Origin of the sequence: Sorangium sp. So ce693 (genome assembly GCF_051521375.1) — a bacterium.
GTDB classification, from domain to species: Bacteria; Myxococcota_A; Polyangia; order Polyangiales; family Polyangiaceae; genus Sorangium; species Sorangium atrum.
In genome coordinates this window covers 8,959,670-9,074,734 of the sequence record NZ_CP150347.1, presented here as the reverse complement: position 1 = coordinate 9,074,734, position 115,065 = coordinate 8,959,670, and the positions used below count along the sequence as shown (strand labels likewise).

Annotated in this window: 92 protein-coding genes, 2 tRNA genes and 2 pseudogenes (2 of these 96 only partly in view); 42 read left to right on the top strand and 54 right to left on the bottom strand. The window is 70.7% G+C overall.

Annotated elements, in window-relative coordinates; translation table 11 throughout:
• Together WMF14_RS33840 and WMF14_RS33835 are read left to right on the top strand one after the other, a co-directional pair.
• A protein-coding gene (locus WMF14_RS33840) for a 3-keto-5-aminohexanoate cleavage protein (RefSeq protein WP_437792959.1) crosses the window boundary here: on the top strand, positions 1-1,188 show its 3' portion. Its footprint begins 195 nt before the window's first position; the window shows 1,188 of its 1,383 coding nt (coding positions 196-1,383); its start codon lies beyond the left edge, outside the window; it ends in the stop codon at positions 1,186-1,188.
• Positions 1,185-3,905, top strand: a complete 2,721-nt coding sequence (locus WMF14_RS33835) for a hypothetical protein (RefSeq protein WP_437792958.1) — start codon at positions 1,185-1,187, stop codon at positions 3,903-3,905. The genes WMF14_RS33840 and WMF14_RS33835 overlap by 4 nt, the downstream gene beginning before the upstream one ends.
• Before the next feature lie 13 nt (positions 3,906-3,918).
• Here the strand turns inward: WMF14_RS33835 and WMF14_RS33830 are convergent, their stop codons facing one another.
• Together WMF14_RS33830 and WMF14_RS33825 are read right to left on the bottom strand one after the other, a co-directional pair.
• A complete protein-coding gene (locus WMF14_RS33830) occupies positions 3,919-4,872 on the bottom strand; it encodes a sigma-70 family RNA polymerase sigma factor (protein ID WP_437792956.1) in 954 nt (317 codons plus the stop codon).
• A gap of 152 nt (positions 4,873-5,024) precedes the next feature.
• Entirely contained in the window at positions 5,025-6,215 is a 1,191-nt protein-coding gene (locus WMF14_RS33825) for a DUF882 domain-containing protein (protein ID WP_437792955.1), read from the bottom strand.
• A gap of 293 nt (positions 6,216-6,508) precedes the next feature.
• Here WMF14_RS33825 and pilM point away from each other — a divergent pair, with 293 nt between their 5' ends.
• The 5 genes from pilM (at position 6,509) to WMF14_RS33800 (ending at position 11,909) form a co-directional block, all read left to right on the top strand.
• Positions 6,509-7,570: a type IV pilus assembly protein PilM gene (gene pilM / locus WMF14_RS33820; protein WP_012238809.1), complete on the top strand. Its 1,062-nt coding sequence runs from the start codon at positions 6,509-6,511 to the stop codon at positions 7,568-7,570.
• Complete coding sequence (locus WMF14_RS33815) at positions 7,567-8,211, top strand: PilN domain-containing protein (RefSeq protein ID WP_272095127.1); 645 nt, start codon at positions 7,567-7,569, stop codon at positions 8,209-8,211. The genes pilM and WMF14_RS33815 overlap by 4 nt, the downstream gene beginning before the upstream one ends.
• A complete protein-coding gene (locus WMF14_RS33810) occupies positions 8,211-8,846 on the top strand; it encodes a type 4a pilus biogenesis protein PilO (protein WP_272095126.1) in 636 nt (211 codons plus the stop codon). The genes WMF14_RS33815 and WMF14_RS33810 overlap by 1 nt, the downstream gene beginning before the upstream one ends.
• Entirely contained in the window at positions 8,843-9,496 is a 654-nt protein-coding gene (locus WMF14_RS33805) for a pilus assembly protein PilP (protein ID WP_437792953.1), read from the top strand. Before WMF14_RS33810 ends, WMF14_RS33805 begins: the two co-directional genes overlap by 4 nt.
• Positions 9,497-9,650: 154 nt before the next feature.
• Complete coding sequence (locus WMF14_RS33800; protein ID WP_437804343.1) at positions 9,651-11,909, top strand: type IV pilus secretin PilQ; 2,259 nt, start codon at positions 9,651-9,653, stop codon at positions 11,907-11,909.
• A 38-nt stretch (positions 11,910-11,947) separates the two neighbouring features.
• Here WMF14_RS33800 and WMF14_RS33795 read toward each other — a convergent pair whose 3' ends face one another.
• Positions 11,948-12,886 (bottom strand): LysR family transcriptional regulator, encoded by a 939-nt coding sequence (locus tag WMF14_RS33795; RefSeq protein WP_437792951.1) that lies wholly within the window; start codon positions 12,884-12,886, stop codon positions 11,948-11,950.
• Positions 12,887-13,065: 179 nt separating this feature from the next.
• Here WMF14_RS33795 and WMF14_RS33790 point away from each other — a divergent pair, with 179 nt between their 5' ends.
• From WMF14_RS33790 to WMF14_RS33775, 4 genes are all read left to right on the top strand, one after another.
• On the top strand, positions 13,066-14,403 hold the full coding sequence (locus tag WMF14_RS33790) for a wax ester/triacylglycerol synthase domain-containing protein (RefSeq protein WP_437792949.1): 1,338 nt from the start codon (positions 13,066-13,068) through the stop codon (positions 14,401-14,403).
• A gap of 11 nt (positions 14,404-14,414) precedes the next feature.
• Positions 14,415-16,259, top strand: coding sequence for an NAD(P)/FAD-dependent oxidoreductase (locus WMF14_RS33785; protein ID WP_437792947.1), 1,845 nt, complete (start codon positions 14,415-14,417; stop codon positions 16,257-16,259).
• 182 nt (positions 16,260-16,441) lie between these two features.
• Entirely contained in the window at positions 16,442-17,113 is a 672-nt protein-coding gene (locus tag WMF14_RS33780; protein ID WP_437792946.1) for a hypothetical protein, read from the top strand.
• Between the two features lie 364 nt (positions 17,114-17,477).
• Complete coding sequence (locus WMF14_RS33775; RefSeq protein WP_437792944.1) at positions 17,478-19,070, top strand: peptide chain release factor 3; 1,593 nt, start codon at positions 17,478-17,480, stop codon at positions 19,068-19,070.
• 44 nt (positions 19,071-19,114) lie between these two features.
• Here the strand turns inward: WMF14_RS33775 and WMF14_RS33770 are convergent, their stop codons facing one another.
• The 5 genes from WMF14_RS33770 to WMF14_RS33750 all read right to left on the bottom strand — a co-directional run bounded on the left by WMF14_RS33770 (position 19,115) and on the right by WMF14_RS33750 (position 25,044).
• Positions 19,115-20,956 carry a DUF885 domain-containing protein gene (locus WMF14_RS33770; RefSeq protein ID WP_437792942.1) on the bottom strand — a complete coding sequence of 614 codons (1,842 nt, stop codon included), beginning with the start codon at positions 20,954-20,956 and terminating at the stop codon, positions 19,115-19,117.
• A 58-nt stretch (positions 20,957-21,014) separates the two neighbouring features.
• Positions 21,015-22,205: a hypothetical protein gene (locus WMF14_RS33765; RefSeq protein ID WP_437792940.1), complete on the bottom strand. Its 1,191-nt coding sequence runs from the start codon at positions 22,203-22,205 to the stop codon at positions 21,015-21,017.
• Between the two features lie 67 nt (positions 22,206-22,272).
• Positions 22,273-22,914, bottom strand: a complete 642-nt coding sequence (locus tag WMF14_RS33760; RefSeq protein WP_437792939.1) for a DNA-3-methyladenine glycosylase — start codon at positions 22,912-22,914, stop codon at positions 22,273-22,275.
• A 16-nt stretch (positions 22,915-22,930) separates the two neighbouring features.
• Positions 22,931-23,404: a peroxiredoxin gene (locus tag WMF14_RS33755; protein WP_437792937.1), complete on the bottom strand. Its 474-nt coding sequence runs from the start codon at positions 23,402-23,404 to the stop codon at positions 22,931-22,933.
• Between the two features lie 155 nt (positions 23,405-23,559).
• A complete protein-coding gene (locus WMF14_RS33750) occupies positions 23,560-25,044 on the bottom strand; it encodes a sigma-54-dependent transcriptional regulator (RefSeq protein ID WP_437792935.1) in 1,485 nt (494 codons plus the stop codon).
• A 262-nt stretch (positions 25,045-25,306) separates the two neighbouring features.
• Between WMF14_RS33750 and frr the strand changes: the two genes are divergently transcribed.
• A complete protein-coding gene (gene frr / locus WMF14_RS33745; RefSeq protein ID WP_437792933.1) occupies positions 25,307-25,864 on the top strand; it encodes a ribosome recycling factor in 558 nt (185 codons plus the stop codon).
• Positions 25,865-26,421: 557 nt separating this feature from the next.
• A complete protein-coding gene (locus tag WMF14_RS33740; RefSeq protein WP_276596419.1) occupies positions 26,422-27,285 on the top strand; it encodes a Stp1/IreP family PP2C-type Ser/Thr phosphatase in 864 nt (287 codons plus the stop codon).
• A gap of 58 nt (positions 27,286-27,343) precedes the next feature.
• On the opposite strand, the gene WMF14_RS33735 is transcribed toward WMF14_RS33740, so the two are convergent.
• The 4 genes from WMF14_RS33735 to WMF14_RS33720 form a co-directional block, all read right to left on the bottom strand.
• Positions 27,344-27,904 carry a hypothetical protein gene (locus WMF14_RS33735; protein WP_437792931.1) on the bottom strand — a complete coding sequence of 187 codons (561 nt, stop codon included), beginning with the start codon at positions 27,902-27,904 and terminating at the stop codon, positions 27,344-27,346.
• Positions 27,905-28,009: 105 nt separating this feature from the next.
• Entirely contained in the window at positions 28,010-29,200 is a 1,191-nt protein-coding gene (locus tag WMF14_RS33730) for a cystathionine gamma-synthase (RefSeq protein ID WP_437792930.1), read from the bottom strand.
• A 62-nt stretch (positions 29,201-29,262) separates the two neighbouring features.
• Positions 29,263-30,138, bottom strand: coding sequence for a protein kinase domain-containing protein (locus tag WMF14_RS33725; protein ID WP_437792929.1), 876 nt, complete (start codon positions 30,136-30,138; stop codon positions 29,263-29,265).
• Between the two features lie 19 nt (positions 30,139-30,157).
• Positions 30,158-31,069, bottom strand: coding sequence for a hypothetical protein (locus WMF14_RS33720; RefSeq protein WP_437792927.1), 912 nt, complete (start codon positions 31,067-31,069; stop codon positions 30,158-30,160).
• A gap of 112 nt (positions 31,070-31,181) precedes the next feature.
• On the opposite strand from WMF14_RS33720, the gene WMF14_RS33715 reads away from it, so the two are divergent.
• Positions 31,182-31,898: a hypothetical protein gene (locus tag WMF14_RS33715; protein ID WP_437792926.1), complete on the top strand. Its 717-nt coding sequence runs from the start codon at positions 31,182-31,184 to the stop codon at positions 31,896-31,898.
• A 17-nt stretch (positions 31,899-31,915) separates the two neighbouring features.
• Here the strand turns inward: WMF14_RS33715 and WMF14_RS33710 are convergent, their stop codons facing one another.
• Both WMF14_RS33710 and WMF14_RS33705 read right to left on the bottom strand, forming a co-directional pair.
• The gene (locus WMF14_RS33710) at positions 31,916-32,350 is read right to left on the bottom strand and encodes a YqaA family protein (RefSeq protein WP_272095105.1); all 435 of its coding nucleotides are present in this window, start codon (positions 32,348-32,350) and stop codon (positions 31,916-31,918) included.
• Between the two features lie 155 nt (positions 32,351-32,505).
• Positions 32,506-33,009, bottom strand: coding sequence for a response regulator (locus tag WMF14_RS33705; protein WP_437792924.1), 504 nt, complete (start codon positions 33,007-33,009; stop codon positions 32,506-32,508).
• Positions 33,010-33,372: 363 nt separating this feature from the next.
• On the opposite strand from WMF14_RS33705, the gene WMF14_RS33700 reads away from it, so the two are divergent.
• Positions 33,373-33,654: a hypothetical protein gene (locus tag WMF14_RS33700; protein ID WP_272095103.1), complete on the top strand. Its 282-nt coding sequence runs from the start codon at positions 33,373-33,375 to the stop codon at positions 33,652-33,654.
• A 78-nt stretch (positions 33,655-33,732) separates the two neighbouring features.
• Here the strand turns inward: WMF14_RS33700 and WMF14_RS33695 are convergent, their stop codons facing one another.
• From WMF14_RS33695 to WMF14_RS33685, 3 genes are all read right to left on the bottom strand, one after another.
• A complete protein-coding gene (locus WMF14_RS33695) occupies positions 33,733-35,115 on the bottom strand; it encodes a hypothetical protein (protein WP_437792922.1) in 1,383 nt (460 codons plus the stop codon).
• Between the two features lie 648 nt (positions 35,116-35,763).
• A tRNA-His gene (locus WMF14_RS33690) sits at positions 35,764-35,839 on the bottom strand.
• 284 nt (positions 35,840-36,123) lie between these two features.
• On the bottom strand, positions 36,124-37,224 hold the full coding sequence (locus tag WMF14_RS33685) for a histone deacetylase family protein (RefSeq protein WP_272095100.1): 1,101 nt from the start codon (positions 37,222-37,224) through the stop codon (positions 36,124-36,126).
• Positions 37,225-37,305: 81 nt separating this feature from the next.
• On the opposite strand from WMF14_RS33685, the gene WMF14_RS33680 reads away from it, so the two are divergent.
• On the top strand, positions 37,306-38,754 hold the full coding sequence (locus WMF14_RS33680) for an MXAN_5187 C-terminal domain-containing protein (RefSeq protein WP_437324105.1): 1,449 nt from the start codon (positions 37,306-37,308) through the stop codon (positions 38,752-38,754).
• 82 nt (positions 38,755-38,836) lie between these two features.
• Here WMF14_RS33680 and WMF14_RS33675 read toward each other — a convergent pair whose 3' ends face one another.
• Positions 38,837-39,925 (bottom strand): hypothetical protein, encoded by a 1,089-nt coding sequence (locus tag WMF14_RS33675; protein WP_437792919.1) that lies wholly within the window; start codon positions 39,923-39,925, stop codon positions 38,837-38,839.
• 187 nt (positions 39,926-40,112) lie between these two features.
• On the opposite strand from WMF14_RS33675, the gene WMF14_RS33670 reads away from it, so the two are divergent.
• The 4 genes from WMF14_RS33670 (at position 40,113) to WMF14_RS33655 (ending at position 45,866) form a co-directional block, all read left to right on the top strand.
• Positions 40,113-41,099 (top strand): hypothetical protein, encoded by a 987-nt coding sequence (locus WMF14_RS33670; protein ID WP_437792918.1) that lies wholly within the window; start codon positions 40,113-40,115, stop codon positions 41,097-41,099.
• A gap of 121 nt (positions 41,100-41,220) precedes the next feature.
• Positions 41,221-43,551 carry a transglycosylase SLT domain-containing protein gene (locus tag WMF14_RS33665; protein WP_437792916.1) on the top strand — a complete coding sequence of 777 codons (2,331 nt, stop codon included), beginning with the start codon at positions 41,221-41,223 and terminating at the stop codon, positions 43,549-43,551.
• Between the two features lie 94 nt (positions 43,552-43,645).
• The gene (locus tag WMF14_RS33660; protein ID WP_437792914.1) at positions 43,646-44,989 is read left to right on the top strand and encodes a hypothetical protein; all 1,344 of its coding nucleotides are present in this window, start codon (positions 43,646-43,648) and stop codon (positions 44,987-44,989) included.
• 178 nt (positions 44,990-45,167) lie between these two features.
• Positions 45,168-45,866: a DUF4230 domain-containing protein gene (locus tag WMF14_RS33655; RefSeq protein ID WP_437792912.1), complete on the top strand. Its 699-nt coding sequence runs from the start codon at positions 45,168-45,170 to the stop codon at positions 45,864-45,866.
• A gap of 27 nt (positions 45,867-45,893) precedes the next feature.
• On the opposite strand, the gene WMF14_RS33650 is transcribed toward WMF14_RS33655, so the two are convergent.
• From WMF14_RS33650 to WMF14_RS33640, 3 genes are all read right to left on the bottom strand, one after another.
• Positions 45,894-47,054 (bottom strand): sensor histidine kinase, encoded by a 1,161-nt coding sequence (locus WMF14_RS33650; protein WP_437792910.1) that lies wholly within the window; start codon positions 47,052-47,054, stop codon positions 45,894-45,896.
• A 63-nt stretch (positions 47,055-47,117) separates the two neighbouring features.
• Positions 47,118-47,504 (bottom strand): response regulator, encoded by a 387-nt coding sequence (locus WMF14_RS33645; RefSeq protein WP_437792909.1) that lies wholly within the window; start codon positions 47,502-47,504, stop codon positions 47,118-47,120.
• A gap of 343 nt (positions 47,505-47,847) precedes the next feature.
• Positions 47,848-48,594, bottom strand: coding sequence for an outer membrane lipoprotein-sorting protein (locus WMF14_RS33640; RefSeq protein WP_437792907.1), 747 nt, complete (start codon positions 48,592-48,594; stop codon positions 47,848-47,850).
• A 406-nt stretch (positions 48,595-49,000) separates the two neighbouring features.
• Between WMF14_RS33640 and WMF14_RS33635 the strand changes: the two genes are divergently transcribed.
• Positions 49,001-49,837 (top strand): MopE-related protein, encoded by an 837-nt coding sequence (locus WMF14_RS33635; RefSeq protein ID WP_437792905.1) that lies wholly within the window; start codon positions 49,001-49,003, stop codon positions 49,835-49,837.
• Between the two features lie 96 nt (positions 49,838-49,933).
• Here WMF14_RS33635 and WMF14_RS33630 read toward each other — a convergent pair whose 3' ends face one another.
• The 16 genes from WMF14_RS33630 to WMF14_RS33555 form a co-directional block, all read right to left on the bottom strand.
• On the bottom strand, positions 49,934-50,323 hold the full coding sequence (locus WMF14_RS33630) for a DUF4150 domain-containing protein (protein WP_272095087.1): 390 nt from the start codon (positions 50,321-50,323) through the stop codon (positions 49,934-49,936).
• 9 nt (positions 50,324-50,332) lie between these two features.
• Positions 50,333-50,986: a DUF3540 domain-containing protein gene (locus WMF14_RS33625; protein ID WP_437792903.1), complete on the bottom strand. Its 654-nt coding sequence runs from the start codon at positions 50,984-50,986 to the stop codon at positions 50,333-50,335.
• A gap of 10 nt (positions 50,987-50,996) precedes the next feature.
• Positions 50,997-52,106, bottom strand: coding sequence for a pentapeptide repeat-containing protein (locus WMF14_RS33620; protein ID WP_437792901.1), 1,110 nt, complete (start codon positions 52,104-52,106; stop codon positions 50,997-50,999).
• On the bottom strand, positions 52,093-54,756 hold the full coding sequence (locus tag WMF14_RS33615) for a DUF2169 family type VI secretion system accessory protein (protein WP_437792900.1): 2,664 nt from the start codon (positions 54,754-54,756) through the stop codon (positions 52,093-52,095). The genes WMF14_RS33620 and WMF14_RS33615 overlap by 14 nt, the downstream gene beginning before the upstream one ends.
• Positions 54,757-54,800: 44 nt before the next feature.
• Positions 54,801-57,200, bottom strand: coding sequence for a type VI secretion system Vgr family protein (locus tag WMF14_RS33610; RefSeq protein ID WP_437792898.1), 2,400 nt, complete (start codon positions 57,198-57,200; stop codon positions 54,801-54,803).
• Between the two features lie 149 nt (positions 57,201-57,349).
• The gene (locus WMF14_RS33605) at positions 57,350-59,482 is read right to left on the bottom strand and encodes a DUF2169 domain-containing protein (protein WP_437792896.1); all 2,133 of its coding nucleotides are present in this window, start codon (positions 59,480-59,482) and stop codon (positions 57,350-57,352) included.
• 564 nt (positions 59,483-60,046) lie between these two features.
• The gene (locus tag WMF14_RS33600; RefSeq protein WP_437792895.1) at positions 60,047-60,310 is read right to left on the bottom strand and encodes a DUF3892 domain-containing protein; all 264 of its coding nucleotides are present in this window, start codon (positions 60,308-60,310) and stop codon (positions 60,047-60,049) included.
• 300 nt (positions 60,311-60,610) lie between these two features.
• Entirely contained in the window at positions 60,611-61,603 is a 993-nt protein-coding gene (locus WMF14_RS33595) for a trypsin-like peptidase domain-containing protein (RefSeq protein WP_437792894.1), read from the bottom strand.
• A gap of 63 nt (positions 61,604-61,666) precedes the next feature.
• A complete protein-coding gene (locus WMF14_RS33590; protein WP_437792892.1) occupies positions 61,667-65,287 on the bottom strand; it encodes an AAA family ATPase in 3,621 nt (1,206 codons plus the stop codon).
• Between the two features lie 76 nt (positions 65,288-65,363).
• Positions 65,364-68,621, bottom strand: coding sequence for a helicase HerA-like domain-containing protein (locus tag WMF14_RS33585; RefSeq protein WP_437792890.1), 3,258 nt, complete (start codon positions 68,619-68,621; stop codon positions 65,364-65,366).
• Between the two features lie 76 nt (positions 68,622-68,697).
• Positions 68,698-69,660 carry a hypothetical protein gene (locus WMF14_RS33580; protein WP_437792888.1) on the bottom strand — a complete coding sequence of 321 codons (963 nt, stop codon included), beginning with the start codon at positions 69,658-69,660 and terminating at the stop codon, positions 68,698-68,700.
• Entirely contained in the window at positions 69,657-70,430 is a 774-nt protein-coding gene (locus tag WMF14_RS33575; RefSeq protein WP_437792886.1) for a TfuA-like protein, read from the bottom strand. Before WMF14_RS33575 ends, WMF14_RS33580 begins: the two co-directional genes overlap by 4 nt.
• Entirely contained in the window at positions 70,427-71,701 is a 1,275-nt protein-coding gene (locus WMF14_RS33570) for a YcaO-like family protein (RefSeq protein ID WP_437792885.1), read from the bottom strand. Before WMF14_RS33570 ends, WMF14_RS33575 begins: the two co-directional genes overlap by 4 nt.
• Before the next feature lie 19 nt (positions 71,702-71,720).
• Entirely contained in the window at positions 71,721-72,371 is a 651-nt protein-coding gene (locus tag WMF14_RS33565) for a hypothetical protein (protein WP_437792883.1), read from the bottom strand.
• Between the two features lie 126 nt (positions 72,372-72,497).
• On the bottom strand, positions 72,498-75,983 hold the full coding sequence (locus WMF14_RS33560) for a serine/threonine-protein kinase (protein ID WP_437792882.1): 3,486 nt from the start codon (positions 75,981-75,983) through the stop codon (positions 72,498-72,500).
• A gap of 297 nt (positions 75,984-76,280) precedes the next feature.
• Positions 76,281-78,116, bottom strand: a complete 1,836-nt coding sequence (locus tag WMF14_RS33555) for a sigma 54-interacting transcriptional regulator (protein ID WP_437792880.1) — start codon at positions 78,114-78,116, stop codon at positions 76,281-76,283.
• 191 nt (positions 78,117-78,307) lie between these two features.
• Here WMF14_RS33555 and WMF14_RS33550 point away from each other — a divergent pair, with 191 nt between their 5' ends.
• On the top strand, positions 78,308-78,556 hold the full coding sequence (locus WMF14_RS33550) for a hypothetical protein (RefSeq protein ID WP_437792878.1): 249 nt from the start codon (positions 78,308-78,310) through the stop codon (positions 78,554-78,556).
• A gap of 211 nt (positions 78,557-78,767) precedes the next feature.
• Here WMF14_RS33550 and WMF14_RS33545 read toward each other — a convergent pair whose 3' ends face one another.
• On the bottom strand, positions 78,768-78,983 hold the full coding sequence (locus WMF14_RS33545; protein WP_437792876.1) for a hypothetical protein: 216 nt from the start codon (positions 78,981-78,983) through the stop codon (positions 78,768-78,770).
• A gap of 277 nt (positions 78,984-79,260) precedes the next feature.
• Here WMF14_RS33545 and WMF14_RS33540 point away from each other — a divergent pair, with 277 nt between their 5' ends.
• A complete protein-coding gene (locus WMF14_RS33540) occupies positions 79,261-80,424 on the top strand; it encodes an IS481 family transposase (RefSeq protein ID WP_437792874.1) in 1,164 nt (387 codons plus the stop codon).
• A 782-nt stretch (positions 80,425-81,206) separates the two neighbouring features.
• Positions 81,207-82,166, top strand: coding sequence for an ATPase (locus WMF14_RS33535; RefSeq protein WP_437792872.1), 960 nt, complete (start codon positions 81,207-81,209; stop codon positions 82,164-82,166).
• Positions 82,167-82,193: 27 nt separating this feature from the next.
• Here WMF14_RS33535 and WMF14_RS33530 read toward each other — a convergent pair whose 3' ends face one another.
• Together WMF14_RS33530 and WMF14_RS33525 are read right to left on the bottom strand one after the other, a co-directional pair.
• Positions 82,194-82,511, bottom strand: a complete 318-nt coding sequence (locus WMF14_RS33530) for a hypothetical protein (protein WP_437792870.1) — start codon at positions 82,509-82,511, stop codon at positions 82,194-82,196.
• Between the two features lie 120 nt (positions 82,512-82,631).
• A complete protein-coding gene (locus WMF14_RS33525; protein ID WP_437792868.1) occupies positions 82,632-83,699 on the bottom strand; it encodes an RNA polymerase sigma factor in 1,068 nt (355 codons plus the stop codon).
• Between the two features lie 222 nt (positions 83,700-83,921).
• Between WMF14_RS33525 and WMF14_RS33520 the strand changes: the two genes are divergently transcribed.
• Genes WMF14_RS33520 through WMF14_RS33510 form a run of 3 tightly spaced genes read left to right on the top strand, consistent with a single transcriptional unit; the run spans position 83,922 to position 88,286 of the window.
• On the top strand, positions 83,922-85,025 hold the full coding sequence (locus tag WMF14_RS33520) for a hypothetical protein (protein ID WP_437792866.1): 1,104 nt from the start codon (positions 83,922-83,924) through the stop codon (positions 85,023-85,025).
• A gap of 20 nt (positions 85,026-85,045) precedes the next feature.
• Positions 85,046-86,692 (top strand): hypothetical protein, encoded by a 1,647-nt coding sequence (locus WMF14_RS33515; protein ID WP_437792865.1) that lies wholly within the window; start codon positions 85,046-85,048, stop codon positions 86,690-86,692.
• Between the two features lie 37 nt (positions 86,693-86,729).
• On the top strand, positions 86,730-88,286 hold the full coding sequence (locus tag WMF14_RS33510; protein WP_437792863.1) for a hypothetical protein: 1,557 nt from the start codon (positions 86,730-86,732) through the stop codon (positions 88,284-88,286).
• A 502-nt stretch (positions 88,287-88,788) separates the two neighbouring features.
• Here the strand turns inward: WMF14_RS33510 and WMF14_RS33505 are convergent.
• From WMF14_RS33505 to WMF14_RS33490, 4 genes are all read right to left on the bottom strand, one after another.
• A complete protein-coding gene (locus tag WMF14_RS33505) occupies positions 88,789-88,935 on the bottom strand; it encodes a hypothetical protein (RefSeq protein ID WP_272098690.1) in 147 nt (48 codons plus the stop codon).
• A 218-nt stretch (positions 88,936-89,153) separates the two neighbouring features.
• Positions 89,154-89,696 carry a hypothetical protein gene (locus tag WMF14_RS33500; RefSeq protein WP_437792861.1) on the bottom strand — a complete coding sequence of 181 codons (543 nt, stop codon included), beginning with the start codon at positions 89,694-89,696 and terminating at the stop codon, positions 89,154-89,156.
• Between the two features lie 119 nt (positions 89,697-89,815).
• Complete coding sequence (locus WMF14_RS33495) at positions 89,816-90,349, bottom strand: hypothetical protein (RefSeq protein ID WP_437792859.1); 534 nt, start codon at positions 90,347-90,349, stop codon at positions 89,816-89,818.
• Positions 90,350-90,351: 2 nt separating this feature from the next.
• A complete protein-coding gene (locus WMF14_RS33490) occupies positions 90,352-91,122 on the bottom strand; it encodes a hypothetical protein (protein WP_437792857.1) in 771 nt (256 codons plus the stop codon).
• Positions 91,123-91,242: 120 nt separating this feature from the next.
• On the opposite strand from WMF14_RS33490, the pseudogene WMF14_RS33485 reads away from it, so the two are divergent.
• Positions 91,243-91,554 (top strand): annotated as a pseudogene (locus WMF14_RS33485) (AAA family ATPase); the annotation flags it as partial.
• Positions 91,555-91,631: 77 nt separating this feature from the next.
• On the opposite strand, the gene WMF14_RS33480 reads toward WMF14_RS33485, so the two are convergent.
• Positions 91,632-92,399: a helix-turn-helix domain-containing protein gene (locus WMF14_RS33480; RefSeq protein WP_437792855.1), complete on the bottom strand. Its 768-nt coding sequence runs from the start codon at positions 92,397-92,399 to the stop codon at positions 91,632-91,634.
• 141 nt (positions 92,400-92,540) lie between these two features.
• Between WMF14_RS33480 and WMF14_RS33475 the strand changes: the two genes are divergently transcribed.
• On the top strand, positions 92,541-92,882 hold the full coding sequence (locus tag WMF14_RS33475; RefSeq protein ID WP_437792854.1) for a hypothetical protein: 342 nt from the start codon (positions 92,541-92,543) through the stop codon (positions 92,880-92,882).
• A gap of 36 nt (positions 92,883-92,918) precedes the next feature.
• Here the strand turns inward: WMF14_RS33475 and WMF14_RS33470 are convergent, their stop codons facing one another.
• On the bottom strand, positions 92,919-94,010 hold the full coding sequence (locus tag WMF14_RS33470) for a peroxiredoxin-like family protein (protein WP_437792853.1): 1,092 nt from the start codon (positions 94,008-94,010) through the stop codon (positions 92,919-92,921).
• Positions 94,011-94,098: 88 nt separating this feature from the next.
• Here WMF14_RS33470 and WMF14_RS33465 point away from each other — a divergent pair, with 88 nt between their 5' ends.
• Together WMF14_RS33465 and WMF14_RS33460 are read left to right on the top strand one after the other, a co-directional pair.
• Positions 94,099-95,013 carry a LysR substrate-binding domain-containing protein gene (locus WMF14_RS33465; RefSeq protein ID WP_437792851.1) on the top strand — a complete coding sequence of 305 codons (915 nt, stop codon included), beginning with the start codon at positions 94,099-94,101 and terminating at the stop codon, positions 95,011-95,013.
• 423 nt (positions 95,014-95,436) lie between these two features.
• Entirely contained in the window at positions 95,437-95,793 is a 357-nt protein-coding gene (locus WMF14_RS33460) for a hypothetical protein (RefSeq protein WP_437792849.1), read from the top strand.
• A gap of 68 nt (positions 95,794-95,861) precedes the next feature.
• On the opposite strand, the gene tnpA is transcribed toward WMF14_RS33460, so the two are convergent.
• Together tnpA and WMF14_RS33450 are read right to left on the bottom strand one after the other, a co-directional pair.
• Positions 95,862-96,389, bottom strand: coding sequence for an IS66 family insertion sequence element accessory protein TnpA (tnpA, locus tag WMF14_RS33455; RefSeq protein WP_437792848.1), 528 nt, complete (start codon positions 96,387-96,389; stop codon positions 95,862-95,864).
• A gap of 40 nt (positions 96,390-96,429) precedes the next feature.
• Complete coding sequence (locus tag WMF14_RS33450; protein ID WP_437792846.1) at positions 96,430-96,945, bottom strand: hypothetical protein; 516 nt, start codon at positions 96,943-96,945, stop codon at positions 96,430-96,432.
• On the opposite strand from WMF14_RS33450, the pseudogene WMF14_RS33445 reads away from it, so the two are divergent.
• The 3 genes and pseudogenes from WMF14_RS33445 to WMF14_RS33435 all read left to right on the top strand — a co-directional run.
• A pseudogene (locus tag WMF14_RS33445) lies at positions 96,838-97,110 on the top strand (tyrosine-type recombinase/integrase); the annotation flags it as partial. The gene WMF14_RS33450 and the pseudogene WMF14_RS33445 sit on opposite strands and share 108 nt — an antisense overlap.
• 287 nt (positions 97,111-97,397) lie before the next feature.
• Positions 97,398-97,480 (top strand) — tRNA-Leu (locus WMF14_RS33440).
• 445 nt (positions 97,481-97,925) lie between these two features.
• On the top strand, positions 97,926-98,126 hold the full coding sequence (locus tag WMF14_RS33435; protein ID WP_272095040.1) for a hypothetical protein: 201 nt from the start codon (positions 97,926-97,928) through the stop codon (positions 98,124-98,126).
• 238 nt (positions 98,127-98,364) lie between these two features.
• On the opposite strand, the gene WMF14_RS33430 is transcribed toward WMF14_RS33435, so the two are convergent.
• A complete protein-coding gene (locus WMF14_RS33430) occupies positions 98,365-98,712 on the bottom strand; it encodes a hypothetical protein (RefSeq protein ID WP_272095039.1) in 348 nt (115 codons plus the stop codon).
• A 107-nt stretch (positions 98,713-98,819) separates the two neighbouring features.
• Positions 98,820-100,364 carry a histidine ammonia-lyase gene (gene hutH, locus WMF14_RS33425; RefSeq protein ID WP_437324062.1) on the bottom strand — a complete coding sequence of 515 codons (1,545 nt, stop codon included), beginning with the start codon at positions 100,362-100,364 and terminating at the stop codon, positions 98,820-98,822.
• A gap of 237 nt (positions 100,365-100,601) precedes the next feature.
• Between hutH and WMF14_RS33420 the strand changes: the two genes are divergently transcribed.
• Together WMF14_RS33420 and WMF14_RS33415 are read left to right on the top strand one after the other, a co-directional pair.
• Positions 100,602-102,395 carry a hypothetical protein gene (locus WMF14_RS33420; protein ID WP_437792844.1) on the top strand — a complete coding sequence of 598 codons (1,794 nt, stop codon included), beginning with the start codon at positions 100,602-100,604 and terminating at the stop codon, positions 102,393-102,395.
• 139 nt (positions 102,396-102,534) lie between these two features.
• Positions 102,535-103,524 carry a D-cysteine desulfhydrase family protein gene (locus WMF14_RS33415; protein ID WP_437792842.1) on the top strand — a complete coding sequence of 330 codons (990 nt, stop codon included), beginning with the start codon at positions 102,535-102,537 and terminating at the stop codon, positions 103,522-103,524.
• 15 nt (positions 103,525-103,539) lie between these two features.
• On the opposite strand, the gene WMF14_RS33410 is transcribed toward WMF14_RS33415, so the two are convergent.
• Positions 103,540-104,316 carry an NTP transferase domain-containing protein gene (locus tag WMF14_RS33410; protein ID WP_437792840.1) on the bottom strand — a complete coding sequence of 259 codons (777 nt, stop codon included), beginning with the start codon at positions 104,314-104,316 and terminating at the stop codon, positions 103,540-103,542.
• Between the two features lie 170 nt (positions 104,317-104,486).
• Between WMF14_RS33410 and WMF14_RS33405 the strand changes: the two genes are divergently transcribed.
• The gene (locus tag WMF14_RS33405) at positions 104,487-105,260 is read left to right on the top strand and encodes an acyl-CoA desaturase (RefSeq protein WP_437792839.1); all 774 of its coding nucleotides are present in this window, start codon (positions 104,487-104,489) and stop codon (positions 105,258-105,260) included.
• A gap of 121 nt (positions 105,261-105,381) precedes the next feature.
• Here WMF14_RS33405 and WMF14_RS33400 read toward each other — a convergent pair whose 3' ends face one another.
• Positions 105,382-106,476, bottom strand: a complete 1,095-nt coding sequence (locus tag WMF14_RS33400; RefSeq protein WP_437792837.1) for a hypothetical protein — start codon at positions 106,474-106,476, stop codon at positions 105,382-105,384.
• Positions 106,477-106,604: 128 nt separating this feature from the next.
• On the opposite strand from WMF14_RS33400, the gene WMF14_RS33395 reads away from it, so the two are divergent.
• A complete protein-coding gene (locus tag WMF14_RS33395; RefSeq protein WP_272095030.1) occupies positions 106,605-107,522 on the top strand; it encodes a TIGR01777 family oxidoreductase in 918 nt (305 codons plus the stop codon).
• Positions 107,523-108,133: 611 nt separating this feature from the next.
• Here WMF14_RS33395 and WMF14_RS33390 read toward each other — a convergent pair.
• A complete protein-coding gene (locus WMF14_RS33390; protein WP_437792835.1) occupies positions 108,134-109,990 on the bottom strand; it encodes a HEAT repeat domain-containing protein in 1,857 nt (618 codons plus the stop codon).
• Between the two features lie 378 nt (positions 109,991-110,368).
• Between WMF14_RS33390 and WMF14_RS33385 the strand changes: the two genes are divergently transcribed.
• The 4 genes from WMF14_RS33385 (at position 110,369) to WMF14_RS33370 (ending at position 114,433) form a co-directional block, all read left to right on the top strand.
• Positions 110,369-111,604: a glycosyl hydrolase family 18 protein gene (locus tag WMF14_RS33385; RefSeq protein WP_437792834.1), complete on the top strand. Its 1,236-nt coding sequence runs from the start codon at positions 110,369-110,371 to the stop codon at positions 111,602-111,604.
• 206 nt (positions 111,605-111,810) lie between these two features.
• Complete coding sequence (locus WMF14_RS33380) at positions 111,811-112,398, top strand: thioredoxin family protein (protein WP_437324053.1); 588 nt, start codon at positions 111,811-111,813, stop codon at positions 112,396-112,398.
• 371 nt (positions 112,399-112,769) lie between these two features.
• Entirely contained in the window at positions 112,770-113,642 is an 873-nt protein-coding gene (locus WMF14_RS33375) for an STAS domain-containing protein (protein WP_437792831.1), read from the top strand.
• Positions 113,643-113,677: 35 nt separating this feature from the next.
• Positions 113,678-114,433 (top strand): SAM-dependent methyltransferase, encoded by a 756-nt coding sequence (locus WMF14_RS33370; protein ID WP_437792830.1) that lies wholly within the window; start codon positions 113,678-113,680, stop codon positions 114,431-114,433.
• 201 nt (positions 114,434-114,634) lie between these two features.
• Here WMF14_RS33370 and WMF14_RS33365 read toward each other — a convergent pair whose 3' ends face one another.
• Positions 114,635-115,065: the final stretch of a hypothetical protein gene (locus WMF14_RS33365; RefSeq protein ID WP_272095024.1), read on the bottom strand. 1,078 nt of this gene lie beyond the right edge of the window; 431 of the gene's 1,509 nt are visible here — the last part of the coding sequence; its start codon lies off the right edge, out of view; the stop codon is at positions 114,635-114,637.

Below are 115,065 nucleotides of genomic sequence, written 5' to 3'. Positions count from 1 at the left end.
GTCCGAGCAGGCGATTTCATCGAGGCGACCGGGGTGGTCACCAAGGTCGGCGGCACGTCGCGCACGATGGCGTTCGAGGCGCGCAAGGTCGTCGCCAGCGTCCGCGAAGCGGGGGTGGCGCCCTCCGCGGCCGACGCGCTTTCCGAGCCGATCATCGTGTGCCGGGCGCTCGGCACCTGCGTCGTCCCGAAGGAGCTCCAGCGTCGGCCGCGCCTCGTCCTGCCGGCGCTCTCGGCGCCGCCCCCGGACCACGCGCAGCTCCCGGAGCCCCGGCCGATCATCACGCCGCCCCCCCGGATCCTTGTCACGCCGCCGCAGAGCGCCCTCATCCTGACGGCCGCGATCGTCGGCGCGGAGACGACCCGGGCGCAGACGCCGCACCTCCCCATCACGGCGCGCGAGCTCGCCGACGAGGCCGCCCGCTGCCGCGACGCGGGCGCCTCGGTGGTCCACCTGCACGTCAGGAACCCGGACGGGTCGCCGAGCCAGTCGCGCGCGCTGTTCGCCGAGGCGATCGCCGCGATCCACGAGAAGACGGACGTCATCGTCCAGACGTCGACCGGGGGCGCCGTCGGGATGGGCGTCGACGAGCGCGCCCAGCCGCTGCTCTGCAGCCCCGAGATGGCCACCCTGAACTGCGGCACGCTCAACTTCGGCGACGGGATCTTCGACAATACCCGGCCCCTCATCCGGGACATGGCGGCCCGCATCCGCGCGGGGGGGAGCGTCGCCGAGCTCGAGTGCTATGAGGTCGGCCATATCCATGAGGCGCTCAGCCTTGTCGCCGAGGGGCTCCTCGCGGAGCCGCTCCACTTCCAGTTCGTGCTGGGGGTGCCCGGCGGCATCGCGGCGCGCGAGGACGTGCTCCGGTTCATGATCACCCAGATCCCGCAAGGCGCCACCTGGGGCGTCGCCGCCGTCGGCCGCCACCAGCGCCCGATGACCGAGCTCGCCATGCAGCTCGGCGGGCACGCGCGGGTCGGGCTGGAGGACAACATCTACCTGGACAAGGGCGTGCTCGCCGAGGGGAGCGCGCCGCTCGTCGCGCGCGCCGCCGCCTTCGCGCGGAGCGTCGGCCGCGAGGTGGTCGAGCCGGACCGCGCGCGCCAGCTCCTCGGGATCCGCCCGCGCGCCGCGGCGGCCCAGGCCGGCGCGGCTTCCGGAGGGAGCGCGCGCGCGCAGGGATGACGGACCGACCGCTCTCGCCCTGGCTCGATCACCTGCGCGGTCGGCTCCCGATCGCGCTCGGCATCGCTCTCCTCGGGGCCGTCGCGCGGCTCTCGGCGCCGCCCCCGCCGGCGCGGACCGCGGACGCCATCGCCGGGATGCTCGGGGAGGCGATCGGCGGCGCCGTCGGCCCGGACGACTTCGTCTGGGAGGAGCGCGGCGGGTTCTTGTCCGACGCGCTTCTGGGCCGCCGGGTGCTGTTCCTTGGCGTCCCGCGCGTCCCGCGCCCGGGCGACGCGGAGCGCGGGCCCGACGCGGAGCGCGCGCCTGACGGGCGCGGCGCCGCCGACCTGTACCGCGCGCGCGTGCGGCTCACCCGCTCCGGCCGGCCGGTGAGCCTGGACGGCGTGCGCAACCTGACCGAGACGCCCCTCGGCGATGATCGCGGCCTCGTCGCCCGCGGCAGCCGCGTCGCGGTGACCACCTCCGCCTTCGGCGTCGTGCAGGGGGTGACGCAGCTCGATTTTGGCGGCGATGGGCGCGCGGGTGCGCGGCCCCTCGGCGAGCGGCTCCGCGCGGCGATCGACGGCTGGCTCGAGACCGGGAGCGTCGACGGCGCGTCGCGCACCGAGATCTCGTTCGACAACCCGCCCGCGTCCGCGCGGCTCGACCTCGTCGACGAGGGCCTGGTGATGGCGCTCGGGCCGGAGGCGGTCCCGGCGGCGCTCAACGCCAGCACCGGCGAGGTCGACACGGGCGGACGTGATCCGTTCGTCGCCCGCGCGCACCACCTCCCGCGCCGCATCCCCTCGCTCGGGGAGCTCGCCGGGCCGTCCGCCGAGCGCCTGCTCGGTCCGACGGCGGCGGCCGCGGTCGAGCGGCTCGCGCTCGCTGCGGACCGCGCGACGGCGAGGGTCCGCGCCGCGCAGGCCGCCGCGTACGTGACCCGAGGCCCCGCGTCGCCCGAGCCCGCGCCGGAGGGGTGGCCCTCGCTCTGGCCGCCGCCGCCGGTCGCGCCGGCGGTCGATCCCCCGCTCCCGGGGGAGGGCGCCTGGGTGCTGGTGGCGCCCTCGCTCCCGCGCGCGCTCCCCGGCGTCGAGGACGATCCCCAGCGCCCCTCCAGCCCGTTCGCCGCGACGACCCTCCGGCCCGATCCGCGGCGGCCGGAGCTGCGCGTCCACCTGCTCGCGATCGACACGCGGCACATCCGGTTCACCTTGCAGGCGGGATACGAGGCGCCCAGGCCGACCGTCGGCCCGCGCGGCACGGGGCAGCTCCCCCACGCGTCGACGCTCCGCGGCGCCATCGGCCTCGGCGCCTCCACGCGCGGGCCGGGCGCGCCCCGCGCGGGGGCGGAGGCGCTCGGCATGGTCGTCGGCGGCCGCGCGATCGTGCCCCCGCGCGACGGCGCGGCGACGCTGGGGGTCGACCTCTCGGGCCGGCCGTACTTCGGCGCATGGCCGTCGGGCGGGGATGTCGAGCGCGTCCCCTGGGCACTCTGGCAGCGCCCGGCGGCCTCGAGCCCCGGCGCGCCCCGCGCGGAGGGATCCACGCGCTTCCCCTGGGCGCTCTGGCAGGGCCCTTCGCTCTTCGAGGCAGGGAGCGCCGCGGCCCCGCTCGCCATCCTCGCCGGCCCTCCCGCGGAGCGCGCCCCCGCCAGCGCGGCGCTCTCACCCGACGACGGCGACGACCTGATCGTCGAGCGCGCGGCGCTGTGCATGACCGACCGCGGCTTCGTGGTCCACGCGTGGGGCAGCGCCCTCGACGCGGCCGCGCTCCGGGCGGCGCTCGAGCGCGCCGGGTGCCTCTCCGGCGTCTCGCTGGGCAGGGCGCCGGACCCCCTCGGCGTCGCCTTCCTGAGCCCCCAGCAGGACGGCATCTTGACCGCCGAGCGCCTCTCGCCCGCGATGTCGATCGCGCCGCCGGAGCACGCCTCGGCCGCGTCGCCGCGCCCCTTTCTCTTCTTCGAGTCGCGCTGGACCCACGGTGCCCCGGCGCCGGACCTGTCGCTGCCGGGCGAGAGCGTGGGCTGGACCGAGGACGGCGGCGCGCAGCCGCCCCCGGCGTGGAGCCCGGCGGTGTACGCCGCCGACACCGTGCACCTCGGCGCGCAGGTCCGCGTCCACGCCTTCGCTCCGGACCGGTTCCTGTTCCGCCTCCGCGCCGGCTCGCGCGAGATCTCGCCGCGGAGCGCGCCGAAGCTCGACGCCGAGGTGCCGGCCGACGAGCGGCGGCAGGTCCTCGCGGCGATCGGCGTCGGCACCGGTCGGCGGCGGGGCCCGCGCGGGCTCGCCGTGGGCGGCACCGTCGGCCTCCGCTTCCGCGGCGAGGGAGGCTTGCTGCTGGTCCGCCAGGGCCGCATCGAGATCCGCCCGGCGGGCGGCGCCCCGCTCGCGCCGGGCGCGGACGCGACCGAGCTGCCGCTCACCGCCGACGACGGCAGGCTGCGGCCGGAGGCGCGCGAGATCGGGACCATGCGCCGCCGCAGCGCTGCCTGCGTGCTCGACGACGGCACGCTGCTCGTGGCCACGACCACCTTCGACAGCGACGAGGCGACGACCGAGGCGCTGCTCGACCTCGGCTGCGCCCGCGCGGTCGCGCTCGATCGCGGCGCGCACCGCAACGCGTTCGTGCACCGGGCCTCCGGCGACCCCGCCTTGCAGCAGACCTACGAGGAGACCGCGCTCTTCGCGGTCGGCGTCGCGATGCCCGGCCGGGCGCGCCGGCTCGCCCCCTGAGCGCGGGCGGCGGTCAGGCGTGGGACAGCATGCCTCGCAGCATGCCGAGCGCGCGCGTGTGCAGCTGCGAGACGCGGGGCTCGCCGATCCCGAGCTCTGCGCCGATGTCCTTCAGCTTCGCCCCTTCGAAGTAGTACATGCCGATCACGCGCCGCTCCCGCTCCGGGAGCTGCGCGATCGCGAAGGACAGCGCACGCCGGGTCGCCTGCGCCGAGATCGCCTCGATCGGATCGTCTTCGCCGGACATGTGCACCGACTCCTCGGTCGGGGTCACCTCGCTCAGGCTCACGAAGACGGTCGCGCCGCCGACCTTGCCGGCGGCCTCGGCCTCGACCGCCTCGCGCGCTCGCCGCGAGAGCCAGTCCTGCGCGCGGAGCTCATCGACGATCGCGCCGCGGATCCGGAGCTTCGCGTAGCCGGCGAACGTCTCGCCGTCGCTCCCGCCGTTCTTGCGGATCGAGTCGACGAGCCCGAGCATCCCCGCGCTGAGCAGGTCGTCGCGCTGCACGTTGGGCGGCAGGTGGCGCGACACCTGCCGCACCAGCTTGCGGACGAGCGGGAAGTACCCCTGCAGCACCTCCGGGCGGAGCGGCGTGCACGTCGGCTCGTGGTCGCGCGGCCCGCCCAGGCAGGCCGCGTCGGTACAGCGCGGCGGGCCATGCGAGCCGCTGTCCGGCTCGCCGTCCGGCGCCAGCGACTGCCACGGACCCTCGTAGGCGCAGGCAGACGTGGCCTCCACGGATTCCCAAATGTCGTGCGCGCACCTTGACGCGACCTCCGCGGACTCCCAAAGCTCGTGGGCGAGCGACGCGCCCGCCCCCTGCACCGCGATGCTCGGCGCTCCATCGAGGCCGAGGGCAGAAGGCGCCTCGATCAGCGCGTGCTCACACGGAACGACCGGACACGTCGCGCCCAGGGCGACCGGCTGGACGAACTCGCCCCCGTCACAGCATGCGGGGAGCGACATGGGAGGAGCGTGCCCCTCCCGCTGCAGTCGGGTCGATTGCTGCACGTGAGGTGGATTGGTGCCACAACTCTCGCAGCGTGCAAGGCAGAGCCGTGCAATTGTGTCTGGTGCGGATGTTCAGTGTGTGGATTATAGCCAGCGGCCGCGACAGCTCACCTTTTCGCAGGCGAAGTTTCAGGAGCAAGGGTGGGTGAACCTGACCCCAGGCCCTTCTCCGTCTCGCTGCCGCTGTGCACCGTGTCCGAGTTTGTCCCTGTAGTATTCATGGGTTGCGGCTGAGGGGCACGGGGCTCGCCTGACCCATACACCTCTTCTTCCGCGGACACAGGGACATCACGCGCCGCTTCATCGGCCGCGACGGAACCCTTCGCTCCCTCGTAGCGCGGCGCCTCTCCAGGCCCCGAGTAATCCACCCAGTACACTTTATCTGATCTGACGTCCAGGTGAACGAACGTAGAGTTGGGATAATATCCGACACCTGCGTTGCGGAAACCTCGGCAGAAATCGCGGACCACGGTGTTGGGCACGCCCTCGACCATGAAATCGACGGCGCGACCGTGGTTGTGGTTGGAGTGCGGGGTGTACTGGGTGGGGGAGTAGGGGCGATAACCGCTGACGACGCGGAGGGTCCTGCCGCCGAAGTGGTCGCTCACCATGGCTATCAGCGTGGCGAGCCGCGGATCGATGGGTATCGAGGCGGTGGGGGACGCGCGCATCAGCCGGCTGAGCTTGGGGAGGGCCTTGGGCACGAGCCGCCCCTTCGGCGTGAGCAGCTGGAGGTCCAGCCGCTCGGCGCCTCGCGCCAGGCGGACCCATCCAGGACGCTTGGGTCGCTGCACATAGCGCTTGTTCGGCGGCATCGACCGGGGATCGGCCTTCGCCGCGTCCCTCTTCGCCGACCCCTTCCCCCGGGGACCGGCCTCGGCGTCGCGCTCCTTCGCGCTGGCGCCGCGGCTCCGCTCCCGCTCGTCGCGCAGCGCGGCGGCCCGGCCGGGCGCGGTGCGCGTGGACCGCGCGCGCGCGCCGGGCTCACCCCGCTCCGGGATCACGAGGACGAGGCCCGGGTGGATGCGCTGGCCAGGCTTGAGCCCGTTCGCCTCGCGGAGCGCGTCGACCGTGATGCGGTACCGCTTCGCGATCTTGCCGAGCGTCTGGCCGGCGTAGACCGTGTGCTGGCCGTCCTCGGCGACCGCCGTGCCGGGCGCGGCGCTCAGGAGAAACGCCGCCGCGAGGGCGGCGAGCGCGCATCGCAGCCGCGATGGGCGCGACGACCGAGAGGTGGGCTCCATCGCGGCCCCGGCGCGGGGGCCGGCGCCGCAGAAACGGGAGAACTCCGGATGCATGAGGGGACTCTGACCTGACGTCATCCGTGCCCGACGACCGAGCCCCGGACGGTGCTACCCTGGGCTGGCGCGCGCTCGCCGGCCCGACCGGCGGCGCAGCACCGCGTGTCGAACTTCGATAGGCGGGCGGGAGGCGAGCGTAAAGCGGTTTTTTGCCCAGCGATCCCCGGTGGTGCGAAGCTTCGCCAGAAGCGACCAGAGGCGATCACAGGGGATCGGGCGCCCGGGAGCCGGGCAACGCGGCCCGGGCTTCCCTTGCTTCACCACGGCGGGCGCGGAGCAGGACGGACGGGATGTCGGAAGGCAAGAACTTGATCGGGGTCGATATCGGATCGAGCGCGATCAAGATCGCTCAGATCAAGGAAGGCCGCAGAGGCTATGGCCTCGTGCGGCTCGGTTATGCGCCGCTCGCGCCGCAGGCCATCGTCGACGGCCACGTCATGAACGCGCAGGCCATCGTGGAGGCGCTCGGCCGGGCCTTCTCCGAGGCCAAGATCCGCCAGCGCGAGATCGCGCTCAGCATCAGCGGTCAGGCGGTCATCATCCGCAAGATCACGGTGCCGCTCATGACCGCCGCCGAGCTGGACGAGCAGATCCAGTGGGAGGCCGAGCAGCACATCCCCTTCGACATCAAGGACGTCCACGTCGACTACGAGGTGCTGCGCCGGCGCCCCGAGGCCGGGCAGATGGACCTCCTGCTCGTCGCCGCGAAGCGCGACGAGATCAACGACTACACCCAGATCGCCAGGACGGCGAAGCTCAAGCCCATGGTGGTCGACATCGACGCGTTCACCGTCCAGAACCTGTTCGAGGTGAACCGCGGCATCCCGCCGGACCAGACGTTCGCCATCATCAACGTCGGCGCGAGCCTCGCGTCGATCAACATCGTGTCGCGCGGCGCGAGCGCGTTCACCCGCGACATCGGCAACGGCGGCAACTACATCACCGAGCAGATCCAGCGGAAGCTCGGCATCAGCTTCGAGCAGGCCGAGGAGTTCAAGTGCGCCAGCGTGACCTCGGGGCCGGGCGGCGTGCCCGCGCAGGTCATCGAGACCATCGAGCAGGTGTGCGACTCCATCGCCGGGGAGATCCAGCGCTCGCTCGACTTCTTCCTGGCCACGAGCGGTGAGGGCGACATGCACCGCATCTACCTGACCGGCGGCTCCTCGAACCTGCCGGCGCTGCCCGCCGCGATCGGGCGGCGCGCCCGGGTGGCCGTCGAGCTGATCCAGCCGATGGAGCGCATCACCGTGGAAGCGAAGGAAGTCAACCAGGAGCTGCTCCGGCTCCGGGCGGCGCAGTTCTGCGTCTCGCTCGGGCTCGCGATGCGCAAGGACCGGGAGAAGCGCTCGTGATTCGCGTCAACCTTCTCCCGCAGCGGCGCGGCACGCGCGGGGCCGCGCCCCAGGCGAGCCAGCGATGGCTGCTCGTCACGCTCGGCGTCGTGATCCTCGAGATCGTCGCGCTCTTCCTCTTCCACCAGACGAAGGTCGAGGAGCTCGACGAGCAGAACCGGAAGAACTCGCTGCTTCAGAGCCAGATCCAGGACATCCGCACGCTCGTCGCGAACCACGAGGAGATCAAGAAGGCGCTCGAGGTGCTGCGCGCGCGCGAGGACGCGATCGCGAAGCTCCAGGCCGCGCGCAGCGGGCCGACCGCGGTGCTCCTCGAGCTCGCGCAGCTGCTCACGAACGGCAAGGGGCCGACCGCCGACCCGGACAAGCTCGCGCAGCTCCGCAAGGAGAACCCGCTCGCCGTCTACAACCCCTCCTGGGACAGCCGCCGGCTGTGGCTCACGAGCTACGTGGAGTCCGAGCGGATCGTGCGCATCGAGGGGCTCGCGCGCGACGGCACCGACGTCTACGAGCTCGCCCAGCGGCTGAAGCTGTCCTCGTACTTCTACGACGTGCAGCTGCTCCCGGGGAAGAAGGAGAACGAGAAGGAGTCGCGGCTCGAGCTCGTCTCGTTCGCGCTGCAGCTGAAGGTGAGGTACTGATGGCCACGAAGCCCATGCCCGCGCAGGCCGGCTCGGCGCTCGACCGGCTGCCGCCGCTCGCCAAGCTCGGCGTCGGCGCGCTCTTCGCGGCGCTCGTCGGCATCCTGTACTTCGTCGGCTTCTACGCCGACGTCGACTCGCAGATCGAGGGCGCCGTGCAGAAGCAGGGCGTGCTCCAGGCGGAGCTCACCAAGGCGCAGGCGTCGAAGGCCGCTTACCAGAAGGACCTCGACGAGAAGACCCGCCGCGAGCAGATGAGCCGCGAGCAGAAGAAGATCCTCCCGGACGAGTCCGAGACGCCGGCCTTCCTCTCCGCCATCCAGGGCGTCGCGACCGTCTCCGGCGTCAACCTGACGTCATGGAGCCCCACCGAGGAGATCCCGCAGGAGTTCTTCTCCAAGGTGCCGATGCAGCTGACGCTCTCCGGCAAGTTCCACCAGGTGGCGAAGTTCTTCCACGGCGTGGGGCAGCTGGATCGCATCATCAACCTCGAGGAGGTCCAGATCAAGGAGCCGAAGGTCGTGGGGACCGACGTGGAGATCAAGGTGGAGTGCCTCGCGACCGCGTTCCGCGCCGTGCGCGCCGGGGAGACCGCGACGAGCGGCGTGAAGCGGCGCAGCGGAGGTGTCCGGTGACGCCTGGCCGGATGCTGCTGCTCGCCCTCGGGGCGACCACCGCCGCGGCCCTCGCGCTCGCCGGGTGCGGGGAGGAAGAGCCGATGACCTCGTCCACCCAGGCGCGCCCGGCCGGGGCGCCGGCCTCGGCCTCGCCGCCGCGCGCGCCCGCGGCCGGCGCCGCGTCCGCGGCCGCGGACGCCGGCGCGCCGGAGCTGCCGCCGCTGCCGCTCCGGGAGTTCCAGGAGGCCGACTTCTCCGAGAGCGACCGGAGCCGCGACCCGTTCCGGAGCTTCGAGTCGCTCTTCGCGACGCAGGCCCGGGGTCGGGTGACGATCCAGCGCCAGGTCCTCGTGGATCGCTTCGCGCTCGACGAGCTCAGGCTGGTCGGCGTCGTCTCGCGCGCGCCCGCCCGCGCGCTGCTCACCGATCCCACGGGGCTCGGGTGGGTGGTGAAGGTGGGCGATTTCGTCGGCAAGGCCGAGATCGTGCACGCCGGCGGCCCCACGGGCGTCGACGTGGCCGTGAACTGGCGCATCGATCGGATCCGCGACTCGGACGTCGTCTTCATCCGCGAGGACCCGTCGCACCCGGAGATCCCGCCGACCACGCGCGTGATCGCGCTGAGGCCGCTCGGCGAGGAGAACGAGTCGGGCCTCGGCGCCCCGTGACCGCCACGAATTGGGCCCGCGCCGGGCACCCGAAGTAGCCTCCCGGCAGCGTGACGCAGATCTCGCGTCACCGCGAAGCGGGAGTGCAATGAAGAGCAATCGAGACTATCGCCCGAGGCGGGGCGCGCTTCGCCGTGCTGCGGCACTCGGGGTGATGTTGATCCTCGGCGCTCCTGCGGGAGACGCAGACGCCGCCGCCCCGATCAAGGTCAGCGACGTGAGGCTCACGGCGCCGGACGAGGGCAAGGCCGAGATCGTGGTCGCGACGAGCGGCGAGCCGCGCTTCTCGGCGCGGGTCGCGGACGGCGGCAAGCGGCTCCTCGTCGACCTCGAGGGCGCCGTGGATGGCGGGGCGTCCGGCGCGATCACGAGCGGCAACGCGATCGTGGCCGGGGTGATGACGCAGGGGTTCGGCAAGGCGACCCAGCGGACGACGCGGGTGCTCGTGCAGCTCGCGCGCCCGGCTGCCTACCGGATCCGCGCCGAGCAGGGCGCGCTCGTGATCGAGCTCGCCGCCGCCGACGCGACGGCGCCGATGGCGGCGCGGGCCCCGGCCGGCCCCGCGGCGGCGGCGCCGGCGCGCGAGCCGGCGGCGATCACCGACGTGCGCTTCGAGCACCAGCCGACGCTCGATCGGGTCGTCATCGAGCTCTCGTCGATCCCGAGCTACCGCGAGTCGACGGGCAAGGGGGGGCGCCGCGTCATCGAGCTCAGCGGCGTCCGGCTCCCCGACGCCCTCCAGCGCAAGCTCGACGTCGGCGCCTTCGGCGGCCCGGTGCGGGCCATCTCGACGTTCCGGCGCAACAGCGACGGCTCCAGGGTCGTCGTCGAGGTCGAGCAGGCCGCGGGCGCCTCGGGCGTCGTCGCGCGCGAGGGCAACGCGCTCGTGCTGAGCGTCGCGAAGGGCGCGCTGCCCACGACGCTCTCGGGGATCGCCGCCGACGGCGGCGCGGCGAGGCGGACCCGCACGGTGGCGCGCGAGGCGGTCCTCGACGACGCGGCGCCGAAGGTGGAGACCTCGTTCGAGGGCGCGGCGAGCAGCCAGGAGTCGCTCGTCGAACCCGACCAGGCCGGCGCCTTCATGCCCGCGATCGCCGGGCAGCAGCGGCGGTTCACGGGGCGGCGCATCGACCTCGACCTGAAGGACGCGGACATCCACAACGTCCTCCGGCTGATCTCCGACGTGGGGCGGGTCAACATCGTGACCGCCGACAACGTGACCGGCACGGTCACCATCCGGATGCGCAACGTCCCGTGGGACCAGGCGCTCGAGACGGTGCTCCAGGCCAAGGGCCTCGGCGTCGTCCGGCAGGGCAACATGATCCGCGTCGCCCCGATCGCCGATCTCAACAAGGAGCGGGAGCTCGCGATCGCGCGGCGCAAGAGCGAGCTCCAGCTCGCGCCGCTCGAGACGCGGCTCATCCCGATCAACTACGCGGACGCCAAGGACCTCCAGGACCGCTCGAAGGACATGCTCTCGCCGCGCGGCTCCCTGGCGGTCGACGAGCGGACCAACGTGCTCATCGCGCGCGACGTCGCGGGGAACCTGAACCAGATCGAGGAGCTGGTCCGCTCGCTCGACACGCAGACGCCGCAGGTGCTGATCGAGGCGCGCGTGGTGGAGGCGACGAGCCGCTACGTGCGCGACATCGGCATCCAGTGGGGCGGCGACGGGACGTTCAGCGCGGCGACCGGCAACCCGACGGGGCTCGTCTTCCCCTCGGCGATCGGCATCGCCGGCGGCGCGACCGACTCGAACAGCCCGACCGGCGGCCTCTCGCCGTTCGCGAGCCAGGTCTCGAACCCGAACTTCGCGGTGAACCTGCCGGCCGTCGTCGGCGCCGGATCTGGCGGCGCGCTCGGCTTCACGCTCGGCTCGATCAACAACACCGTCAACCTCGGCGTCCGCCTCTCGGCGGCCGAGGCGAGCGGCATGCTGCGGGTCGTCTCGAGCCCGCGCATCCTCACGCTCGACAACCGGGAGGCGCGGATCAGCCAGGGGACGCTGATCCCGTTCTCGCAGATCAGCGCCCAGGGCGTGCAGACGACCTTCCAGGAGGCCAAGCTCCAGCTGCTCGTCAAGCCGCACGTCACGTCGGACGGCAGCGTCGCGATGCACGTGAAGATCAACCGCGACGAGCCCGACTTCAACCAGACGTCGGCCCGCGGCGACCCCACCATCCTGAAGCGCGAGGCGGAGACCGACCTCCTGATCATGGACGGGCACACCGCGGTGATCGGCGGGATCTTCACCCGCAACACCGGCCGGAACCTCGATCAGGTGCCGTTCTTCGGGGACATCCCGGTCCTCGGCCTCCTCTTCCAGCGGCGGCGCGCGAGCGACACGCGGAACGAGCTCGTCATCTTCCTCACGCCGCGCATCGTGAACCGCGCCGAGGCGCTCGGCCGGTAGCCCCCGGCGCGGCGCGCCTCGCCGCGCCCTCGACCCCCTCAGACGCGCTTGCGCCGGGCCGCCTCGCGCGGGGTCGGGGCGGTGTCCGTCACGACGCCGCGCAGCCACGCCCGCGCGGGATCGCCCTCGGTCCGGCTGTTCCACGCCATCGCGATCTCGATGGGCGGCAGCTCGAACGGCAGGTCGAAGGAGCGGAGCGGCACCAGGCTGGAGAACGCCCTGCCGAGGCGCGTGGCCACGGTGGCCACGAGATCCGAGGCGGTGATGGCGTGCGGCACGAGGAACACGTGCGGCACCGTCATGGCCTCGTGGCGCGCGATCCCGCGCGCCGCGATGAGATCGTCCGCGACCCCGTCGTGGGCGCCGCCCCTGGGGACGACGACGTGCGGGAGGGCCGCGTAGGTCTGGAGATCGACGTGCCCGCGCGCCGTGGGGTGGCTCATGCGCGCGAGCCCCGCGAAGCGATCGTCGAAGAGGGGGGCGCGGCGCAGGTCGGAGGGGAGGCTCTCCTGCGGGAAGACGCCGATCGCGAGATCGATCTCGCCGCTCCGGAGCGCGTCGACGGCGCGGCCGTCGAGCGGGAGCAGGTGGAGCGCGAGCCTCGGTCCGCCCTGCGCGAGCGCCGCGTTGAGCCGCGGCATGAGGACGAGCTCCACGTACTCCGTGGCGGCGATCCGGAAGGTGCGATCGCTCGTCGCCGGGTCGAAGGCCTGCGCCGTCTCGCCGAAGAGGCCCGCGAGATCGTGGACGATCGCGGTGACCTGCGGCGTGATCGCCTCGGCGCGCGAGGTGAGCGCCATCTGCCGGCCGACCCGGACGAGCAGCGGGTCGGAGAAGAGCTCACGCAGCCGCGTCAGCGCGTGGCTCATGGCGGGCTGGCTGAGTCCCACCCGGCGGGCCGCGAGCGTCACGCTGCGCTCCTGCAGCAAGGCGTCGAGCGCGATCACCAGGTTGACGTCGATCGCCGAAAGATTCACTCCGGGAATATAAGACGAACAAAGTATCCACAGCGTGGATACTTTCGTTATCTTGCGCGGGCGCGCGGCGGGCGTGGCGACGATGCGTGATCCTGCGCCTGCGGGCGCTGTCGTGCGGGCCGCGCGGCTGCTAGGGTCGCCCGCGGCTCGTCCCTGACCGGCGGTGCCTCGCGGAGACCATGACATCGCCCGTTCTGCTCGGGGGGATCGACTTCTTCCACCTCATGAACGATCGCGCCATGCGATCGCGCGGCCAGGCGGGCAACCACTGCCTGTTCGTCCTCGAGCTCGACGGTCGCCTCGACCTGGCGCGGCTCGCGGTGCGGCTCGAGCGCGCGACCCGGGCGCTCCCCGAGCTCCGGTTCCGGCTGGACAACAGCGTGCTCGGGCGGGCGGGGCGGCCCCGCTGGGTCGTCGATCACCACCGGCGCGCCCCTGGGCTGCGCCTCCACGAGGTGGAGGGCGAGCGCGAGCGCGCGGCGCGCATCGAGGCGCTGCTCGCGGACCGGACCTCTGCCGAGCGGCCGTGGGCGCTCGACGTCGTGCGCGAGGTGGGCGACGGCGATACGGTCGTCCTTCGCCACCACCATGCGCTGACGGATGGCAGGGGCGCGGATCGGCTCGTTGCCTGGCTGGGCTCCGGGAGCGGCGACGCGCCTGACGACCCGCCGCCGCAGCAGGAGCGGCACGACGCGCCGGAGCGCCTGCTGGCCGCCATGGACCGCGACGAGCGGGTCGCGCTGGCGCGCGCGTACAAGGCCCACGTGCTGTCGCTCGGCCGCGCGCCCATCCTGTCGCTCGCGCGCGCCTGTCCTGGGGTGCGGCCCTCGGCCTCTCGCGTCCTCCGGCTCACGCTCTCGGCGGAGGAGACGCGCGCCTTCGATCTCCGGGCGCGCCAGCGAGCGCGGCTCGCCGAGACGAGCCTCATGCTGATCGCGGCGACGCGGCTCGCCGACCGGGCGCTCGCGGGCCGCGGCTTCGCCCCGCCGCACCACGTGATCCCGCTGCCCCTCTCGCTCGACCCCAAGGGGGGCGCGCGGCGGCTCTTCGGCAATCACCTCACGATGGCCCTGCTCTCGCTCGGCCGTGACGAGCTCCACGACGACGCGCGCGCGGTGGCCCGCCTCGCCGAGCAGCAGCGCGCCGTGGTGCGCGACAGGCTCGATCTCGCCATGATCGCCGCGCTCGATCTGGCCCGCTGGCTCCCCGGCCCGATCTACCGCTGGCTGGGGGATCAGCCCTTCCAGGGAGAGCTCGCCTCGCTGATCGTCTCGAACCCCGGCGCGGTGACGGTGGAGCGGTTCGCGGGGCTCCCTGTGCGCTCGGCGTACCCGCTGCCCGCGGTCGTCGCGCCGCCCGGCTTCCAGGTGATCTTCAGCCGCTTCGGCGGTCGCCTCTCCGCGTCGATCATCCACGGCGACGGGCTGCTCCGCCCGGACGAGGTGGAAGCGATGCCCGGCGCGCTCCGCGCCGAGCTGCTCGGAGAGCCCGCGCCGCCGGTCGGGGCCGCGGTATAAGGGCTCTCGTCATGCGCACGTTCGATATCGTCATCATCGGCAGCGGCATCGCCGGCGGCTTCCTCGCGCGGCAGCTCCGCCTCGCGTGCCCCGACCTCGGGGTCCTCGTGCTCGAGGCCGCCGAGGCGATGGAGGATTACAAGGTCGGCGAGAGCACGGTGGAGGTCGCGGCGAACTACATGGTTCGCCGGCTGAACCTCGGCACGTACCTCTACCAGCACCAGCTCCCCAAGAACGGGCTCCGCTTCTTCTTCGACTCTCCGGGCAAGGACCTCCCGCTGCCCCGGATGAGCGAGATCGGCTCCGACCACATGCCGTTCCACCCGAGCTTCCAGCTCGAGCGCGCGCGGCTGGAGCGCGATCTCGTGACCATGAACCGCGCCGCGGGCGCCGAGGTCGAGCTCGGCGCCAAGGTGGTCGACGTCTCGATCGACGGGCGCGGGCGGCACACGGTCGTCTACGAGCAGGGCGGTGAGCGGCGCGAGGTCGCCTGCCGCTGGGTGTGCGACGCCTCCGGTCGGCGGCACGTCCTCTTCCGCAAGCTCGGCGTGAAGGTGCACAAGGAGGCGCGGCTCAACACGGCGGCCGCGTGGGGCCGCTACCGCGGCGTCGCGGGGCTCGATGCGGTCACCGACGCGGCGTGGCGGTCGCGCGCGCGGTACACGTCGCGCCACCTGTCGACGAACCACTTCATGTACGACGGGTACTGGATCTGGTTCATCCCGCTCGCCGGCGATCTGATGAGCGTGGGCGTCGTGTTCGACAAGGACAGGATCGGCGCCGGGAACACGCCGGCCGGGAACGCGCCGGCCGGGGCGCTGCCCGGGCCGCGCACGCGCGCGGAGTTCGAGCGCTTCCTGGGCGCCCACCGCGCCGCGCGCGACCTGCTCGAGGGGGCGGAGCTCGAGGATTTCCAGAGCTATGCCCACCTGCCGTACCACGCGGAGCAGTACTTCTCGACCGACCGTTACGCCGTCACCGGCGAGGCCGGCGCGTTCACCGATCCCTTCTACAGCCCCGGATCCGATTTCATCGCGACCGCGAACGAGTTCATCACGCAGATGATCCTCTCCGACGTCCGCGGCGACCGCGCCGGGTTCGAGGAGAGGGTCGCGGCCTACGACGCGTACTACCGGTTCAAGTACGACAGCACGCTCCGTCTCTATGAGCGCATGTATCCGGTGTTCGGCTCCTTCGAGCTCTATCGGCTGAAGTACCTCCTCGACTTCAACAACTACTACAACCTCGTCGTCTGGCCGTTCATGGCCGACCGGGTGACCGACGTGGGTTGGATCCGGGAGGAGCTCAAGTTCACCGATCTCGTGCTGCGCGCCCTCTCGACGATGGGCGAGCACCTCGCGTCGCTGGCGAGCGACCTGCGCGCGCGGGGGGAGTACTTCGCGCAGAACGAGGGGCGCTTCGCCAACGGGCTGAACGGCGTTGCGCAGCTGGAGACGCGGCTCGGACCGGCCATCGACGAGCGGTTCCGGCGCGAGCAGGTCGACCGGGCGTATGGGAGCGTCTTCGCGGCGCTCGTCGAGAGGCGGCTCGGCGAGCAGGGCCTCTCCGACCGTGCTCGCCTCGTCTCGGAGCTCACCCTCCCGCAGGTGCTCGTGTTCCGCGACATCACGCCCGAGCGGCTCGCGCGCCTCCTTCAGCGCATCGGCGAGCGGATGACCAGGGAGCTCCGCGACGAGCTCCCGGGCGCAGGGATCGAGCGGATCGAGCTCGGCGCGGGCGGCGTGATCTCCGTGACAGGGCCCGCCGCGGGGACCGAGGCGCATGCCAACGCCCTGTCCCGGGCACAGGCGCTCTGGGACGCCTCGGCGGGATCGCTCGCCCACATCGCCCTCTGAGCCTGCTTTCGTGGCCTTCGGGGCCCCGGTCGTCGCCGGAGGCGAGCGCCTTGCGGCAGCCTCGACGAGCTCGCCGCGGTTTCTCCTGTACGCGCGCCCGTTCCGCAGTATCACACCGGCCGATGCGGTGGAGAGCAGCAGGTGGGCGTCTTGGTCAGTGGGCGATCTCTGTGGCGCTGTCGATGGGCGCTGTCGGCGCCTGCGTCGGCGCGGTCGCCGAGGGCGGCGCGCCGCCGCGGCAGGAGCCGCCGGATCAGGGGTGGATCACGGCGGCGACGCCTGACGCCGGCGGCGCTCCGCGGTGTCCGCACGGCGCGCTGGAGGATCCTCACCGTGGCTTCGTGCGGTGCCTAGAGCCGGGCGAGGCGGATGCCGGCTGGCTCCCCCCGTCGCCGCAGCCCGAGCCGCCCCCGCCCGACGGCGGCGCCCCGCCGCCCGACGGCGGCGCCCCCCCTCCCGACGGCGGTGTTCCCGGCGATGCCGGCCCCATCGACGGCGGCGTGCCCGACGCATCGATCGTGTCGGCCCCGCTCCCTCTCGTGGAGGTCAAGGAGCCCGAGTTCATGAACGGCGACGTCCCGAACGTGGCCAAGCGTCTAGAAAAGGTCGCCCCCGACCTGGCGAAGTGTGTTGCCGACAATGGCGGCCTCTCTGGCGCATCGGGCAGCATCAAGGTCCAGTTCCTCGTCCGGGTGCGTGGCCGCGCCGAGGGTGTCGAGATCCTCGACTCTCGGGGCATCACCTCCGACGCGCAGCGCTGCATCCGCCAGCTCCTCAAGAACAAGCCCATCGGCACCCCCAGCGCCGACCCCGTAGGCGTGACCGTCTCCCTCTCCCTTCGCGCCCCGAAATAACGCTCCCTTACAAAGACCCGAGCCACGTCATCCCGCGCGCGACCCCTGCCGGGACCACGACCCCCATCGGCCGCCCCGCCCCTTCCAAAGGCCCCCTTACAAAGAGCCAGGGCGGGCGGGGGTGGCGCGCGAGCGGGCGGCGGGGGTGGGCCCCACGAACCCCGAGGGCCGGCCCGCCCCGCAGCGCCCCCTCTCTGACCGAGTCTCCCGTCCAGCGCGCCCATAGCCCCCCAAAAGGCCCGAGTTCGTGGGGGGACCCCCGCCGCCCGCTCGCGCGCCACCCCCGCCCGCCCTGGCTCCGTCGCCCCTTGGGTTGACGCAGCCCCCACGGACTCTATCCTGCCGCGCCGCTGTGCCCGACCCGATGCTCACCCGCGAGATCGCCCGTCGAAAGACGTTCGCGATCATCTCCCACCCCGACGCTGGCAAGACCACCCTAACCGAGAAGCTCCTGCTGTACGGAGGCGCCATCCAGCTCGCCGGCGCCGTGAAGGCCAAGAAGGCGCGCGCTCACGCCGTGAGCGACTGGATGGAGATGGAGCGCGAGCGCGGCATCTCCATCTCGACCAGCGTTCTCCAGTTCCCGTACAAGGGCCGCCTCCTGAGCCTGGTCGACACCCCCGGCCACGCCGACTTCAGCGAGGACACCTACCGCGCGTTGATGGCGACCGACGCTGCCATCATGATCCTCGACTGCGCGAAGGGCGTCGAGACGCAGACGAAGAAGCTCTTCCGTGTCTGCAAGCTCCGGCAGATGCCGATCTTCACCTTCGTCAACAAGCTCGACCGCCCCGGGCGCGACCCGTTCGAGCTGATCGGCGAGGTCGAGGAGGTCCTCGGCATCGGCGTCTACCCCGTCACCTGGCCCATCTCGGCGGGCGGCAAGTTCCGCGGCGTCTACCATCGTGAGCGCAAGCAGGTCTTCCTCTTCGAGCTCGTCGCGCACGGCGCCGAGATCGCCCCGATGGAGGTCGTCTCGCTCGACGCGCCCGAGCTCGTCGAGGCGCTCGACGAGGAGGGCGCCCGCCAGCTGCGCGAGGACATCGAGCTCATCGACGCCGCCGGCGACGCGCTCGATCGCGACAAGCTCGCCCGCGGCGAGGTCACGCCCATGTTCTTCGGCAGCGCCATCACCAACTTCGGCCTGCCGCAGTTCCTGGACGCCTTCATCGAGCTCATGCCCCCGCCCGCGCCGCGCGGCAGCGACAAGGGCCCCATCGCCCCGGACGACGACCGCTTCACCGCGTTCGTCTTCAAGATCCAGGCGAACATGGACCGGGCTCACCGCGACAGGATCGCGTTCCTCCGCGTCTGCTCCGGCCGCTACGAGCGCGGGATGAAGGTGCACCACGTGCGCCTCGACCGCGACATCCGGCTCACCAACCCGGTGCAGTTCATGGCCCAGGAGCGCACGCTCGTGGAGGACGGCTTCGCGGGCGACATCATCGGCGTCTTCGACCCGGGGCTCTTCCTCATCGGCGACTCGCTCTGCAGCGGCTCGCCCGTGAAGTACGCCCCGCTGCCGCAGTTCCCGCCGGAGCAGTTCGCCCGCGTCGTCATGATCGATCCCATGAAGCGCAAGCAGCTCAAGAAGGGGCTCGAGCAGCTCGCGCAGGAGGGCTCGGTCCAGCTCTTCCGGCCGCCTGAGGGGCGGGAGGGCGAGGCGATCCTGGGGGTCGTGGGCGAGCTCCAGTTCGACGTCGTGAAGCACCGCCTCGCGGCCGAGTACGGCGTCGACGCCCGGATCGAGCGGCTCTCGTTCAGCCTGGCCCGCTGGGTCGAGGGCGAGCCGGTGCCCCTCGCGGAGCTCGAGTCGAACCTCTACGGCTATGGCGCCCTCGACGTGCACGGGAACCACGTCGTGCTCTTCAAGGGCGACTGGCAGCTCGACGCCTGCCAGAAGGCGTTCCCCAAGGCGCGCTTCGTCGAGCTCGGTGGTTCGATCTCCCCCGTCTGACCTTCCGCCGCGCGCGGCCCTCCTCGGCCGCGCGCGGATCGCCGCTACTCCGCGAGCAACGCCGGGAGGTGCCGCACGGACGGTGAGCCGTGGCTGAGCAGGCGGTCGTGGTAGGCGCGCTCGGTGAAGCCCGGCTTGCGCTCGTGCTCGGCGCGCAGGCGCATCATCTCGGTGAAGCCGTGGAAGTACGTGGTGAGCTGCGCGCTCGTGAGCCGGGCGCGCCGCCACTTGCCGACGGCCTCGCCTTCCTCCTGGAAGGCGTCCTTCGTCATGAGCGCGAGCGCCTCTTCCTCGCCCATGGTGCCCGCGTGCACCCCGTGGTCGAGGAGAGCGTTCACCGACATGCGAAGCACCATCTTCTGGCGCTGCATCCGCACCCTCGGGCCGCCGAAGCCGTGGTGGGCCATCAGCCACTCGGTGTAGACCGCCCACCCCTCGACGAACGGGCCGCTCGAGAAGACCGCGCGGAACTTCGAGGGGAACCTGTTGTTGTGCATGAGCTGCAGGAAGTGGCCCGGCATCGCCTCGTGGACGGTGAGGTCGGCGAGCATGCTCGAGTTGTACTCGCGGTAGAACGAGTCCACGCGCGCCTTCGGCCAGTCCTTCGGCGTCGGCGCGATCGCGAAGAACGTCTCCTGCTTCGCCTCGAGCGGGCCGGACGCGTCGCAGTAGGCGATCGCGACGCCGCGGCGGTACTCGGGCATCTCGATCACCCGGCAGGGCTCCTCCGGGATGCGCACGAGGTCGTGTGCGCGGACGAAGTCGGTCGCCTTCGCGAGGAGCTCCTCGGACGCCTTCACGATGGTCGCGTTCGTCGGGTGATCGGCCGCGAGCGCGTCGAGCACCTTCCGGATCGCGGCCATCTTCTCGTCCTGCGCCTCGACCCTCGGGAAGGGCTGCTTCCCGAAGAGCGCCGGCCAGAGCTCCCTCGAGGTCTCGAGCATCTCGGCGTGCGTCGCCGCGAGCAGCGCGCGGGCGCTCGCGACAACGCCGTCGATGTCGATGGCGGCGTCGTCCAGCGTGAACCGGAGCTTCTTCTCGAAGCGCGCGCGCCCCAGCCGGAAGTCGCCGTCGCTCCTCGGGAGCAGGTCCTTCTCGAGGAACGCCTGGAAGCCCTCGAGCGCCGCCGCCGCCGCCCTCGCGGCCGCGTCGAGCTCGGCCTGCTGCGCCGGGGCCGACGCGAACAGCGCCGGGAGCTCGGACTTGCAGAGCGCGATGAGCCCCTTGTTCTGCGCGATCGCCGTCTCGGTGTGGATGCGCGGCGGCGCCGCCGTGAGGCGCTGCTCCGCAGCCCGCACGAGCGCGGGGACGCCCGAGAGGCGACCCCGGAGGCTCCGCAGGCGCTCCTCGAGCGGCGCGAAGCTCCTCGTGATCAGGGGATCGAGCCCGTCGCCGACGAGGCCCGTGTACACCATCGGGTTCCACGTCGCCTCGCGGAGCTCGTCGATCGCGAACAGCCAGGAGCGCAGCTGGTTCTCCATCATGGCCGCGTCGACGCGGCTCTCGACGCCCAGGCTCGCCGTGGGCAGCGCTCCGAGCTCGGCCAGCGCCGCCTCGATCGTGCGCCTGCGCGAGGCCTCGCCCTGCTCGGTGACGTCCGGCCACGCGGCGTCGTACCGGTGGTCCCCCGCCTCGGTGGCGCGGACCGGCTCGTCGCGCAGGTACTCCTCGAGCACGCGCGCCGACAAGGCCGCGAGCGCCTGCTCGGCGCCCGCTTCGCCGGATCGAGCGTCGGCCGGGCTCACGACGGCCGCCTTCGTGACGGGCGGCGGGACTGCGCGCTCGGTCGACCCGCACGCGCAGAGCAGCGCGACGAGCAGGGGCAGGTGGGCGCGGAGCGATCTGCGGGAGAACGAGAGCTCATCGAAGAGACCATGGTGTCGCACCCACGCCTCCTAGCGCCAGCTCGCCGAGAAGGGAACGTGCCGAGCGGCGGCATCGGGCTCAATGCGCGCTGCCGAGCGAGGCCTTCGCGAGGCGGGAGATGCCGTCCACATCGCCGTGCACCGCGTCGAGCAGCGGGCCGAGCGCGAGGCGGAGCGGCTTCGAGTTCGGGTGACGGAGGATGCGCGCCACGCTCTCGGCCGCCAGCTCGTTCAGATCCTGCTCCGCGTAGCGATCGATGTGGGCGCTCGACAGCGCGAGGCCCGGGAAGGCGGTGCGGCAGAGCGCGTCGATCAGCTCTCCCGCGACGCCCGCCGCGATGTTCGCGGCGCCCAGCGCGGCCCGGGCCTTCTGCGCGCTGATCGCGCACGACTCCGTGCGCAGCTGGCTGATCACGGGCGAGCCGAGCACCGTGTGCCAGCGGGAGAGCTCGGCGGCCCGGCTCGCCTCGAACTCACCCGGCGGCGCCTCGGAGACGGGCAACAGCGCGGCCAGCTGATCGGCCGCGCCCGGATCGATCGCGACGCGGCGCACGATGATCAGGTCGTGCGCCCGCAGGCATCCGAGGAGCAGCCGCGTGGACGCGTCGCGCAGCAGCGGCGCGAGCGCGGCCGCGATCACGGTGGGGGGCGAGCCGATGAGCCCCGGGCTCGACCCCCGCGCGGCGCCCGCGCCGCCAGCGCGGGAGCGTGGCGCGCCGGAGCTCGGCGGCGAGCGCACGCTGATGGGCGGCGGGATGCTCGACGGCGTGTTGCGACCGACGGCCGGCGGCGCGCCGGGAGCCTGCGACAGGGCGCGGCTGCTGGCCGGCGACACGCCGGTGGGCCGGCTCACGCCGACCGGCGAGGGCTTGTTCGACTGCGTGCGCGCGCCCACGGTCCGCGTGGGATCCTGGACCGACGTCGGCTCGCCGCGCCGCGACTGCGTGGTGCGCTCGGTCACAACGTGAAGCGCCGCGAGCTCGATCGCGCGGAGCCCCGGGATGCCGCGCGGCGCGCGGTCCGCGATGGCCGCGGCGAGATCGGCCTCCTTGCCGAGGAGCGGCTCGTGCTCTGCGGCCTCGCGCAGCAGGTCTCCGGCGAGCTGCGCGCACCGCTCCGCGGCCCTGTCCGCGGCGCTCCGCGTCTGCGGCTCCTTGAAATAGAGCGTTAACTTTCCCCGCACGGTCTCCCGATGCGTGTCCGCCGTGACGACCTGCGACGCGCTCTCGACGTTGGCAGGTTCACGCCCCCCGAAAGGCCAGAATCCCATGCGCCCATTGTCGCGCGATCCTGGGCCCGGGCGCGAGCGCTTCGAGCGCTCGCGCCCTCACGCTCGCTCAATGGCGAGGCGGAACGGAGACATAGCGATTGCCGCGTTCGTAGAATCGCCACGGCTTCTTCGCCCACGCACCTGCATAGTCGACGTTGATGCGAGGCGACCTTCCGATGGGCCCAGCAGCGCCCGGGAGCAGCGAGAGCTGCGCTCCGCAGACATCCATCCCGTACGCGGAGCGGTCGAGCCCCAGCGCCTTGCACAGCTTCCCCGGCCCGTTGGTGAGCTCGATCCGCCCAGGCGCGACGCCCCGCCGGCGGCTCATGAGCGGGAGGCCGATCATCGGCTCGATGGCGCGGATGAGGACAGCGTGCGGCTCTCCCTCCGAGGCCACGACGATGTTGAACGCCCAGTGCATGCCGTAGAGCTGGAACAGGTACGCATAGCCCGCCGGGCCAAACATGACCTCCGTCCGCACGGTCCGTCGCCCGCCCGCGCTGTGCGCGGCGAGGTCTTCCGGGCCGCGGTACGCCTCGGTCTCGACGATGCGCCCCGCGGCGGTGCCCTCGGGCGTCGTATGGACGAGCACCTTCCCGATGCACGCCCGCGCGACGACGAGCGCGGGGCGAGCGTAGAAGTCACGCGGCAGCGGCGCCGCTCCGTCGAGGAGCGCGGCGCCTTCGCTGGGCTCGGGGGTGGGGCGCACGGCGGGGGCTCCGCGCTCACCCCGCGGGGGGGCGCGCCGCCCGGAAGCGCTTGTCGATGAACGAGAGCACGTCGTCGCGGTGCTTCCTGGCCTGGAACTCGTGGTGGAAGACCGCAGCGATCTCCAGGGCGGGCGTGATGACGTAGGTGATCCGCCGGGCGAGGCCGATGAGCGGCCAGAGGACGCCGTAGGCGCGGCACACGCTGCGATCGCGGTCGGCGATCATCGGGTAAGGGACCTGCTGCGCCTCGGCGAACCGGCACTGCGTCGTGTGGTCGTCGGTGCTGACGCCGACGATGCTGGCGCCCGCGAGCGCGATCTCGGCGTGGTTGTCGCGGAAGAGCTGGGCCTCGACGGTGCAGTCGGGCGTGAAGGCCTTCGGGAAGAAGTACACGACCGTGCAGAGCCCACCCTGCGCCGACAGCACGAAGCGCTGGCCGTCGATGGCCAGCGTGTCGATCTCCGGCGCGCGCTCGCCGACCTTCAGCATGCCGACGCAATCTGCCGCAAGTCGCCCCCGGCGTCGACTGTGGCAAGGCGCCGCGGCCACGCTCCGCGGCGTCCCGGCGGGGCCGTCAGCGTCCGTCGGGTGTCGTCAGGGAGCGTCGACCGTCGTCGACCGTCTTCAGGCGTCTTCAACCGTCTTCAACTGTCGATTCCGAGCCGCTTCAGCCTGTAATAGAGGGTCGTGCGCTGCATGCCGAACTGCCGCGCGACCTCCGCCTTGTTCCCTCCGCAGCGGTCCAGCGCGGCGAGGAGCTCCCGCCGCTCGATGTCGTCGAGCTGGGAGCTCAGGTCGAGCCTTGGCCGGGCGCACGCCGGCGCGGCGGGCTCTTTTCCGGCCGGTTCCGCCTCCGGCTCCGCCGGCGCGGCGGCCCTGGGCGCGCGCGCGGGCGGCTCGGCCGGCTGCGCGCGCGCCGTGAACGCGAGGTGCTCGGGCAGGATCACGTCGCCGCGCGACAGGATGGCGGCGCGCTCGACCACGTTCTCCAGCTCCCGCGTGTTCCCCGGCCACGCGTACGCCGCGAGCTTCGCGATCGCCTCGTCCGAGAGCGCGGTGGCCGCGCGGGCGTTGCGCCGCGCGACCTTGCGCAGGAAGTGCTCGGCGAGGGCGCGGATGTCCTCGCGCCGCTCCCGGAGCGGCGGCAGCCGGAGCGGGAACACCGAGAGCCGGGAGACGAGCTCGGGCAGCACGCCCGCGCGCGCCCAGGCCTCGTCGATGCCGGGCGTGAGCGACAGCACGACGCGCACGTCGACGCGCGTGGTCTCCGTCGACCCGAGCCGCTCGATCTCGCCGTCGGTGAGCACGCGGAGCAGCCTCGCCTGGAGCGAGGGCGTGAGCGGCGCCGGCTCGTCGAGGTAGATCGTCCCCCGGTGGGCGAGCTCGAGCCGGCCTGCGCGCTCGGCGAACGCGCCGTCGAAGGCGCCTCGCCGCCAGCCGAACAGCTCGCGCTCGAGCGTGTCGCCCCGGAACGCGGCGCAGGTCACCTTGACGAACGGCTGCTCTTCCCGCGGGGAGCCCACGTGGATCGCCCGGGCGACGACCTCCTTCTCCGCCCCTTCCTCGCCCTCGATCAGCACGTGCGTCGCCGCCTTCGCCACCTCGCCGATCCGGGCGGCGACCTCGCGCATGGCCTCGCTCTCGCCGGCGATCTCGCCGAAATCGATCGGGTCCCGCTGCTCGCGCTCGAGGTAGCCCGCGTACTGCGCGAGCTGCTCGCGCAGCCGCCGGTTCTCCCGGAGGGTGGCGACCCCCGTGATCGCCTGCCGGAGGATGACGGCGAGCTCCTTCGAGTTCCAGGGCTTCTGGACGTAGCGGTCGACCGCGCCCGAGTTGACCGCGTCGATGAGCACCGTCATGTCCGCGTAGGCGGTGAGCAGCACGCCCGCCGCGTCGGGCCGCCGCTCCTTCGCCTGCTTGAGGAACTCGATACCGCTCATCCCCGGCATTCGCTGGTCCGCCACGATCACCGCAGGATCGAGGCGGTCGAGGAGCGAGAGGGCCTCGGCGCCGCCCAGCGCATAATGGATCTTGAACGACTTCCTGAAGGCGAACCGGAACGCGTCGAGGTTGTCCTGCTCGTCGTCGACGACGAGGACGTCGAAGCTGTTCCAGTCCAGATCGCGCATCGGGTCGCCCTGCCTCCCAGAGTTACTACAGCTCGGCACGATCGCGACAGCGGAGGTGCGTGCTCGACGGGGGGACGGCGCGGCGGCGCTCGGGCGCGCGCGCGTCCGCCTGCACCCGGGCGGAGGCGAGCGCTCTTCCGACCGCGACGCCGGCGAGGTCGGGCGGATCGATTTCTCCGCCGGCCCGGAAATACGCGGTAAGCTCCGCCCCCGCCCGCGAAGAGGGCGGGCTGGGCGAGCCCCACACGGAGGAAGCCGGATCATGCTCGAGGACGTCATCAAGGAGCTGCGCGACGGGATCGAAAAGGCCATCGAAGCTCTCCGGCGAGACCTGGCGAAGGTGCGCACCGGGCGCGCGAACGCGGCCATGCTCGACGGCATCCGCGTCGACTACTACGGCGTGCCGACGCCGATCGTGCAGATGGCCACGGTGTCCGTGCCGGAGCCGCGGCTCATCAGCGTCAAGCCCTGGGAGAAGAACCAGGTGAAGGCGATCGAGAAGGCGATCCGGGAGAGCGATCTCGGCCTGAATCCCCAGGTGGACGCGGATCTCATCCGACTCCCGATCCCGCCGCTGACGGAGGAGCGGCGCAGGGAGATGGTGAAGCTGACGAAGAAGAACGGAGAGGACTGTAAAGTTGCCATCCGGAAGCACCGCCGGGACGCGAACGAGATGATCGACTCGCTCGAGAAGGACGGCGACGTCAGCGGCGACGAGGCCGACCGGGCCAAGAAGAAGGTCGACGACGTGGTGGCCGAGGGGACGAAGCAGGTCGACACGGTGATCGCCGGCAAGGAAAAGGACATCCTGGACGTGTGAGCGGGCCCTCGGCCGGGCGGGCGTCGGCGACCGAGCCGGAGCCCCCGTGCGGCCGCCCATCCCCGCAGCGCGCGATGGGGCCGGGCTCTTCGAGGAGGGCGATGCGCGGTGGGCGACATCGCCTGCCGGCAGCGCCCTTCGTGTCGTGACGCCGCGCGCGCCGAGCCCGGCCCGGCCTGATGATGCCTCGCAGCCTCGTTGTCCTGCGCTCGCGTGACCCGCGACCGTGCCCGCGCCCGCGCCGGCGCTCGCGTCCGAGCGCCATGGGGCGAGGCGCGCCCGGGACCAGCCCAGCTCACAATGGGCCGTCCCGTGAAGCAAAGAAGTGAAAAAGAGGCTTGCGGTCCCCCCCGTCGGAGTCGGTAGGATCGGGAAGGTCGGCGAGTGGGCGTGCGAAGGCGTGACGAGAAGGCGCGAGAAGGCTCTGAAGACGCCCATTAGGGTGCGAGAGGCCCTGCTTGACAGGTTTTCGCTAGCGTGAAATGGTTGGTGTTCGAAGCCGAAGGCCCGGAGCCGTCTCAAGGATTCCCGAGGTTATGCGAGCGATCGCTTCAGGAATGACGGACGTTGGTCTCCAACGCGACCACAACGAGGACAGCTACGCCGTCCTGTCGGAGTACGACCTGTTCATCGTCGCGGACGGCATGGGGGGCCACCGCGCGGGGGACGTAGCCAGCAAGCTGGCGACCGAGTCGATCGCGGACTTCTTCCGGTCCACGTCGCGGGAGGACGCCACCTGGCCATTCCACTTCGACACCAGCTTGTCGGAGGAGGAGAACCGGCTCCAGGCGGGCATCCGGGTCGCGAACCGCCAGATCTTCGAGCGCAGCATCCGGTCGCGCGACTGCGCCGGGATGGGCACGACGGTCGTGGGGGCGCTCTTCTCGAAGAAGAAGAACCGGATCTACGTCGGCCACGTCGGCGACAGCCGCGCGTACCGTGTCCGCAAGGGCTCGATCAGCCAGCTGACGCGCGATCACTCGCTGTTCAACGACTACATCATGGCGATGCCCGAGCTCACCGAGGAGCAGCGGGCCGAGCTTCCGCGCAACGTCATCACCCGCGCGCTCGGGATGCACGACAGCGTCTCCGTGGATCTGCTCAGCGATGAGCCGCAGCCCGGCGATGTCTACCTGCTCTGCTCCGACGGCCTGAGCGGGATGCTCTCGGACGACCAGATCCTCCACATCGTGAGCTCGACCGAGGAGGTCCCGGAGATGTGCCGCCGCCTCATCGCCAAGGCGAACGAGAACGGCGGAGAGGACAACATCACGGCGCTCGTGATCCGGATCGACGAGCAGGACGACGCCGAGCTCCCGAACAGCGCGACGATCGGCCCGCCCGCCGACTCGCAGCAGGTCAGCATGGGCGATCGGTCGACGGTCCCGGCGGTGTCGGCCTCGCGCTCCGAGAAGAGCTGACGCGCGCGGCGCGCCCCCCCGCGCGCGCCGCCTGTCAACAGCCAGCCGCCAGCGCCGCTCAGCCTCCGCAGCTGTCGAAGGCCAGGACGCCCAGCCTGAGCTGGCATATCTCGCCTTCGTTCAGCATCGCCGGGCACTCGAAGCCGACCCAGATCTTGCCCGCGTCGACCCCCTGCTTGCCCGCGAACCAGAACTTACACGGGGCCGCGGTATCGGAGTAGAAGGTCTGGCCCCCCGTCTTCGCCGAGGAGAAGCTGATGCTGCCGGTGGCCGGCGCGTCCTGGGTCGCCGCGGGGGAGATGGCGTCGATCTTGACGTGGATCTCCGCCGCTTCGGCGGGGTTCTTGGCCACCGCCGAGACGGAGAAGGTGCCCGAGCCGGACACGGAGCAGTCGACCGAGGCGTTGTCCTCTCCGTCGGTGACCAGCCGGACCTTCTGGTCAGAGGACACCTCGCCGAGGATCGCCCGGTGCCCCGGTGCGGAGCAGTCGGCGCCAGGGTCGGCGAAGTTCATGGTGTAGGCGCCGCGCGGGGTCGACGGCTCCGCGCCGCTGCAGCCGAGGCCGAGGAGGGGGAGGAGGCCGAGCACGGGCACGAAGCCGAGGCGAGCGAGACGCATGGAAAGCTCCGGTGGTAGGTGGCGGCCCCGAGGCCGCTCCTCGCTTCTATCGTACTCGGGGGCCCGCGATCAAACGGCGGCCGCGCCGCGCGCGTTCCCTCGCGCTTACGTGCCCGTCGCGCGCGTGTGCGCGTCGTCCAGCGCCTGGGCGACGTCGTTCCAGAGGTCCTCGCTGGCCTCCAGGCCCACCGAGAGCCGGAGGAGGCCGTCGGCGATGCCGAGCGCCTCCCGCGCCGCCGCGGGCACGGAGGCGTGGGTCATGAGGGCGGGGTGCTCGGCGAGCGACTCGACGCCGCCGAGGCTCTCGGCGCAGGCGAAGATCGCGAGCCGCTCGAGGAACCGCGAGGCGACGGGGAGGCCGCCGCGCACGAGGAACGAGATCATCGCCCCGGGCGCGCGCATCTGCCGCGCGGCGAGCGCGTGGCCGGCGTGCGTGGCGAGGCCGGGATAGTGCACCGCCTGGACGGCGGGGTGCTCGGCGAGCCGCTCGGCGATGAGCGCGGCCGACGCGCACTGCTGGCGCACGCGCACGCCGAGCGTCTTGATCCCGCGGAGCACGAGGTAGCAGTCGAACGGGCTCGGGACGGCGCCGATCGCGTTCTGCAGGAACCCGACCCGCTCCGCGAGCGCGTCCTCGGACGTGACCAGCGCGCCGCTCACGACGTCCGAGTGCCCGTTCAGGTACTTGGTGCTCGAGTGCGCCACGACGTGAGCGCCGAGGTCGAGCGGCCGCTGGAGCACCGGCGTTGCGAAGGTGTTGTCGACGACGAGCAGCGCCCCGTGCGCGCGCGCGATCTCGGCGAGCCCTGCGATGTCGAAGATCTTGAGCATGGGGTTCGTCGGGGTCTCGATCCAGATCATCCGCGTGACCGGGGTGAGGGCCTTGCGGACGACGTCGAGGTCGCTCATGTCGACCGAGGTCGAGGCGAGGCCCATCGGCCGCATGACCTTGTCGAAGAGCCGGAAGGTGCCGCCGTAGACGTCATCGCCCGAGAGCACGTGATCTCCTGGGCGGAGCGTGTGGAGCAGGGTCGCGGTCGCCGCGGAGCCGCTGCCGAACGCGAAGCCATGGCGCCCCCCTTCGAGTGCGGCGACGCACGCCTCGAGCGCCTTGCGGGTGGGGTTGCCGCTGCGGGAGTACTCGAACCCCTTGTGGTGGCCCGGCCGCTCCTGGGCGAAGGTGCTCGAGAGGACGATCGGCGTCATGACCGCGCCGCTCGTCGGATCCGGCGGCTGTCCGGCGTGGATCGCGAGCGTGTCGAGGCCGAGCTTGTCGTGACCTAGGTGGGGCTTCATGCGGGCGAGACTTATCTCATGGGCCGCGTGCGTCCACGGTTTTGGCGCGCAGGAGGGCCGCGTCAGCGCGCCGCCTCGGGGCCATCCGGAGCGGCCGCGTCGAAGGCGTCGAGCAGCGCCCGCGCCGTCCCGACGCGGCGCTCCGGATCGCGATCGAGCGCGCGAGCGAGCGCCCGGCGCTGGCCCGGCGAGAGCGCGTCCGTGGCGGAGAGCGCATCGAGGCAGAGGCCGGATTCGCTGATCTCGACGAGCGCCGCGGCCTGCTCGCGCGCGCGCGTGAGGGGCGCGCCGGTGGCGAAGGAGACGAGGGTCGCCGCCATGGAGTAGACGTCGCCGCGCTGGGTCGGCGGGGATTCGCCGCGGGCGATCTCGGGGGCAACGAAGGGAACCGTGCCCCGGTCGGCGGTCTCGAGGTCCGGATCCATGTCGCGGAACCGCGCGGCCCCGAGGTCGACGAGGCCGACGTCGCCGAGCGGGCCCAGCAGCACGTGATCGGGGCCGAGATCGCCGTGAACGAAGCGGATCGGGCCTCCGGCGTCCTCGAGCTCCTGGAGCTCGGCGAGCGTCTCGATCGCGGCCCTGGCGACGTGGGTGATGAGCGACGCGGGCGGCGGCCGGCCGCGGCCGCGCCATCCGTCGAGCACGTCGCGGAGGGAGGTGCCCTCGCGCCGGCTCTCGAGGAGGAACGGGCCATGGCGATCGGCGCCGACGCGCGCGAGCGCGGGCAGGGCAGGGTGGCGGACGAGGGAGAGGGCCTTCGCCTCGCGGACCATGGCGGCCCGCCCCGCGTGCTCGTGGAGGACGCCGGGGACGAGGCGCTTGCACACGAGCGTGGGGCCGGGCGGCGAGCCTCCGAGCCGGACAAGCGCGACGTCGAACGTGGCGCCGGCGCCGAGGTGCTCGATCAGCTGGGTGCCGTCGGGAGCGGGGTAGGGCATGCCGGCCGCCTGTGGCCCCTCACGCGCCCGCTTGCCGGGCAGCAACCAGCTCGTCGCACTCGCGAAGCCACGCCTGCGCCTCCTTTGCGCCGTCGCCGCCGCGGAGGGCGAGCGGCCACCGCGCGTCGCGCCAGCGCGCCGCGAACTCGGCCCAGCGCGCCGGCGCCTCGCGGCGCCCGGCCAGGGCGGCGACCCTGTCATCGATGCTCTGGAACGGAAACACCGGCTTGCCGAGCCCGAACCGCGCCTGCACCCAGTGGACCACGCCGATGCGGAGCCCGTACCGGCAGCGGCGGCTCTCCTCGTCGACGCCCACCACCGGCGACCTCCAGTCGAGGTGGATGTCGTCGAGCTCCGGCGGCCGCGGTTCGTGTTTGCCGACGCAGAGGTGGACCGCCTCATGATCCGGCCGGTGCACCTCGCGCCAGCTGTCCGCGTCGCGCGGCTCGCCGCCCCGGAAGAGCTCCGCGACGCTCGCCGCGAGCGAGCCGAGCAGCGCGCCCCGCTGGTGCTCGATCCCCCCGAGGATCGTGTCGCGCGCCACGCGGCGGCCGCCCGCTCCCGCGAAGCGGTGGTCGAGGCGCTCGCGCATGGCCGCCGGCTCCACGTAGACCACTTTGAAACCGGCGCTCCCCCCGCACCAGACGTTGCGCAGATACCTGATCTGCATCCACAGGTCGAGCGTTGGGTCGATGTCGCGGAGTCGCTCGAAGATGCGCACAACGACGTTGACGCACGTCGGCCCGAACCGGGTGAGCGCCTCGCCGAGGTCGCGTGGCTCGGGGGCGCCCCAGAACGCATTGCCCAGGTTGAGCTCCGCCCCGGGGCAGCGCGCGAGCCGGTCGGCGAGGCTCCTCTCCAGCGCCTCGCGCAGCGGGCCCGCGAGCACAGCCACGTGCGGGCCGGCCCCGGCGTCGAGTGAACCGGTCATGCGACCATCGTATCACGCCTGCCCGCGCGGCTCCGAGCCGGGGCCCCGGCCGCCTGTGGGATGACGGCGCACCTGCACGGGAGGAGGGCGGCGGCCAACTTTTCTCCGCATCATGCGGCAACTCACTGCGTTCAGCGCGAACGTGATAGAAGTCGTGGGCACCGGCATGGATCCCAAGATCTTGGAGATGCTCTTCATCGCCGTCAGCAACGGCGTCGCCCTCTTCATCGGCGCTTACCTGGCGCGGAGATCGGCAGATCTCAGCGCGGAGCGGCGGGCCGAGCACGAGGAGAGAGCGGAGCTCCAGAGACAGCGGCGAGAAGCGCTCTTGGAGCGACTGGCGCTCCAGCGGCGCGCGCTCGACGACTACGCGCGGATGATCGTCCGGTGGTCGTCGGTGCCTTCGTCCGGAGCGCCGCGCACGAAGGAGGAGGACCTCGCGGCGGACCAGGAGTCCATCGCGATGTACGCGCAGATGGCCAACGCGTACGGGAGTCGCCAGTTCGCCGAGCAGGCCGCCGCGACGCTGCACGCCGTGCGCGCCGGCCGGGGCAACGTCCAGGTGTTCCCGTTCGCCGTGCAGATCGCCTCCGCCTGCTACCAGGAGATGATCCGGGCGATCTCCGAGCTCGAGAAGGAGATCGGCCTGCCGGCGCCGCGGTCGCCCGCGCGGCCGTTCCTCCCGGACGAGGAGCTCGCGAAGGAGGCGACTCGGCTGTTCTCAAGGAACGTCGTGGAGCGCTCCGGGATCGATCTCGGCATGGTCGACCAGATCCTGGAGCGCGTCCGGGTGAACCCGTCGTCCGAGGAGACGGACAGCCCCAGGTAGCGCCCACCCCGCCGGCTTCACTGGCTCCATCCCGCCCGGATGAGCGCGTAGAAGAGGAGGAGCCGAGGCACCCGGAACAGCACCATGGTCAAGAAGTAGCGCAGCGGGATCCGGTACAGCCCGGACAGGTAGCAGAGCATCGAGAAGGGGATCGGCGAGATGCTCCCGATCGCGATCGCCCAGTACCCGTAACGTTCGAAGAGCCGGTCTATCCTGGGCCGCGTCCGCTCGATGCGCGCCGCGAAGAGGCGGAGCCGCGCGATGCGGCCGGCGAGGCGGTAACCCGTGCAGCCGCCGGCGAGCGAGGCGGCCGAGATGGCGATCAGGGGCGCGACCTGCGAGCCCCCCGACGTGATCGCGGTCAGCATGTAGAACTGCGGCGGGATCGGGAACGAGAACGCATCGGCGAGGAAGGTGCCGACGAACATCCCGGCGAGGCCGAAGCGGTCCACGAACCCGCGGCCGAGCGCGTCGAGCTGTTCGCGCGCGAGGTGCGCCGCGAGCGCGATCCCCGCGAAGAGCGCGGACAGGCTCAGCGCCAGCTGGATCAGCGTGCGCCACAGATCTCGCCGATCGCCGCGCGGGCGCGGCTCGCCCTGCCGAGGCGTCAGATCGCCTCCAGCCGGCGGCGCTGCAGCCGCTCGATGATCCGCCTGCTGCGGAGGGTGCTTTGAAATATCCGCGTCGCCTTCTCGAGGGCGTCGAGGAGCTTCTCCTCGGCGCCGTCTTTATCGACATAGGCGAAGGGCCGGTGCGCGTTGATGGCCTCGAACGAGTCCTTCTCGTCCTGATGAGCCGAATAGAAGATGACGGGCACTTCGGGCTGCAACTTGCGGATCTGGTCGCAGACCCAGAACCCCTCCTGCCCTGACATCCGCACATCGACGATCACCGCGCACGTGTCCTCGGTGAAGGCGGCGACCCCGTCCACGGCCGAGGAGCATACGACGAGGCGATATCGCTTCGAGAGGAGGGCGCCGAGCGGCTCCCAGATGCTCCTGTCCCCGTCGACCAAGAGCACGAGAGGAAGCCGCGTGGAGTCGGGCGTCTCGCGATCCGGTCGCTCGCCTGGATCGGCTTCGAGCAGGGTGTCGGATTCCTTGGAGGGCATTCGTCGTCGATCGGGGAGGGCGCGTCAGGAGCCGCGATGACGCAATGTACCACGCCCGGCGCATCGGGCCAGCGCCGGGGCGCGCGGGGACGGCAGCGGGAACCGAGATGACGTCGGCGCGGGGCCGAGGTGTTCGCATTTCGGCGTTTCGCGTGCCGTCGCGCGGTGGGCGGCGGCCAGGGATTCGTCTATGCTCGGCGCGGAGGCGTGGCCTCATGGTGAGGCGCGCTGGCCTCCTGCAAAGCGCTGCTACCGTGCCGGGTCGCGCGCTCGCTTTCTTCTCGTGCGCTGACGCGGGCTGCCGGTCGGCAGCGGGTCGCCCACCGGGGAGAGTCGCCGTTCCACAACCGAGGTGAGCTGCCCATGAAGAACGCAGAACTCCGATCGATCTTGCCCGTCATCGCCGCCGTCCTCGGCCTCTTTGCCGCAGGGGCCGCAGGGTGCAAAGACGAAGAGATCCTGAACGCATGCAGCGAGCTCTGCAAGCACCGCATCCTCTGCGCGGAGGAAAACGATACTCCGCCGCCGAGCAAGACGAGCTGCGAGACCGCGTGCCTTGGCCTCGAGGGGAATGACCTCGTAGAGCGAACCGAGGAGTGCGTGAACGAGGCGTCCTGTGATTACGTCGCGTGCGCGGACCCTTGAACGCGGCGTCCGAGCCCGCGCGCGGGAGGCGGGGGCGCCTCGCCTCCCGGACGGATGGCGCGAGGAGGGGCGGCGCGATCAGGGCTCCGCGTCGCACTCGGGCGCGTCGCGGAGCGGGCCCGAGGCGCGCGGTCCATCGAAGTGCAGGAGCTCGAGATCGACGAGCTCGAGGCGCTTGAGCGTCAGATCCAGCGGGCCGACCGACACGCCTGCCACCGCCTCGGCGTAGGCTCGCACGCCGCCGTCGACCCGCGCGTCGTACGAGCAGTAGGGCGGCGCGCTCTCCGCCGTGACGCGCGCGTACGCCTGGACTCCGACGTTCGGCCCGACGATGCCGTACAGGCGCGCCCGGAGCTCCGCGCCGGCGCTCACCTTGCCGGACGCCGTGATCAGGCCGGGCGCTCCGATCGAGGCCGAGCCCGAGGCCGAGCCGGACGGCTCCCAGATGGTGCTCCAGTTGCCATTCCGGTAGTCGACCCCGGCCTCGATCTCGGCGGTCGCCTGCGCCTCGGCGTCCACCTCGGCGGCCGTGAAGGACAGCCCCAGATCCGCCTTCGCTCTCGGCACGACGTCCGTCGTGACGACGACGGGGACCGGGCCCACCCAGAAGGTCAGCGTCGGCAGCGGTATGCTCAGGGCGCCCCCGGCGAGCTCCAAGAGGTCGACCGAGCAGGTCCCCGTGACCGTGCCGGTGCCCTGGAGCCTGGCGCTCACGTCGAGCTGGCCCGACGTGACGAGGCGGAGCTGCTTCAGCTCCGGCACCGGGTTGAGCTTGCTCCTCGGGCCGACATGGACCTCGAGGTCGAGCGCCGGCGAGAGCTCGGCCGTGACGTCGAGCGCCGCCGTCCCGTGCGCGGTGACCCCGCACGACGCCGGGAGCGAGGCCGAGGAGAGCTCGAGGAGCTTCATGGAGGCGCCGGACGAGATCTTCAGGGCTTCCGCCGCGCTCGCGATCTGCTCGTCGTCCTCCACGCCGAGCTCGCGGGTGCGCGCGACGTGATCGTCGATGGCGCGCGCGTACTCGCGCGCGTCGTAGTGGACGTGGAAGTGGCCCTCGGTGATGAACTCCGTCAGAGGAGCGGGCGTCGTCGCGAGCGCCACACGCGTCGCGTCGATCGTGCGCACGCTCACGACGCGGGCGAGGTAGCCGCCTCCCTGCGTGCCGCCGAGCACGTCGCCCGCGGCGAAGGGCGCCATGCTGCCGTCATGGGTGATGACGAGCTCGTGGTCCTCGAGCGCTGCAGCGACGAACCCCGGCTCCTTCTCGGGCACGCGAGCGCGCTCCGAGAGCGTGAGCGGGCGGACGACATCGACGGTGCCGGGGGCCGGCAACTCGGTAGGATCCGCAGCATCGCTCGAATCCACGGCGCACGCCGCGAGCTGAGGTGCGCTGATCGCGATGAACACGGCGGAGATGAGGCGCGCCGTCGACGCGCGGCTCCCAGGGAGGGTGGTTTTCATGCGCGCCGACGCTACGCGGGTATTGTGGCGAGTTGGTTACAAAAATGAGACTTGCTGTCTCCGGGAGAATGGTCAATGGCTCACTGTGGTGGGTAGAACTCCATGAATCGATATCTCCGGGGCGCGAAGAGCGCTTATCGAAATGAGCGATTCACGACGCCGTGCGAGCTCGTCCATGACGTGGTGAGCGAGCGTGCTCGTGATGGCGTGCGAGCGTGCTCGCGGTCTGGCGCGCGGGCGCGCTCATGGATGGTCTCGGGCGGCGCCGGGCCTCGGACCGGGATCGGGTCGCGCTCGCGCGGCGTCGGCCAAGGGGAACGCCCTTCGGTTCGTGGATGGATGGAGGAAGGAAGGGCGCGGAGAGCGCGCGTCGCTTTCCGCGGGCGGGCGCGGCGGCTCGGCAGGGTCGAGCCGGCGCTCGGGGCCCGAGGCCACGGCGCGCGTCAGGTGAGCGATCATCGACGTCGCGCTCTCTCGCGATGCGCCGGTCGCCGCTCGCTCCCGATCGAGGCGCCGCGGTCGAACTCGTGGAGCTCCGGCGCGGAGCCCAGCGGGCACGAATCAGCGTGCCTGCCGCTCGGTCTTCGTGCTCTCGCGCAGCCGAGGCCCCGAGGCTGCCGCTGCTGGGCGGCCTCGGCCTGTTCTACCTGGGGTGAGTAACGGGAATCGAACCCGCGACAACTGGAGCCACAATCCAGTGCTCTACCAACTGAGCTATACCCACCGTTCTTCGCGGCCCGTGGGGCTGCGAAGGCCTGGCAGAATACTCAGCTCCGCGCAGAGTGCAATCACGGAAACGCACCGCGTGTCGCTCTTCGAGCCCCCACCCCTGGAACCGGCCACCTTTCGAGCCCCTCGCCCCCGCTTCCCGCCCTGACCCCCAAGGAGGCGCCGGCCTCCTCCACTCCTCCAGCAGAGGGCCCCCGCGGGACAGCGGCCCGCCGGCGCCCCCCTCGGCCCCGCTCACGCCTCGGCCCCGGTTCCCCGGCGCGCCGCCGGTCGCCTCGCTCAGAGCGTCGTCCACCGGCGCAGCGCGGCCCGGCGGGCCCGGTCCAGGTCCGCGCGGTGGCGGGTCGAGATCGGCGCGCGCTGCGCGGGATGCGCCGGCGGCACCGACGCTCCAGCCGGGTCGTCTGCCGCCTCGCGGCCGGACGCCGCGAGCAGCGCCGCCGCGAGCGAGCTCTCGAGCGCGGTCAGGTCGTAGCCGCCCTCCAGGAAGATGGCGAGCCGCCCGCCCGCCTTCGCGGTCGCCATCGCCGCGAGCCGGCGGCCCATCGCCGCGTACGCGGCGCGCGACAGCTTCATCGCCGCCATTGGATCGCGCTCGTGCGCGTCGAACCCCGCCGAGACCAGGATCAGCTCGGGCGCATACTCGTCGAGCACCGGAAGGAGGAGCTCGTCGAACGCAGCCTCGTAGACCGCGTCCGTCGCGCCGTCGGACAGCGGCACGTTCACCGTGTAACCGGTGCCATCGCCTCCGCCGAGCTCGTTGGCGGCGCCGGTGCCGGGATAGAACGGCCACTGGTGCAGCGAGCAGAACAGCACCCGCGGATCGTCCCAGAAGATGTCCTGCGTGCCGTTGCCGTGGTGCACGTCGAAGTCGACGACCGCCACCCGCGAGAGCCCGCTGCTCAGCGCCGCCTGCGCCGCCACGGCGACGTTGTTCAGGAGACAGAAGCCCATGCCGGCGTCGCGCGTGGCGTGGTGGCCAGGCGGACGGAGCAGCGCGACCCCGAGCCGGCCGGGGCCGGCGAGCACCGCGTCGACCAGCGCCACCGCGGCGCCCGCGCCGCGCTTCGCCGCCTCGACCGAGCGCGGGACCACGTACGTGTCGGGGTCGAGCGCCGCAAAGTGGCCGCTGAGCCGGCCGAGCGACTCCAGGTACCGCGGGGCGTGCACCCGGGCGAGCTCTTCCTCGGTGGCGTCGCGCGACGCCACGTGCTCCAGCGAGAGGCCGGCCGCGGCGCAGCGCTCGATGGCGCGGCGGGCGGCTTCGAGGCGCTCCGGGCGCTCAGGGTGCGCGCCTCGCGAGCGATGTTGCTCGAACAGCGCGTCGTCGACGACGTAGAGGCGCGGGGCTTCGGAGTGCGGCTGATTCAAGTGCACCATGAGCTGGGTGGAGAGTTGTAGCAGCGCCGCAGCGGATGGTAGCTTGCTCTGAGCCCCGGAAAGAAGGAGTGGAGACGCAGGATGCGCGGAAAGATCATCGCAGTCTTCGCCGTGATTGTCCTCATGGTCGGAGGGCTTTTTTACGCCCTCACGCGCGCCTCCCTCGCGGAGATCGGGCGCCCCGGCGAGGCGCCGCGCGCGCTCGCGGCCGCCATGGCGCAGCTCCAGGTGGACGGCCTCGTGCTGGAGCGGTGGCTCGACTCCCACGCGAGCGACCCGAAGCTGCGCGAGCCGTTCAACGCCGGCACCGCCCCGGCCCGCGCCGAGGCGGCCACAAGCGCCGCCAACGCCATCCGGGAGGCGGTCGCCGCCTCGCCCGAGCTCGCCAGGACCCCGCCCTCCCTCGTGGTCCTGGTGGACACGAAGGGCGTGGTGCTCGGACGGAACGCCTCCGCGCTGATGCGCGGAGACAACCTCGGCGCCGTCTACCCGTCGCTGAAGCTCGCCATCGAGCAGGGGGTGACCGGCTCGGACGTGTGGGTGAGCCGGGCGCGCAACGAGCAGCTGCTCGCGTCCTACGCGCCCATCCGCAGCGATGCCGGGCAGATCATCGGCGCCGTCGCGGTGGGCACCGCGCTGAACGACGAGCGGCTGACCAACGCGAGCGAGCGCACGAGCGGGCGCGTCCTCGTCGTCGCGACGCAGTCGGGCGACGGCCTCGACGTGGTGGCGAAATCGCGCGACGCCTCCCCGCAGCTGGTCGCGGCGCTCACGGCGTCGCCGGCGAAGGACGGCGCCCTGAAGGCGCTGAGCTCCGGGCAGACGGTCGACATCGGCGGGCTGGCCGGCGAGTACAGCGCCGTCGGGCACGCGCTCGACGGCTACGGCGACGGGCGGCGCGCGGTGCTCCTCAGCATCGCGCAGCTCAGGACGCCGGGGCTCGCGAGCGCGCTGCTCTGGCCGCTGCTCGGCGTCGCCGCGCTCGGGCTCGTGCTCGTCGTGATCGCCGGGTATTTCCTGGACGCGTACATCTCGCAGCCGGTCTCCGAGATCGAGGACGGCCTGCTCGCGATCATGAACGGCCGGACCGACCTCCGGTTCCAGATCGAGCACGCCGAGCTCGGCGGGCTCGTGTTCCGCTTGAACTCGCTCCTGAACCAGCTGCTCGGGGTGCAGGAGGACGAGACAGACGCCGAGGGGCGCCCGTCGCGCGCGCCGACGTCGGCGTCCTTCCGGGACGCCCTCGAGGTCGACGAGCGGATGGCCGCGCTGTCCGTGGAGGAGATCCCGGCCGACGCCAAGGCGCTCCTGGAGGAGCCGGAGGACGCCTACTACGCGCGCATCTTCGGCGAGTACATCGCCGCGAAGAAGTCGCTCGGCGATCCGGTGGACCACATCACCCGCGACGCGTTCGTCGCCCGCCTCAAGGCGAGCGAGCAGGAGCTCGGGCGGAAGCACGGAAAGCCCATGCGCTACAAGGTCGAGGTGCGCGGCAAGGAGATCGTGCTCCTCGCCGTGCCGCTCGCCTGACGCGCGCGGCGCAGCAGCCTGGGAGCGCGCGCAGCGAGGCGCGGCGCCGCCCGCGGCCCGGAGGCGCGCCGCGCCGCGCGGCTCAGTGCAGCACGGCGTCCGGGCCCTCGTGCAGCTCGACGCGCCCCGACGAGGGCTCGCGGCGGAGCGCGAGCACGTCGGCGAGCTCGCAGCCCAGCGCGATCGCCGGCGATGAGGTCGTGACGATCCACTGCACGTTGGGCAGCGCGGCGCGCAGGCGCGCGGCGAGCGATCGCTGGCGGTGCACCGGCTGCTGCGCCTCGATGTCGTCGATCAGCACGACACCCTCGGCGAGGCGCGGATCGCCGCTCGGGTGCGCGGACGCGAGCGCGCGGAGCGCGAGCGCGCCGAACGCGACGGTGTGCCGCGCGCTCCGCCCGAGATCGTCGAAGTCGACGCGCTGGCCGTCCGCGCGCTCGAAGATCGGCTCGAGCCGGAGCGGATCGACGCCGGCGCACGTCACGCCGTGGCCCTCGAGCAGCGCCTCGAGCACCTCCTTGAGCGCGCGATCGAGCGCGCCGAGCCGCTCTGCCTGGGCGCCCGGCCAGGCGTCCGAGAGCGCCTCCGGCCGGCTCTTCCGGCCGTCGCGCGCGATCGCCGCCGCGATCGGGACGAACGAGAGCACCTGCTTCGTCTCGCGGGCGAGGTCGGTGCGCGTCGCGTCGTCGAAGCTCGCGGCCGCGCGCACGTCGTAGCGGAGGATGGTGCGCTCGGGCGTCGTCAGCACGATCGCGCTGCGGGAGAACCAGCGCGCTCCCGAGAGCGCGACGAGGACGAAGCCCCCCTCGGCCGCGCGCCGCTCGAACAGCGACTGCTCCCTCCGCCGCAGGATCGCCGCCTCCTCGGGCTCGTCGAGGCGCGCGTTCGGGCTCGTGACCCGCAGCGGGTGCGCGCGCGCCGGGTCGTCCGTGCCGAGCATCCAGTCGGCGACCACGAGCGGCTGCGAGCCGTCGTCTCCGCGCGGCCTCGGCTGCGCGACCGCGTACCCGGGCCGGGTCGACGCGATCGCCGACAGGATCGAGGTCTTGCCCACGCCGTCGCCGCCGAAGAGGACCACGAGCCGGCGCGGCGCGCCGGAGGTGTCCTCGAGCGAGAGCGAGAGATCCTCGAACGGGCCGACATGGACGAGGCGGACGCGGGAGAGCAGCACCGCCCGCGAAGCTACCACCGCGCAGCGCGCGTGGAACGCCGCCGTCGGCGTGGCGCGCGCGGACGTCGGCGGCGCGGCGAGCGCCTCCGACGCGCCGTGGCATGCCTCGGGTGCGCGCGGGCGCCCCCGCGCACCCGGTGGCGCGCGGGGGCGCCGCAGCCTAGATTCGTCGTCCGGGGTCGTCACCGTGCTGCGCAAGCTGCCTCCGCCGGATTTCCGCTACGTGTGGCTCCACCCGGAGCCCGGCTCGACCGGCGCGCTCGCCGCGGCCGGGACCGCGGGGCTCGCGGGCGCCTCCGCGGCCGTCTGGAGCGCCGGGGGCCACGCGCTCTCGCTGGGGCTCATCGCGATGGGGAGCGCGCTCGGGCTGCTCGCGCTGGTCCGCGCCGATCACCGCCCCCCGATCCAGCGCGGCGCGCGCGAGGTGACGATGGCCGTCGTGCCCTGGGGGATCGTCGTCGACCCGGACACGGAGCCGCGGGTGCTGCGGTGGCCCGCCGTCCAGCGGGTGAGCGTGGACGTGTCGCACACGATGCGCGGCGGGACGCCGGCCATCGTGTCGAGCCTCGTGACGGTGCACACCGAGCGCGACGTGCTGGCGGGCCGCGCCGCGGGCGCGGTGGACCTGGAGCGGCTCCTCGCCAACCTCGAGGGGTATGCGCAAGAGGCGTCGCGGCCCGTCGCCGCCGACCTCGAGGGGCTGACGGTGCTGGGCGACGGCGTGACCGAGCCGATCGCCGCGGCGCTGCTGCAGGCGGCGGACGGCATCTGCGCGACGAGCCGCGGCGACGCGCAGCTGGCGCTGCCGGGGGGCGGCTACCGCACGGCGGCGGCGGCGCGCGCCGCGGCGCCCGAGACGGTCGCGGCGCTGCGCTCCGCGCTGTCGTGGAGCCACGATTGCCCCGCGGATCCTCGGCCGCTGGCGGCGGTCGTCGCGGGCGCGTTCGGGGCGGTGGAGCTCGTGCCCGAGCTCCTGCGGCTCGCGAGCTCGCCGCACCCGGTGGTCGCCGCGTTCGGCAAGGCCGCCGCGCTCCGTCTGGGGGCGCCGCCGAACCGCGCCGGCTCGCTCGACGAGGTGGCGGCCTTCCTGTTCGAGGAGGACGTGGAGATCGGGAAGCGGTGGATCGCGTCGGCCCCGACACTTTGTTTGCGACCTCGGGCCCAAGCTTGCTAGCTAGAGGGGTCGGCAGCGCGTGCGCTGCGGTTCGGGCGGCCTGCGCGCGGAGGCCGCCGTCCCGCGGGGCTCCGTCCTCACGGCGCGCTGCCGGCGGGTCGTCCACCGCGCCGGGTCGGCTATGAAACGGGCTCCGTCGCCACCGAAGCCGTCTTCAGGGGGAGCGCGCCGCCGCCTGGCCGCCGCGTGGGTCCTCGGCCTCTCGCTCGCCGCGTGCGCGGAGCACCACGCGGCAGGGCCGCCCCCGTCGCAGAGCACCGCGCGCGCCGCGCCGTCCGCCGCGCCGCCCGTGGGTCTCGCCCTCGCGCCGCCCGCGGGCCTCGCCCTCGCGTCGCCCGCGCCGCCCATGGTGGACGGCGCCTGGGTCGAGTCGGTGCGGCTCGAGCGCTGGGCCGAGGCGGCGGAGCGGCTCGACGCCCTGCCCATGGAGCAGCGCGCGCTGCCCTCGATGAAGTACGCCCGGGCGCGCGTCGCGTTCGAGCTCGGGGATCACGGCAAGGCGGTGGAGCTGCTCCACGGCCTGGAGCAGGAGCTGCCGCTCCTCGCCCGCGAGGTGGCGCGCTACCGGGCGGAGGCGGCGTTCGTCGCGGGGCCGTTCCACGTGGCGGCGGCGTACTTCGAGCGCTCGGGCAGCGCGCCCGGCCTCGCGCGCGCCGCGCTCGCCACCATGAAGGGCGGCGATCTCAAGCAGGCTCGCGCGCTCGCCGATCGGGCCGTGGCCGCGGCGCAGCGCGCGCGCAGGTCGCGCGACGAGGCCGCGGCGCGGATGGCGCGGGCGCGCGTCCTGCTCGGCGTGCGCGACGCCGCCGAGCGCCCGGGGGAGAAGACCGCCGCGGCGGCCCTCGCGCACGCCGACCTCCGGTGGATCGTGAAGAGCGCGCCGTCGTCGCCCGACGGGCGCGACGCCGCGGCGCTCCTCGCCGCCTTGCCGGGGCAGCTCTCGCAGGAGGAGCGGCTCCAGAAGGTCGACGCCATGGTCGCCGGGGGCAGCGCGGCGGAGGCGATCGCCGAGCTCGACAAGATGTCGGGCGTGCCGGCGTCGGAGCTCCACCACCGCAGGGCCACGGCGCTCTACCAGGCGCGCGACTACGAGGCCGCTGCCGCGGCGTTCCTCAAGGTCGCCGCCTCGCCGTCGGCGCGCCAGGCGGAGCAGCTGCACCTCGCGGCGCGCTCGCTCTCGCGGCTCCGGCGCGAGGCGGAGGCGATCGAGCGGCACCTCGCCGTCGCGCGCAGGTTCCGGAAGACCCGCTGGGGGGAGCTCTCGAGCCTGCTCGCCGCGCGGCTCCTCATGCAGGTCGGGCGCTACGCGGAGGCCGCCGCGCAGTACGGCCGGTTCCTCGAGGCCTATCCGCGGAGCGATCGGCGCGACGACGCGGCCTACGAGCGGGCGCTCGCGACGCTGTCGACGGGCGGCGCCGCGCGCGCGCGGCGGCCGCTGGAGCAGCTCGCGCGGGACGCGAGGCCGGCCGACGCGGCGCGGCTGCGCGAGCTCGCCGGGCTCGCGGCGCTGCGCGGCGGCGACCGTGACGGCGCGGTGCGGCTCTGGACGCAGGTGATGCGGGAGCAGCCGCTCTCGTGGGGCGCGCTGCTCTCGCGCTCGCGCCTCGCGGCGGTGGGCGCGCCCATGCCGCCGCTGCTCGTCCCGGCGTCCATCGCGGACGCCCGGGCGGTGGAGGTGAAGCTGCCGCCGGCCGCGGCGCTGCTCGCGTCGATGGGGCTCGACGGCGACGCGGAGAGCTACCTCGCCGAGAACGAGCGAGAGGCGACGGCGGCCTATGCGGGGCAGGAGAGCGAGGCGCTCTGCCGGATGTACGGCATGCTCTCGCCCGCGAAGCGCCGCTACCGCGTGGGCACGCAGGCGGTCTCCGCCGCGGCGCTCCAGCGCGCGCCCTCTCAGGCCGAACGCTGGGCGTGGGAGTGCGTCTATCCGGAGCCGTACGCCGGCGAGGTGCGCGCGCTCGAGGCGCAGCACGGGCTGCCGAGGGGCCTCGTTCACGCGCTGATGCGCCAGGAGAGCGCGTTCGATCCCGTCGTGGTGAGCCCCGCGAGCGCGGTCGGGCTGATGCAGCTCATGCCGTCGACGGCCGAGAAGGCGGCCGGCGAGCTCTCGCTCGGCTTCGACCTCGGGCAGCTCAAGAGCGCGCCGCTCAACCTGCGCCTCGGCGGCTTCTACATCGGCAAGCTGCTCCGGACGTTCGAGGGGAGCCTGCCGCTCGCGGCGGCGGCGTACAACGCCGGTCCGAAGGCCGTGTCGCACTGGCTCGATGGGGGCATCGACCGGGACACCGACGTGTGGGTGGCGCGCATTCCCTACGACGAGACGCGCACCTACGTGGGTCGCGTCCTCTCGAACCTGGCGCGGTATCAGTGGCTGGCCGGCGGGGACGCGGCCGTGGAGATGCTCCCGCTCACGCTCCCCGCGGACGCGCGCGCCCCGGCGGACGCGTACTGAGCGCGGTCGCCGGGACGGCAGCGCAGGGATTCCTCCTGCGTTGAAATTGCGCTGTGCGCTTGAACTCGCAGGCGCGTGCCTTCACCGTGGTGGGGTGGCTGGGACCGCTGGCAGCGACGGCGTGTTCAAGCGGTGTGGGGTCCTCATCCAGCCCTACGCCGATGCTCGATCCATCGGCCGGCTGCTCTCGTCGGCGCTGGCGTGGCTCCTCGTCGTCTTCTCCGTCGCGTCGCTCGTGGAGCCGCTCGCGGGCCCGCTCGTGGCGGCCGTCATGGTGCCCTTCGCGCTGCTCGGGTCGTTGCTCGCGCTGCTTTGCCTCGCGTGCCTGCTCTACACGCCGATCGCCTGGCTCTGGGCGGCGGTGGGCTCGTCCGGCGCGGCGGTCGTCCGGGTGAGCAACGCGCTGTGGATCGAGCGCCCCGGCGATCGGCGCTCGTTCCCGCTCCTCTCGCTCACGCGCGCGCGGCTCTCGAGCTCCGGCGGCGAGGTCGCCTTGAAGACCGACGACGGCGATGTCATCCGGGTGCGCGTCGACGATCCGGTCGACGCGGAGCGGCTGCTCGGCGTGATCGCCGCCGGGCGGGCGCGGGGCACGTGGAGCGCGCGGCTCTATGAAGACGCGCCGTCGCTGCCGCGGCGCGGCCTGTTCGTCGGGGTCGCGGCGCTCATGTCGCTGATCTGCTGGTCGGTGCTCGACTTCGACGTGGCGCTCTCGCTCGGCGTCGTCACGGGCGCCTCGGCGTGGGTGCTCGCGGCGCTGCTCAGGGAGGGCTCCGCGCGCCGCGTGCTGGTGGCGGGCAGCGACGGGCTCTCGCTGCGGGACGACGCCGGCGAGCGCTTCATCTCCTTCGGCAGCATCGAGCGGGTCGAGGAGACGGCGCTCGGCGTGCAGCTCGCGCTCGCGGGGGGCGAGGAGCTCTCGCTCACCCTCGTGCCGCCGCAGCTGCTGCGCGATCCCAGCGAGACCGGGCTCAGCATGGTGCTCGCGGAGCGGCGCCGCGAGCACCTGCTCGCGCTGCTGCGGGAGCGGAGCGGGCGCGGCGCCGACGAGGCGGGGCGGGCGGTGGCGCTCCTCGGGCGCCGCGGCCTGCCTGCGCCCGCCTGGAGGGCAGCGCTGCGCCGCCTCGTGGGCGAGGCCGGCGCCGACTACCGGACGGCGAAGCTCACGCGGGAGCAGGCGTTCACGGTGCTAGAGGACGGCGGCGCGCCGGCCGAGCTCCGCATCGGGGCCGCGCTCGCGCTCGCGGGCTCGCGCGACGGCCAGACCGAGGAGCGGCTCCGGATCGCGGCCGAGGGCTGCGCCAACCGAGACGTGAGGCTCGCCCTGGAGCATGCGGCCGAGGGCGACATCGACGACTGGATGCTCGAGCAGGCGCTCTCGTCCTCGGGGTCGGAGCAGGCGGCGGCGCCGCCGCGGTCCACGGCGCGGGCGGCGTGAGGCTGCCCGCGGCGTCCTAGCGGTCGCCGCGCGGGCGGGCTGAACGATTCTTCTCGCCCTCCGGCCGTCGAGTTCTCGGTACTCTCTCCAGAGGACGCGCGGCTCCTCGGGTCGGTGTGTCCAGCCGAGCTGCCGCGGGCGCCTGCTGCGCGCCCGTGGTCCTCCAAGGTAGACCCCGATGGAAGGCCCGCTCCAGGACCCCTACGCTCCGGTCGCAGTTCACCCCCCGCGCCCCCGCGCGCAGGCGGGCCGCGCCGCGCGGATCGCGCTGCTCGTCGTGGCGCTCTTCGCGTCGGTCGGGTTCGGCGCGCTCGTGGTGGCGCCGCGCCTCGGCGCTCCCGCGCCGTCGAGCGGCGTGGTCGCGCGGCCGTCCCCTGCGCTCGTCATCGCGATCCGCGACCTGTCGCGGCTCGAGACCACGGAGGTGCACGTCGAGAAGGTCGTGGATCTGGCCGACCGGCAGAGCCGCCTGTTCGGTCTGGTGCAGGCCACCGACGCTCTCCTGCTCGTCGCGGTCGGCCACGTCACGATCGGCGTCGATCTCGCGCGGATCGGCGAGGGGGACGTCGCGATGGATCCGGAGACCGGGGTCGCGCGGCTCACGCTGCCGGCGCCCGAGGTCTTCTCGACCCGGCTCGACGAGGACGAGACGTACGTCTACACGCGGTCGACCAGCCTGCTCGCGCGGCGCAACGAGCAGCTCGAGGCGCGGGCCCGGAAGGAGGCGACGGCGGCGATCGAGAAGGCCGCGCTCGAGGGGAACGTGATGGCGCGCGCGAAGGCGCAGGCCGAGCGGCAGATCACGGCGCTCGCGACGCAGCTCGGCGCGAAGCGGGTGGAGATCCGCTGGCGCGAGGTCGGCGGCGGCGGGGGCTGACGCTGGGCGGGCGCGTGTCTCGCGCCGTCACGCCGCGGGAGAGTGGTTCGCGCTCGTGGTGATCGAGCCTGCGCCGAGGCCTTGGTCTGTGGCGCAGGCCTGGTGGAGGAGGGGCACCGTGAACGCGAAGGAGGATCCCTCTCCGACGCTGCTCTCGACCTCGATGATGCCGTGGTGCGCCTCCACGATCGCCTTCGCGATGAAGAGGCCGAGGCCGAGCCCGCCGTTTTGCTTGCGTCGCTCGCCGAAGTAGCGCTCGAAGATCCGGGGCAGCGTGTCGGCGTCGATCCCGGGCCCCGTGTCGCTCACGCTGAACCGCACGAAGCGGCCTGACACGCCGGCGCGCAGGGTGATCGTCCCGCCGGGCGGCGTGAACTTCAGCGCGTTGATGGTGAGGTTGGTGAGCACCTGGAGGATCCGATCGCGGTCACAGAGCGCGGGAGGGAGCCCCGCCGGAGCCTCGGAGCGCATCTTGATCTGCTTCGCCTCTGCTTCATCGGCGTGGGTCTCGATCACCTCGGCGAGCAATGCCGCCGGGGACTCGGGCGCGAGATCGAGCGCGAGCCCTCCGGAGTCGATCACGGCCGTGTCGAGCAGGCTGCGGAGGAGGCGGTTCATCCGCTGCACGGTCCGGTGCACGACGGCCGCACGCCGCGAGATCTCGACGCCCGTTCCCGCGGTCGAGGCCCTCGCGATCAGCCCGGCGTTCAGATCGATGGTGGCGAGCGGATCCCGAAGATCGTGGGCGACCATCGCGAGCGTGTGCTCCCTGACCTGCGCGGCGGAGCGCTCCGCTGCCGCGGCGTTCTCGGCCACCTCGCGCGAGGCGCGCTCGATCCGTACCGCCCGCGCCACGCCCTCACCGAACGCGCTGAGCGTCGCGCCGATCAAGAGGAACAGGACCAGGCCGACGACGTCAGCGGGATGGCTGACCCGCAACGCTCCATAGGGCTCGATCCAGTAGATGGCTCCCACGATGCAGAGCACCGTGGAGAGGAGCCCCGGCCAGAGCCCGCCGATCCAGGCGCTGGTGATGATCAGCAGCCCGTAGAACAAGACGAGCGGGAGCTTCAAGGCCCACACCGGGGGCACCTGGGTGGCAAGGAGAAGCGCGAGCGCGCCGGAGAGCAGGGCCGTGCCGTAGCGTACGGCAAGCGAGCTCGAGGTGCACTTTGGCAAAGAGCTCATGATTGACGCTGAACTTGACCACGCCGGTCAGGCGTCGCAAGCAGCCATACGCGCCCGGCGGTGTCACTTCGGTGGGCGCGGCGCGATCCGCTCCTCGAGGGCGCGAGCGAGCACCGAGAGGAGCTTGTCTGGATCGCAGGGCTTGCCGAGCATGTAAGGAGTGCCGATGCGCCTCGCGATCTTGTGGAGACCCTCGGCCCCGGAGACGAAGACAATCGGAATCTTCTCTCGCCCGCTGTTCTCGATGAGCATCCGACACGCCATCCCCGGACCGTCGAGCTCCGGCATCTCCACGTCGAGGACGATCAGATCCGGAAATCGCTCCTCCAGCGCGCGCAGCCCCGCCTTCCCGTCCGTGGCAATCCGCACCCGATGCCCTTCGGCGGTCAACAGCATTTCCATGGCTTCGTTGATGTCGTGGCTGTCGTCGACGAGCAACAAATCGGCCATATCCTGACCTCGTCCGAGACAAAGACCCATCGATCGGAAGCGGTGGCGCCGGGGCGCCGGGTGAGGAGTGAGGCGATCGAACGCCGCTTGGTGTGTTGGACCGTAGGTAGCACCAAATGTTCTCAGAAGCTCTCTCTCGCTGCGCCGGACCGGCTGGGCGCCGATGAGCCGAGCCGATTGCTCCTATCGGCGTTCCATTGCCCTGTCGGGGAACCGGCCGACCTCCTGTGCGGCCTCGGCGTCCTCCTGCGCACCGACTTTCAGGGGCTTCAAAGCCCGGGAATGAGTCTTTTGAAGCGGAGAGGCGGGCGGGGGAGACGGTGGTTTTCGACGGCCGTGTCGCTCACTTCTCCAGGTTGCGCTTGGAGAAGGTGTCGTCGTTGATGGACTCGTTCACCTTCACCTTCTTGCGCGTGAGCGTGGTGGTGAGGTTCTTTGTGTGGTCCACCATCTTGAGGGTCCCGGGGGTGCAGACGTCGCTGTCGCAGGAGTAGCCGGTGCGGGTCTCGGTCTTCACCAGCTTGCCCGCGGTGTCGTAATACTTGAGCTCGCTGGGGACGTTCTTGTCCTTCGTGGTCGTCATCTCGATCTTGGCGTAGGAGGTCGTCTGGCCGCTCTTGGGGGTGAGCGTGAGCTTGACCTCCTTGCCGCTGGAGGAGCTGACGGCCGGCGTGTAGCTGCCGTACTTCTGAGTGGCCAGGTCTTCCTGGCTGAAGGCCATGCCGAAGGCGCTCTGATCGCTGGTGTGGCTGGCGATGCGGCGGACTTTGCCGAACGACGGCAGATAGACGTACATCTCGGAAGGGGAGAGGATGAGGACCTTGGTGCCTTTGAGGTCCGCGGGAGCGGTGAACTCGGCGAGGCGCTTCTCGGCCTTCATCCACACGTTGAGGCCGACGGTCTTGTCAGGTCTGCCGCTCTCCGTCGTCTTGGCCTCGTATTCGAAGTAGAGCGTCTTGGCCTTGTTCATGGCCGCTTCGGTCGCTGCCAGGGCCTTGTCGGCGGCGTCGTCGGCCAGCGCCGCGGGGGCGTGCGAGAGGCCGAGCGCGACCGTGGTGGCAAGGATGGAAACGAAATGCGCAAACCTCATCGGGACCTCGGAGAGCTGGGGGGCCCGCCGCTTGCCGGGGCGGAGCCGCCGTCGTTGATCAGGGCACTGGAGCTTGGGGGGAGGAAATCCAAACGCGATCCGAAAGTCAATCTCCTCATAGTGGGGGTGTCGATCCGGACGCTCTCTCGTAGATGATCAAGCAAAGCGCAATACTCTTTTTCTTTGCGCCGCAGCGCGCGTCGTGTCTACCATGCAATGGAGCATCACCACCATGCGCGCGCCCTTCCTGCAGACGCTCGCCCTCGTCCCCACCTTTGCGCTTGTCGCCTGCGGCGCGCGCACCAGCCTACTGGAGCTCGATACTCCGGGCGAGGGGGGCGCGTCGTCAGCGTCAGCGTCAGCGTCAGCGTCGTCCTCTGCCTCATCCAGCGGCGCCGGAGCCGGCGTGCCCTGCTCCGAGGAGCTCTGCAACGGCCTCGACGACGACTGCGACGGTCAGATCGACGAAGAGGCCCCCACCTCCGGCGACACTTGCCTCACGGGGCAGACGGGCCCTTGCGCGAACGGCAGGGTTTTTTGTGTGGAGGGCGCGCTCGCTTGTATCCCCGATATACGGCCGGTGCCCGAGGTGTGCGGCGATGAAGTCGACAACAACTGTGACGGCAAGATCGACGAGGGCTGCGTGCCAGCGAACAACGGCTGCAGCGACGGCACGCGCGAGGCATTCATCGAGGAGGACATTTATCCGTTGATCGCCGGGTGCGCAGGCGGCTTCACCGTACCGGGTATCTTGATCGATCCATTACCCCAATGTGGGTTCGGCGGCGGAAACACCGGCCAAAACCCCGAGGGCCTCGGCTGCAGCGCCAGCGACCTGTGCGCGAAGGGTTTTCATGTCTGCGAAGGCGCGGATGACGTCGCTCGCCATTCGCCTACCGGCTGCGACGGCGCGGCGGCCGAGCCCGGGCTGTTCTTCGCGACGCGCCAGGGGAGCACCGGCTGTGCGTATTGCACCCTGGGGGACAACAAGGATCCGGATGTGTGCACCGGAGGGAGCTGCGCCCGCGATTGTGCCACCTCAAGCGTCACGGCGAACGATCTCTTCGGGTGCGGCTCCGTTGGCAGAAGGCCACCCAGCTGCGGCGTGCTCGACCGCACCTCGGGCGATCTCTGCGAGGCCCTCAAAGGGCCCTGGGACTGCGGGGTCGACGGCTACAACGAGTCCAATCACGTCATCAAGCCTGGAGCGGCGGGCGGTGGCGTGCTCTGCTGCGCCGATTGAGATGGATCGCTCCGAGCCCGCTCGCGGTAAGAGGCGCGTCGTCATCGTGGTGTCGCAGCCGTAGATCGCACGACCGGCTCCAGCGGCCGAGAGCCCTCAGGGGGACAGGATGAGCACCTTGACCTGACTCGGCACGATCCGCATTCCCGGGCAGTTCGTGGAGTTCTGCAGGCTCATGCTGGTCAGCCGGGTGGCCGGCATGCCGCCGACGAGGCAGGTGAACGCGGCGGTGATGTGGCGGGAAGGCCCCATGACCGAGCCGGACGCGACCCCCAGGGCCACGCCGGGCTGATCGCCGACCGAGATGAGCTGCGTCGTCAGCAGGTTATGCGCGGGCGCGCACATGAACAGCACGTTGTACGCCGCTGGCGCGCTCACCGGGCCAAAGGACATGTTCGGATATGGGATCGGGGCAGGCACCGGCGGGGTGAGGCACACGTCCGGAAACCCCAGGTTCATCCCGCCCATCTGCGTGTTCGCGAACATGATGCCTCCTCAACCCAGGTGGATCTGCTCGCCGTCGATCTTGACGAGCTCCTGCGCCGTCACCAGCGTGTTCTCGCCGCGCAGGCTCATCGTCTTCTTCGCGACGTAATCGACCCGCTCGGCCCGGAGCTGCTCGCTCTCCTCGACGGTGCGGTAGGAGCGCTTCACCCGCTGCGAGAGCCGCTCCAGCACGGAGTCGAGGCTCCCGGCAAGGACCTTGGCCTTGCTGATCTCCGCGCGGAGGAGCGTCCCAACGAACGAGAGGCTTTGCAGCGCGATGTTCCCGTCGACGGCGTTCACCGAGAGGCCCGCCGAGACCACCGCCACCTCCTTGGCCGAGACCAGGCCGATGCCGTCCTGCGCGGCGACGCCGAGGCGACCGGCAGGCAGCTTGATGTTCAGGTCGCCGTCCGCGACGATGCTCCCGGGCGCGCCGTCCTCCCGCTCCAGCACGGAGAGCACGTAGCAACGCCCGTCGGTCGCCACGGCAAGGAGCACGAGGTCGCCCGCCTCGGGCTCGAGGAGGCACCCCTTGGCGCGCTTCGCCCTGAATTCGCCGGCGTCGGTCTCGACGACGAGCGCCGCGCCGTCGGCGCGCACCACGGTGCCGAACTCCTGAGTGACCAGAGCCCTCGGCTCCTGCTTTCTCGCCAGATTGCGCATGATTCCCTCGTCAACGCGTAGACGTCTCGACACCCATGGCCGGAGTCTCCGAGCTCCCCCGGCTGCTGCTCAACACCCGTGATTGCCACTGCTCGGCCTCGGCGAGATCCGCGTCGTCGCCGAGGGCGGCCGCCCGGTTGGACCACAGGGCCCCTTCGTCCTTGATCCGATGGAGGCGCGCTCGAAACAGGGTCGCCCTCGAGAAGTCGCCGGCCGAGACGTCGGCGTGGGAGAGGTCGGCGTACGTCAGGTTGGCGCCGCTCCAGCGCGCGCCCGCGCAAGCGGCCCGGGTCAGGATGCACATCTCCAGGTTGGCGCCGGCGAGGTTGGCCTCGATGAGGCGAGCGCCCACGAAGACAGACTCCTTGAGCACGGCGTCGGCGAGGCTCGCGCGGGTGAGGTTGGCATTCACGAAGAGCGCCCGGCCCGCGAGCGCGCCGTCGAGCTTGGCGCCGGAGAGGTTTGCGTCCTTGAAACCGCACTGCGTCAGCGTCGCGCCGGAGAAGTCGCAGCCGCTGAGATCGGCGCCCGTGAACTGCGTCATCGTGAACGTCATCCCGCGCAGGTCCTGGCCCGCGAGCTTCCCCTCCACGAGCACGACGAGCTCCAGGACGGCGCCGCCGAGGGTCGCGGTCGAGAGATCGGCGCGCACGAGCGCCGTCTGCTTCAGCACGGCGCCCGAGAGGTCGATCCGCTCGGTCCGCACGTCCAGGATGGCGGCGCGGTCCAGGTTGGCGCGCGCGAGCCGGGCGCCCGAAAGGCTCGTGTTGATCACGCTCGCGAGGGTCAGGTCCGCTCCGCTCAGGTCGATGCAGGAGAGATCGCCGCCGGTGAGCTGCGCTGCGATAAGGGAGGCGCCGTCCAGCTTCGCCCCCGTGAGATCACAGTCCACAATCGCCGCAAGGTGCAGGTTGGCGCCGGACAGGCGCGCGCCGCTGAAGCAGCAGCCGGTGGCGGTCGACTCCTTCAGCCGAACGCCAGAGAGGTCCGCGCCGGCAAAGCTCACCTTGTCGAATATCGCGCCTGAGAGGTCGGCGCCCGAGAGGTCGACGCCCGAGAGGTCGACGTCGGAGATGATCTCGCCGCCCTGGATCAGCTCGACCAGATCATTTCTGTCCATGGTTCTCCGGCGGCGCGACGAAGCGCACGTACTTCACATTGGCCCCCTTCAGGCTCGTCGCGGCGTTTCCGCGCATCTTCGCGGCGTCGACGCGGAACAGGTTGGCCCCCTCGAAGCTCGCGTCGTCGACCTTCGCCTTCTGCAGCACGGCCTCCATCAGATCGATGCCGGACAGCGAGGCGCCCGAGAGGTCTGCCCGCATGAGCATGGCGCCCACCGCGACGGCGCGATCCAGGCGAGCGCCCGTGAGGTCGCACTCGCTGAGATCGGAGCTCCGCAGGTTGGCCTCCGTGAAGTCGCTCCCTCGGAGGCAGGTGCCCCGAAGATTGGCCTGCTCGAGCGAAGCGCCGCGGAAGTCGGCGCCGGTGAACGACGAGCCTGCGATGAGGCGGATGTTGTCGAGCCTGGCGCCGCGAAAGACGGCGCCGTCGCCCTTGCCGGTGATGAACACCGACGCGCGGAGGTTCGCGCCGCGAAAGTCGACGCCCTCCACGTTGACCGCGATGAAGGTGCACTTCTCGAGGTCTGCGCCGGAGAGCTGGGCGCCGGAGAGGTCGGCGTTGATGAGGACGAGGTTGCGCGCGGTCACGCGGCTGAAATCGGCCCCGTCGAAGCTCGCCTCGGACAGGTCGGCGTCCGACAGGCGCGCGCCGGTCAGGTCGGCGCCCGACAGGTTGGCCTTGGCCAGCACGGAGCCGGTGAGGTCGAGCCCGCCGCGCATCTTCACGTCGCAAAGGTTCGCTCCGCCGAAGTTCGTGCCGGCGAGGTTCGCCCCGGTGAGATCCGCGCCGAGGAGATTGGCCTTTGCCAGGACCGCGCCGGCGAGGTTCGCGCCGCAAAGCCGGGTGCCCGTGAGGACCGCGGCCTCGAGCAGCGCGCCCTCGAGATCGATGCCCGACAGGTCGAGGTGCGAGAGATCGGCGCCCGTGAGATCGCGCCCCGCAAAGCTCTCCCCGGTCCGGTGCCCGGCAATCACCTCTTCCCGCACGCGAGCGGCCTCCTCGCCGCCCAGCCGGGAGGCCGCCGGGTAGTGGTGAGCGAGCTTCCGGTAGGCAGAGCGCATCTGCTCCTCGACCTCGAAGAGGCGCGCCGCAAGCTCCGGGTCACCGAGCTGCGCCTCGAGCTCCGGCCATTCGACTCCGCCGTTCCGCGCCATCTGGGCGACGTCCTCGAGCCGCTCGAGCTCCTTCTTGGCCGAGAACCGGGGCGGGCCGCCGGCTTCCTTCTGCCGTTCGCCCATCATCGCGTCATAATCAAATCCGTGCTTCGCGCACTCGGCGCGCGCCCTCTGCTCCTCGGCCGCGCGGCGCGCCTCCGCGTCCGCCTTGACCTTCTCGGCCTCGGTCATCGCCCGCTCGACGTACGCCGGCAGCTCGTCCAGGCTGGGCTCGATCACGTCGTCGTCCGGCGGAAGCGGGGCGACGAGCGGCTCCGGATCGAGGCCCTGCGCCCGGATCTTCGCCTTGATCTCCTCGATCTGCCGCTCCGCCTTCGCGCGGGCGCGCTTCTGCAAGAGCCCTTCCGATCGGAGCAGCCTCGTCATCTCGGCCTGAGGGTCGTCCGGCAGCGGCCCCGCGTCCGGCTGCGGAGGCGGCATCAGATCCGCGTCACGCAGGAGGAAGAGGTGCCCTTTCTCCTTGTCCAGCCGCTGGGCCATGACGGTCCGGTAATGCTCGACCGGCCTGGGCTCGCCCATCGCCTCGCAGCCCGCGACGATGTGGAGCACGTCGGCCGCGTCGTCTTCACGGATCTTGAGCACCCCGCGATAGACGAGGATCCCGCGCTCGTGGTGGGGGAAGAGCCGGACCGTGTCGAGGCGGGTCGCGATCTCCCGGAAGGACTCCCCCTCGCCGGTCTTCTGGTTGATGAAGCACCGCGTCGCCACCCCCGGCAGCGCCCCTTCGATCCGGGGCTTCGCGGGGTGCATGTTCTCGATGACGAACGCCTCGTCGCCCCGGAAATACCCCTCGATCTGTTGGTCCGGCGGCGTGGTGTTGAAGAAGCTCCAGTCGAGGTCCCTGGCGAGCTCGGGGAAGCGCTCCTTGAGCCACGCTTCATCGTACGTTCCGACCTTGGAGAAGCGCTGTGGCCAGGTCGGATCGTAACCTCCGAAGCCGGCGGGCGGGGGCCGGTCGCCGGGCGACCGGACGAGGCGGCGCGGATCCTCGATGTTGGGCAACGGATGGACCGAGCCGTTGTCGCCGCGCACCGGCGCGAAGCCTTTGCCGATCGGGTTCGGCGCGTAGCCCTCGCCGCCGAAGGCGTTCTGCCATGTGATCGGCATCTCGATGAACGGCTCCGGATCGGTCATCCCCAGGAGCCCGAAGCGGCGGTCTCCGACGATGTAAAGCGTCTTGTCGATCGCCCCGAGCTGGACCCGCACCGAGCACGCGGCGCGTGGCACGGCGCCCGCGGTGAAGCAGCGGCCGTTCACGAGCAGCTCTCCCCGGAGCTTCGGCATGCACTCGTCGAGGATGGCGTCGCTCCCGAGCTCCGTGCCGGCGAACCTCCAGAGGCTCTGCTCGTAGAGCAGGTGCCTCGGCGTCTCGAACGGGAAGAAGACGAGGAGCGTGACGACGAGGTACGGCTCGCCGTCGTTCTCGAACACCTTGGTGAGCAGCCCCAGCCGGTTCGGCTTGATGGTCTTCATGAGGTTCGCTGCAGGCTCCCGCGGTCTTCTGCTGGGCGCCGAGGCTAGTGGAACATGTGAATAAAGGATTGCCAGACGTGAGCCCCCGTCGAGGTCACCTTGGCGGCGGCAGTCCTGCTGAGCGTTATCCCTGAGGTGCCGATCTTGACGGCCGAGTTCTTCATGTCGAGCAAGGTAACGTCGGTCTTGCCTTTTGAATTCTTGTAGTTCCAGCCCAGGATGACCTCCGCCTTGAGCCCGGCGATGACATCCACCTTCAACCCCACGACCAGCTCCGTCCTTTGCGGGGCGACGACGTTCAGGGTGCCGAAGCCGTAGGTGAGGTTGATCAGGCCGCCGAAGGTGTTTTGAATCCTGACGCCCTGAATCTCGCGGTAGTCGGATTTGCCCTTCGCTCTGAAGTGCTCTGCCTGGATGACGTAGTCACCCGTCGCGATGTGCTCGACGTTGCCGCCCGGGATCTCGACCTTCCAGCCGTCGTTGAACTTCTGGTGCTGAGGGCCGGTGATCTCCTCGTACCGGCCGCCCGTCGTCACCTTCGTCTCGTGATGGCCCTCGTACCTCTCCGTGACCTTCCCGTGGACGGTCGTCTCCTCGGTGCCGTGCTCGGACTTGCGCAGGTTGGTGACCGTGGTGGTCTGCGTGTCCAGATATTTTTCCGTGACGGGCTTGGTGACCGTCTCGCTCTTCGTGTCCTTGTAAATCTCCGTGACGGCCTTCGTGACGGTCTCGGTCTTTATGTCCTTGTACTCGAGGGTGACGGCGCCGGTGACGGTCTCTTTCAGGTAACCGCCGACCTCGGTCTCCATCTGATCGTCGACGTTGTCTTTCCTCCAGGTGCCCGTCTGGATCTCGAGCGACTTGCCCGTCTTGATCAGGGCGGTGCCGTCCGTCCTGGAGATGAAATTGTGGTTATCGTTGGGCGCGCCCATGCGCAGCATCGTGTTCTCGGTCGGCGTGCTGACGGTGATGCGCTGCGAGCCCGCCTGGTCCTCGAGCTCGATGCGGTTCCTGCCCCCGGTCTGGATGACGTTCCTCGTCCTGTTGGCCGAGGTGACGGGGCTCGGCGTGAGCGCGTTGGGGGCGACGCCGGCGATGACGGGGCGGTCCGGATCCCCGCCGAGGAAGGTGCACATCACCTCGGTGCCCTTGCGCAGGGGGAAATGGAACCCCTCGGTGCCGCCGCCGTGCGGCTGGAGCATGCGCACCCAGGTCGAGGCCTTGCCGCCCCGGAGGTCGCTCTCATCGAAGCTCAGCTTGACCGCGTAGCGACCGTGCTGGTCGATCTGGGCGTACTCGCTGTCCGCCGGGCCGTCGACGAGCGCGTGCTCGGTCCCGTAGATACGAGGCCACGGCGTCCGCTGCGGCGCCCGGTACTGGACGGTCGAGGAGACGGCCTTGACCTCCATCCGGTACACATCGTCCCAGGTGAGCCCGATGATCTGCATCAGCTCGGGCGCCCAGCCCGTCTGGTTGCCCCAGTGCTCGACCTCGGTGGCCAGGTAAACCGCATTGAGCGCCGGCCTCGGATGCTCTTCGAGCTCGAACGTGTACCCGGGGCGCATGGTGAAGGCCGCCCCGGTGCCGTGGTAGACGACCTGGCCCGCGAGCAGCTCCTGCGCCTTCACGGCCGCGAGGCGGCTGCCCTCGGCCGGCGTGAAGAAGCGCGCGCCGTGGACGCTGATCTCGCCGAGCCCGTTCGCCGCGACGGGCGCCCTGCCGGAGATCTCGATCGCGGGATTGTTGTAATCATAATCGCTCATGCGGACCCTGGACGGCATCGACGTGTGCCGGCACGTGAAGGTCCAGAGCACCTCTCCCTTGGCCCTGTGCTCGCTGAACTGCGGGACATACCGGACCGCCTTCTGGCCGAGCGGGCCGTGGACGCCCTTGTCATCGGTGATGATGAGCGTCTCCCCGCCGTCCCCTTGCTCGAAGTAATAATAGAGCCCCTCGCGCTCCATCCACCGCGAGATGAAGTCGAAGTCGCTCTCGCGGTACTGGCACACGTGCTCCTGCGGCTTGTAGCTGCCGATCAGCCTGAGCTCGTACTCAGAGACCCCGGCGCCCGAGAGCACCGTCTTGATGATGTCGGGTACCGTCTGGTCGGTGAAGATCCGGCTATGCAGGGAGATGGTGAGCTTCCAGAGCTGCGGCACGAGCACGGCGCGGAAGACGGAGCGTTCGCCGAACGCGTGGATGAGCTCCATCGTCGCGAAGATGCCGTTCACGAGGAAGGGAGCCCCGCCGTCCGACGGGGAGAGGCGGAGTGTCGCCTTCGTACCCACAACGTCGGCGAGGTCGAGATCCTGGCCCACGTAGTTCGTCATCACGAGATAGATCTCGAAGACGTACGGTTTCGACAGCCCCTCTGTCCCTCGAAAGCCAATGACCCGCGTGGCGGCGGGGAGCGCGCTGGCGCTGACGGTGAACGCATCTTGCATGATTGTAACTCCCCGTTATCGGTGCGCGTTGGCTCCTGGCGCCGGAAGAACGTCGACTATAGAAGCGATTCCTGGAAAGCAAAGCGATGATTGCATGTCACGACGGCGCGTCGTCGTCGTGCGAACCGCACATCTGGTATCGCATCGCATCAGCCGGCCTGCGCCGCGGGGGCGTTGCTGTCAGCGGGTTGCCGCGGCGCTCCGCGCAGCGTAGCGATCTCGGCCTCAACGTGCGCTCTCAGGCGCGGATCGCCGGCGAGCCGCCTGGCCCAGAGCCGCTTCATTTGCGCCCATACTGTGCGTCGAATGGCGAGCGAGTCGAGCGCCGCGGCTGCACCGTCGCGCTCGGTCGCGACGACGAGTCGCGCGTAATCGGTCGGATGCAAGACGCCGCGGATGGACTCCCAGGCGGCGAGATAGGTTGCATCGAACCGATCGCGGAGCGGTCGCTCGCGGCGTCGGGTTTCCTCTGCCATCGCCTCTTGCCACCGCGTCTCGGCCTGCTCCCAGCGCTCATCGGAGAGGCCGTGCGCGCGGAGCACGTCGGCCCGGGGGACCGGCCGCTCCGCGAGCTCCGCCGCGACGATCGCGCACCGCTCGAGGCTGACCTCGTCGCCCTCGCCGAGCGGCGGGAGCGGCTCCGGGACCGCGTCGCCGTCGCGTCGGAGCTCGTGAAAAAAGCGAGATGCGGCCGGCTGCTCGGATGCGTCCGAGACGAGCCCCGGGACCGCGGTGGTGGTGGTGGTGGTGTCGAGGGGAGCCTCGAAGCACGCGGGCGCCGCCGCCGTCAGCGCGGAGGTCGCGGAGGTCGCGGGCTCCACGGACGCGGAAGACGCCCGCGGGGCGCGCTCGCCGGACCAGGGCGCGCCAGGGATCGGCGGCTCGGGCGCGACGCGCGGCGGGAGCGGCGGCGCGGAAGGAAACGGCGTCGCGGGCTGATCGGTGGCCCGCGCCTCGTCCTCGCGCGACAGGAGCGTCGTGCTGGTGAAGAGGGCAGGGATTTGGTCTGCGACTGGCCCAGGCTCGCCCTGCGACGCCGGCGCAGGGGCCGCGGGCCCGAAGGGGAGCGCCGGCGCGCGCATCGACGGCTCGTCCTGCTCCTGGGGGAGCGCGAGCGTTTGAAAGAGGGACGCGGCAGACAACGGAGGTGGAGGATCGACGAGCTCGACGTCCTCGGCGGAGAGGCTGATCGGGAGCTCCGGGGCGAGCCGCGCCTCGTCCGCGCCGTCGGGCGCGACCTCGATCCGTGCGGTCTCCTGGGAGCCCAGGCGGAGGGAAGGCGGATGCGCCAGCTGCACGCGCTCCTGCTCGTCGAGGCGCATGTCGGGCCAAGCGATCTCCTCGCCTTCGATCTCGACGCCGGCCACGATCCGCACGGCCGCGAGGGCGTCCTCGCCGGAGACGGGGAAGACCCGGCGCCACACGACCGTGCAGCGCTGCTCGACGCCGTCGATGCGAAGCGTGTCGGCGTTGAGCTCGAGCAACTCGCCGTCTGCCGCGGCGGAGGCCGCGGCGTCGAGCCCCCGGATCCGCGCCACCCCGCGCGCCCCGGGCAAGCGCATCTGGAGCCGTGGAGCCGCCGGATTCACGTGCTCGAGCACGATCCACTCATCGCCTTGCAGGAATGCGATCCGCTGGTCCGCGGGCGCCGCCTGGAAGTACGACCAGTCGAAGCCCGCGGGGATGTCGGCGTTCGGCATCTCGAGCGTCTTGCGAGGCGTGCTGCCGAGCAGCCGACGGCGCACCGGCGAGGTGCGCGCGAGCGGCGCGAAGCCAGCGGGGCGTGCGGGATCCTGGAGGTCGAGGATGCTGGTCGGGCCGTCCATCGGCTCGCCATCGAACGGATTCTCCCATCCGTTCGCGCCGCCAACCGCCCTCTCGTACACGAGGGGTATCTGCCGGAAAGGGCCCCTGTCGCGGACGAGGAGGCGCTTGTCGAGCACCCAGCCGCCCGCGCTGTAGACAGCGAGCCGCACCGGCAAGGACTGGACCTCGGTGCCGCGCGGCGCGTGCGCGTCTCCGGTGAAGACCACATCGGCGCGACCGAGGTAGGGCGCGAGATCCCCGCTCCAGCGGACGCTCCGCGCCGGGTTTTTGCCATGGTGGACCTCGGCGGTGAGGATCTCCTGCGGATCGGTCCGCCACATCACCGCATCGATCGCAAAGGCGAAGCTCGCCTTGGCGATGACGGTGATGTAGTGCCGGCCCTGCGTGCGCCAGGCGATCGCGGCGGCCGCGGCGCCTTTCAGCGGCGTCACGGCGCCGCGCGGGAGCGCGCTCATGATGGAGCTCCCCGACAACCGCACCCGGCCATGGCTCGCCTCGGCACCATGAATCGCCTCACATTTCAGTACGCTCTCAGTACGCTCTCTTGTGTGAAGAGCGCGCGGCAATTTCGCGATCTGTGTGTGACTGCAGCACCGGCGTGCGGCACGTCTCAGCGTCGGCGGGTCGAGGAGGAGCAGCATTCCTGCACGCCTGGGCTCGGGCGTTCCAGCGTTCGAGCGTCGCGCGGGCCGGACCGCTCGACGGGCCCGCCGTCGGCCGCGCGCTGCCGGAGCGTCGCGAGGTGTCGCCGCAGCACGGTCAGCGGGATCATCGTGTCGTGCGTCGTGTTCGCGAGGAAGTGGGCGAGGGCGGTATGGCGGCTACAGTCAAGGTGAATCGTCGCGGCGCTGTGGATGTTCAGGCGGGCGCTGTTCGTCAACCGCATGGCTGACGAACAGCGCCATGCACTGAACCGACTGCCTCAAGCACCGAACAGGTTGAATTACCGAGAGACGCTATAGGATCAACCGAAGTAGCTTCTCGAAGAGGTGTTCATCACCTTATTCTGGTCCTGATGCTCAGCAGTCCGGGAGGTCGGCCAGGTTGTTTCGCGTCGTGGCGTCTCGGTCCGTCCGTAGGTACCTGCCGGTGGGGCCGTTGACGACCCGGACCTCGGTCCGGCGCCCGTCCGGCCAGGAAACGACGTACGTGTGAGTTCTCGAATCAATGTCGCGGATGACGTCGCTCTTCGAGCGCGGTGACCACGTTTCCCCGTGATTGCACAGCCTGGTGATGTCGCCGTTGGCGTCCTTACCCGTCCTCGTAACCTGTCGCTCTGCCATGTAGATCTCTCCTTGCTTTTAATCAGTTTTGAGATTGTAAAGATCGACGTTTGTGTTCTGCGGATCGGCTCTGTTGGTGGCTGTTTCTGTATTGGCGTTGTGCTCTATTGGTTCCGATTTGAGTGGTTGGTTTATTGCCTGTGACTCGCGTGCGATTCTGGTCCTTTAGGCCCCGAGAGAAGGGCGGGTTGATTCGCCGTCTTGTGCCTCCGAGAGGTGTGGTGTTTGCGGGTTTCGTTGAGTGTCTTCCTCTTGGGCGACACCCTCTGCCATCGAACAATAGATGATGAGCTCCGTATCTCAACGGCACTTGCGGAGCACATCCACCGCCCGATCGACATGGATCCCTTCGTTGCGGAAAAAGCGGTCCTTGGTTCCTGGCTCGAGGAGCCATCCGCCGCTGTGATGCAGCGCGACGAGTTCCCAGTGCTTGTTGAAGACCGGCGAACCAGATGAACCGGGCAGCGTGTCGGTCAGGTACTGCACGCGGCCCTCGCCCACGTAAACAACCAGGTTATGGAAGAACGAGAGCTGCTTCTGATCGCCGCCGGGGTGCTGGATGATGTTGACCCGTTCGCCGAGTTCGACCCGGGATGGCTGGAGCGCGATCGTCCCCCAGCGCGCGGAGGGCCCGCCCGCGACCTTGACGATCGTGCAGTCGTCGTCGCTGGAGGTAACGAAGAAGGCGTCGGGGTCGAAGCGCAACTCCTCCGGTTCCGCGTCGCGGCCCTCGACCGTCTTCTGGTAGTTGAACTGGGCGGTTGCGGCGGCCGCGGCATCTCGGTCACCGAGGACGTGGTGATTGGTGACCAGCAGGTCACCGGGGATGAGAAAGCCCGTTCCGAGCGAGCCGTCGGAGACCTGGATGCGCGCGACCGCCTGAGCGCGGCGAATGCCGATTTCGAGGTAGCTCACGGGGACGAGCGAGCTCTGCGTGCCGAGGATCTTCTCGAGCGGCGGACCGCCGCTGCCCCGCCACGGGAGCGAGGTAATGCTCGGCCCTTCGGCGTAGCGTACCGCGGCGCCATCGCGCAAGCGCCTGAGGATCTCGTCCTCGGGATACTCTTCGATGGCGCGGTCGAGCACCGCGTAGACCCACCGCGCGCCCCGCTTCTGCGCCTCGTCGAGGACGCTGTGCCAGGTGAGGTCCGCTCGGTTGTGGAACGCGATGCGGGTTGCGTCGAGCTTGATGTCAAAGAGGAATCGGCGCACCTCGGCGTCGGACGGGTACTTCCACGAAAGAGCCTCTCGTAAGGTGCGTATCCCTTCGCGGGAAAGAGCCTGGTTCATCATCTCCTCGTTCTCCGGTTGAGCACGCCGGCGTCGTCGCCGCGCGCAGGCCGCGACGTGCGTCTCTCAGAGCTTCTGTGCAAGCTCTAAGAGGTTGTCGTTGTCGCGGTATTCTCCCAGCGCGCAATGCACAATATCCGCGAGGCAATGCTGTTTTCTGGCCTCCTCGAGGATGGCGTCCCAGATGTCGATGATGCTCCCGGAGATCCTGACCAACAGCAGGCTGATCCCCGCCTCCCTGGCGACGCGCCGCGCGGCTAGATCGGTGTCGTAGAGCACAGCAAGCGTGTCTCGAAGGCGGAATGTGTCGCTATCGGACAGCGTGGGTCGCCGCCTCGCGCTCCTCTTCGCGCGGGGGTCGACAGCGGCCAAGCCGTCGACGATCATCCAGAGGTTGCCTTCCTCGTCTCCGGCGCAGAGCAACCCGGAGCACGCTGCGACGCACCGGAACCACGAGGTTCCGACCAGGGTTCCCAGAGGCCGCCCCGTCTCCAGGCTGAAGGCCCGCACCGTCTCGTCCTCTGATGCCGTGAACACGCGCGCGCCGTCGGGCGAGACGGCGCAGCCGAACACGCGCCGGGTGTGAGCGGGGATCTGGCGGACACAGCGAAAGCTCGGTATCTCGCGCACCTCGATCTGGCCGTCGGCGCGGGCGAGCACCGCGCGCCCACCGTCCGGCGTTATCGCTGCGGCGAGGAGCCCGCCCGTGAGGCGGATCGACGAGGGGGCACGTGTGGCGTCGGTGAGGTGCCAGAGCTTCACCGCGCCGTCTCGAGAGAACGACATCAGGCGCTTCCCGTCTGGGGTCAGCGCGATGCCGCTGAGCTGCCCGTCGTGCCCGCCGAGCTGCGAGGGCTCGTCGAGCGCCGCCTCGGAGCGGATCCAGAGCGTGCCGTCTCGTGAGGCGGTGATCATCCGTCCGTCGGGCAGGAACGCGCAGCCAACCACCAGCTTCTGGTGCGCTTTGGCGGTCTCCACGCGGACCTCGGCGCGCTCGAGATCCAGGTGGAATAGCAGAAGGGTGCCGTCCCGCGCGCCGGCGAGCACGCGGCGCGCATCGGGAGATATCGCGCAGGCAGTCACCAGGTCGGCGTGCCCCGTCAGCGTGGCGCGGCACTCGCCGGTCGCGGTGTCCCAGAACTTGAGCTGCCGGTCCTCCGATGCTGAGACCGCGAACCGGCCATCAAGGGTCACCGCGGCCGCGGTGACCGGCGCGGCGTGCCCGTCCTGGGCCATGAGGCTCTCCGGACCTCCGAGCTCCCACAGCCTGGCCGAGCGGTCGTGCGACGCGGAGAGCATCCGGCGGCCGTCCGACGTCGCGGCGCACGCGGACACCGCGTTCGCGTGCGCCGCGAGGCGCAGGATACGGCGCTCGGCGGCGAGATTCCAGACGGCGATCGCTCCGTCTGCCATCCCGCAGAGCAGGTGGCCACCCCACGGGAGGATCGCGAGCGCGTCCACGCGGCCCTGTCCCGCGCCGACGCGCTGGAGGCATTGGCCGAGGGCGAGATCCCAGCGTGAGAGCGTGCCGTCCCCGCTCGCGGCGAGCACCTGCTCGCCGCCCGGCATCAGGGCGAGCGCCGTGATCCAACCCTCCTCCAAGGCTACCGGCGAGGGCGAGCGCGCCTCACCCGCCGGCGAGAGCTCGTACAGGCACTCTCGGGACGCGAGGTCCCAGACGCGCACCGAGGCGTCCCGCGAGCCGGAGATAAGCTGACCCGCAGGGGTCGTGATACACACCGTCACGTAATCGCGGTGACCCTCCAGCGTGCCGACGATCTGGAGCGAGCTTCTATCCCAGAGCGTGAGGGTCCCGTTGTCCGAGCCAATCACGAGCGTCTGGCCGTCGTGATTGATCGCGCAGGCGGTGGCCCAGCGACCACCGTTGTCGAGCACGCCGATGCAGTGGCCTGTCGCGAGGTCCCAGAGCCGTGCCGTCATGTCGACGGACGTCGACAGCGCGAGCTTGCCGTCCGGCGTGAGCGCGCAGCCCGTGAGCTCGTCGCTATGTCCTTGCATCGTCGCGAGCACCTCGCCGGAGACGAGCGCCCAGTAGCGCAGCACGCGATCGGCCGAGGCCGACAGGGCGCAGCGGCCGTCGGGGCTCACGACGCACGCGACGATCGCCTTCGTCGGCTCGCAGAACGTGCGCAGCGGCGTCGGTCCGAGGCGCACGCCGTGCAAAAGGCGCAGCGGGGGCAGGTTCCTCTCGAAGTGGAGCATGCGCGCGATCTCCTCGGAGGGCCATCCGGCGCAACGCAGGCGGTTGTAGAGCAGCGAGGGGAGCAGCCCCTGAGCGCGGTAGGCGGACAGCCGGGTCGCCTCCGCGCGCACGGCCGCGAGCACGGCGGTGAGATCGAAGGTCGCGCTGCCTTCCGAGGCGCCGATGACCGCCTCCAGATCCCGCTCGATGGCGGTGACGTCGAGCTCGCGGCACTTCGCGTCCAGATAGCCGACGTCGACGCACAAACGCTGCGCGCCGTCCACGTCGCCCGCCTCGATTCGGTGCATCACCGCATGCCGGAGGGCATAGCGCCGTCCGGCCGGGTCCCCCTCGTCGGGCGGCCACGCCGCGAGCCCTCTGAGCAGGTGCAGGTGATGACTACGGATCACCCGCTCTCCGAGCTCGTTGACGAAGATCTCGCGTACGTGCTCGTGGCGCAGCCGATAGCCGAACTGGCTGTCATCGTGCCAGTGCGCCTGCTCCTTGCGCAGCAGGTGGAACGTGGCACGCAGGAACTCGTCACCAGCAGCGGTCGTCGGATCGCTGCCGAGCAGCTCGCCGAAGACGTGCGGTGGGAGCGCCTCGCGCGCGGCGCAGGCGAGGCCGAGGCCCTTGAGGATCAGCCTGCGTCGCGCGTCGTCCAGATCGCGGAGCTCGTCGAAGATCTGGCGGAGAAAGGGGACGAGCCCCTGTGAGATGCGCGCAGCCGTGCGTTGCGCAGGCGGCTGACCGGCGAGCCAGTCGCATATCCCGCTGGCATACAGCATGTTTCCTCGCGCGCTGCGCACGATCACGTCGATGAGCGAGGCGTCCAACGGCGCGGGGAGCGAGCGCGAGCGCTGCTCGCAGATGGCTCGGCATGCCGCCTCATTGGACGGCGCCCATTCCTCGTCGTCGAGGTCGAGCGTACGTGCGTTCTCGACGACGCCGGGCCAGTCGTGCCTTCGGTACATCGGCCGCGAGGCGCCGAGGAGCACGACGCCCTTCGGCGGCACGCGCGGCAAGAAGCGCGGCAAGACGCTCTTGCCGTTTCGGTCCTTCGCCGCCTCGTCGAGCCCGTCGATGACGACGACGAGCTTGCCTGCGCGAGGCACGAGATGGCGCTTCGAGACGCGCCGCAAGAGCTCCCCGAACCGGGTCTCCACGGGTTGCTCGGCATCCGCCAGCTCCGGGAGGATCCGCTCGATCTGCGCGCAGAGATTGTGCACCACCGCGTCGGGGCGATCCCAGTCATCGTGGTCACGCCGGATGAAATGGTGCGGTGTGTGGGGGGGAAATACGTCCAGCAGGCGATTGATGATGGCGCTCTTGCCGGCGCCGGCGCTCCCCAGGAAGAGCACCCACCCGCCACGGGGCGCGCTGTCCTCAATCAGCCAGAGGAGCCTCTCGACCACATTGTTGCGCCCGAGCAGCTCGCCATGCCTGGATCGTTCTTCTTCGAAATCGTTGATCGCGCCGCTCACTGTGTCACTCCTCGCGCCGATGTACACCGATGAATCCAACGATAGAAATGTGCGCCTCGCGGTCGTCCGCGCCGGCTCAGCGGACAGCGTCGCGCGGGCGGCGCCTGGCGAGCTTCAGGATCTCGCTCTCTGGCACCTGCTCGGCGCGGAGCAGCGGGACATCCCGCTTGAAGGCCGTCACCCGTCCATCCTGGAGCAGATGAAACTCGCCTGCTTCCTGGCCGGGGATGCGGGCGCTGACGTCCATCCGGGCGTCGCTGAGCAGCGGCTTCATCTTGTCGAGCGCCGTCTGCTGTGTCACCCGACCAACGAACCAGCTCCGGAGGTTGTCACGACACCTGTAGTCGAGGTCTCCCGGGCTCTGGGTCGCGAGCAGGACGCCGAGGCCGCCGGAGCGCGCCCGGCGCAGGAGGTTCTCCATGGGCGCCTTGGTCGCTGGCTGCGACTGCGCCGGCAGGTACATGTCGGCCTCGTCGAGCAACACCACCGCGCGCAGGTGAGGCGACGGCGCTCGGCTCACCCAGCGGCTCAGCGCGAGAAGGAGCTGCGCGACCCAGAAGAGGACACGCGCGCTGTCGCCCAGGAATTTCGTGCTGACGATGCTGAGCCGTGTCTTTCCAGGCTGCGAGTGGCGCCCGAGGCCGAGGAGGAGTTCGACGTCGAGCGCCTCGCCGTCCATCGAGAGCAGGTCCGAGGTGTTCAGCTTGAGCACCTCGAGGTCGTGCACGAGGTCCTTGAACAGCCGTGTATCGAGCCGCCCGAGGGTAGCGACGAGGGCCGGATCCTCGTTCGCGATGAGCTCGATCAACGACGCGACGTCGAGCTTGCGCGAGGCGCCGTGCGCCGCGAAGAGCTGGAATGCCTGAACGAGGATGGTACGGAGACCCTTGTCCTTGCGCGTCTGCTTGTAGCCGAGCATGTCGCCGAGGGCGTGGGCCGCATAGCCGGCGGCCTGGTCGCGCTCGAGGTCCGGGAGCGCCTCGATGCCGCTCGGCATCAGCGAGAGCCCGAGCTGGCGGCCGCCGGGGTGGCCCGGCGTGAAGAGGGCGACGTCGAGTCGCTCCGCGAGCGCCTGCCGCCGAGCGTCGAGCGCCACCTCCGGGTGCGCGCGGGTGAAGAGCGTCTGGCGCGCATAGCCGCAGAGATCCCCCTTGCGATCGATGAGGATGACGGGAACGCCGTGGAGCAAGAGCTGCTCGATCAGGTTCAGCGCCAGCGTGGTCTTGCCGCTCCCGGTGCTGCCGAGGAACGCGGCGTGCGCCGTGAGCTGCCCTGCGTCGAGCGTGAGCTTGTGGGAGACGAGCTCCCCTGTCGTGCCGAGCGCGAGGGAGAGGGCCTCCCGCGGCGCCGCTCCGTCGGCGCTGCCTGGTGTCGCACCGTCGTGACCGGCGACCGGGCGCGAAGCGCCAGGGCTCACAGGTGACGTATCGAAGGGCGACGGTGCAGCTCCCCGCGACCGAGGTGTCGGGGCGGACGGTGGGAGTTCCTGCTCGAAGCGGTCGAGGCGGTCGAGATCCAGCGCGTGGATGAGCGGCAAGAGACGCGAGATGTGGTTCTCTTCCCTGAGCCAATCGCTGAAATGCTCGCGTCGCGCGTGGATCTCGTGGAACCTGTGGAAAGCGGCCAGCGTGCGTTGATCGCTCTCCTCGAAGACCGCCTTGCGGCCGCCGTTCTTGAGGATCTCGGCGAGCGCCGAGTGCACCTGCGTGTTTGGATTGCGCGGGAACTCGCCGCAGCGGAGCAGCGCGAGGATCCGGCGCCCGGCGCGCTTGCGCGCATCCTCGAACTGCGCTCGGAGCCCGCCGCCCTGGGGGGCCCGGTTGCAGACCACGACGAGGATCTCCTCGACGACGCGAGTCGCTCCTCCCGGGATCGGGACCCGGACGTCGACCTCGATCGCCTCGTCGCGCGGCCGGGCATCGAAGTGAATGCCACTCTCTATCTCCTCGGCGCAATGGTTCACCGCCCACGCGAAGAGCGCGGCGATCTCCGTCTCGTCCTCGGATGGATCGTCTTCGAACTGCGCCAGGAAGTCGTTCCACTCCTGCTCGATCTTCTCCTTGGCCGCGCGGACGTCTTGATCGGCGGGGGCCCGGGGCCGTACGCTGGGAGGAGCGCTCGTGTCCCACTGCGCCACGATCCGGCCGGCGTCGATGCACGCATCCCGGAAGATCTGGCATTCGTTGAGCGCTGCGCGGACGCTCATCCCAGAGAGCTGCTCCACGAACCCCCGGGGGATGGGATAGAGGGGATCGGCCGCGCTGTCCGCCGGCGCATGCCCCGCCGTCTCGTAGAGGTAGGCGAGGCGCTTCTGGATGATTGGCGTGATCTCCTCTTTGCGCCTCTCCGCGACCAGGTGGACCGGCGCGGGGTCGCGCTCGACGCGATCGAGCGTCGACCGGGTGAGCCGAGCGCGCATCGTCTCGTAGTAGTCCTTGAGGCAGGCGATCACGATGATGGACGAGGGCACCCGATCGGCGACCGCGCAGAGCGAGGACATCACCCGCCGGAACAGGGACTCGGCATCGTTGACGCGGTACGCGTCCTCGAACTGGTCGACGCAGAGGACCAGAGCGCGGGAGTCGCACGCCCACATCAATCGGCCGAGCTCCTCGACGACGCGCTGGGCGTCTTCGTCCTCGCGCTTCGGCGATAGACCGCCGAGGAGCTTCTGCTCTCGCTCCGAGAGCACGTCACAGCGCAGGTACTTCACGACCCGCTTCTTCAGCGCCGGATCTTGCCGCTGCAGATAGAGCAGGGCGCGGATGAGATCCAGGTCGAGGTCGGCGTAGCGGGGGTGTCTGATGAGCCTGTCGGCGGCGCGCTCGACGAGGTCAACGACCTCGTCCTCGTCCAGGTCCTCGCGTTCGTTCAAGGAGCGGATGGACTCCGGATCACCACACCTTGCCGCGACCGCGTTGGAGAGCCGGAGCAGCCCCGAGCCGGTCCCCAGCGCCTCATAGTAGGTCTGGTCGAGCGAGTCGACGAGGTTGCTCACCAAGTAACGGCTGTAGCTCGTGACTGAGGTGGTCATCTGCATATACCCGACGAAGCCGAGCCCGTTGAGGTGAACGTGGTTTCGGAAAGCGCGCACGAGGTGCGTCTTTCCGCTGCCGGACTCGCCGAGGAGCAGCAGGATCCGGCCCGCGTCGAGGCCCGGCGGGGTCGTCACTTGGGTGAGCAGCCGCTGGAAGGCCGTGCGGGCCTCCTCATGCACGGAATCGACGTCGAACGGATCCTCGCGCCAGATCTGCCCGCGGTGCTCCACGGAGTGGAACACGTCTTTCTTCGCTGTCGACAGGAACACGTCGAGCAGGGCGTCCTGCTTCGTCATGATGCACCCCTTCTCCCTCTTGCTCGTCGACGCCGGAGGCGCGCGCTCTGCGCGCGCCTCGCCGGCGCTGCCCACGTCAGATGCGCACGAAATGGAACGTCGTGCTGAGATACCGTGTCTCCGAGGCGCCGACGTCGGCCGGATCCATTGCCTCGACCAGGTCGGCGCGGTTGAGCGCCAGGAGCCCACGGCGATGCGCGGAGACCAGCCGGGTCTTGAACGTGTCCGCGTCACCGATCGCGACGCCGTCCTCCGCGAGGCGCCGAAGCACGTGCGAGATGAAGACCTTGTTGTCCCCGAACCGTCCACTCGTCGACGCCCGCGCCGCCTCGAGCACGCGCGCGGCGAAGGCAGGCTCGTCCGCGGGCAGGGGGGCTGCCTGCGGAGCGAGCAGGCCGCGCGCTCCCGTGCCGAGGTCCGACGCCTTTCTCACGAGCAGGTCGATAGCCTGCTTCAGTGTCCCCTGAGGAGGCGCGTCGGCTTTACGGCTCAGCAGCACCCGCATGACCGCCTCCACCGTGAAGGGATCTGCCGTCGTGACGCCGATGGTGCTCCAGGCGACCGCGCCGAGCACGCGTGGCAGCGATGGGGCCTGGCCAAGGTTTAGGTGGAAGGCGCTGGCGAGGAGCGTCGCGATGCTCGCGGCTTCCACGGTGGCCATGTCAACGGCGATTTCCCGCTGGCCCTTCACCGCTGACATCTCCTCGTCGAGCATCCGGGCCGCTACGAGATCCTTGATCACCGGCCAGGTTACCTTTTTGTGGTGCGCCAGGCGGAGGGTCGCGCGGATGGTTCTTTGGCCATCGTGGGTGATCTGATACGAAGCCCTCCTTGCGCGCACGACGAGACCTGTTTGCACGAAGCCGATGAGTTCGTTCTCGATGAGTCGGGTCGGGTCGTTTTGACCTTGCCTACCTTTGAAAAGAAACATCAGCTTCTGCGCGATTTGGCGCGCGGTGAAACCATTGAGCTTGCAAAAGAGCCGGCCGAGGACGTAGTTGCCCAGACCGGAGAGGGCGACCTGTTCGTTGGAACTCATCGGTTTACCTCCATCGCCCGCGTGGTGGGCCTCGCGGCGCGGCGGTCCACGCGCTCGCGGATCAGCTCCCACGCGTCGGTCGGCTCGAAGTGATAGCGCACCTGCTTTGGCTCGACGGCGCCCGTGAAGCGACCGCGCAGGACCTCCAGGAGCGCCAGTGCGTCGGAGCGCTTCTGGTCCACCCGGCCATCCCGCAGGAACTCGCGCAGCGCCGCGGTCTGCTCGCGCGGCACGCCCTCCTCCTTGGCGCGCCGCAGGAGGATCGGATAGCAGCGGTCCGGGTAGAACAGCTGCTGGGCCAGCGCCTCCAGCCGCTCACGTGTCTCGCCCGAGATCACGCCGGCCCGCTCGGCGGCGCGCAGGGTGGCGCGGATGTTCACCAGCGCCTCGCTCAGAGGGCGATAACCGTCCTCCGCGGGCGCGTGGGCCACCGCCACTTCGTCGTCCGCGTCGAGCGCCCCGCTCGCGTAGGCTTCGTAGATGCCGCCCACCCCCTCCATGCCGAAGAGCGAGAGCTCGGCCGCGCGGAGCGCCCCCATGCTCGACGCGCCGAGAACGTGGACTCCCTGCGCCATCGCCCAGAGGATCTCCTTGTGGGACACGGACGGGACGCGCTCGAAATAGCCGTCAATGAGGCCGATGGCGACGGGTCTCTCCAGCGCTGCACGGTAGATGTCGCCCTGGGCCGCGGGCGGCAGGAAGATGGCGTCGATCTGCTGCTGGCCCTCCGAAGCCGGGAGGGTGGGACCTGTGAAGATGCAAAGATTCATGGTCTGCGCTCCGAAAGGCGCCGCTGCGCGCGCGCGCCGGGGATGTAACCGGGGACATCGTCGAGCGGCTCGAGGCCCGGGATGATCACGCGCACCACCGGGATCTCGAGCTCAGGACGGGTGAGGTCGACAGCGACGATCTGGTTGAGCCCCACCGTGCGCAAGCGCTCGATCTCCCAGGTGACGTCGTCGTCGAAGGTTTCGCCCGCATAATCGGGCGCATCGTCGAAGCTGCGCTGTGGCGGCTCACCCGCGTGCTCTTCCAGGAAGCGGCTCGCCGCGCGGAGGTCGTCGTCGGGCCCGTTGCCGCGGGCCCGGACGTCGTCGCGCACGCCGGTGACGACGGTGAGCCGGCTCTGCGCCGCCTCGGTGATCGCTCTCAGGAGCGCCACATCGCGGGAGGGGTGGCAACCGAAGCCGATCATCGGCGCGATGGGCCGGTGCAGGTTGGGCGCGCGATCGACGAGCGTGCAGCAGAAAGCCGGGACGCCGATATCGGATGTGATCTCCCAGAGAAACGGAATGACATCGGCGCGGTCCACCTGCTCCAGGAGCGCGCGGCACCCCGGCTCGTCCACCGTGGACAGGTCGATCCGCGTCCGGCGCTGGGTTTCCGGGCCCGAGAGCCTCCAGAGCGTGGCGGCGTCCCTTTCGATGAGCTCGCAGATCGCGTGACTCACGGCCTCGAGCGGGTGGTTGCCGGAGGCGAGTCCGTTCGAGCTCATCACGAAGGCGCCGCTCGCGGCGAGCAACGGCAGCGCGTAGTCCGTGTGGACGACCTCGAACGGGACCCAGGTGGGCGCGCCCGTCACGAGATCCAGGCCAGCCACCCAGAAGAGGCGGAGATGATCATGGAAGTCCACGATGGACAGGCGCGGCAGATTGTGAACGTCGAGGAGGCGGTGGCGGTGGCGAAGCTCGCTGACGGTGCCGAGCTTGAGCGGGAGCTGGATGTGCTCCGCGTGCCATTGCTCGATCGACTCCATCACGCCCGAGGCACGCGCGGCGGCGAGGGTCGAGCCCTTGCCTTGCGAGACCGCGATCGATCGCGCGTTGGGGCGGACGACCATGACCACCGGCACTCCGAGCGTGTCGAGGCCGGTCACGTCGGCGATCCGGGTGATGCCCATCGCCGGCAGGAGGGGCCGGACCCTCTCCACCGTCTCATCGGGAGATACGAGGCGGTGGGTGCCCGCGAGATAACGCTTGGGCGCTGCCGGCGGAGGACCCGATCGCTGCTCGGCACTGGCGCGGTTTGCGGAGGTGGTCATGGAAGTCCCGGCTCTCCGCTCAGCGCTTGAAGCGCGACAGGTTGAGGACGTAGCAGTTGATCCCGACGGGGACGGCTGTCGGCTGCACGACGTCCGGGGGCAGCCGCTCGCCCGTAGGGTCGGGGCTCATGGAGAGGAAGTTCGTGCGGTGCAGTCCCTCGAGCAAAAGCAAGACCTCCTTGGTCGTCTCGACGAACCCGGGTCTCAAGGAGGGATTCAGGACGAAGCGTCCCCACGATTGGCAGTGGACGACGTAGTAGTCGCCCTCGCGAGTCTCGAACGTTTCGCCGCTCTCTGCGCGGATCGTGCCTTTCTTGGCGCAGATGACGAGATCATAGGCGGCGAGCCTTCGCGCGCTGCTCAGCGCCGCGTAGGCCTCCTGGACGACGAGATCGTCGCCGGCCGTCTCGGGGAGGTTCTTGATGTTCTTTTCGCATATGACATAGACTCCGACGTCGCCCTGGAGAAAGTGCACGAATGCTCCGGGCTTGCCGGTCTCATGGAGAGACGCGACCTTGTCGCGGATCTCGGGCGGGACGTCGCGCTCGGCCCAGAGGTTCTCTGCGCTCGCCCACGCGCTGGACTCCAGCTGGTAAACGGGGTTCGACTCGCGATCGATGGTGAAGACAATGCCTCTTCGATCGTTGCTGCACGGGATCTCGTTGGACATGGTTCGGCTCCGTTCTCGTTTTGTCATCGCAACTCCACACGTGGCGCGTGCGGACCGGGCGCGGACGGGGGCCGCGCGGCGGGCCTTGGCGCGCCGTCAAGAAGATCGGTTGAGTCGAGGCTCAGCTCACGCGTAGCCGCCGTGGCGGGCGCCGCGGAGCGCCAGCGCGAGCGGTCGGCAAGCGCGGGCCTCGTGGCCTGACGCGAAGGCGCGCGCTGCCGCCTCGAGCAGCTTGGTGAGCCGACCCGGCAAGCGCTGCTGCCGCGGGTCGAGCACTGCACATACCTGCGCGATGGCGCCCTCCAGGCGACCATGCGCGAGCTCGACCCGGCAGAGCGGCAGCCTGGCCAGCCATTGGAAGGGGTAGACGAGGGGGAGGGGCTCCCAGCAGGCGAGCGCCTCCTGGCCTGCGTCCTCGGCCCGTGCGAGGTCGCCGCGCTGGAGCGCGCACCACGCGAGGGTGCCCAAGGCGGCTCCGGCGTACTCGCGCACGTTCTCAGCCCTTGCCAGCTTCAAGGTCCGCTTGGCCAGGTTCTCCGCACCCTCGACGAGGTTCCGCCTGCGCTGGATGAGCGTGAGATAGGTCAGGCAGCGCGTCATGACCTCGAGGTCGCCGCTCCGCTCCGCGATCGAGAGGGCGTCGCGCATCTCGGCTTCGGCTTGGTTGGGGTCGCCGTACAGCATGCGGACGATCGCGAGGCTGCAGCGGGCGGCCAGAGCCCAGTGGCCTTCGGGCGGTGCGTCCGCGGCCTCGTACGCCGCGACGCATTCGTCGGCGAAGCTCAGCGTCTCGGCGGACGCGACGAACCGATCGCGCTGGATTCCTCCCTGGGTCAGCGCGTGGAGGTAGTGGGCGCGGTGCAGCGGTGTACCTCTCTGCTCCAGCACGGGGCGGACGGCCTCGATGAGGGCATCCAGCCGGACGAGATCGGCGAGCCAGTAATGCACTGAGATGCGATCCAGATGGATCTGGATCCACTCGTTCCACCACGCCTGGGCTTCGCCCGAGGCTCGCTCGGCCTGCTCACCGACGAGGGCGATCTCCGCGTGCCCGTAGCACTCGAGCGCCCTGGCGTGCTGGTGGTGCATCTCCCAGGCCTTGCCAATCTTGCGGTGGAGCCGGGCGTGGTCGACGCGGGAAGTCGCCGCGCCGAGCGCCGCGCCGTAGGCATCGCGGGCCTCGGCCTGACGCCCGACGAGCCCGAGCACGTCGCCCAGCCCCTCGTGGAGCTCGGCGAGCGCTGCAGGCACGGCGCCAGCGGCCGAGAGGGCATCGATGGCCAGCCGGTAGAAGCGGACGGCGTCGCGGTTCGCATAGACCTCGGCGGCGCGCTGCGCGGCTCGCGCGAAGTGCGCGCCGGCCTTGCCGTGGAGGCCCGCTCCCGCGAAGTGGTGCGCGAGTACTGGCGCCTGGGCGCCGCGCGCCTCGAGCGCCTCGCCGGCGCGCTGGTGCAGCGCGGCCCGCGCTTCTGGATCGAGCTGGCTGTAGGCCTTCTCGCGCAGCTTGTCGTGTACGAAGCGCAGCCGTGCTGTCTCCGACTCCTCGAGGATTCGCCGCGCCCGGAGCTCAGCAACCGCCTCGGTGGTCGCGTCTTGTCCGAGTGGGCCCGCGAAGAGGAGCTCGTCGTCGAGCTCCTGCCCCAGCACTGCCGCCCACGCCGCGAGCACCCGCGCCTCCGCGTCGAGCAGGTCGAGCCGCCGTCCGAGCAGCTCGTCCAGCGTGTCCGGGATCTGGAGGGACGCGAGCGCCGCGGCGCCGCGCCCCTTGAAAGAGAAGCTGCCGCCCTGGTCCCGCTGGAGTTCCCCGGCGTCGAGGGCCGCGCGCAGGTACTCGGCGACGAAGAAGGGGTTGCCGTTCGCGTTGCGGATGAGCACGTCGAGCACGGTCCTGGGCGGCATGCTTGGCGAGAGCATGCCCACGACCATGTCCTCGATGTCGCGAGCGGCCAGCTTGTCGAGCCGGATCGAGGTGACCCCCGGGGCGTGCGCGATATCCTCGAGCTCCGGGCGCGTCTCCTCCGTCCGGTAGGTGCCGATGATCAGCACGCCGCCGCGCTCGTCGGGCTCGGCTCGGGCAAACGTATCGAGCAGGGCCAGGGTGAGATCATCGGCCCACTGCAGGTCGTCAAGGAGAAGGCAGAGCGGCCTCGCCTCGGCAAGCGCCCGAAGGGTCTCCCGCAGCGCGGAGACGACGCGCTTTCGCGCCTGCGAAGGCGGCAGGGGCGCCGGTTCCGACGGGCTCCCGAGCGCTCGCAGCTCTGGCACGTAGGCCGCGAGCACCTCGCGGCGACCGCCGAAGAGCCGGTCTGCTTCTGCCGCGGATGCGCGCGCTTGATCGACCGCTGCCAAGAGCGTCGTACGCAGCGGTTGCAGCGGAGCGGCCATCGCCGCCATCGCACCCGCCTCGCCGGCCCCAGGCGCAACACACACGCCCGAGAACACCTGGAGAGGCAGCTCCTTCGGCGTGGCGCGGCTCACCTCTCGCACGAGCCGCGTCTTGCCCGAGCCGCTCTCCCCGTGCACCAGGGCGATCGCGTCTCGCCTCTCGGAGGCGGCACGCTGGGCCATCGTCTGCAGCTTGCAAACGGCATCGGTGCGGCCTGCGAGCACGGGCCGGTACAGGTACACGCGTGGCGGCGGGCCCTCGTCGCGCTCCGCGGCCGCGCCTAGCGCGACGAGCTTTGTGGCGACGTCGGCGGCGTACTGGACCCGACGCTGTGGATTCTTCGCCAGGAGCGTGAGGATGAGGTCGTCGAGTGCTGCCGGGAGGCCCGTGACAAGAGCCGAGGGGCGCTGAGGTGAGGCAGAGCGGTGCTGCTTGCAAAGGGACGAGGCGTCGCCAAGGAAGGGAGGTCGTCCCGTCACGCACTCATAGAGGATGCACCCGAGCGCGTAGAGATCGGCGCGCGCGTCGACCGGTTCCCCCTGGAGCTGCTCCGGGGCCGTGTAGGCCACACTGCCGGCGAGCGGGTACACGTCGAGCTCCTCGCGGCCGGCGCCGCCGAAGTGAACGGCGATCCCCAGGTCGACGAGGACAGGGCGTCCGTCGTCCTGGAGGATGATGTTCGCGGGCTTGAGATCGCGGTGCACCAGGCCCTCGCCATGCAGGTAAGCGAGCGGCGCGCAAAGGCGACGGATGAGCGTGAGCATCGGGCTGAGCGGGCGCGCGTCCGCGCTCGCTGCGGGCGCGCCGGTGCGCAGGCGGACGCTGGCTGCAACGGACCCCGGAGCTTGCATGGGAATGGTGATCGCCGCCCCCAGGCCGGCGTCCTTCGCGAAGGTAGCCGCGAGGTGATCCCGGAGCGTGCGGCCTCGGAGGAGCGGCATTGCGACCCACGGCACCCCGCCGGTGACATCCTCGTCGAGGAAGCGAACGATGCCAGGGTGGTTCAAGCGGCGGAGCACCCGCGTCTCACGGCGTATCGCGGCGAGGTGGTCGGCGTTGTTCACGCCGAGCACCGTCTTGATGGCCACTTCCTCGCCTGTAAGGGAGTGTGCAGCGCGGAAGACGACGCCCATGCCGCCTTTGCCGAGGCGTTCGATGATCCGGTACGGGCCGAGCTGGCGAGGCTCGTCCGGTGCATCGCTGGCTGCTCCCTGCTCGTCGATCATCCGAGAGCAGGAGGCTACCGCAGCTTCGACGCCGGCCTGGCGTCCTATCCTCCGGGGAGACCGAGCGGCAGACGCGGACCCTTGGAGGCGCTCCCCCTCGGGTTTCCTTTGCGGCATCGTCGTGCTGCCTTCGCTCTTCGTGCTCACGTCGCGAACACTCAGCACGTTGCGTGCCGAGCCAGGCGCGTCGCGGATCCCCGTGAAAATCCGCGATGATTGCTCATCGCTTGCGCGGTGCGCTGGCCATGGTTCGCCACCGGCGGGCCATGGTTCGCCACCCGGTCGCCCAACGATGGCCTATCGGTTCGGGAGCTTGATGCCGAAAACCTTGATCTTGTGCCTCAGCGTACTGCGCGGGGTCCCGAGTTGCTCTGCCGCTTTCCTCACATTCCCCCCCGTCTCTCGGAGCGCCGCCTCGATGAGCTGCGCCTCCGTACGATCCCGCTCTGACCTGAGCTTGTCGCTGGTCGCTTGTTTCTCGTCGAGATCCGACTGCGGAACTGCCAGAGGCGCACCTTCGGCTCCCGCCGGTGGGGCGTTCGCGAGCAGACGCGGCGGCAAATCCTCCAGCTGGATTTGATCGCCCTCGGCCAACACGACGGCGTGATCGATGGCGTTGCGGAGATCGCGTACGTTTCCCGGCCAGCTGTACGTGTGGAGAAGCGCCATCGCTTCCGGGGCGATGCCACGCACGCAGCGGCCGTTGTCATCGTTCGCGCGTTTCAGGAAGCGCTCCACAAGCGCCTCAATCTCATCAGACCGCTCGCGCAGAGGACGCACCTCCAGCTCAATCGTGTTCAGCCGAAAGTATAGATCCCCGCGAAACTGGCGGTCCTCGACCATCGCCTTAAGCTCGCGGTGCGTGGCCGAGATGATCCGCACGTCGATTTTCGTCTCTTGAGTCGCGCCGACCCGGCGGATGCTGCGCGTTTCGAGCGTCCGGAGCAGCGTCTTCTGCACTTCCAGGTCTAGCTCGCCGACCTCGTCGAGGAACAAGGTCCCTTCATGAGCTGCCTCGAAATAGCCCGGCTTTGATTGATCTGCACCGGTAAAAGCGCCTCTTTCGTGGCCAAATAGCTCCCTCTCGGCGATGTTGCTAGGTATAGCGCCGCAGTTTACTGGGATGAAAGGCTTGCCCGAGCGCGGACCGCGCTCATGGAGAAAGCGTGCGAGCACCTCTTTGCCCGTACCGGTCTCGCCCTTGATATGTACGGGAACGCGCGCCGAGGCCACGCGCTCGGCCTTGCTGAACAGCTCTCTCTGAGACGCGCCGATGATCGGGGTGTCTGAGCTGTCTGCGTCCCCTTTCGACCGCCGGCTGGTCGACTCATCAACGACGGGACATTCGAGGGTCGCGCGGCCCGCCGCCTCGCGTGCTCGGTCGACGAGCTTCGGCGCCGAGCTTCCGGCCTTCTTATAGACGGCCAGGCCGACGCGGCGAACTCCGCCTTCACGGGCGCCGTAGGCGACCGCTCTCGCCATCCGAGCGGCGTTCTCCGCGCTCGCCTCGGGTAGCAGGATCAGCGCCGTATCCGGCCTGCACAGATGCACGCGATCAACAGCCCGCAGAGTCGCCGGAAGCTGCATGGCCCACGACCCGGACTTTGCGATCGCTATTTCCGCTTCACCGGGGCGCACTGCAATGATCGCAAAACTTCGGTTCAAGCACTGCGCACGCGCGAGCTCAGCGTCGAGCTCCCGATAGAAGGCCGCCTCGCCCAGCACAATCGACGTGGCGACGGGACCGAGGGCGACCACATGAGCGCTGACGTTTCCCAGCATGGCATCTCCACCCGGCGTGAGCATGACGGGCCCGTCGATCCGCTTGTGGTTCACCCAGGTTCCGTTGGTGGAGCCGAGGTCCTCTACGAGGACGTAGCCGTCGACGAACGTGAACCGCGCATGCGGCTGGGAAATGATGGTCTCGGGGATGCAGAGATCCGCGGGCGCGCGTCGGCCGACGACCATCGTCGGTTGGTCAGGATCGAGCCGCATCGCTTCGACACCGCCCCGATGGCAGAACAAGACCGAAACGCCCTGCGGCCGCGGTCGTGCGGGAGGCCCATCACCGCCGCCCGGGAGCTTCTCGGTGCTCGTGTCGTTCCGTCCGTCGTCGTGCCGCTGGTCGTCCATAGCTCTTCCCCTCGCGAAGATTAGAGGCGCAACCCGTCCGGCGTCGATGCTCAAGATGCCCGACGGGCTCCCCGCCGCGTTCGCCTCAGGCGGTGATGCTCTGTCCGTCCTATCCTCCGCTGCAACAGGAATCCGCGCTGCTTCGACATGGAATCCGTGAACGGCACCCCCGCTCGGACCAGGCGGCGTGGGTGGACATGCCGCTGTGGGATGTGGGAGGCAGCAGGTTCATCCGGCGGGCGAACCGCACGGATCTTCCGTGCGCGCTTGATCGATGTCACCTGCTTTGGTTCCGCCTGACCATCGCTGCTGGCGACGTCGAGACGGCCCGCGTGGTCCACGAGGCAATTGGGCTGCTGCTCGGCGCGCCGGCTCCCCAGGGCGAGGTCGCGACCAATCTGGTCGACCTTGCCCGCGAACGTGATCGGGGGGCACGATGATGTCCGGCGCTCTGCTTCCGCATCTCCTCGCTCCGCCCTCCTGAGTTCGACGGCCGCTCGATCGCGAGCGGCGCGTTCTCTGGGCCGAGCGCGACCAGCACGCAGTGCGGAACGGGGCACTCCGGGGATTCGGTCTTGATGTCACCGCGAGGCTCGGCGACATGCAGCGCGCGTTCCGGCGCCAGGCGACGACTGAACGCGCGCTCCCTGATCAGGGAGGCGATCGCGTATGGATCGAGCGGCGGACCGCTGCGCGCTCCCAACGCTCCTGCGCTGCGATGGCGTCGTCGGCGGCTCGGACGCCGTCGACGAAGAGCGCCGCGTCCGCTGGATGGTTCAGGTCGAGGCCGAGCCGGAGCAGCACCGCTCGGTCGCGTGGTGGCACCATGCGGAGGATCTCGGCGGCAGAGCGGCGCACGGAGGACATGGGGGGAAAGTAGCAGCCCGGGGGCAGCGGCGGGGAGCCCCGCGAACGAGACGGCGCTGTTTCCCCCCCTGTTCGACCGCCTGGAGGCGCGAAAGCGCGGCGAGGGTGCCGCGTCGACGAGGATCCGGTCCCTGTTTCCAGTCCTCCCGGAGCAGGGGCCCGTGGCTCAAGGAACTGTCACCCCAGCTCGGTTCAGACCGGGAGCCTGGGTAGCACCCGGTCGGACCGGGAGCTTCGGTGACACATGTCGTAGAGGACCGGCGACGGAGGAGCGCCGGTGCCCTGGAAAGAGACATGTTCAGTGGACGAGAGGCTTCGGTTCATCGCGCAGGTAAACGAGTCGGACGAGACGTTCGCGGAGCTGTGCCGGCGGTTCGGCATCAGCCGGAAGACGGGGTACAAGTGGGTGGAGCGCTACGAGCAGGCCGGACCGAGCGGGCTGGAGGAGCGGCGGCCCGTGGCGCACACGTTCCCGCATGCGACGCCAACGGGGCTCGTCGACGCGCTGATCGAGCTGCGGAAGGAGCGCCCCACGTGGGGGCCGAAGAAGCTGCGCGCCCGGCTGGAGAGCCTGGGCGTGGAGGGGCTACCGGCGGCAAGCACCATCGGCGAGCTGCTCAAGAAGCATGGGCTGATCCGGCCCCGTCGGCGGCGCGTGGTGACGCCACCGACCGCGATGCCGCCGCCGCTGGCTCCAGCGGAGCAGCCTAATGACACATGGTGCGTCGACTTCAAGGGGCATTTCGCGCTCGGCGACAAGACCCGGTGTCACCCGCTCACGTTGACGGATCAGGCGACGCGGTACTTGCTCAAGTGCGAGGGCGTGGCGAAGCCGGACGAGGCCTCGGTGCGGCCGCACTTCGAGCGCGCGTTCCGCGAGTTCGGGCTGCCGCACCGCATCCGCTCCGATAACGGCCCGCCGTTCGCCACGATTGGCATCGGTGGGCTCTCGGCGCTCTCGGTCAGCTGGATCAAGCTCGGCATTCATCCCGAGCGGATCGAGCCCGGTAAGCCGCAGCAGAACGGCCGCCACGAGCGAATGCACAAGACGTTGAAGGCGGAGGCGACATCGCCGCCAGAAGCCAACTTGGCAGCGCAGCAGCGCGTCTTCGATCGGTTTCGGCACGAGTACAATGATCAGCGTCCGCACGAGGCGCTCGGCCAGAGGACGCCGGCTTCGCGCTACACGCCCTCGCGCCGCTCGATGCCGAGCAAGCCCTCGTCGCCGGTGTACCCGGACACGATGGCCATTCGACGCCTTGACGACCAAGGACGGATGCTGTTCGGGGGCTCGCAGACCACCGTCTCCGCACTGCTCGCCGGCGAGCCCGTGGGGCTGACGCCGATCGCCGATGACGTCTGGGAGCTGTACTACGGCCCGGTCCTGCTCGCGCAGGTCACCCTCAAGAACAAGGAGCTGAAGCTGGCCAGGGCGCGGTGACCTGCGCGAACTCACGCCGGATCGTGAGAAGAGGCTCGTGTGTACCGCGACCACGGGGAGCGGTTGGTGTATAGATCCTGGCGGTCCGAGAAAGCGCGGCGAGCGTGTCGTGTCGACGAGGATCCGGTCCCCTGTTTCCAGTCCTCCCGGAGCATGGGCCCGTAGCTCAAGGAAGTGTCACCGCTGCTCCCGGTCAGAAGTGTTACCAGGGCTCCGCTCGTACACCTGCGCGGCCTCGGCGTCCTCCTGCGCAGCCCCGGCGCTCCTGCTGCGCGGTCCCGGCGGCCCTCCTGCGCGGCCTCGGCGTCCTCCTGCGCAGCCCCCGTGATCCTCCAGCGCACCCATTTGAGTGTCCTATCGTACGATCGTGTGGCTCCTGCGCGGCCCCGGCAACCCTCCTGCGTGGCCACTTTGGTGTCCTATCGTACGATCGCGTGCCTCCTACGCGGCCCCGGCAACCCTCCTGAGCACCCATTTGTGTGTCCTATCGTACGATCAGGTGGCTCCTGCGTAGTCCCGGCGCCCTCCTGCGCGCCCAGTTGGTGCCCTGCGTTACCATGGCTCGACGCCTGCGCGTGGCCGTCGCCGCTGCTGCGCAGCCTCGGCGTCCGTTTGCGCGGCGCCTCTGTCTCCTTGCGATCTTGCGCTTGCGAGCTTGCGTCGAAAGCGTCGGTATCGTGCTCTCCGGTGACCCGAAGCCTCGGCGGCGCCGATTTCCTCATTGAGCGACCGCCCCTCTGCTCGGAGGGGCGCTGACCTCGACAAGGAGACATCTCATCGCCATGGCACCGAAGGCAACCACCGCAGCTTCATCCAGGACCAAGAACACCCAGAACACGCGCGCTTCGAGCGACGCCGGAGGCGCGCACCGCTCGTCGGGCGGTGCGCCCGAGTTCACGCTGAGCGCCGAGCGAGAGGCCGAGCTGCTCCGAGAAGCCGAGTCGCTCGGCGATAACGCCTCACTCTTTCCAGGCAAGCTCGCTCGACGCGTCATCTGGGCGAGCCGCATTCAGCTCGCCGCCGAGCGCGACGCGGCGGATCTCGTGCGCACTCCGTTCGCCGAGGACGAGCCCCAGCTTACGCGAGAGGAGATCCGCGGGCTTCGTGAAAAGATCGAGCTCCTGCGCGTCGTGCAATCGCGCTGGCAAGCGGCGCAGCAGCGCCAGGAGCGGGCCGTCACGGCCTTTCAGAAGCCGGCCGCCGAGGCCGCCCAGATCAAGCAATCGCTCCTCCGCTTCTTCGATCTCCGCTTCAAGAAGAGCCCCGAAGGTCAAAAGCGGCTCATGGCGATCCGGGCGGGCAGCGGCGACGCGGACCTGGTCCAGGACGCCTCCGATCTCCTCTTGCTCTGCTCCGAGCACGCGGAGGCCGTTCAAAAGGCGCCTCGCGGCGAGGCTGCCGCGGCGGATCGCCTCCGCGAGCTCTCGCCGGTGCTCGCGCGCATGCTCGCCGACAAGACGCTCTCTCTCGAGGCGGTGCGCTCGCGCAAGCTCCGCGACGCCGCGTACACCCTCGTCGTGAACGCCGAGCGGAGGCTGCGCGCCGCCGCGGAGTACTGGTACGCGGGCACCGACAAGATGAAGGACTATGCGCCGTTCCCCGTCTCCCGCGGCGCCTACGGCGGAGGAGAAGAGGAGGGAGAGGACGGCGGCGAGCCGGAGGAGGCCGAGCCGGAAGACGGCGAGTCGGAGGCGGGCGAGTCGGGAGACGACGAGCCGGGCGATGATGGGCAATCGCCCTGAGCTCGCGCATCACGATCGCCAGCGCTCTCAGCCGCGCCGTCGTCCTCGGGGATCACGTTGCGGCTCATGTCGTGCACGAGGCGATCGGCAGTCGAGCGCCGCATCGACGTGACAGTCCAGGAGGCGCCGGTATCTGTCCCGCTCGCCCGCTGCCTGTTCCTTCGCATCGGTGAGGGCTGCCTCCTCGTCATCATGAGCGTGCTCGCGCGCCTCGCGAAGCCCGCGCTCGCGTCCCAGCGCTTCGCGCGCGGTGACCGCGAAACCGATCGCGACGCAGGCTATCATCGCGAGCCCGAGCGGCGAAATGAGCCACATCGCACCAAGTAGATCCTCCATGGTATTCATCGTGTTTCGTCTCCTGGACGCGAACGTACTTGTCTGGACGCAAGGCGGATCTCGGCCTTGTGCTGTCCGAAGACATCACCTGCATCGTTGCCCGCTGGCTGTCGGAGGGACGCCGACGACTCAGCGAACTTGCGTTAGGAGCGCTTCACGCTCCGCGGCGAGCTGTCCTTGCGGGAAGTCCCGTGCATGTGTCTCAAGCAAGCGGCGCGCCTCTGCCTCTGCGACCGCGTTATGCTCCTCGACGGCCCTTCGGGCCTCGTCGATGAGGCTCTGCTCGCGCTCGGTGACGGCTGGGACCACCGCGCGGACGCGGAGCGAGGTACGACGAACCGGCGCACCTGACGGAGCGGGCCCCCGTGCGTCTCGGTCCTGCACCGGCTGCGTGATCTCCTGGACGGTCGGCGCGGTCGGCGCGCCGGCCGCGCGCGTGGGAAGTTGGAGGGGCGGCTGCGCGATCTCCTCCACCGCCGGTGCGGGCGCAGGAGTGCGCACCACCGTTGCCCGCAGCCACGACTCCGGGCTGAGCGAGTCCGGCAACGTCGCGATGACGGCGCCGGTCAGCACGACGACCGCCCCCTGCACCAGGATCTTGATGCTCAGGCGGCCCAGCTTGCTCAGCCACCCCTCGCGGTCCCGCAGATCGAAGGCGAACGGGACGCATGCAGCGTCGTCCCATCCGCGCGAGCGTTGCCGCGCCCTCCGGCGTTTCACCGCCGCCTCGAGGTCCTCGAGCGCTCGGAGGTAGTGTGTACTCACCGTCTTCGGGTTGAGCCCCAGCTCGGAGGCGATCTCGATGAGCGGCACCTCGTCGAGCCTGTGTTTGATCAAGACGTCGCGGTACTTGGGGTCGACCTGGTTGATCAGGTCGCGGAGGAGCGCCTCCCGCTGCTGCCTGCGGAGCATCTCTTCCGGGGTCGGGCACTCCGCCTGAGGCTCGTGATCGTCGAACGAGGTCAGGACCTCCCCCCGACGGCGTGCGTTCCGGACGTGGTTCCGCGCCTGGTTCCGGACGATGGCGGCACCGTAGGCCGCCCGAGCCTCCCCGAGCTCGATCCGCTGATTCGCTTCCAGCTCCCGCAGCAAGGCGTCCTGCGCGAGGTCCTCCGCGTCTCGCGCAGGGACCCCGAAGCGCCGCGCGAGGCGCCGGAAGAACTCGAAGCCGGTGGGGGTGCTGGCTGGCTCGCCCATCACCGGTAGAACACCTGAGCCGCCTGGAGGGCTTCAAAAAAATGCAGGGCGGCCCCAGCGTCCGTCGGATCACATGCGACATGTAGGGACGCGGCGTCCGCGACTGCACGAACGGCGGTCGCCGCATTCCCCGATCTGGCGGGATTTTCTCATCGGAACGTTCAGATCATGCCACTTTCAGCGCCGTTGACGCGCCACGGCTGGCGTAAGTACCGTCCGTGCATGCGTTTTGTCGCGCAGTCGCTCTGGATATCCTTGATGGTTGGCGTCGCGATCGGCACGACGCATCCGGTTCGTGCGGAGGACCGGAATTCGGCCCCGTCACGAAGCGAGGATTCGATCGTAAAGGACCATCTTCGCCGCGCCCGGCGAGCTCGGGCGTCGGGAAAGTGGACCGAGGCACACGCCGCGTACAAGGCGGCGTTCGAGGCGATCGACTCGACACCTGTGACAGCGCGAGAATCCGCTGAGGTCGCTGGAGAGCTGGGCCTTTGCGAGCTCAAGTTACGCAAGTTTCGTGACGCAGCGGAGCACCTGGCTTGGAGCCTTGAGCGGCGCAAGGCGCTTTCTCCTGAGCAGCAAAAAGAATTCGCGGACGGACTGGCCAAGGCCGTTCCGTTCCTCGCCACCCTCTATCTGTCGGTGGATCCGCCGGATGCCGAGGTGCTCATCGACGGCAAGCCCATCGGCTTACCCAGGCGGACCTACAGACTGTTCTTCGAGCCTGGCAAGCACATGGTGCGGGCCCGAGCACCGGGCCGCGAGGAAGGCTCCCAGACGCTGGACGCGCAGCCAGCGACCGAGCCGATCATGACGATCCAGCTGCCACGCGCCGCCGAGAGCAGCGCCAAGGACAACGCGCCCGCGGTGCCCAAGCCCCTGAGCGCACCGCCCCCTGCGCGCCCGCAGGCTCCCGGGCAGCCAGCGTCGTGGCCGACGACGCTGCGCATCGCGGGGATCGCCGTCACGACGGCCACCCTGTCCGCGGGCAGCCTGCTCATGATCCGGGCCACGAATCTTGACGGCGATCTGAGCGAACGGCGCGATGGGCTCAACGGCGGTGCGACGGCGAGCGGGTCCAGGTGCTGGCAAGCGGCGGACCGCCCGGCGTGCGCTGACTTGCTCCGCCTCCGAGACGAGCGCAACCTGTCTGCGGGCGTGGGCACGGCCATGCTCATCGCCGGCGGTGTGATCGGGGCAGCGACCGCCGCGTCCTTCTTCACGGACTTCTCCTTCCTGGGGCTCACGCCGGGTCAGGATCGGATCCACGCCTCGCCCGTGGCGACCGGGCGAGAGATTGGCGTGATGATCGAGGGGCTGTGGTGAGGACATCGGGGGCCGAGCAGATGCGTTCGAAGGATGGCGGGCGCGTGGCGACGTCGGTCGTCGCCGTCGCGATCTTCATGTGCGGCGCGAGCATGCTGACTGGGTGCCCGTACTCCGACCCTTGCTGGGAGGTGGAGGCGTGCGAGCCCGATCCGGTGCCTCCGCCCGGTCCGTGCGAGGGAGCGCCTGGCACGGCGCCCGCGCTGGATGAATGCGGGGTGTTCGTCAGCCCGTTGTCGGGTGACGATAGCAGCCCTGGCACCAAGGACGCGCCGGTGAAGACCCTGCAACACGCGATCGGGCTCGCCGCGAGCGGACGAGGCGACGGCGAGGAAGCGACCCGGCGCGTGTACGCGTGCGGCGGGGAGTTCGCGGAGGAGATCACGCTGCCCTCGGGGGTCGACCTCTGGGGCGGGCGCCTGTGTGACGGCGGGGATTGGTCGTACGAGGGGTCATTCGGCGGGCCCGATCACCCGACGATCATCGCTCCGCCCGGGGGGATCCCGCTGCGGGTTCTCGGGGTGGAGGGTACGGCGCTCGCGCAGGACAACGCGACGTCGGTGATCGCCGGCGTGCGGGTGGTCGCGGCGGACGCCTCGGCGCCCGATGGCAAGTCGTCGATCGCGGTGATTTTGAGCACGGGGGCCAGAGCGATCGTGCAGGACAGCAAGATCATCGCGGGCAACGGCAAGGACGGGGAGCCCGGAGAGGACGCGGACACCGAGCGGGCCAACGACGGCCTGGTGGGGAACGACGGCGTGGACGCCTGCACCACGGACTCCCCGACGGGCGCCCTTCCGGTGGTCACCGTGTGCGACGACGGCATCGAGTCCACGGGCGGCTACGGCGGTGACGGCGGACTCGACGTCGGCGGCGATGGCGCACCGGGAAAGCCGGCGCTCGCGGAGGATCCCGAGAACGACAGCCACGCGGGGCTCGGCGCGGATCAAACGCGATGTGAGGACGGGGGCGATGGAGCAGACGGCGCAGACGGTGGTCGTGCGGATGGCGCCTTTGGTACAGGTTTCCTCAGCGACGATGGATGGATCGGTGTCCATGGCGAGGACGGGAAGAAGGGCGGCGTCGGCTATGGCGGCGGAGGCGGGGGCGGCAGCAAGTCGCGTGGGGACATGGTCGCGTGTCGGGCAGGCCTGCCCCAGGGGGGCGCCGCGGGCGGCTCGGGAGGAAGCGGCGGCTGTGGCGGTCGGGAAGGCTATGGCGGCGGCTATGGCGGCGCGAGCATCGGTATCGTCGCGCTGGAGGGCACGGACCTGACCGTCGCGAACACCGACGTGCTCACTGGTGACGGCGGCCTGGGCGGGGTCGGCGGAACGGGCCAACCGGGCGGTGCGGGGCAATCCGGCGGCCACGGGGGGAAAGGTTTCGCGACGAACACCGGTCAGACGTGGGCAGCCTGCCCTGGCGGTTGGGGAGGCAACGGCGGTCGCGGAGGCGATGCCGGCGGCGGGCTCGGTGGCGCGTCGGTCGGCATCGCCTACGTGGTGCCCAACTTCGCCATTCGACCCGGGACCACCATTATTGCCGGACGCCCCGGTGACGGCGGCCTCGCGGGGAACGCCGGTCCGGAGGACGAGGTGGGCAAAGGGGAACGCGGCCCACACGGTCAACTGGTTGCCTTCCCCGCGGCCAGCGAGCCGCTCCATTGAATCGCGCCTCGCGACACGCGGCCATCGAGGGATGCCCATGAACCTGAATTCCGCGATCCTTCTCGTCGTTGCTCTGCTGCTCGCCTCGGCCGGCTGCGGGACCGCACCGGGGGTGGACGACCCGAACGGTGCGCCGCCGTGCGACGGACCCTCGACGTGTGGAGGCGATCCGGTCCCCGAGCCCGTCTGCCTGGAGCACCTTGCGAAGGGTGAGGCGGTCGACGGCTGCGGCGTGTTCGTCATCCATCCGTTTTTCGGCGGTGACGACGCGAACCCCGGCTCGAAGGACAGGCCGGTTCGTTCCGTCCAGCGCGGCATCGAGCTTGCGCGCACCGGGCGCGGTCGCGTGTTCGCCACCGCCGATAGCTTTATCGAGAGCCTCACGCTGCCCTCCGGGGTGGATATCTACGGGGGCTTCGACTCCTTGGAATGGGAACGCGTGAAGGAGATTCAAATCCCGGCGCAGGGCATGAGCAAGCTCGATCCCCCCTCGGTCGGGCAGATCGCGCTGATCGTCGAGCCGGCCCGCGCCGGCGACACGGGGGCAGCGGACGGGGTCTCGATCATCGATCACATTTCCTTCCGCAGCCAAATGCATGTCGGGATGCTCGTTCGGTCGGGCACAGCGGTGGAGATCGTCGGAAGCTGGATCGAAAGCGACTACGGAAGGGGGGGCCGCGATGGGGAGAAATGGCCGGGCCGGGCAGCGTCGGGGCCGGACGGGCAGTATGGGGGAGACGCGTGCTCCGCAGCGACGGTCCCGGGTGGGGCTCGGGCGGCGAACTCCTGCGAGGGAGGGATCCCGAGCGCCGGTGGCAAGGGCGGCGACGGGCTCGCCGACGGCGCCGGAGATGGGGAGGACGGCGAGCCCGTACCCGAGCCGAACCCACAGCACCAGGGGCTTGGAGGACGTGGCGACCGGGCAGACGGGGGTTGCAACAGCGGCGCCACCGGGAAAAGCGGCATGTGGGGCGCCGCCGGCGCTGCGGGAAAGGGCCGCGGGCGGATCGATGAGAGCGGATGGTACGGCGACGGGGCCGGCGACGGCGCCCGGGGGATGCCGGGCCAAGGCGGTGGTGGGGGCGGCGGGCGTCGCGGTGGGCTGGCGGTGTGCGGCGTGGCCACCAAGGGCGGCGCCGGCGGCGGCTCCGGAGGCGCGGGCGGTTGCGGGGGGCGGGGCGGCCGAGGGGGCGGGAACGGCCAGCCGAGCATCGCGATCCTGGCGCTCCACGCCAAGGTGACGGTGCGCGACAGCATCATCACGAGCGACAACGGGGGCCAAGGCGGCGACGGCGGGGAGCCGGAGGAAGGCGGCAAGGGCGGCCGAGGCGCTCCAGGAGGCGCCGTGGGGGACGGCATGTGGTCCTGCCATGGTGGCAGTGGCGGTCTCGGAGGCGACGGCGGCTACGGCGGCCCAGGGCGCGGCGGCGACTCGATCGGCATCGCCTACCTCGACGAAGACCAGCTCACGCTGGAGGGGGTCACCTGGGAGATCGGGCTGCCGGGCCCGGGCGGAACGAGCTGGGAATGGACCGGCGACGTGATCACGGGGGAGGACGGCATCGCCGTCGAGACGCAGCGTTTCCCTGAATAGGATCACGACACATCAGGCGAACTCTGTAAACGGTGCGACCGGCGTACGCCTCGGGCGATCCGTCATAGCGTGATCCCGGGAACCATCGCCGCGCTCCAGCCGATTGCGGCGACGGCACTGCCGACCGGAAGGAGTGAGCGTCGCCTTCGCGGATGCACACCGCGAGTTGCACGACGTCGCCCGCGAGCGTAGCCCGTCGCGCGGCGACGTGAACAGGTAGAGGCGAGAGGGCGTCGACGGTGGCGCGCTTGGAGCTCGACGATGGCGCCCGCGGGCCTGGTGGTGGCAAGGTGGAAAGCCGATCGGAGCTCCACGAGCACCACTCCAGGCCGCGGCGCCGAGATCTCGCTCGCGGAGCTCGCCGGCGATGGTCCCGAGTTCGACCAGGTGGATCGCGGGGGCCCCGACCTCGCCGGCGTCCAGCTCGACCCCGCGGCTGCTCCCCCGCTTGGCGCCGCCCCAAGGGAGCGGGCCCCCTACGGGGTGCGGGCGGCCTACCGCTTCAGCGACGGCGCCGGAAGCCGAGGACGAGCGCGGCGCCCATGCCGACGAGCACGAGCAGGGCCACGGCGACCCACACCCAATCCCGGGGATCCGAGCTAAAGGAGACAGCCACCACGCCGCACCCGGGAGAACACGCTCTTTTCATCAGGCACCCATCCTTTTCATCAACCACCGCCGCCGGTCCGCCGGAAGGTGCGGACCACGCCGCGGTATTCCTTGACGCCGCGGCCCCGCTATCTGCTCCGGCGCCATGTGCGACGCCAGCGTCATCGCGCGCCCGCGGGCGTCGACCTCGACGCGCGCGGCCGCTCCGCAAACCGTGGCGCCGAACCCGGCCACGGGACGGCGGACGCCAGGGAAGGGCTATACCGGATCGACCCAAGTCCACACCTCCGAGAAGAGGCACATGTAGATCGTCGCCTCGCCCATCAACACCACGATCATCGCCACATCCGGCACGACCTCGTTCCCGAGTTCCGGCGGGATCGGCCGGTAGCCGGGGTAGGCGGACTCGATCTCCCGGGCGACCTCGCGCGCCACCGGCTCCTCCTTGGGGATGCCGGGGAGGTGGATCCCGTAGTAGGGCCCGAGCAGGGACACGTGGAAGCTGAGCGCCGTTTCGTCGGTGAGCCAAATGCGGGCCGAGTAGGCCGAGTCGGTCCACCCTGCCAAGATGTGGAACGACTCGTTTTGAAGGCCGTATCGAGCCCCCAGCCTGTCGATCATGGCGTTCCACCTTGGGTACTCCGCTCGCCCGCGGTTAGCGGCTTCGACCAGGCGGCCGTGCTCCTCCGTGTCCTTGTAGACGGGCTCGCCCGGAGGCACGTAGATGCGATCGGCGTTGTGCACGCCTCGCGGGTAGAAGCGGTAGACGACGTCGAGCAGCTCGGAGCGAGCTATCCTCATGGATTTAATTTCATGGATCCGTCACCGAGGCGCTGAGCCGCGGGTACTTAACCCTGAACGCAGCGTCCGCCGCGTCACGCCCGAGCTCAGCCAAGTGGACGGCGGTCGTCAGGGAATGGCTACGGATCCACCCAAGTCCACTTGTGCGAGAAGAGGCACATGTAGAACGTCGCCTCGCCCATCATCAACCCGTCCATGTCCACATCCGGCACCACCTCGTTCCCGAGCTCCGGCGGGATCGGTCGGTAGCCGGGGTACGTGGCCTCGATCTCCCGGGCGACCTCGCGCGCCACCGGCTCCTCCTCGGGGATGCCGGGGAGGTGGATCCCGTAGTATGGGCCGAGCAGGGACACATGGAAGCTGAGCGCCGTTTCTTCGGTGAGCCAGATGCGGGCCGAGCACGCCGGCTCGCTCCCCCCTGCCACCAGGCTGAGAGACTCGTTCTGAAGGCCGTATCGATCCCCCAGGCGGTGGATCATCGCTTCCCACGTCGGGTACTCCGCTCGCCCACGGTTTGCGGCTTCCACCAGGCGGCGGTGCTCCTCCGTGTCCTCGTAGACGGGCTCGCCCGGCGGTACACAACTGCGCATGATTTTCTGCACACCCTGAGGGTAGAAGCGGTAGACAACGTCGAGCAGATCAGAGCGAGTCATCTTCATGGATTCGTCACCGTGGCGCCGAGCCCCTTATACTTGGACTTAAACGCAGCGTCCGCCTGGATAGCAAACTTCTTGCAAAAGATCCCCTGCGGGAGGTCGTAGTCCATGACGTTTGCGACATCCTCCGTGATCTCTTCAGTGAGGCTGGCGGCACGACCCGGATCGATTAGCCCCATCTTCTCAGTCCGGATCGGCATTTTGATGGTGAGCGGACAGTTCCAGCTTCTGATCGGATGCGGGATAGTGAGTCTCCTAAACTCCAGGTTTGCCTTGGCCTCTTGCCAACCTCCGCCCTTGCCCCGGCCGTCGTCCGCAACAATGGTGACAAAATTGAACTCCGACGGATCGAAACCGCCGTATACCCATGGCGCCATTCCAGGTGGACACTTCGAGCTGCATGCATCGCTACAGCTCAAGAAGGTCACTCCATCTCCGGCTATGTCGCCGATTCCGGGGCACGGGTCTTGCGGGCTCGTCGGGCTACCTGTCGGCCGCTCTGAGTTGTCGCTCGGGCTCTCTTCTTCTTCGTCTTCGCTCTCCGTTTTGTTGCACTGGATCTTGCGCTCGCCGCCACCCTGCGGGTCGGCCCCAAAGTCCCCCGACGCGACGGAGGTGAGGACGGGTACGGGCGGCCCGACTGGTCCACCTGCACCCGCACCCCCCTCCCACTCCTCGCGGGGATAACATTCTCCTACCGTCCAGTTGCACGCCGTTAGCGTGCACAGGGCGATAGTCACAATCAGCAGCAGGATTCTTTTGATGTTCATTTTATGTTCCATCGAAGGACGGGACCGACGACGACAAGCGCCGACACGTAACCTGGAAGCACGAGGCTGCTCCCGCCGACCCAATCCACGTTGGCGGTCACCGACACGCCGAGCGCTCCGGCACGGCCGCTCGACGCACGCGAGTTCTCGGACGGCACGGCGCGCTATCTCTGCCTCCTGGCGGCGCTGCTGAGCCCGAGGCCTCCGCTGCTGCTGGCGCTGAACGAGCCGGAGACGAGCCTGCATCCGGATCTGCTCGGGCCGCTCGGGGATCTCCTTGTGCACGCGGCATCCCGGAGTCAGCTGTGGATCACGACGCACTCCCGCCCGCTGGCAGAGCGGATCCGGAAGGCGACCCCCTGCCGGCTCATCGAGCTCGACAAGGATGGTGGAGAGACGGTGCTGGCGCACGGCGCGGCGGAGAATGAATGACGTCCGCCCCCGCGCCTCGACCGTGCGCTTGTCGGGCTTCCTCGCGGGATCGAAGCGGAGACGGGCTTGGCGAGCGCTCAGCGTCGCGCACTGGAACGCAGGAAGCGCCCGGGGGGCTGGCCGGTGACAGCGCGCAGCTCGCGAGTGAAGTGCGATTGATCGAAGTAGCCGGCCTGCTGCGCGAGCTCGGCGAGGCTCGAGCCGGGCCTCCAAGCCTCCAGGGCGTGGCGCAGGCGCAGCAGCGACGCGAGCTGCTTCGGCGTCGCGCCCACGGCGCGCCTGAACCGCTTCTCGAGCGGATCCTGGCTGATGCCGAGGTGCCGCGCGAGGGCGCCGATGCGCACCGCGCCCCGCGCCTCCTCGAGCGCGCGCACGGCCGCAGCGACGACGGGATCGAGGACCGCGGTCTGGCACCGTTCGAGCAGCATCGATTCCAGGGCCGCGACCCTCGTGGCGTCGTCGCTCGCCTCCGCGATGCGCGTGCTCAGGCGCTCGACGTCTGCGCGCGGGACGAGGTCGAGGAGCGTCGACGTCTGTCCGAAGAGCTCGTGGAGCGGCTGCGGGAAGAACGCCGCGGCCCCGCCAGGCCGAAACAGCGCGAGCGTGATTCGGCCGCCCGCGCTGGTGCGCATGAGCCGCGCCGTGCTCGTCATCCCGGAGAGCATCGCGTCGGGCAAGCGCGAGGCGCTTTCGCCGTCCAGCACGCTCGCGGCGCCGCGATCGCGCACGCCGAGCACGAGCCCCAGCTCGGGCAGACGCACGTGCGTCGTCTCCTCGTCGACCTCCACGAGCATGAACGCGCGCACGAACGGCGCGAGCGCGGCGCTGGGAGCGACGAGCTTCATCGGCGATGGATCGTACCGGATGGGGGAGCGCCCGCCGAGCAGATCGATGAATTCGTACAATTCGGGCAGGACCGGGCTTGCCAATGTGAGCGCGTCGAGACCCGAGCGCCTCGCGAACCTCACTCTACCAAGGAAGGCACCATGCCCGAGTTCGTCTTGATCTTTCGTCCCACACGCTCCACGAGCGCGGCCGAGCTGCCGAAGCGCAACGCAACCGCGCGCGATTGGGTGCTCGCGCGCCACGAGGAGGGCACGCTCCGCCTGGCGTGCCCACTCGAGGACGCGGGCGCCGGAACGGTCGTCTCGGACGCCGGCGTCAGCCCAATCCCGCCCGACCGCGCGATCGCCGCGGTGCTCGTGGTCGACGCGGCCGACCTCGACTGCGCCGTCGCGATCGCGAAGAGTTACCCGAACCTGGCCTTCGCCTCGGAGATCGAGGTGCGTCCCGTCAGGCCGACCGCGCCTCGGCCCCCGCCGCCGTGAGCGTCCTCGTCGCCGGAGCCACCGGGAGGTGCTCCATCACCGCGCGCACACCTCGGCGGCCACGCGCACGCTCGACGACGCAGGCGCACGCGTCAGCGCGAGGACCTCGTCGACCGACCACTGATCGCCCGCGTGCTCGCCGTACTTGCTCGCGAGCACGCGGCCGTCGGGCGTGACGAGGAAGTCGGCCGGGAGCCCGAAGCGACCGCCGGTCGGGATCAGCGCGGGCGGCCGCTCGCGTCCGCGCAGGATCGCGATCGCGCTCCGCGCCACCGAGCGGACGATGGTGGGCCACACGCGCGGATCGAACACCGAGAGGAGCGACGGTTCGGCGCCGAGCTCCGCGTAGAGCCGCTTCTCTGGATCGGGCACCACAGCGAAGGGGAGCCCGTCGGCGTGGAGCCGGAGCTCGTCGGCGCTCGAGTGGAACACGACCACCTCGCGGATCCCGGCCGCTGCGATCTCGTCGTGACGGACGGTGATCGAGCGGAGGTGGAGGTTGCACACCGGACAGCCCGCGAAGCGACGGAGCTGGAGGTGCACGATCCGCGTGGGATCGGGGATGCGGATCCGCTCGCCGTGGACGCCGACGAGCTCGCGCGCGCCGAGCACGCCCCCGGGCGCGAGCCTCGTGACACGGCGGCGCAGGCCGCCGATCAGGCTGAGGGCCGCGATCGCGGTGATCGCCGCTGGGACGATCTGCCCGACGCCGGTGATCTCGAAGAAGGCATCGCTGGGGAGCTCGTAGGTGGGCGGCGGGAACATCCGGAGGAGCAGGTCGCGAGGCGCGCCCGCGAAGAAAAGGACGTTCTTCGCGAGGTGGTTGTATGCGCCCTCGAAGAGCCCGATCGACGTCACCGGGAACGCGAGGGCGAGCGCCGCGAGCGAGCCCCCGGAGATGCGGCCGGCGCGCGTGCCCGGGCTCCGCCGGTACCCCGCATACGCCAGCGCGATGGGGACGCAGAGCGCGAGCGCGACGGCGGCGCCGTGGAGGCGCCACGGCGTCGCGTACCGAACGCCGCCGTAGACGTGGTGGATTGCGGTCGCGACGAGCGTCGTGATCGCTCCGATGATGACCGCCCGGGCGCGCGGGCTGGGAGAGGTGGGGCCGACGTTCACGGTGCTCATGCAGGGCACCGTGGCTCGTGCGCGCGGCGCAAACCATCGCCGAAGGCGAACAACTTTCGTGCATGATACGCATCAATCGAGGTGCGACATGGACCGACTCGCAGCGATCGAAGCGTTCGTCGAGGCCGCGGAGCTCGGGAGCTTCACGCTCGCCGCGCGCCGGCTGCGCGTCACGCCGTCCGCTGTCAGCCGCCGCATCACGCAGCTCGAGGGCGAGGTCGGCGTGCGGCTCTTCCACCGCACCACGCGCGCGGTGACGCTCTCCGACGAAGGGCGCGCGTTCTTCGAGCGCGCCCGCGCCGCGCTGCGCGAGCTCGACGACGCGCAGCGCGCCACCTCGGGTCTGCGCGATCGACCGGCCGGACTCCTCCGCGTGGAGGCGCCGACGGTGATCGGTCGCCACGTGATCGTGCCGGTGCTCGCGCGCTTCGCCGAGCGCTACCCCGACGTCGACGTCGAGCTCGTGCTGCGCGACGACCCGGCCGATCTCGCGTCGGAGCGGATCGACGTCGCGGTCCGGCTGGGCACGCTGCCGGACTCGGGCCTGATCGCACGCCCGGTCGGCCGCTCTCGGATGCTCGTCTGCGGCGCGCCCGGCTACCTGCGCAAGCACGGCCGGCCTCGCACGGTCGACGACCTCGAGCGCCACGTGCGCCTCGGGTACGCGCTGCACGGCCGGCTCATCCCGTGGCGCCTCCGCGACGGCGTGAAGGTGCGCGAGATCGCGCCCACGCGGCGCATCGTCGTCGACGACGGCGAGGCGCTGATCGAGCTGGCGATCGAGGGCGCCGGCTTCGCGTGGCTCTGCGACTTCATGCTGGCGCGCGCGGGCAAGGCGCGGAAGCTCGTCGAAGTGCTCCCGGACACCGCGTGCGATGCGGCCGCGATCTCGGTCGTATCGCTCCCGACCCGCCACGTCCTGCCGAAGGTGCGCGCCTTCACCGAGCACCTCCGCCGCGCCCTCGCGCCCGACGGCGCGGCGAAGCGGCGCTCTACGCGGTGATCCGGCGACCTGGTGAGGGGTGGGCGCGGTTCGGCGACCTGGGTCTTCTGGGTAGCAACGCACGCTGAATTCGGAGAGGAACGCTCCCTTTGCTACGGTAGGGGTATGCGCTCCTGGCTCCTCCTCCTTGCGTTGGGTGTTTCAGCGGCCTGCGGATCCTCGAATCTCAGCGGTGAAACGACAAGCGGCGCTGGCGCAGCGGGCGGCTCCGACGGCGCGGGCGCGGCAGGCGGTTCCGGCGGCGCGGGCGCGGTGGGCGGCGCGGGCGCGGGCATGACGGCCAGCTCCAGCGGCGCGGGCGCGGCGGGTGGTTCCGGCAGCGCGGGCGGCGCGTGTACGCCGTGGAGCGATTCCGGCGAACTATGCGCGACGACGGTTCAGTGCGAGGCGCCAAAGGCCACATGTTCGTGCAGTGGCAGCGCCGTGGGTTGCCTCGACGCCGTGACCTTCCAGCCGATCGAGCTCCGCGGGCCGACGGTCCCGCCGCCGGACGGCGCGTGCTGCGACACGGAGGGGATGACCTGCGGCGGGTACTCGGACTGCGGGCCGGTCTGTCATTGCCAGGGCGGCGCGTGGTCCTGCACGACGCCGGCCGCGTGTCAGCCCCTCGTGTGCCCCGCGGATAGCGAGGAGCTGCTCATGCTGGACGGCACGGCGTGTCCGGACCACGTCGGCCTCGAGTGCCCCAAGGCGCCCGGCTGCACGTCCGTGCGCTGCACGTGCGCGCTGAATCCGGAGACGGGAACAGCCTTGTGGCAATGCCTCCCGTTCCCCTGCTGAAGGAGCAGCGATGCCCGATGGAATCATCGGCGGCTCAAGGAGCACGCGAATCGTCGCAAGCGCGTCTATCAACTCCTCGTTGCGGGCGACTCCATCCGTCGCCACCGCGCAGTAAAAAGCGCGCCGCGGAGGCAGGCGGCGGAGAGATCCCGAGGCGGGCGGCGCAAGTCGAGCGGCTCGGTGGCGACGTAGATCGAGACGCGGCCCGGGATCATCGCTCGCACTCCGAGTGCGCGAACGACGCGCGCCAGCGTATCCTCATCGAACGTCGGTGGCACGCGCACGACCGCCCCGTCCGGAAACACGATCTCCAGCGCCGTGCCCGGCGAGCACGCTGTAGCGCTCGACGGGGCGACCACCACAGGCAGCAATGCCGGCAGCGTCGCCTTCTCCGAGCGCTGCCGGTACTCGCTTCGCTTCATCCCCAGCCGGCGGCTCCAGGAGTAGATCGTGCCTGCGTTGACCCCCTCCCGCTCCACGAACACGGGGGCGGATTGCCCACTCTTGTACCAGCGCGCCACCTGGTCGCGCCAGATGCGTCTGCTTTCGTCCATCACACCTCCGGCGCGGATCTCTACGCAGCGCAGAGGCGTCAAGACAGCATGCAGGTCACCGAACGCGACCGTTCGGCTAGCTCTAGACCTCGGGCGAGCTCGCATGTCCCCCGACCATGTCAAGCCAAAGCGCAGTGTGGAGCAGGACTTCTACCGCTTCGACCATCACATCTAACCGGTCGCCGGCCACGTCCCCGTCGCGGCCTTCACGCTCGACGACACCGAGCGCGTCACGCGTGCGCTCCCGCTGATGTCCCCCGCGTCGCGCCGCCACATCGCGCAGCTCTTGCGCCGGCTCATCGCGATGGCTGTCTTCTGGTGCCGTCTCCTCGGGACCAACCCGCTCCCCCGTGGCTTCCTCCCGAAGCTCGGCCTCGCGAAGGCGAAGGCCTGCCTCTACCTCAACGAGGACGCGCGCCTGCTGGCCAGCATCGCGATCCCGCTGTGCTGGCGTGTCTTCTGGGGCTTCCTGAACCGCGAGGGCCCACGCATCAGTGAGGCGGCGCGCCTGCAGGTGCAGGACGCCGATCTCGATCGCGGCGCGCTGCGCCTCGAGAAGAACAAGAAGAACGACCCCCGCGCATGGGCACTCTCGCACGGCACGACACAAGCGCTGCGCGCCTGGCTCGCGCTCCGCGGCAACCGGGCGCCCTCCGCGCCGCTATTCGTGAATGAGGACGGCGAACGCTTCAGCGTCGAGAACGCCGCCGGGCGACTTCGCTCTCACCTTCAACTCGCCGGTATCGACTGTCCGGAGCTCTTCGAGGACACGGACGAGCGCCAGCAGGTGCGCGCCCACGACACGCGCTCAACGTTCATCACAGTCGCCCTTGGCGAACGGCCGCAGCGCGACCTGGGTGGCCGACAGAACCGGCCATCGATCGAGCGTGATGAGCAAGAGATACCGCCGAGCTACCAGGACGTTTGCAGAGCCGGGCCTCGGCGAGCTAGCTTCCCTCGCCCAGCCGATCCCCGCGCTCGCGGGAAACGGCACGGAAGAGGGAGGACGCGGGTCCCCAAAGGTAAAAATCAAAGTAATATCAACATCTTGGCCCCGTGGCGAAATGGCAGACGCGGTGGATTTAAAATCCGCGGCCCTCGCGGGCGTCCCGGTTCGAGTCCGGGCGGGGCTACCTCGTAAGTGCGGCGCACCGAGCAGGCGGACGGTGACGCGCTCTGGAGCCGCGGCACCCCCATCGCCCAGGAGCCGCCAGCTCGATTGATCCTCACCCTGCCCACAGCACCCCGGCTCCCCGGCACCTCACACTCTCCGAGGTTGCCCGAGGTTGCGCAGCGCGCTTCGTGGTGTGGGGAACCGCGCGGGAAGCGGCGGGGTCGACCTCGACCTCGCACCCAGCGGCTCACCTGAGCTGCTCGCCGCCTTGAACGGGACCAGGTCGCGCAGGGCGCGCATCGCGCCTCGTGGCGCCGACGTACCCGGGACGCCGCATGCCCGTCACGGTCTGATGGGAGCCTGCCATGGTCCGGCGGGAACCCGATGGGAAACGGCGCGCAGCCACGCTCGTGTCCTCTGGGCTCGACAAGCCGAGTGGATTCGAGTAATGGGAGCGCCACTCCATGGATCTGGACATCGACTGTCTGCGCGAGGCGAAGGTAGAGAACGTAGAACGTCTCGCACACGCTCTGGGCGTCAAGCTGCCCGAGCACAAGCGCCACGACAGGCGCGCCTACAACCGTGAGCTCATCCGCGTGGTGATGCAGGGCATCCGGCGCGACGCCGAGCGATCGCGTGGCCGCAGGTTCTTCGGTCGCAGCTGACGATTCCAGCCCTACAGTAGGCCACCGAAGGGCGCTGGCCGACACTGTCCCTACTTCCTCTCCCGATCCTGGCAAGACGGCAGTTCTCCGCATCGATCGGAGAATCGCGCTCCAGGAGCTGATTCATCCAGGAAAGCCGCCCCCAGCGGCCTACCCGGTCCCCCCAACCCCCGCGGCCTCCCGTCAGTCCCCCCGCGGCCTTCCGCCCCCAGCGGCCTCCCATCAGTCCCCCAGCCGTCTACCGCCCCTGCGGCTTGCTCCGCAGGGTCAGCCGGCTCCCGGTCACCCGGCTCCGGGCCGCCATCAGCAGCGGCGCCGCCGGTGTGAGCGGATCCACCAGGTCGTTCACCTGGAGCATCGCCCTGTCCGCCACCTTCCACGCCGCCGACAGCCCCGACGCCCCCTGCTGGGGCGATCCGGCCAGATCCAGCGCCCGGCTCAGCTCCTTGCCCACCTGCGCGATGCGAGCGAGCTCCTCCCGCGACGACCCCCCCTCCTTCGCCGCCGCGTAGATCGTCCGCACCACCCCGAGCAGATCCCGCACGGCATCGAAGGGAAACGGCGGGGCGCTGACCGGAATGGGCACTGAGCCAATGTACAGCAACTCGCCCCGCAATGGACCGATCGCATTCCCTTATCTCGCGTAAGATTTCCTCTAAATCGTCTCAGATGTAACTTTCGTAACAGAAATAATCAGTTGAGAGGCCCCACCGCTTCCTCCACCGCGGCGATGAGCGCCCCGCTCTGGATGAGCTCCGCGGCCGCCGCGATGTCGCGGTAGAGGGGGCGGTCCTCGGTGAGCCCGGGCACCACGCGGCGGATGGCGGCGTGGGCGGCCGCGACGCCCGCGCTGGGGCGGAGCGGGAGCCGCTGGTCCACGCCCTGGGCCGCCGTGATGAGCTCGATCGCCAGCGAGCTCCGGACGTTCTCGATCACCTGCGCGAGCTTTCGGGCGCTGATGCTGCCCATGCTCACGTGGTCCTCGCGGCCGGCGCTCGAGGGGATCGAGTCGACGCTCGCCGGGTGGCAGAGCACCTTGTTCTCGCTCACCAGCGAGGCGCTCGCCACCTGGGCGATCATGAACCCCGAGTGCAGCCCGCTGTGCGGCGCCAGGAACGGCGTGAGCCCGGTCGAGAGCGCGGGGTTGACCAGCTGCTCGACCCGCCGCTCGCTGATGTTCGCGAGCTCCGCCGCCGCCATCGCGGCGAGATCCAGGGCGAGCGCGACCGGCTGCCCGTGGAAGTTGCCGCCCGAGATCAGCTCGGCGCCGCCATCCGGCCCATCCCCGAGGAACACCGTGGGGTTGTCCGTGACGCTGTTGACCTCGCGGGTCAGCACCTCGGCGGCCCAGGCGACAGCGTCGCGCGTCGCGCCGTGGACCTGGGGCATGCAGCGGAGCGAGTAGGCGTCCTGCACCCTGGGGCAGTCCGCGTGGCTCTGCATGATCTCGCTGCCCCCGAGGAGCGCCCGCAGGTTGCCGGCCGTGCAGGCCTGGCCCGGGTGCGGGCGGACGCGCATCAGCCGCTCGTCGAACGGGCGCTTCGAGCCCATCAGCGCTTCCAGGCTCACCGCGCCGGCGATGTCCGCGACCGTGCAGAGCGCGGCCGCGTCCCGCAGCGCCAGCGCGCCGAGCGCGGTCATGTACTGGGTCCCGTTGATCAGCGCGAGCCCCTCCTTCGCCGCGAGCTCGATCGGCGCGAGGCCGGCCTTCGCGAGCGCCACCGCGCTCGGCATGAGCTGCCCCTCGAAGCGCGCCTCTCCCTCGCCGATGAGCACCAGCGCGAGGTGCGCGAGCGGGGCCAGATCGCCCGACGCGCCGACCGACCCCTGCGCAGGGATGCGCGGGCTCACGCGGCGCTCGAGCAGGGCGGCGAGCAGATCGAGCACCTCCGTGCGCACCCCCGAGTGCCCCAGCGCGATCACCTGCGCGCGCAGGACGATCATGGCGCGCACCTCGGCTTCGCCGAGCTCCGGCCCGACCCCGCAGGCGTGGCTCCGCACGAGGTTGCGCTGGAGCGCCCGGATGTCGTGATCCGCGATGCGCGTCTCCGCGAGCGCGCCGAAGCCGGTGTTGATCCCGTACACCGCCGGCGCAGCGTCGCCCGCCGCCGCGATCGCGTCGATCGCGCGGCGCGAGGCCGCCGCCCGCTCGCGCGCCTCGGCGCAGATCGCCGCCGGACGACCGCGCCGCGCGACCTCCTCGAGATCCGCGAGCGAGAGCGGGCGGCCGAGGAGCAACGGACGCGACGGATCCGACGGAGGCGACGAAGGCGGCGGAGGCGGCGAAGAAGGAGAACCAGCGGCGGCGCTCGGCGTGGAAAGGGTCACGAAGGCGCACGCTAGAGCGGCGGATGCCCCGCGAAAAGCCAGCTGCGCGCCGTTGGCGGAAGAATCCAGTGCCCCGCGGGGATCGATCCGCCTATCCTTCAGGCGCGCGTTCCCGGCCGGGCGCTGGTGAGCGGCTGCTTGCTTCCGATGCGCTTCGCCTTCGTCACCCTCGCCCCCCTTGCGTTTGCTGTCGCGCTCGCCTCGCCGAGCGCGGCTCAGCCCGTCGAGGAAGCGAGCGCCGGGCGAGGCTCTCCGAGCGCGGCTCAGCCCGTCGAGGAAGCGAGCGCTGGGCGAGGCTCTCCGAGCGCGGCTCAGCCGGCCGCGCCGGCCGCGCCGGCCGCGCCGGCCGGCGACGACTTCGAGGAGCGGCTCGTGCTCGACACCGGCCGCAAGCCGCCGCCCCCGCCGGATCCCGCCCGATCGACGTTCTCTTTTCAGGGCGAGTACCAGCTCCGCTACCGCGCCATGAGCGATCTGCCGCTCCGGGCGCCGCCCCTGTCGGCTCCGGGCGCGACGACGCTCGGGCAGAGCCAGTACATCGCCCACTGGCTGCGCCTCTCGCCGCGCTTCCACTTCAAGGACAAGGCCTCGATCGTGGCGCAGATCGACGTCGTCCGGGGCCTCATCGCCGGGGACACCACGCGTGACGTCGAGCAGGTGCGCGACGCGCGGGCCGCCCTGGCGTGGTACGAGGTGCACCCGCGCGCCCTCTACCTGGAGGTGCCGTGGGCGCTCGGCGTCGTCCGGGTGGGCCAGCAGAGCGCGCACTGGGGGATGGGGCTCGTCGTCAACGACGGCGAGCACGCGAGCGTCTTCGGCGACTACGAGCGCGGATCGCTCATGGAACGCGTCCTCTTCGCGGCCACGCCGATGGGGAAGGGCGGGCCGCTCCACGTGACCGTGGCGGGCGACCTCGTGTTCGAGGACAACGCGGCCGACCTGCTCGGCAACGACGTCGAAGGGCAGGACGAAGGCGAGGGTGATCGCGCCTTCCAGGCGGTCGTGTCCGCGCTCTGGCGAGAGCGGCGCGGCGAGATCGGGATCTACGGCGCCATGCGGCGGCAGGCGCGCGAGCGCCGCGCGAAGACGAGCCCGGCCCGGTTCAGCGAGGTGCTCACGTCCGGCATCCTCGACGTGGCAGGCAGATTCAACGCGCCGGTGCCGGGGGGCCGCGCCCACGTCTACGGCGAGCTCGAGGCCGCGGTGATCCTCGGGGCGGCGTCGTTCGCCCCGAGCGGGCCCCCGCCGCCCTCCGGCCACGCGTTCGGGCGCTCGCCCGTGACGGTGCGCTCGGTCGGCGGCGCGGCGACGCTCGGCGCGGTGCACGTCGCGGGCCGCGGGGCGCGGCCAGCCGCGCGGTGGGGGCGCGTCGTCACGGAGATCGAGGCCGGCTACGCCTCGGGCGACGACGACCCGACGGACGGCGTGTCGCGGCGCTTCACCTTCGATCCGAGCCACAACGTCGGGCTCCTCCTGTTCGACGAGGTGCTCGCCTGGAAGACAGCGCGCGCGGCCACGATCGCCGAGCGGGAGCTCTTCGCCGCGTCCCCCGAGCCAGGCATCAGGTCGCTGCCGTCCAAGGGAGGCGTGCCCGGCGCCGCCTACGTGAACCCGCGCATCATCGTGCGGCCGGCGCGCTGGCTCGACCTCAAGGCGGGCGCGGTCATCGCCGAGGCGACCTCGGATCTGGTCGATCCCTACGGCGCCCCGCGGGCGGGCGGCAGCCTGGCCAACTACGACGGCGGCGACAGCCGCCGCCGCGATCTCGGCGTCGAGCTGGACCTCGGCGTCGACGCGCGCATCGCGATGGGCAGGCTCGTCACCCTCCAGTTCGGCACCGAGGCCGGGGTCCTGTTCCCGGGCGGCGCCTTCGACGACGCCGCGGGCGCCGAGCTCCCCGATCAGTACCTGCTCACGCTCAAGCTGGGCGTGATCCACTGAGCCGGCCAGGGCTCGCCTGGCCCTCGGTCGAGCTCGCGCGCGACACAGCAGACGAGGGCCGCCCAGGATGCTAGAGGGCGGTTGCGAGGGCCGCCCGCGCGCAGCAGCGGGCGCCCCTGGCAGACAGCGGAGAGAAACGATGCGCAAACGACTCGCGCTGAGCCACCTTCCGACACCGATCCAGCGCCCGCAGCGGCTCGCCGAGGCGCTCGGCGTCGACCTCTACGTGAAGCGCGACGACATGACCGCGGGCGCGGAGGCCGGCAACAAGATCCGCAAGCTCGAGTACCTGCTCGCCGCCGCGCGGGAGGAGGGCGCAGGCTGCGTGATCACCTGCGGCGGCCTCCAGTCGAACCACGCGCGCGCGACCGCGCTGGTGAGCGCCTCGCTCGGCCTGCGCTCGGTGCTGTTCCTGCGCACGAGCGACCCGTCGGCCCACGCGCCGCTCGAGGGCAACGTGCTGCTCGACCGGCTCGCCGGCGCAGAGATCCGGCTGATCTCGCCCGAGGCGTACAGGGACCGCGGCGCCCTGATGGCCGAGGCGGCCGCCGAGATCCGCGCGGCGGGCGGCCGGCCGTACGTGATCCCCGAGGGCGGCTCGAACGGCCTCGGCGCGCTCGGCTACGTGCGCGCGATGGAGGAGATCCGGAAGCAGCTCGACCTCGGCCTCGCGGGGGGCAAGCCGTTCGACGTCATCGTGCACGCGTGCGGCTCGGGCGGGACGGCGGCGGGCACCGCGCTCGGCGCGGCCCGCTACGAGGTCGCCGGCGAGGTGCGCTCGATGGCGGTCTGTGACGACAGGGCGACGTTCGCGCGGATCGTTGTCGGGATCATGGACGACGCGCGCGCGCTCGAGCCGCGCCTCGGCTCGCCCGCCCACCTCGTCATCGACGACTCGGCGAAGGGCCCTGCCTACGGGGTGTCCACGCCGGAGCAGCGAGCGCGGATCCTCCAGGTGGCGCGGCTGTCGGGCCTCGTCCTCGACCCCGTGTACACGGGCAAGGCGTTCTCCGGGCTCTGGGACCTGGCCGAGCGAGGCGAGCTCTCGGGCAAGCGGGTGCTGTTCCTGCACACCGGCGGCCTCCCCGGCCTCCTCGCCCAGGGGGCGACCTTCGCCGACGCGCTCTAGAACCGATCAGAGCCCTCAGGGCGCGCCGCGCCACCACGCGTCGGCCATCGACGCGTCTTCCAGGGTGTCGATCTCCATGTAGCCGCCGTGGGTGTCGAGCTTGCGGAGGTCGGCGCCGGACTCGATCATGTGCTCTAGCAGATCGATGAGGTAGGCCCGCTGGAACGTGCGGCCCTCGCGGAACTCCGGCCGATTCGAGAAGGCGTCGCGCGCGGCGTCGAAGGCGGCCAGGAACTGCCCGGCGCCCCGCGCCGAGAGCTTCATCACCCCGATGAACTCGCCGGTCGCGGACTCCGGAGGGATGCGGCGCGAGATCTGGAGGACGCGATCCCCCTCGGCGCCGCCGGCGCGGAGCTTCTCGGCGTCGGTCTCGGGGTGCTGCGAGCGGCCCACGTAGCGGCGCCGCCAGTCCGTGTCGCAGGCGAGCGCGATGTCGAGCGGAGAGCGGACCAGCCCCGCCACGATCTCGGGCCGGTAGACGATGTCGGCGTACGTCGAGACGAAGCCGCCCTCGAGGTGCTCGCGCGCGCAGAGGAGCGAGAGAAGGATGTTGTTCTGCTCCCAGTCGCGGTTCTCGACGTACGTCAGATCCGGGTAGGCGGCCCGGATGACGTCGGCCTTGTAGCCGCAGACGAACACGATATCCGACCGCCGGAAGCCGCCCGCGGCGAGCGCCTCGAGGATGCCGTCGAGCATCGGGCGGCCAAGGATCGGGACCAGCGTCTTCGGCAGCTCTTCGGTCAGGTGACGCAGCCGGCTGCCCCGGCCCGCACCGATGATCACGGCCTTCACGACACCGCTGTTACCATGAACGGACTCGGTTTATCACGGACAATCACGGGGATTCCCACGGAATCCCGCGGACATAGAGGTGACCCGAGGCCGCGCGGACCCGGGGCCCGTTACGGAATCGTGACCGTGAGCTGACCCCCTGCCGCGCGTCACCGGGTTAAGACGCGAACATGGAGATCGCGATCGTCCTCATCGCCCACTCTACGCTCTCGGTCTTTTTCCAGACCTTCTTCCTGCACCGGTACGCCTCGCATCGGATGTTCACGATGTCGAAGCCATGGGAGCGGATTTTCCACTTCCTCACGTACCTCACGCAGGGCTCGTCGTACCTCGTGCCCTGGGTTTACGCGATCTTGCATCGCATGCACCACGCGTACAGCGACACGCCGAAGGATCCGCACTCGCCGCGGTACTACTCGAATGTTGTCCGGATGATGCTGGACACCGCGCACCGCTACGACGCGATCTACGACGGCACGGCCGACGTGGAGCCGCGCTTCCTCGGCGGCTACCCCCAGTGGCCCACGCTCGATCGCATCGGCAACGCGTGGATCGGCCGGCTCGCGTGGGGCACCGGCTACGTGCTCTTCTACGTGGCCTTCGCCTCGCACTGGTGGCAGTTCCTGTTCCTCCCGCTCCACTGGACCATGGGCCCGCTGCACGGGGCGATCGTCAACTGGTGCGGCCACCGCTACGGCTACCGCAACTTCAACAGCGACGACGATTCCCGCAACACGCTGGTCCTCGACATCGTGACGCTCGGCGAGCTCTTCCAGAACAACCACCACAAGTACTCGATGAGCCCGAACTTCGCGGTGCGGTGGTTCGAGATCGACCCGGCGTATCAGGTCATCCGCGTGCTTGCCTGGGTGGGGATCATCCGGATGTCCGACAAGCGCCAGGTCGCCCGGCTCGAGCCCGAGGTCGCGCAGGCCGAAGGGTAGAGCGGGGCGTATCTTCATCTGCACCCCGCTCCATGGGACCGGCCGCCGGCCGCGCGAGCAGCGCGGCCGGTACGGCTGGCCGTGAAGCTGCGCGCGGAGCCGAGGCCCCGCGCGCAAGGGCTCACTCGAACAGCTGCCGGAACGCGCCGGGGACGTCCTTCGGACCGATCTGCTCCTTGCGCTTGTTGAACTCCGGCAGACACGCCTGGTACGCCGCGTCCACCCGCAGATCGCTCCCATCCCAGCTCGGGCGCCAGATCTCCATCGTCTCGCGCGCGAGATCGATGACGTCCTTGAACTGCCCGCGCTCCTTCAAGATCTGCGTGCTGAGCCCGTACATCAGCAGCCCGCCGGGGATCGCCCCGAGCGCCGTCGTGGCCAGGGCCGGATAGCAGATGCGCGCCGTCTTCGCCCCGAACCGCTCCTGGATCTCCGCCATCGTCTTGCGCTGCAGGATCTTCGCGCCGGCGAGCGGGCCCATCGCGTAGACCGGATCGTCGCTCGGGTAGTCGTAGTCGCAGAAGGACACAACGCTCTCGCCCTTCGCGATGAGCCCCGCCGCGGCGAGCGGCTCGGCCCACAAGAGCGACGACGTGCCCATGAACTTGTTGGTCCGCTCGATGTCCGCCTCGTTCGCGACGTCCACCTCGACGAGCCCGAGCTTGCGGATGTTCTCCGCGCGCGAGAAATCAGGGACCTGGAGCACCGGATCGAACGCGACGTCGAGGTCCTTCACCTTGGTCGGCCCGTGCTCCGCGTACCGCTTCATCGCGCCCGCCGCGATGCCGTTCACGAGGTGCACCGCCCGATACCGCTCCTTCAGCGCGGCGACGACCTCGTCGATCACCTGCGGCCTCGTGGCGTCGTTGTTCCAGAAGCGCGCGGTGAGCCCCTCGGCCTCCGCCGCGTCCGAGATCGCCTTCACGTGGTGCGGGCCGATCTGCATCTTCTCGCTGTCGAAGTGCACGGCGAAGACCGCGGCCCGCTCCCCGAAGAGCAGCTGCAGGGCGAGCGCCCGGGTCATGCCGTTCGAGCCGCCCAGGATCAGCACCGCTGTGTCCGGGGCGATGCGCGCGCCCGCCGGGCTGATACGGGCGCGGTGCGCCGCGAGCTGCTCGGTCGCCACGCGCGCGCCGTGCTCGGCCAGCGAGCCCACGAGCGAGCGGCGATCGAGGCCGCCGAGAGGAAGCTTCTTGAAGGTCTCTAGGTCATCCATCACGTCCGGCGTCTTACCGTCTCCAGCGCTCGGCGTCACGACTGGACAGCTGCCGGCCGTCCGAGCGCTCCCCGGGCGGCGCTCGAAGGGAAGCCCCGCCTCCGTCCGAGCCGTGATAGATAGATCGCGTGAAGACGGTTCTTGTCACTGGCGGCAGCGGGTTTATCGGGCGCGGTCTCGTGAAGGATCTGCTTGCGCGGGGTGATCGGGTGACGGTGCTGACGCGCGACGTGGGGCGGACGCAGGCGGCGCTGCCCGGGGCGCGCGTCGTGTCGTGGAGCTCGGACGCCCCGGGGGCGTGGTTCGAGGAGGTCGACGGCGTGGACGCGGTCGTCCACCTCGCGGGCGAGACCATCGTCAAGCGGTGGACCGAGGAGGCGCGGCGCGAGATCGTGAGGAGCCGCATCGACACGACCCGCCTCATGGGCGAGGCGATCGGCAAGGCCAAGCGCAAGCCCAGCACGTTCCTCTGCGCGTCCGCCGTGGGCTACTACGGCCCGCAGCCGGGCGAGAAGGTGCTCGACGAGGACGCGGCGCCCGGCGAGGGCTTCCTCGCCGACGTCGTCGTCCGCTGGGAAGAGGCGGCCCGCGCCGTCGAGGAGCAGCACGGCGTCCGCTCGGTGCAGCTGCGCATCGGCGTCGTGATCGGCGAGGGCGGCGGCGCGCTCGACAAGATGATCGCCCCCTTCCGGTTCTTCCTGGGCGGGCCCGTCGGCGACGGCAAGCAGGTCATCTCGTGGATCCACCGCGACGACGTCGTGGGGATGACCCTGCTCGCCCTGGACAACGAGGCGGTGCGCGGCCCCTTCAACATGACCGCGCCGTACGCGCAGACCGGCGACGAGGTCGCGCAGGCGATCGGCGCGGTGCTCCACCGGCCGTCGTGGCTCCGCGTGCCCGAGGCCGTGGTGAAGCTGGGGATGGGCGACGCGGCGGAGATCATCACCACCGGGCAGCGCGTCTATCCCAGGCGGGCGGAAGAGCTCGGATACAAGTTCCGCTACGCCCGCATCGTGCCCGCGCTCGAGTCGATCCTCCGCAGCTGAGCGCCCGGGCGCGGGTTGAGCTCCGGCCGCCCTGCGCGGCCGCCCTGCGCCAGGGCGCGGCCGAGCTCCGGCCGCCGTTGGATCGGCATCGGCGCGCGCTGGCGGCGGGCAGCTGGGCGCCGCGGTACGGCGCCCAGCTGCTGCCCACACGAGACAAGAGCCGCCGGTGGCGCGCTGAGAAGTCGACCTGTGTCGAGCAGCGCACCATCGGGAGCCCGGACGGCGGTTTCCCAGCGCTCCCCCAAGCGCTCCGTCCGCTTCCATGCTTACGCCATCGCGCTCCGAGACGCTCTCGGGATGAGTTGGATTGGCGCGTGCAGGGTATCCCGACTGGATGTCGACGTGCACCCTCCAGAAGCGCTGCGAGAACCAAACTCGTTAGGGGAATCCCCTTGCCGCAGCGCACAATCGCGGGGTTGCTCGTCTGACTCGCCTGAGGCTCGTCCGAGGCGCGGTCTCCGGTGCGTGAGAGAGGGGAGGAGCCAGGCGCAGTCTGCGCTCGCTGCCCGGACAGCGGATCACCCCCGCGCGGCTCCGTTGTGGTTCGTTGTGGAGCCCGGGCGCTGCCGGCGGGCGCGCGGTCGTGCTGGCGCGTGGTCGTGCAGGCGCGCTCAGGGGCTGAGGCCACGACTCTGGAGGATCTCTCGCACCACCGCCTGCGCGGAGCCTGTCAGCTCGGCGAGCGAGCCGCGGGCGAGCTCCACGAACTTCATGCCGCGCACGCGCTTGAGCGCCTCGACGGCCACGGCGCGCTCCTCGGCGCCCTCGTGCTGGAGGATGCCGAGGAGCATCTCGCCGGCCTCGAGGGTGTCGATCTTCGCGATCGCCCGCACGGCGCTGGCGCGCACGGCGGCGGCCTGCGACTCGCGGTAGATGCGGGCGAGCGGATCGAAGGCGTGGGCGAAGCGCAGCTCTTCCAGCGCGCGGGCGGCCTCGTGGACCACGGTGGGATCGGGATCCACGAGCGCGTCGCGGATCGTGATGAACGTGCGCTTGTAGAGGAAGTGGGAGAGCGCGCGGACGACGGCCACCCGGATCTTCGGCTCGGCGCGGCGGAACAGGCGCTCGAGCGGCGAGAGGATCGTGTAGAGCTCGACCGTCGCGAGCTGCTCCGCGAGGCTGATGAGCTGCTGCGCGGGGGCGGCCTCGGGCGTCGCGCCCTCGACGGCGAGCGCGGTCAGCCGGGCGAGCATGGCGCGGCGGCGGGTGACCTCGGACCACTGCGCCGGGTCGAGCACGATGTCGCCGCACGCCTGGGCGGCGCTGCCGGTCTGCTCCCACTCGACGAGGTCGATGTGCCAGACGTCCGGGAAGCCGAGCTCGTGGCGGAGGTGCGCGGGCAGCGGCGAGGCGTCGATCGGCAGGTCCTGCGCGTTCACGTAGCGGCGGCCGGCGCGGGCGTAGTGCTTCTTCCGGGTCTCCTCGAGCGGCAGCTGCGTGAGGGCGCGGTAGACGCCGCCCACCTTGCTGTACTGCCCCGCCTCGCCGAGCGCGATCACGGCGGCGAGCAGCGCGTTCTCGGCGATCTCGGGGGGGGCGGCGCGCTTCTGCGAGACGGCGGACACCTCTTGCCAGAGGCGGGCCTGCGCGAGCACGGCGAAGTTGGCGACGGCGGTGAGCCCCTCTTTCCGGGCGTACGCGGCCATCTCGCGGGCGAGCGTCGCGGCGGCGGAGATCTCGCCCTGCTTCTCGGCCGCGGCGACGGCCTCCTCGTAGGACTGGAGCGCGTAGTAGCGCAGGTGGTCCTCGCGCAGGATGCGGATGACGTTCACGTAGCCCTCGAGCACGTGCTCGAAGGCGCGGCTCTCGCGCCCGACGGCGATGAGGACCTGGTAGCAGTCGAAGGCGCGCTCGCGCTGGCCGATGGTCTCGTACCTGTCGGCGGCCTCCTCGAGCAGGTGGACGGAGGCGAAGACGGCCTCGCGCGCCGCCGCGGCGTCGCCCGTGCGGAGCGAGGTGCGGGCGAGGTTGAAGCGGGCGAGGCCGGCGGCGTAGAGGTCGCTGCCCGACGAGGAGAGCAGCTGGGCGAGGCGCGACCAGAGGGCGCGGGCGCGGGCGAAGTCCTGGCCGCGCTCGCGGGCGATGGCGGCCTGCGCGACGAGGCCGGCGGCCTCGTACTCGTCGGCGGCGCGGCCGTAGAGCCGCTTCTGCCGCTCCGGGTCCTGCTCGCGCTCGGCCCAGGCGAGCACGGTGCGCGCGCGGTCGATGGGCGGGACCTTGGCGATGAGCGGGCGCTGGCTCTGCTCGTTGCCGCCGTACCAGGAGACGGTGAGCGCGCTCCGCGCGTCGCCCAGCCGGACCAGCACGTCGCGGAGCTCGTCCGTCATGGCGACGTACTCCTCCTCGCGGGCGATGGTGTGCTGGAGGGCGCTGAAGAGCGCGTCGCGCGCGCGCGTGAGATCGCTCCTGGCCAGCGCGGAGCGGGCCTCGTCGCGGAGCTCGTGCAGGGGGCGGACGCCTTGGGTCATGCCGGGAGCGAGCGTAGTACACCCGCCCTGGCCGAGGGAGCGGCGGGCGCGTGCGTGAGCGTCGCCGGCCCTGCCGCCGGCGGAGGGAGGCGCGAGGGCGCGGCGTGTGGGGCGAGGGCTTGAGGCATCCCCTCAAATTCTTCGGAAAATTCACAGGGAGACGGGGAGGCGGGGAGGGAAATCTTCAAAATACTCCCCGTCTCCCCGCCTCCCTGTTCAATTTTTCGCTGAAAATGGCTGCAAAATAAGGGGATTCCTTAAGGGCGCGGGGATGGAGTAGGCGTCAAACGGCGCATCGCGGGCTCGGCGTGAGGCGGCCCGCGGAAGCGTGAGAACCGGGCTGTCGATGCGGCGGCGGGCTGCTAGAGCGCGGCCGATATGAAGCTGTTTCACCAGACTCTGATGCTCGCCTGCTCCGCCGCGTTCTCCGTCTCTTGCGGTGGCGCGGCCGAGCGCGCGCCGTCGCTCGACGAGGTGGGGAGCGCCGAGCTCTCGGCGTCGGCCGCGCCCCGTGCGCAGCGCGCGGGCCAGGCGGCGCGCGCGCCGGGCGATCACCGCTTCTGCGGGTGGCTGCACGAGTTCCTCGGAGATCCCGAGTCGACGGAGCTCGGATACGACACCTTCGCGGCCCACGCCGGGGCGTTCGACGCCGTGCACCCGAAGTGGTGGCGCGTCGCCTCGCCGACCAGCTTCGAGAACCACCCGCGCGGCCGGGAGGCGCCGTTCGCCGGCTTTCACGACCGGCGCGTCCTCGACGGCACGACGGCCGGCGGCGCGCCGACCCGGCTCATCCCCCTCATCGCCGCCATCGACCGGCCCGACGTCGCCGCCGTGCACGCCATGCTCCACGATCCCGCGCTCCGGGCGCGGCACGTGGCGGGCGTCGTCGCGCTCGTGATGGAGAACCGCTACGACGGGATCGACATCGATTACGAGCACCTCTCGTCCGTCCTCGGGCCGGGCGAGACCGTCCGGGCCGAGCGGGCCGCGTTCTCGGTGTTCATCGACGAGCTCGCGCGCGCCCTCCACGCGCAAGGAAAGGAGCTCTCGCTCGCGGTGCCGGCGGTCGGGTCCGCGAAGGGCGTATTCGATTACGAGGCGCTGAGCGCCTCGGCGGATCACGTGCACGTGATGAGCTACGACTACCACTGGCACGGCGGACCGCACGTGGGCCCGGTCGCGCCGCTCGGGTGGCTCGAGGAGACCGTCTCGTACATCGGGTCGCTCGACGGCGGGGCGCGCCGCGAGAAGTTCATCTTCGGGCTGCCGAACTACGGTCTCCTCGGGCCGGAGGCGCCGGGGAGCGGGGGCGCCGTGGTGGGGTGCGAGCCGCTCAGCAAGTGCCTGGAGCTCGCGGGCGACGGCTACGAGACGAGCACCGACCACATGAGCCGGTGCCCGGACGACGAGGGCGGGCGGCTGGCCGCGGGGAGGTCGCCGAACCGGCTCCTCGCGAGCGGCGAGCGCCTCTTCTTCGAGGATCTCGCGTCGCTCGAGGAGAAGGTCGTCGTCGCCGAGCAGGGTGGGCTCGGCGGGGTGACGTACTGGAGCATCGGCGGCGAGCCGGGCGGGGCGGCGTTCTTCTCGATGATCGAGCGCCACTTCCCGAGGTGACCGCCGCGCCCCGCGGGCGCCCCATGGCCCTGCCGGGACAGGCGCTCAGACCTTGAGCGCGCCCCGGCGGTGGAGAGGGCAGGGGAGCGCGAGCCGCGCGAGCCAGAGGACGGCCGCCGCGGGCGCGGGGGGCGGGGGAGGTGTTCAGCGGCGAGGGCCGCGGCGTGGTAGGGTGCGCGCCGTCACAGCGAGAGGAGAATCCTGTCATGGCACGCACCCCGTCCACGATGCTTGAGCTGGGCACCCCGGCGCCCGACTTCAGGCTGCCCGACTTCACCGGAAAGCAGGTCGCGCTGTCGGATTTCACCAGGCAGCGGGCGCTCCTCGTGATGTTCATCTGCAATCATTGTCCGTTCGTCAAACACATCCGCCACGAGCTCGCCCGGCTGAGGCGAGATTATGGCGCTGACGACGTGGCCATCGTGGCGATCAACTCGAACGATATCGTCGCGTATCCAGCCGACAACGCCGAGGCGATGGCCAGAGAGGCGCGCGAGGTCGGCTACACGTTCCCTTACCTCCTCGACGAGGCCCAGCAGGTCGCCAGGGCGTACCGCGCCGCCTGCACGCCGGATTTCTACCTCTTCGGCCCGGATCGCCGGCTGGTCTACCGCGGTCAGCTCGACGACAGCCGCCCTGGCAACGAGGTCCCCGTGACGGGCCGCGATCTCCGCGCCGCCATCGACGCGGTGCTCTCCTCGGCGCCTGTCCCCTCGGAGCAGCGCCCGAGCATCGGCTGCAACATCAAGTGGAAGCCCGGCAACGAGCCGGCGTATCACGGCAGAACGCCGTAACGATCCCGAGGCGTACGAGGCGAGGTCGCCCCCGTCGGGCGCCGCTCTGGGCAGAACTGGCTCTGAAGGGGCGCGGGCCACACCTTGTGCGGTGGTCTCGCCGCTGCAGGCCGCTTTTGTCATGGAACATAGACAGTCAGGACACTGATACGATAGATACACAGCATGGGGGGAGTGAGACCGCATCTCGGGGGCGCGTTCCTCGCGAAGCCATACATTCGCCTTCATGGTGAGTGGATCGCGGCACGGGGCCGAGGTCCATTCCAGTCTGGCTCTCGGATCAACAAGCCCGATTCGAAGGCGGTCTACTCTCCTACTTCATGAGCACCTCTACGACATAACACGGCCAAGACCGAGGAAGCGGACCTCCTATGCAGAGCTGGATCGGCCCGGAGCGCCAGGCGCTGGCGAAGAGCGCGGCGAAGGTGCTCAAGGACAACGCCCTACACAACCGCAGCGGTCTCCCACCATTTCGATTGCCGCAGGTCGCGCAGCAGATCCTCGACGAGCTGTTCCATTTCTCCTCTGCCGGCGACACGGCGCCCGTCGTGTCGCTCGGGCAAGAGCTCGGGCAGCGGGGGCTCGGGCTGCGGGCTCTCCTCGGGCTGAGCCGTGTCCTCTTGCGCGAGGTGCTGGCGCGTCTGCCTGGAAGTACGCCCGGAGCGCTGGAGGCGGTGGCGCTCGTGAACGACTACCTGACGCTGCTCGTGGACGCGGTGGCGGAGCAGGAGAAGCGCGAGGTCGGCGTCCAGCGCGACGAGATGCAGCTCGCGCTCGAGCGCGCCATCCATAACCGCGAGCGCGAGCTGCGCCGTGTGATCATCGAGCTCTCGACGCCGATCATGCCCGTGTATGATCATATCTTGGTGCTGCCGCTCGTTGGAAAGCTCGATACCGAGCGAGCGGGGAGGATCACCGAGTGCCTCTTGCGAGAGGTGGTGGACCGGCAAGCGCGCACCGCGATCATCGACGTGACCGGCGTGCCGGCGATGGACGCGGAGGCCGTCGACGCGCTCGTGCGCACCGCGCGTGCGCTCGACCTCCTCGGCACCCACCCGGTGCTGGTCGGCATCCGCCCCGAGGCAGCCCGCGCGCTGAGCGATCAGGACGCCCACCTCGCGGGCATCGTGGTCCTGGCCAATCTTCAGAGCGGCATCCTCTATGCGCTGCGGCGGGAAGGGCTCGAGGTCTGTGGCAGTTCGTCCCCGCAGCGAGGGGCTGCTCGCTCGTATCGCGGCCGTTGACGGGCGCGCCGTGAGCTCACCCCAGGGAGGAAACCATGGAGATTGACACCACCAAGCCGCATGTCGGTCGGGTTTACGACTACGTTCTCGGAGGGCACCACAACTACGAGGTGGATCGCGTCGCTGCCACGGCGATCATGAAGCTCGTACCCACCTATCCGAAATATGCGAAGCTCAACCGCTGGTTCATCCAGCTCGTGGGGCAGCAATGGTCCGAGGCGGGTATCACGAGCGTGCTCGATCTCGCCTCGGGGTTACCGACGCAGGGCCATCTCAACGACTACCTGCCTGATGCGCGCATCCTGTTTTCGGACGTCGACCCGGTGAGCGTGATCTACGGCGAGCAGATCCTGGCTGACAAGCCGGACATGCGCTACATCCAGGCCGATCTGCGAGACCCGTCGCCGTTGCTCGCGGCGGCGGCGCGGTTCTTCGGCGCAGAGCGCCGCATCGCGGTCGGAGGCATCGGCATCCTCTACATGATGGACGATGAGAGCTCGCGCGACCTCCTGCGGAAGCTGCACGCGTTCTGCGCCCCTGGCAGCGTGCTGGCGCTCAGCTTCATCATGTCGCGCGGCGCCGCGGCGGCGGGCCAGCTGAGCAGCGCCGGATCCCTCGCCGGGGTCAAGGTCTACCCGCGCACGCCCGAGGAGATCGCGGCGCTCATTGCCCCATGGAAGGTGGATGAATGCCGGCCTCTGGCGGAGTGGCTCGGCATCGACGACTTCATTACCGAGGAGGAGTACGAGGTGAACCCGTTCGAAATGCGGGGCCTGATCGCGCATCACTGAAGGAAAGTCCGCTCCCCATCTCCCCATCTATTCCCGTACGCCCGAGGAGGGAAGTCCCGCTGCACGGCGCCTGGTGGATGGTCCGTTCCCCATCTCCCCATCAATATCGGTAGGCCCGAGGAGGGAGGTGGTGCCGCACGGCGCCTGGGGGATGGGCCGATGTCTGAGCACGTGGCCTGAGCCTTGCCCAGCGGGCAAGGCTCAGGCCACGTGCGAGTTCGGCGGGGCCCCCAGGCGCCGTGCGGCACCACCTCCCTCCTCGGGCCGGTCCTGCCGGTCCTGCCGGTCTTTCTCCCCGAGGATCGCCTTGGCCGCGCTAGCCCGAGCCGCCCCACTCGCCACCGTCGCGTGGTCCACCACCCAGTGCGCATCCAGCAGATCCAGGTAGTCGAGGTCCAGCTGCCCCCCCGACGGCAGCATGAACACCGCCGAGATGTGCGCGTGGCTCTGCACCGCCTGCACCATCTCCCGCGGGATGTAGAGCGCCGCGTGCGTGAAGAGGTGCACCACCGGCGTCCGCGGATCGTGGTGCCGCGTCAGATCGAGATCCGTCGCGAGCTCCGCGAACACCCGCGCCGGGTTCCTCCCTCGCTCCCCCTTGAACGACAGCAGGTGCGCCGTCGGCAGCTGCC

Coding starts and splice junctions, on each gene's coding strand:
- WMF14_RS33835 (WP_437792958.1), top strand. CDS start 1,185: ATGACGGACCGACCGCTCTCGCCCTGGCTCGATCACCTGCGCGGTCGG.
- WMF14_RS33830 (WP_437792956.1), bottom strand. CDS start 4,872: ATGTCGCTCCCCGCATGCTGTGACGGGGGCGAGTTCGTCCAGCCGGTC.
- WMF14_RS33825 (WP_437792955.1), bottom strand. CDS start 6,215: ATGCATCCGGAGTTCTCCCGTTTCTGCGGCGCCGGCCCCCGCGCCGGG.
- pilM (WP_012238809.1), top strand. CDS start 6,509: ATGTCGGAAGGCAAGAACTTGATCGGGGTCGATATCGGATCGAGCGCG.
- WMF14_RS33810 (WP_272095126.1), top strand. CDS start 8,211: ATGGCCACGAAGCCCATGCCCGCGCAGGCCGGCTCGGCGCTCGACCGG.
- WMF14_RS33800 (WP_437804343.1), top strand. CDS start 9,651: ATGTTGATCCTCGGCGCTCCTGCGGGAGACGCAGACGCCGCCGCCCCG.
- WMF14_RS33790 (WP_437792949.1), top strand. CDS start 13,066: ATGACATCGCCCGTTCTGCTCGGGGGGATCGACTTCTTCCACCTCATG.
- WMF14_RS33785 (WP_437792947.1), top strand. CDS start 14,415: ATGCGCACGTTCGATATCGTCATCATCGGCAGCGGCATCGCCGGCGGC.
- WMF14_RS33780 (WP_437792946.1), top strand. CDS start 16,442: ATGGGCGCTGTCGGCGCCTGCGTCGGCGCGGTCGCCGAGGGCGGCGCG.
- WMF14_RS33775 (WP_437792944.1), top strand. CDS start 17,478: ATGCTCACCCGCGAGATCGCCCGTCGAAAGACGTTCGCGATCATCTCC.
- WMF14_RS33765 (WP_437792940.1), bottom strand. CDS start 22,205: ATGGGATTCTGGCCTTTCGGGGGGCGTGAACCTGCCAACGTCGAGAGC.
- WMF14_RS33755 (WP_437792937.1), bottom strand. CDS start 23,404: ATGCTGAAGGTCGGCGAGCGCGCGCCGGAGATCGACACGCTGGCCATC.
- WMF14_RS33750 (WP_437792935.1), bottom strand. CDS start 25,044: ATGCGCGATCTGGACTGGAACAGCTTCGACGTCCTCGTCGTCGACGAC.
- frr (WP_437792933.1), top strand. CDS start 25,307: ATGCTCGAGGACGTCATCAAGGAGCTGCGCGACGGGATCGAAAAGGCC.
- WMF14_RS33740 (WP_276596419.1), top strand. CDS start 26,422: ATGACGGACGTTGGTCTCCAACGCGACCACAACGAGGACAGCTACGCC.
- WMF14_RS33735 (WP_437792931.1), bottom strand. CDS start 27,904: ATGCGTCTCGCTCGCCTCGGCTTCGTGCCCGTGCTCGGCCTCCTCCCC.
- WMF14_RS33730 (WP_437792930.1), bottom strand. CDS start 29,200: ATGAAGCCCCACCTAGGTCACGACAAGCTCGGCCTCGACACGCTCGCG.
- WMF14_RS33725 (WP_437792929.1), bottom strand. CDS start 30,138: ATGCCCTACCCCGCTCCCGACGGCACCCAGCTGATCGAGCACCTCGGC.
- WMF14_RS33720 (WP_437792927.1), bottom strand. CDS start 31,069: ATGACCGGTTCACTCGACGCCGGGGCCGGCCCGCACGTGGCTGTGCTC.
- WMF14_RS33715 (WP_437792926.1), top strand. CDS start 31,182: ATGCGGCAACTCACTGCGTTCAGCGCGAACGTGATAGAAGTCGTGGGC.
- WMF14_RS33705 (WP_437792924.1), bottom strand. CDS start 33,009: ATGCCCTCCAAGGAATCCGACACCCTGCTCGAAGCCGATCCAGGCGAG.
- WMF14_RS33700 (WP_272095103.1), top strand. CDS start 33,373: ATGAAGAACGCAGAACTCCGATCGATCTTGCCCGTCATCGCCGCCGTC.
- WMF14_RS33695 (WP_437792922.1), bottom strand. CDS start 35,115: ATGAAAACCACCCTCCCTGGGAGCCGCGCGTCGACGGCGCGCCTCATC.
- WMF14_RS33685 (WP_272095100.1), bottom strand. CDS start 37,224: ATGGTGCACTTGAATCAGCCGCACTCCGAAGCCCCGCGCCTCTACGTC.
- WMF14_RS33680 (WP_437324105.1), top strand. CDS start 37,306: ATGCGCGGAAAGATCATCGCAGTCTTCGCCGTGATTGTCCTCATGGTC.
- WMF14_RS33665 (WP_437792916.1), top strand. CDS start 41,221: ATGAAACGGGCTCCGTCGCCACCGAAGCCGTCTTCAGGGGGAGCGCGC.
- WMF14_RS33655 (WP_437792912.1), top strand. CDS start 45,168: ATGGAAGGCCCGCTCCAGGACCCCTACGCTCCGGTCGCAGTTCACCCC.
- WMF14_RS33650 (WP_437792910.1), bottom strand. CDS start 47,054: ATGAGCTCTTTGCCAAAGTGCACCTCGAGCTCGCTTGCCGTACGCTAC.
- WMF14_RS33645 (WP_437792909.1), bottom strand. CDS start 47,504: ATGGCCGATTTGTTGCTCGTCGACGACAGCCACGACATCAACGAAGCC.
- WMF14_RS33640 (WP_437792907.1), bottom strand. CDS start 48,594: ATGAGGTTTGCGCATTTCGTTTCCATCCTTGCCACCACGGTCGCGCTC.
- WMF14_RS33630 (WP_272095087.1), bottom strand. CDS start 50,323: ATGTTCGCGAACACGCAGATGGGCGGGATGAACCTGGGGTTTCCGGAC.
- WMF14_RS33625 (WP_437792903.1), bottom strand. CDS start 50,986: ATGCGCAATCTGGCGAGAAAGCAGGAGCCGAGGGCTCTGGTCACTCAG.
- WMF14_RS33620 (WP_437792901.1), bottom strand. CDS start 52,106: ATGGACAGAAATGATCTGGTCGAGCTGATCCAGGGCGGCGAGATCATC.
- WMF14_RS33615 (WP_437792900.1), bottom strand. CDS start 54,756: ATGAAGACCATCAAGCCGAACCGGCTGGGGCTGCTCACCAAGGTGTTC.
- WMF14_RS33610 (WP_437792898.1), bottom strand. CDS start 57,200: ATGCAAGATGCGTTCACCGTCAGCGCCAGCGCGCTCCCCGCCGCCACG.
- WMF14_RS33605 (WP_437792896.1), bottom strand. CDS start 59,482: ATGAGCGCGCTCCCGCGCGGCGCCGTGACGCCGCTGAAAGGCGCCGCG.
- WMF14_RS33600 (WP_437792895.1), bottom strand. CDS start 60,310: ATGGCAGAGCGACAGGTTACGAGGACGGGTAAGGACGCCAACGGCGAC.
- WMF14_RS33595 (WP_437792894.1), bottom strand. CDS start 61,603: ATGATGAACCAGGCTCTTTCCCGCGAAGGGATACGCACCTTACGAGAG.
- WMF14_RS33585 (WP_437792890.1), bottom strand. CDS start 68,621: ATGACGAAGCAGGACGCCCTGCTCGACGTGTTCCTGTCGACAGCGAAG.
- WMF14_RS33580 (WP_437792888.1), bottom strand. CDS start 69,660: ATGAGTTCCAACGAACAGGTCGCCCTCTCCGGTCTGGGCAACTACGTC.
- WMF14_RS33575 (WP_437792886.1), bottom strand. CDS start 70,430: ATGAATCTTTGCATCTTCACAGGTCCCACCCTCCCGGCTTCGGAGGGC.
- WMF14_RS33570 (WP_437792885.1), bottom strand. CDS start 71,701: ATGACCACCTCCGCAAACCGCGCCAGTGCCGAGCAGCGATCGGGTCCT.
- WMF14_RS33565 (WP_437792883.1), bottom strand. CDS start 72,371: ATGTCCAACGAGATCCCGTGCAGCAACGATCGAAGAGGCATTGTCTTC.
- WMF14_RS33560 (WP_437792882.1), bottom strand. CDS start 75,983: ATGATCGACGAGCAGGGAGCAGCCAGCGATGCACCGGACGAGCCTCGC.
- WMF14_RS33555 (WP_437792880.1), bottom strand. CDS start 78,116: ATGGACGACCAGCGGCACGACGACGGACGGAACGACACGAGCACCGAG.
- WMF14_RS33545 (WP_437792876.1), bottom strand. CDS start 78,983: ATGTCCTCCGTGCGCCGCTCTGCCGCCGAGATCCTCCGCATGGTGCCA.
- WMF14_RS33535 (WP_437792872.1), top strand. CDS start 81,207: ATGGCACCGAAGGCAACCACCGCAGCTTCATCCAGGACCAAGAACACC.
- WMF14_RS33530 (WP_437792870.1), bottom strand. CDS start 82,511: ATGAATACCATGGAGGATCTACTTGGTGCGATGTGGCTCATTTCGCCG.
- WMF14_RS33525 (WP_437792868.1), bottom strand. CDS start 83,699: ATGGGCGAGCCAGCCAGCACCCCCACCGGCTTCGAGTTCTTCCGGCGC.
- WMF14_RS33520 (WP_437792866.1), top strand. CDS start 83,922: ATGCGTTTTGTCGCGCAGTCGCTCTGGATATCCTTGATGGTTGGCGTC.
- WMF14_RS33515 (WP_437792865.1), top strand. CDS start 85,046: ATGCGTTCGAAGGATGGCGGGCGCGTGGCGACGTCGGTCGTCGCCGTC.
- WMF14_RS33510 (WP_437792863.1), top strand. CDS start 86,730: ATGAACCTGAATTCCGCGATCCTTCTCGTCGTTGCTCTGCTGCTCGCC.
- WMF14_RS33505 (WP_272098690.1), bottom strand. CDS start 88,935: ATGAAAAGAGCGTGTTCTCCCGGGTGCGGCGTGGTGGCTGTCTCCTTT.
- WMF14_RS33500 (WP_437792861.1), bottom strand. CDS start 89,696: ATGAGGATAGCTCGCTCCGAGCTGCTCGACGTCGTCTACCGCTTCTAC.
- WMF14_RS33495 (WP_437792859.1), bottom strand. CDS start 90,349: ATGACTCGCTCTGATCTGCTCGACGTTGTCTACCGCTTCTACCCTCAG.
- WMF14_RS33490 (WP_437792857.1), bottom strand. CDS start 91,122: ATGAACATCAAAAGAATCCTGCTGCTGATTGTGACTATCGCCCTGTGC.
- WMF14_RS33480 (WP_437792855.1), bottom strand. CDS start 92,399: ATGAAGCTCGTCGCTCCCAGCGCCGCGCTCGCGCCGTTCGTGCGCGCG.
- WMF14_RS33475 (WP_437792854.1), top strand. CDS start 92,541: ATGCCCGAGTTCGTCTTGATCTTTCGTCCCACACGCTCCACGAGCGCG.
- WMF14_RS33470 (WP_437792853.1), bottom strand. CDS start 94,010: ATGAGCACCGTGAACGTCGGCCCCACCTCTCCCAGCCCGCGCGCCCGG.
- WMF14_RS33465 (WP_437792851.1), top strand. CDS start 94,099: ATGGACCGACTCGCAGCGATCGAAGCGTTCGTCGAGGCCGCGGAGCTC.
- WMF14_RS33435 (WP_272095040.1), top strand. CDS start 97,926: ATGGATCTGGACATCGACTGTCTGCGCGAGGCGAAGGTAGAGAACGTA.
- WMF14_RS33420 (WP_437792844.1), top strand. CDS start 100,602: ATGCGCTTCGCCTTCGTCACCCTCGCCCCCCTTGCGTTTGCTGTCGCG.
- WMF14_RS33415 (WP_437792842.1), top strand. CDS start 102,535: ATGCGCAAACGACTCGCGCTGAGCCACCTTCCGACACCGATCCAGCGC.
- WMF14_RS33405 (WP_437792839.1), top strand. CDS start 104,487: ATGGAGATCGCGATCGTCCTCATCGCCCACTCTACGCTCTCGGTCTTT.
- WMF14_RS33400 (WP_437792837.1), bottom strand. CDS start 106,476: ATGGATGACCTAGAGACCTTCAAGAAGCTTCCTCTCGGCGGCCTCGAT.
- WMF14_RS33390 (WP_437792835.1), bottom strand. CDS start 109,990: ATGACCCAAGGCGTCCGCCCCCTGCACGAGCTCCGCGACGAGGCCCGC.
- WMF14_RS33385 (WP_437792834.1), top strand. CDS start 110,369: ATGAAGCTGTTTCACCAGACTCTGATGCTCGCCTGCTCCGCCGCGTTC.
- WMF14_RS33380 (WP_437324053.1), top strand. CDS start 111,811: ATGGCACGCACCCCGTCCACGATGCTTGAGCTGGGCACCCCGGCGCCC.
- WMF14_RS33375 (WP_437792831.1), top strand. CDS start 112,770: ATGCAGAGCTGGATCGGCCCGGAGCGCCAGGCGCTGGCGAAGAGCGCG.
- WMF14_RS33370 (WP_437792830.1), top strand. CDS start 113,678: ATGGAGATTGACACCACCAAGCCGCATGTCGGTCGGGTTTACGACTAC.